At 34.2% G+C, this 83,881-nt stretch carries 56 protein-coding genes (1 of these 56 running past the window's edge); 39 read left to right on the top strand and 17 right to left on the bottom strand.

The window, feature by feature from the left end:
• Window positions 1–836: 836 nt before the first annotated feature.
• On the bottom strand, window positions 837–1,049 hold the full coding sequence (locus BUE10_RS22850; RefSeq protein ID WP_073489355.1) for a hypothetical protein: 213 nt from the start codon (window positions 1,047–1,049) through the stop codon (window positions 837–839).
• Window positions 1,050–2,259: 1,210 nt separating this feature from the next.
• Between BUE10_RS22850 and BUE10_RS22840 the strand changes: the two genes are divergently transcribed.
• Genes BUE10_RS22840 through BUE10_RS22830 form a run of 3 tightly spaced genes read left to right on the top strand, consistent with a single transcriptional unit; the run spans window position 2,260 to window position 6,594 of the window.
• Window positions 2,260–3,639 carry a gliding motility-associated C-terminal domain-containing protein gene (locus tag BUE10_RS22840; protein ID WP_073489352.1) on the top strand — a complete coding sequence of 460 codons (1,380 nt, stop codon included), beginning with the start codon at window positions 2,260–2,262 and terminating at the stop codon, window positions 3,637–3,639.
• 32 nt (window positions 3,640–3,671) lie between these two features.
• Window positions 3,672–4,589 (top strand): PorP/SprF family type IX secretion system membrane protein, encoded by a 918-nt coding sequence (locus BUE10_RS22835; RefSeq protein WP_073489350.1) that lies wholly within the window; start codon window positions 3,672–3,674, stop codon window positions 4,587–4,589.
• Window positions 4,590–4,608: 19 nt separating this feature from the next.
• Complete coding sequence (locus BUE10_RS22830; protein ID WP_083598269.1) at window positions 4,609–6,594, top strand: OmpA family protein; 1,986 nt, start codon at window positions 4,609–4,611, stop codon at window positions 6,592–6,594.
• 83 nt (window positions 6,595–6,677) lie between these two features.
• Here the strand turns inward: BUE10_RS22830 and BUE10_RS22825 are convergent, their stop codons facing one another.
• From BUE10_RS22825 to BUE10_RS22810, 4 genes are all read right to left on the bottom strand, one after another.
• Complete coding sequence (locus BUE10_RS22825) at window positions 6,678–7,676, bottom strand: helix-turn-helix domain-containing protein (protein WP_073489348.1); 999 nt, start codon at window positions 7,674–7,676, stop codon at window positions 6,678–6,680.
• A gap of 52 nt (window positions 7,677–7,728) precedes the next feature.
• Entirely contained in the window at window positions 7,729–8,709 is a 981-nt protein-coding gene (locus tag BUE10_RS22820) for a helix-turn-helix domain-containing protein (protein ID WP_073489346.1), read from the bottom strand.
• 294 nt (window positions 8,710–9,003) lie between these two features.
• Window positions 9,004–10,335: a sigma-54-dependent transcriptional regulator gene (locus BUE10_RS22815; RefSeq protein ID WP_073489344.1), complete on the bottom strand. Its 1,332-nt coding sequence runs from the start codon at window positions 10,333–10,335 to the stop codon at window positions 9,004–9,006.
• Between the two features lie 6 nt (window positions 10,336–10,341).
• Window positions 10,342–11,433, bottom strand: coding sequence for a sensor histidine kinase (locus BUE10_RS22810; RefSeq protein WP_073489342.1), 1,092 nt, complete (start codon window positions 11,431–11,433; stop codon window positions 10,342–10,344).
• Between the two features lie 406 nt (window positions 11,434–11,839).
• On the opposite strand from BUE10_RS22810, the gene BUE10_RS22805 reads away from it, so the two are divergent.
• From BUE10_RS22805 to BUE10_RS22790, 4 genes are all read left to right on the top strand, one after another.
• Window positions 11,840–12,373 carry a YcxB family protein gene (locus tag BUE10_RS22805; RefSeq protein ID WP_159439082.1) on the top strand — a complete coding sequence of 178 codons (534 nt, stop codon included), beginning with the start codon at window positions 11,840–11,842 and terminating at the stop codon, window positions 12,371–12,373.
• A gap of 35 nt (window positions 12,374–12,408) precedes the next feature.
• The gene (locus BUE10_RS22800) at window positions 12,409–12,864 is read left to right on the top strand and encodes a hypothetical protein (protein WP_073489339.1); all 456 of its coding nucleotides are present in this window, start codon (window positions 12,409–12,411) and stop codon (window positions 12,862–12,864) included.
• A 139-nt stretch (window positions 12,865–13,003) separates the two neighbouring features.
• Window positions 13,004–14,299, top strand: coding sequence for a DUF4861 domain-containing protein (locus BUE10_RS22795; RefSeq protein WP_073489337.1), 1,296 nt, complete (start codon window positions 13,004–13,006; stop codon window positions 14,297–14,299).
• Between the two features lie 392 nt (window positions 14,300–14,691).
• Entirely contained in the window at window positions 14,692–14,868 is a 177-nt protein-coding gene (locus tag BUE10_RS22790) for a histone H1 (protein WP_026729959.1), read from the top strand.
• Window positions 14,869–14,958: 90 nt separating this feature from the next.
• Here BUE10_RS22790 and BUE10_RS22785 read toward each other — a convergent pair whose 3' ends face one another.
• Both BUE10_RS22785 and BUE10_RS22780 read right to left on the bottom strand, forming a co-directional pair.
• Window positions 14,959–16,272: a WG repeat-containing protein gene (locus BUE10_RS22785; RefSeq protein WP_143055983.1), complete on the bottom strand. Its 1,314-nt coding sequence runs from the start codon at window positions 16,270–16,272 to the stop codon at window positions 14,959–14,961.
• Between the two features lie 144 nt (window positions 16,273–16,416).
• The gene (locus BUE10_RS22780; RefSeq protein ID WP_073489333.1) at window positions 16,417–17,457 is read right to left on the bottom strand and encodes a GntR family transcriptional regulator; all 1,041 of its coding nucleotides are present in this window, start codon (window positions 17,455–17,457) and stop codon (window positions 16,417–16,419) included.
• Window positions 17,458–17,840: 383 nt separating this feature from the next.
• Between BUE10_RS22780 and rhaT the strand changes: the two genes are divergently transcribed.
• The 10 genes from rhaT to BUE10_RS22730 all read left to right on the top strand — a co-directional run bounded on the left by rhaT (window position 17,841) and on the right by BUE10_RS22730 (window position 33,307).
• The gene (gene rhaT, locus BUE10_RS22775) at window positions 17,841–18,890 is read left to right on the top strand and encodes an L-rhamnose/proton symporter RhaT (protein ID WP_073489331.1); all 1,050 of its coding nucleotides are present in this window, start codon (window positions 17,841–17,843) and stop codon (window positions 18,888–18,890) included.
• 25 nt (window positions 18,891–18,915) lie between these two features.
• On the top strand, window positions 18,916–21,057 hold the full coding sequence (locus BUE10_RS22770) for a bifunctional aldolase/short-chain dehydrogenase (protein ID WP_073489329.1): 2,142 nt from the start codon (window positions 18,916–18,918) through the stop codon (window positions 21,055–21,057).
• Window positions 21,058–21,416: 359 nt separating this feature from the next.
• Window positions 21,417–22,691, top strand: coding sequence for a sugar isomerase (locus BUE10_RS22765; RefSeq protein ID WP_073489327.1), 1,275 nt, complete (start codon window positions 21,417–21,419; stop codon window positions 22,689–22,691).
• Window positions 22,692–22,792: 101 nt separating this feature from the next.
• Window positions 22,793–24,154 (top strand): FGGY-family carbohydrate kinase, encoded by a 1,362-nt coding sequence (locus tag BUE10_RS22760; RefSeq protein ID WP_073489325.1) that lies wholly within the window; start codon window positions 22,793–22,795, stop codon window positions 24,152–24,154.
• 143 nt (window positions 24,155–24,297) lie between these two features.
• Complete coding sequence (locus tag BUE10_RS22755) at window positions 24,298–25,053, top strand: (Fe-S)-binding protein (protein ID WP_073489323.1); 756 nt, start codon at window positions 24,298–24,300, stop codon at window positions 25,051–25,053.
• A 179-nt stretch (window positions 25,054–25,232) separates the two neighbouring features.
• Window positions 25,233–26,636, top strand: coding sequence for a lactate utilization protein B (locus BUE10_RS22750; RefSeq protein ID WP_073489321.1), 1,404 nt, complete (start codon window positions 25,233–25,235; stop codon window positions 26,634–26,636).
• Complete coding sequence (locus BUE10_RS22745; RefSeq protein ID WP_073489319.1) at window positions 26,626–27,213, top strand: LutC/YkgG family protein; 588 nt, start codon at window positions 26,626–26,628, stop codon at window positions 27,211–27,213. Before BUE10_RS22750 ends, BUE10_RS22745 begins: the two co-directional genes overlap by 11 nt.
• 155 nt (window positions 27,214–27,368) lie before the next feature.
• The gene (locus tag BUE10_RS22740; protein WP_091290698.1) at window positions 27,369–27,830 is read left to right on the top strand and encodes a hypothetical protein; all 462 of its coding nucleotides are present in this window, start codon (window positions 27,369–27,371) and stop codon (window positions 27,828–27,830) included.
• A 292-nt stretch (window positions 27,831–28,122) separates the two neighbouring features.
• Window positions 28,123–29,022, top strand: a complete 900-nt coding sequence (locus BUE10_RS22735; protein WP_073489315.1) for a carbohydrate kinase family protein — start codon at window positions 28,123–28,125, stop codon at window positions 29,020–29,022.
• Window positions 29,023–29,266: 244 nt separating this feature from the next.
• Complete coding sequence (locus tag BUE10_RS22730; protein ID WP_073489313.1) at window positions 29,267–33,307, top strand: two-component regulator propeller domain-containing protein; 4,041 nt, start codon at window positions 29,267–29,269, stop codon at window positions 33,305–33,307.
• Between the two features lie 63 nt (window positions 33,308–33,370).
• On the opposite strand, the gene BUE10_RS22725 is transcribed toward BUE10_RS22730, so the two are convergent.
• Window positions 33,371–34,255, bottom strand: a complete 885-nt coding sequence (locus BUE10_RS22725) for an AraC family transcriptional regulator (protein ID WP_073489311.1) — start codon at window positions 34,253–34,255, stop codon at window positions 33,371–33,373.
• A 362-nt stretch (window positions 34,256–34,617) separates the two neighbouring features.
• On the opposite strand from BUE10_RS22725, the gene BUE10_RS22720 reads away from it, so the two are divergent.
• The 13 genes from BUE10_RS22720 (at window position 34,618) to BUE10_RS22660 (ending at window position 59,836) form a co-directional block, all read left to right on the top strand.
• The gene (locus tag BUE10_RS22720; protein WP_073489309.1) at window positions 34,618–35,994 is read left to right on the top strand and encodes a sugar porter family MFS transporter; all 1,377 of its coding nucleotides are present in this window, start codon (window positions 34,618–34,620) and stop codon (window positions 35,992–35,994) included.
• A gap of 14 nt (window positions 35,995–36,008) precedes the next feature.
• Window positions 36,009–39,419 (top strand): tetratricopeptide repeat protein, encoded by a 3,411-nt coding sequence (locus BUE10_RS22715; protein WP_083598265.1) that lies wholly within the window; start codon window positions 36,009–36,011, stop codon window positions 39,417–39,419.
• A gap of 53 nt (window positions 39,420–39,472) precedes the next feature.
• Window positions 39,473–42,271 (top strand): sugar-binding domain-containing protein, encoded by a 2,799-nt coding sequence (locus tag BUE10_RS22710; protein WP_234984795.1) that lies wholly within the window; start codon window positions 39,473–39,475, stop codon window positions 42,269–42,271.
• A gap of 655 nt (window positions 42,272–42,926) precedes the next feature.
• Window positions 42,927–44,324: a hypothetical protein gene (locus tag BUE10_RS22705; RefSeq protein ID WP_073489307.1), complete on the top strand. Its 1,398-nt coding sequence runs from the start codon at window positions 42,927–42,929 to the stop codon at window positions 44,322–44,324.
• Between the two features lie 45 nt (window positions 44,325–44,369).
• Window positions 44,370–47,402 (top strand): SusC/RagA family TonB-linked outer membrane protein, encoded by a 3,033-nt coding sequence (locus BUE10_RS22700; RefSeq protein WP_073489305.1) that lies wholly within the window; start codon window positions 44,370–44,372, stop codon window positions 47,400–47,402.
• A 12-nt stretch (window positions 47,403–47,414) separates the two neighbouring features.
• Window positions 47,415–49,016: a RagB/SusD family nutrient uptake outer membrane protein gene (locus BUE10_RS22695; RefSeq protein WP_073489303.1), complete on the top strand. Its 1,602-nt coding sequence runs from the start codon at window positions 47,415–47,417 to the stop codon at window positions 49,014–49,016.
• A gap of 1 nt (window position 49,017) precedes the next feature.
• Window positions 49,018–50,652 (top strand): glycoside hydrolase, encoded by a 1,635-nt coding sequence (locus BUE10_RS22690; protein ID WP_073489301.1) that lies wholly within the window; start codon window positions 49,018–49,020, stop codon window positions 50,650–50,652.
• A gap of 133 nt (window positions 50,653–50,785) precedes the next feature.
• A complete protein-coding gene (locus BUE10_RS22685) occupies window positions 50,786–52,372 on the top strand; it encodes a glycoside hydrolase (RefSeq protein ID WP_073489299.1) in 1,587 nt (528 codons plus the stop codon).
• Between the two features lie 136 nt (window positions 52,373–52,508).
• Window positions 52,509–54,929 carry a glycoside hydrolase family 2 TIM barrel-domain containing protein gene (locus BUE10_RS22680; RefSeq protein WP_073489297.1) on the top strand — a complete coding sequence of 807 codons (2,421 nt, stop codon included), beginning with the start codon at window positions 52,509–52,511 and terminating at the stop codon, window positions 54,927–54,929.
• Window positions 54,930–55,194: 265 nt separating this feature from the next.
• Complete coding sequence (locus BUE10_RS22675) at window positions 55,195–56,565, top strand: glycoside hydrolase family 27 protein (protein WP_073489295.1); 1,371 nt, start codon at window positions 55,195–55,197, stop codon at window positions 56,563–56,565.
• Window positions 56,565–58,496: a glycoside hydrolase family 43 protein gene (locus tag BUE10_RS22670; protein ID WP_073489293.1), complete on the top strand. Its 1,932-nt coding sequence runs from the start codon at window positions 56,565–56,567 to the stop codon at window positions 58,494–58,496. The genes BUE10_RS22675 and BUE10_RS22670 overlap by 1 nt, the downstream gene beginning before the upstream one ends.
• 315 nt (window positions 58,497–58,811) lie before the next feature.
• The gene (locus BUE10_RS22665) at window positions 58,812–59,216 is read left to right on the top strand and encodes a hypothetical protein (protein ID WP_073489291.1); all 405 of its coding nucleotides are present in this window, start codon (window positions 58,812–58,814) and stop codon (window positions 59,214–59,216) included.
• Between the two features lie 230 nt (window positions 59,217–59,446).
• Window positions 59,447–59,836 (top strand): helix-turn-helix transcriptional regulator, encoded by a 390-nt coding sequence (locus BUE10_RS22660; protein WP_073489289.1) that lies wholly within the window; start codon window positions 59,447–59,449, stop codon window positions 59,834–59,836.
• Window positions 59,837–59,883: 47 nt separating this feature from the next.
• On the opposite strand, the gene BUE10_RS22655 is transcribed toward BUE10_RS22660, so the two are convergent.
• Entirely contained in the window at window positions 59,884–60,216 is a 333-nt protein-coding gene (locus BUE10_RS22655; protein ID WP_073489287.1) for a YegP family protein, read from the bottom strand.
• 196 nt (window positions 60,217–60,412) lie between these two features.
• Between BUE10_RS22655 and BUE10_RS22650 the strand changes: the two genes are divergently transcribed.
• The 3 genes from BUE10_RS22650 (at window position 60,413) to BUE10_RS22640 (ending at window position 62,745) form a co-directional block, all read left to right on the top strand.
• On the top strand, window positions 60,413–60,898 hold the full coding sequence (locus BUE10_RS22650) for a copper resistance protein NlpE (RefSeq protein WP_073489286.1): 486 nt from the start codon (window positions 60,413–60,415) through the stop codon (window positions 60,896–60,898).
• A gap of 130 nt (window positions 60,899–61,028) precedes the next feature.
• Complete coding sequence (locus BUE10_RS22645; protein ID WP_073489284.1) at window positions 61,029–62,153, top strand: XdhC family protein; 1,125 nt, start codon at window positions 61,029–61,031, stop codon at window positions 62,151–62,153.
• Complete coding sequence (locus tag BUE10_RS22640) at window positions 62,128–62,745, top strand: nucleotidyltransferase family protein (protein ID WP_083598264.1); 618 nt, start codon at window positions 62,128–62,130, stop codon at window positions 62,743–62,745. Before BUE10_RS22645 ends, BUE10_RS22640 begins: the two co-directional genes overlap by 26 nt.
• Window positions 62,746–62,994: 249 nt before the next feature.
• Here BUE10_RS22640 and BUE10_RS22630 read toward each other — a convergent pair whose 3' ends face one another.
• Window positions 62,995–64,146 carry a cysteine desulfurase family protein gene (locus tag BUE10_RS22630; RefSeq protein WP_073489280.1) on the bottom strand — a complete coding sequence of 384 codons (1,152 nt, stop codon included), beginning with the start codon at window positions 64,144–64,146 and terminating at the stop codon, window positions 62,995–62,997.
• Between the two features lie 588 nt (window positions 64,147–64,734).
• Between BUE10_RS22630 and BUE10_RS22625 the strand changes: the two genes are divergently transcribed.
• The 6 genes from BUE10_RS22625 to BUE10_RS22600 all read left to right on the top strand — a co-directional run bounded on the left by BUE10_RS22625 (window position 64,735) and on the right by BUE10_RS22600 (window position 72,812).
• Window positions 64,735–65,373, top strand: a complete 639-nt coding sequence (locus BUE10_RS22625; protein ID WP_053471955.1) for a 2Fe-2S iron-sulfur cluster-binding protein — start codon at window positions 64,735–64,737, stop codon at window positions 65,371–65,373.
• The gene (locus tag BUE10_RS22620) at window positions 65,370–66,350 is read left to right on the top strand and encodes an FAD binding domain-containing protein (RefSeq protein WP_073489278.1); all 981 of its coding nucleotides are present in this window, start codon (window positions 65,370–65,372) and stop codon (window positions 66,348–66,350) included. The genes BUE10_RS22625 and BUE10_RS22620 overlap by 4 nt, the downstream gene beginning before the upstream one ends.
• 8 nt (window positions 66,351–66,358) lie before the next feature.
• Window positions 66,359–68,563, top strand: coding sequence for a xanthine dehydrogenase family protein molybdopterin-binding subunit (locus BUE10_RS22615; protein ID WP_073489276.1), 2,205 nt, complete (start codon window positions 66,359–66,361; stop codon window positions 68,561–68,563).
• A 138-nt stretch (window positions 68,564–68,701) separates the two neighbouring features.
• Window positions 68,702–69,193: a DUF4280 domain-containing protein gene (locus BUE10_RS22610; RefSeq protein ID WP_073489274.1), complete on the top strand. Its 492-nt coding sequence runs from the start codon at window positions 68,702–68,704 to the stop codon at window positions 69,191–69,193.
• A gap of 11 nt (window positions 69,194–69,204) precedes the next feature.
• A complete protein-coding gene (locus BUE10_RS22605) occupies window positions 69,205–71,652 on the top strand; it encodes a glycoside hydrolase family 19 protein (RefSeq protein ID WP_073489273.1) in 2,448 nt (815 codons plus the stop codon).
• Window positions 71,649–72,812: a tetratricopeptide repeat protein gene (locus tag BUE10_RS22600; protein ID WP_073489271.1), complete on the top strand. Its 1,164-nt coding sequence runs from the start codon at window positions 71,649–71,651 to the stop codon at window positions 72,810–72,812. Before BUE10_RS22605 ends, BUE10_RS22600 begins: the two co-directional genes overlap by 4 nt.
• Before the next feature lie 222 nt (window positions 72,813–73,034).
• Here BUE10_RS22600 and BUE10_RS22595 read toward each other — a convergent pair whose 3' ends face one another.
• From BUE10_RS22595 to BUE10_RS22565, 7 genes are all read right to left on the bottom strand, one after another.
• On the bottom strand, window positions 73,035–74,438 hold the full coding sequence (locus BUE10_RS22595) for a serine hydrolase domain-containing protein (RefSeq protein ID WP_073489269.1): 1,404 nt from the start codon (window positions 74,436–74,438) through the stop codon (window positions 73,035–73,037).
• 126 nt (window positions 74,439–74,564) lie between these two features.
• Complete coding sequence (locus BUE10_RS22590; RefSeq protein ID WP_073489267.1) at window positions 74,565–75,128, bottom strand: DUF2911 domain-containing protein; 564 nt, start codon at window positions 75,126–75,128, stop codon at window positions 74,565–74,567.
• A gap of 102 nt (window positions 75,129–75,230) precedes the next feature.
• A complete protein-coding gene (locus BUE10_RS22585; RefSeq protein ID WP_073489265.1) occupies window positions 75,231–77,033 on the bottom strand; it encodes a glycoside hydrolase family 2 protein in 1,803 nt (600 codons plus the stop codon).
• A gap of 185 nt (window positions 77,034–77,218) precedes the next feature.
• Window positions 77,219–79,543, bottom strand: coding sequence for a glycoside hydrolase family 2 protein (locus tag BUE10_RS22580; RefSeq protein WP_234984794.1), 2,325 nt, complete (start codon window positions 79,541–79,543; stop codon window positions 77,219–77,221).
• Window positions 79,544–79,737: 194 nt separating this feature from the next.
• Window positions 79,738–80,910: a glycoside hydrolase family 88 protein gene (locus BUE10_RS22575; RefSeq protein WP_073489261.1), complete on the bottom strand. Its 1,173-nt coding sequence runs from the start codon at window positions 80,908–80,910 to the stop codon at window positions 79,738–79,740.
• A gap of 186 nt (window positions 80,911–81,096) precedes the next feature.
• Window positions 81,097–82,617 (bottom strand): RagB/SusD family nutrient uptake outer membrane protein, encoded by a 1,521-nt coding sequence (locus BUE10_RS22570; protein WP_073489259.1) that lies wholly within the window; start codon window positions 82,615–82,617, stop codon window positions 81,097–81,099.
• A gap of 13 nt (window positions 82,618–82,630) precedes the next feature.
• Window positions 82,631–83,881, bottom strand: partial view of a SusC/RagA family TonB-linked outer membrane protein gene (locus BUE10_RS22565; protein WP_073489257.1) — the 3' portion only. It continues 1,752 nt past the right edge of the window; only the last 1,251 of its 3,003 coding nucleotides appear in the window; the start codon falls outside the window, past its right edge; the stop codon is at window positions 82,631–82,633.

Genomic DNA, 83,881 nt, shown 5'->3' with positions numbered 1-83,881 from the left:
TTTGTGTTGAAACTATGTGGTTATACAATCTTTGTAGAGTTGCTTGCGAGTCCTTCGACTTCGCTCAGGATGACAAACTGTACGGTTACAAAATCATCGCTCAATCTTGTCATTGCGAGGAACGAAGCAGCCGCACTAACAAGAAGCAGCTTTGGTAATAAACTATGTGAGATTGCTTCGTTCCTCGCAAGGACAAACGCTGTGGTTATACTATCGTTGTCACCCTGAGCGAAGTCGAAGGGCGCAAAGTAATTCCACAATCAAAATCAGACCCGACAGGTTTTTAAAACCTGTCGGGTCTCTTTGCGTCAAGACAAACAATATGTTTACACAATTTTTGTCCTCCTGAGCGAAGTCGAAGGACACACTAGAAATTTCGCAAAGAAAGTCTCCAATCTTTGTCGAGTTACTTGCGGAGATTTGCTTCGCCTGTTCACTATCGCTCGAGTCTCCTTCGTCGAGAATTGTAAAAGTTACATATTTCAGTAATTAAAGAAGGGCTGATATTAAGTTCCTGAGCGAACTTCGCAGGATTTGAAATAATACCCGTCTTCTTCAGGTATTCGTAGATAATTAAAAATCTCTAAGTTACATCGTTCATTACAATAGAATTAAAGATTTTTGTCCCTTTATAAGTTTTTTTAGAATTGTACAAATATTTCTTGCTTTATAGAATTAAAGAGAAATCGTTATTCTAATCTAATTATACCGATTACAATTGCGACAGAAAGCAGTTTAGATTTGGGCAGTTCAAACGAATCGTAAGCTGTATTATCGCTCACAAGAGTTATAAAGTTATCATTATTAGACTTGCAGACACGTTTAACCAGCATACCTTATTCGGTATTTAAAACATAAACTTTGTTCCATTGAAAAAAAGTATCTAGCAGCAAATGCCTGCAGGCAGCAATATCTCCATTATTATAATTTGGATACATTGAGGAACCTATTATGTTAATTAAGTAATCAGCCCCTTCAAAAGCTGGTACTAAAAATGGAGCATCATTATAGTTTGAAACAATTTTATTAGCATAGTTGTATGCGGTCATGTTTTCGGCAGATATAAGTGATAAACTTTTATTTTTATCAAAACCGGCATTTATGCTGCTATTTGCAATATTATCTTTATCGATGTCCTGGCTGGTGTCGATGCCGTTTTTTAGAATATTCCCTTTTCCGGTTTTAATCCGGTCTTTGTCAATTAGTGAATTTAAATTGCATAGCTTATTAATAAAATCAACAGGTAAATTAACTTTTCCGTTTATTACTTAAGAAAATGACGATTTGTTAGAATAACCCAGCAAGCTTCCAAGCTCTTCTTGATTTTTGGCAGTACCTAAACTTATTAAGGTCTTTAATGATATTTTAATTCTTTGTAGTTCAGTCATTGTTTTTACTTCCTTAAACTTCAATTTGTTTTTCTAAGTAAGAAATTACTTTTTGCAGGCCCCCTATCGTTTTCCTTTCTCTATTTAGCTGGATCTTTAAAATTTGCAAGATCATCTAATGATGATATAGGAATGTTTGAATTTTTAATCATTGGCGTTCTCATTATTAATCATTCGCCTCTTAATATTTAGCGAATAAAGGTAAAAAGCTGCATAATGTAATTCTGTTTATTTAGGTTTTTTAGTCTCTAAAGTGTTTTTTTGGACAAAGAATCAATAAAAACCTTAATCTATGGTTTATTAAACGTTTATGGACTATTAGTACAATAGTCATCAATGATATTTGCAGTATTATTTTTCATTACTTCTAAAGGAGTAAAATAATCTTTTTGGTAATTGTTTTCTTAAGAGGGGAAGTTTCGGCTTCCTCTTTTTTTTGCGGTAGTTTTTACACTATAGGCTGAACTTATAATATGTTTTTCTTTGATTTATGATGCTGTATTTTAGTGATTTGATTCTTGATCTAAAAAAAATAGGATCAAAAAATAATGATTCATAAAAGTCAGCATCTGCCACATTTTTCAATTAGTTTTCTTTTTTCTGGATGTATAAAATGTCCTAATCTGCAATTCTAAAAACTTTTTAAGGTTACTGCCCAATCATCTATGTAAGAATTTTGCAGCGTAAAATTAATTAAATCCATGACAGCTAGTTGTTTGTGGTTTTGCTGCTCAAAAAAGAGGTTAAAACGGTACTAACATTTAAACCTATTTTAATACACTAATGACTTTGACAGGTTATTGGAGTTTTGAGCCCGAAGTAATTTTACATCATAATTTGAAAACAATTTATACCAAAAAAATATATAGATATGAAAAATAATACTTTATATAAAGTAAACAAACAAAACGATTCTGAGTCCTTGTTTAAACAAGGTTCAGTTTGTGGCTTTTTGGTTTTGGCCGGTCTTTTGGCTTGTCAGGAAAGTCAGGCTCAATTCTATAATACGGGTGATGTAAAAGTAGAAGGGAATACTATAATGTCCGTTTATGAAGATTATGACAATACTGCTTCAGGAAAGTTTACCAATGATGGTGATGTCTATATTTTTAAAAACTGGAACAATGACGGAGAAGTTGATTTTACTGCAGGAAAAGATGGTAAAACAACTTTTGAGGGAGATACATTACAAAACATTTTAGGTTCTAAACTAGCAGGATTTCAAAATTTAAAATTTGATAATAGCGGTTCTAGATATGAAAAGAAAGATGTTAGAGGGTTAATGCCTTTTTTATTATCAACTTCAATTTCTGTAAATAAGAACGCTGATTTTTCAACAGGAATAATTGATGCTATTACGACAGTACCTCCTGTAAATGGCGCTGCCGATTTTACGAAAAACGGAATAGTAATTTTTGAAAAAGATGCTGTTCATGAAAATGCAAGCGATGTCAGTTTTGTTGACGGAAGGGTTCAAAAGTTAGGTAAGAATGAATTTGAGTTTCCGGTTGGAAACGAATTTTATTTTAGACCCTCTTATCATGCTAAAGGTGATAATCCAGGCAATATATATACTACACAATATTTCTTTAAAAACTCTGATGACAAAGACCATAGTCACTCCAGTAAAGAAAGAGAAATTCAGCTTATAAATAATCAGGAATACTGGACTGTAACAAAAGATAAAGGAGCAGAAAATATTGTACTGACTCTTACTATGGATTCCAGAACTACACCTTCAGAGTTTTTTAATTTAAATGATGATAAAATAGTTGTTATTGTTCGTTGGGATGGTACAAAATGGGTAAATGAAGGTGGTGAAGTTGATATAAATAAAATTCCTAATTCAAAAAGCGATGGAGGTTATACACAATTGTTAACTGCAAGGGTAAATGGATATGGAATGTTTACCATGGCTATAGTTGATAAAACGTTTGGTGCAGATGATGGATTAGTTGTGTACAACGCAGTATCTCCTAATGGTGATGGCATAAATGATACTTTCCATATTAAAGGACTGGAGAAATTCCCGGACAATACACTTGAAATTTACAACAGATGGGGTGTAAAAGTATATGACGCAAAAGGTTATAATGAAAGTGATGTAATGTTTGCGGGTTATTCAGATGGGCGAGCTACAATTAATAGAGGTGAAAAACTTCCTACAGGTACTTACTTCTACATATTGAAATATAATAACGGTAAAAAAGCGAAGGAGAAAGCAGGTTACCTGTATATCAATAACCAATAATTCTAAAAATAAGTATTGAAAACAATTAAGTAATGAAAAATATATATCACATAGTAATAATATTGTTAGCTGGGGTTTTTAGTGCCTCAGCACAGCAAGAGTCACAGTATTCGCAGTACATGTACAATACAATGACATTTAACCCTGGTTACACAGGTTCAAGAGAAGTAATAAGTGCCTTAGGATTATACAGAACACAGTGGGTAGGTCTGGAAGGTGCACCAAAAACAATGAATTTTTCTATTCAAAGTCCGTTAGGAACTCATGCTAACGGTATAGGTTTAAATGTTGTAAGCGATCAAATTGGCCCGGTAAAAAATACTGGGGCTATGGCGAGTTTTGCTTATACTATTTTAGGAAGCACAGATGTAAAATATTCATTTGGTGTTTCTGGAGGTTTTGACAATTTTAGTGTTGACTACAATAAAGTAAATCGTGAACGCATGGATGATCCTTATATGGTTGGGACAGTTTCTCAATTTTCTCCAAATGTAGGTGCAGGTTTTTATGTACATGCTGACAGCTGGTACGTGGGTATTTCATCTCCAAAACTATTAAAAACATCTTATTATGACGATGTAAAAGAAACAACGTATTCTACTAAATCACATTTTTATTTATTAGGAGGTTATGTATTCGATCTTAATCCTTATTTGAAATTCAAGCCGGCAGTTTTAACAAAATATGTTTCAGGTGCTCCATTAGCAGTTGATGTTTCTGCAAACTTTATGTTCAATGACAAATTTACGCTGGGTGCAGCCTATCGTTGGGATGCCGCCGTAAGTGCATTGGCAGGTTTTCAAATTACTGATGGTCTTATGGTTGGTTATGGTTATGATCATGATACAACGAAACTTGGAAATTATAACTCAGGGTCGCATGAGATTTTCTTGAGATTTGAATTAACAGGTTCTTCAAAATCAAGATTAGTAACGCCAAGATTCTTCTAATAATTACCTAATACCAAAGATGATGATTTATAAAAATATAAAAATTGCTTTTATTTTCCTGATGGCTTGTATAATGAATATTAGCGTACAGGCACAGGATAAAAGATTAGAAAAAGCAAATAAAGCATATGACAAATTCGCTTTTGTTGAAGCAGCGAAATTGTATGAAGAACAGATTAATAAAGGAGTTAATACAACAGAAGTTTATACAAAACTTGGAGATAGTTATTATTATAATGGAAATTACCCTGAGGCAGTAAAGTGTTACTCTAAAATTGTTACTTCTACTACAAAAGTTGATCCGGAATATTATTTTAGATATGCACAGGCTTTAAATAATACACAAAATTATAATGAAGCTGAAAAAGTCATGAAGTTTTATTACTCTAAAGCTGGTAAGAATGATCTTAGTGCAAATTGGGGCGAAACTAAATTGATGCAGGCGATCAAAGCACAATCTGGTCGTTACACTTTAAAACCAGTAGAAATTAATACACCGTTTTCAGATTTTGGAAGTGCTTTTTATGGCAAAGACAAAGTAATATTCGCATCTGCTAAAGATACCGGAACGGTAATCAAACGTAAACACAGCTGGAATGAAAAAGCATTTTTAAAATTATATTCTGCTGATGTAACAATTGACGGAGGACTTCAAAATCCGGTACTGTTAAAAGGAGATGTAAATACAAGATATCACCAAAGTACACCGGCAATTACAAAAGATGGTAAGACAATGTTTTTTACCAGAAATAATTACATTGACGGTAAACTGGGTGCAGATAAAGACGGTACAAGTTATTTGAAAATTTATGTTGCTCAAAATGTAAATGGAGAATGGGCTAATATTAGAGAATTGGGTTATCCAATTAACAGTGATGGATTTTCATCGGCACACCCTGCATTAAGCCCTGACGAAACGGAACTTTATTTTGTTTCTGACAGAAATAATAAATTTGGTAACTCAGATATCTATGTAGCAAGTTTAAATAAAGGCGGTTTTGTTGGTAACGACGTAAGAAAACTAGGTGACGAGATCAATACTCCGGGAAGAGAAACTTATCCTTATGTAGATGCATCAGGTATATTGTATTTTTCTTCTGACGGGCATCCCGGATTAGGTGGTCTGGATGTATTTGCTGCAATGAAAGATACTGAAGGGAAATACAAAGTGGTTAATGTAGGAGATGGTGTAAATACAGCAAGTGATGATTTCGCTTATGTAATTGACAGCAAAACTAAAAAAGGATATATGTCATCAAACAGAAGCGGCAATGATGATATCTACGGATTTACAGAAAACAGTCCAGTTAATTTTGACTTTAGTATAAATCCAATTGTATTTGGAACATTAAAATATACATCTGGAGGCCCAATTGAAGGCGCTGAAATTCAGATTTTTAATGAGAAACAAGAACTAATAAATACTATTTATACAGATGCAGAAGGTAAATATAAAACGGAATTAGATCCTTATATTAAGTATAAATTAGTTTATAAAAAACCTGGAATTACTGAAAAAAATCAGGATGCACCACCATTTAAACCAATGGAGAAAAGAGAGTACTCATTTGAGTTCCTTAATGAACTGGAAGTTGTAGTTAATGGTGAAACAAAACAGATTACTGAAGGAATTGATTTGAATAAAATTTTGAACTTAAGTCCTATTTATTTTGACTATAATGGTTACAAAATTAGAGAATCATCTAAGGCTGAGCTGGATAAAGTAGTTGAAGTAATGCGTACAAGACCTAGTTTATCGTTGACTATTAATTCACATACAGATAGTAGAGGACGTGATGATTTTAATATGAAATTATCTGAGAACAGAGCCAAAGCAACTGTTGATTATATTGTAGCACATGGTATTAATGCTGAGCGTGTTTCGGGTCATGGATATGGAGAAACTAAAATATTAAACAGATGTACAAATGGTGTAACATGTACAGAAGCTGAACACCAAGTGAACAGACGTTCAGAATTTATTGTAAGTATAAATGCGCATTAAAAAAATATTAATAGCAATAACAAAAAAGGGTATTCATATGAATACCCTTTTTTGTTATAAGAGCTATAATTAACAATTAATTTTTAGTGTCCTTTTTTTACAAAATCATCAATAGGTTTTCGATTAAAAAGCTCATAATATTTTGAAGTAAAATAGCTTAATTTACTATAGTTTAACTCATACATAACTTCGGTTAAAGTATGAAACTCCCCGCTTTTAAGAAGCTCTCTTCCTATTGTCATTTTTTCTTTGATGAAAAAATTATTTGGTGTGGTATTAAAACATTTTTTAAATGCGATTTTGTATTTTGATTCAGACATTCCGGCCATTGTTGCCAAAAATACTACTGAAGGAAATGGGCCATAAATATTATCCAGAAGAAACTCTTTTGTTTTATTCATTGCTTCATTTTCTGCCTGAGTTAATGCATTGGTATTATTTTCCAGATCATAAAATCGGCTGAAGAAATTACCAAGTAATTTTAAAGTAGTGCCTTTTATAAAAGAATCAAACGATAAATCATATACTGATTTAGTTTTAAGCGATTGCAGTAAAAGTGTGCTGTTGCTGTCAATATTGCCATAATGATAGAATTCGTCTTTTTTTTGAGCTTTATCTTTTGTGCGGGGTTTGGGTTCCTGACTTGTATATTTGGCAATGAAATTGGCTAGTAATTTTTTGTCTACTAATATTCGTACAGCAAAGGTTCTTTCATGTACTGCAGGCTTATACGAACTTTCTATTTGATTATCAATAATAGCAAGATCTAACTTGTCGTAAGATCCAATTTCGTAATCTTCATTATTAATCTTAATTAAATTTACATGTTCACTTAAGTCAAAATGAAAAATATACAAATCATTTTCGGATACTTCCCGGCATATTTTTAAAGGTATATTAAGGGATAAATCAATAAAAAATACAGAAATGCCTGGTGTAACCTGTGTAAAATAAGATTGCCCTTTGCCGATTTTTTCAGGAAATACAATAATCTTATTATCTATAACTTTTGTTTCTGTCTGTTCGGCCAGTTTATGCTGCCATTCGGGCGTGAGACTATAATAGTGAAATATTTTTTTCATATAGAAATTTTTAAAAATGCAGTATGTATACTGTACTTATTTAAAATATTTTTTATAGGTCTTGGACAAATGTTTTAGGAGAAACTCCAAAGTATTCTTTAAATTTTGAGGCAAAATAAGAGTTGTTGGTAAAATTAAGCTGGTCTGAAATTTGAGATATAGAAAATTGTTTAGTTTCAAGCAGTTCTTTGGCTCTCAGTAATTTATTTTCTATGAAAAACATATTAGGCGTACTTCCTGTTATTTTATTGAACAGCGTTTTAAATTTAGATTCAGACATATTTGCTTTTTCTGCCAGTAGTTTAATACTTGGAAAATGATCTTCAATGTTTTCGATTAAATACATTTGCGTAGCAATAATGCTTGTTAAATCGGGCTGGTTTACAGTTTGAATAATGATACGTTTGGCTGCCAGTTTTTTAAGATAATTGGCAATAAGCATATGAACAGTTCCAACTAAATTTAAGTCAAAAATTGGCCCTCCAACTTTCTTTTTCCTTAAATCGTCAAGAATATGAAAGCTTTCATTGCTCATCCTGTCAAAGCGGATTATAGTATTTTTTTCAGGATTTATTATTTCATCGATATTAGGCAGTTTAAGACGGTTTTTTATGGCATATTCCCTTATGGAGCTTTTTTTGATAAAGATGCATAAAGCAAATGTTTTACTCCCTTTTGTTACATTATAATCAGATTCTAGAGTACCGTCAATAATAGATAAATTGTACTGCCACCTGCTTACATTGTACATGGAATTATGAACAGATACAGTGGCTTCGCCATCTGTTAAGTTATAATAAAATCCAACAAAATCGTTGCTTGAATTTTTTTGTATGAGGTGTAAATTTTTCTTGTATTCTACATTAATGTAATAGGCTATAATTCCTTCGCCGCAATCAAGAAAATACCTTGTTCCGGATTGGATATCCTCAGGAACAATTATAAAATTGCCCTCGACTTTTCCGTCATACTGTTTTGCAAAATTTTCTACCCAGCTTAAATCGGCACTATAAAAATGTTCTATTGTTTTCACAGGAAAAGTAGTTTGTATTATAAAATTAATATATTTTTTGTTAAGTTGTTGATTAATAGTATTGTTTGGTTGAAATAAATAAGTTTTTTCGTTTTTATATTAAACTTTAATCAATTTACTTATTTGTACTATAAATCTTATTCTATTGTTTATTTGACTTATAGTAGGCAAAACATATGCCTCATTTTTTTATTTTTGATTAGTAGTTGGGTATCAATTAATTATTTTTTTGACAGACAAAAAGACCGTATTTTAAGCATAGGAAATTATTCCCGACTGGGGATTATTTACTCGTTATGTAATTTTTTGATTGAGTGTTTTACGGTCTATATTTAAAATCTTTGCCGCCTTACTTTTATTATTGCCAACAGAGTTAAGTACTTTTACGATCTGCTCTTTTTCATATTCTTTTAAGGTTTTAAAAGAATCGTTTTTATGAGGAATATGATATTTTAAATCATCAGGTACATTCTTAAGCGTAATAATTTCATCGCTCATGATAATCATTCTCTGCATTATGTTTTCAAGTTCCCTAATATTTCCCGGCCAGTCGTAACGTATTAAAACTTCCATAACTTTATCATCCATTACTACTTTTGGATTATGATACTCTGCGGCATATTTTGCAATAAAATTATTGGCAAGAAGTACAATATCTTCTTTCCTTTCTCGTAATGGGGAGGTTTGTATGTTTATAACATTTATTCGATAAAAAAGATCTTCTCTAAAAGTTCCGTCCAGTACCATTTTACGGAGATCACTATTTGTAGCTGCAATAATTCGAATATTAATTTTTTCTGGTGTTGTAGCGCCTATACGCGTAATTTCTTTTTCTTGTAATACACGCAGCAGTCTTGTTTGAAAAGCCATAGAGGCATTACCTATTTCGTCTAAAAAAATTGTGCCTCCGGCTGCGGCCTGAAATAAGCCAATTTTAGATTCTGCTGCACCGGTAAAAGCACCTTTTGTATAACCAAATAATTCTGATTCCAGAAGACTTTCAGGTATACCGCCGCAGTTAATAGATATAAAAGGCATTTTTGCCAAAGCACCCATATTGTGTATTGCTTTAGCAATTAGCTCTTTGCCTGTTCCGCTTTCTCCTTCAATCAAAATATTGGCTTTGTTGTCTTTAACACGTTTGATCATCTCTACCAATTCTTTAAATTGAGAAGACTGGCCAATTAAGGCAGAATAGCTGTTTTCTTGAGGAACTAAGAAAGAATCACTATTAAAAGCTTTAAAACTGTTTTTCATTTTTAATAAAGAACTCTTAATAGCATTGTTAAGTTCTTCATTTGTAAATGGTTTTATGAGATAGTCTAAGGCACCCGATTTAAGGGCATTTATGGCATCATTTACGGTAGGAAATCCGGTTATAACCAATTTAGGGACAACAGGAAAATGTTCCTCTGTATATTTTAATAATTCTATACCGTTTACTTCCGGCATATTAAGATCTGTAATTAATAAATCTATAGCACTTGATTTTAAAACATCAATAGCCTCATTAACAGATGATGCTTTATAAGTATTAAAATTTAATGCCTTTATAGTACGCTGAACAAAATCAAGCGTTTCATAATTGTCATCGACAATGAGTATGTTTTCTTTTCTTAAATTCATTTTTAATTAACTTAGGGGAAGTTTTATTGTAAAAATTGTACCCGATGGTTTGTTGTCTTGAACTATTATTTCTCCATTATGGGTTTTAACAATTCCATGAACAACGCTTAGTCCTAAACCTAAGCCGCTGGTGGTGGTTTTTGTGGTAAAGAATGATTTAAAAATTTTTTGTTTAATAGCATCAGGTATTCCGTGACCTTCATCTTCAATAGTAATGAATAGGTTTTTAGCATCATCTTCGACAATTGTTTTAATGATGCTTTTTTGTGGTGAGGCGTGTATGGCATTTATAAGTAAATTAAAGAGAACCTGTGTAATTTGTACGGCATCTATTTTTGCTGTTAATGAACAGTTTTTAATTATTAATTCACTTTTAATTTCTTTTTTTTGAAAGTTCTGTTTTAAAAAGGATAAGGCAAATGTTACAATTGGCTTGATTTCTTCTTGTCTGGGCTGATAGGGCATTTCACTCGAAAAAAACATTAATTTTTTTACTATTTCCCTGGTGTAAATTGCTGATTTAATGATTGTGGTAATATCAGAATCGATTTCAGGATCAACATTACTGAGTTTTATAAGTTCAGCATATCCTAAAATATTTCCTAAAGGATTATTGAGTTCGTGTGCAATTCCGGCGGTCATTTCACCAAGGGTAGATAATCGGTCTATTCTTTCGATTGTTCTGCGTAAACGGTCTTTTTTTTCTAAAGTTTGATATTTTTCAATATAATTTCCAATTTCTATTGCGGCCGTATTCAATAGTTTTTGTTCGTCTTCAAGGAATTGGTCAGGCTTGTATTTATTCTGTGGATAATGAACTTTAATATTTCCCGGTTCTGTACCTGGAATATTTATCGTACTGCTTTGAAATATTGTGTTTTTAGATAATATGGAGGTTAAAAAATGATAATCTAAAACCTGGATTTCTACAATTGCATCGTCGTTAAATTTCCATGCATTTTTAATGATGAAAATAATTTTTTCAAGTACTTCTTTTTCTATATCATTTGATTGCGATATTGTTTTTGAAATTTCGTAAAGGCAGGTTAATTCCTTAACGCGTTCTTTTAATTTTTCTTCTGTCTGCTCAGATTTCATTTTGTACGAAATAGTTTATAATCATTTTAAATTACAGGCCAAATGTAATTAAATAATTGGGTTTAGGTTCTTAAAGATTGTTTATAATTAACTATTTGAAAACAAAATAAATAGCATTTATTTTTATAGCTTATTTTGGTATTTTTTTGACTTATTTAGGTTGTTTTTTTAATTGTTTTAGTTGATGAAAAGAAACGATTTTTACATTTTTAGATTAAATGATATTTCTTACATATGGAATAATCTTTTTATTATTCTTAACTTTTATAAAAGATTTTTTTTGATTTAGCAGTTTGCATTAATGTCCTATTTTAATAAACTTATGTCGTTAGGGGGAGTTCATGGCTTTCTGTTTGTGGTAATTTTGTCCTATACAAAAACAAACGCAATCTTTTGCCGCATAAAAATGAATACTCCTAATTTTTCATTAGAGTTTGGGTTGGACGTTTCTGAAATTCAAAAATTGAATAAGATGTATTTTAAACATCTATACAAAGAAAGAATTTTAGCCCTCTTTTCTATTATATTATTCTTCTTGATTTTTATTGACCTGAAAAATGGTAAAGACTTAATTGATTGGATAATAAGGAGTTTATTGTTTGTTGTTTTGTTTTTAATGATTCAGTACTCTGTTGTAAATTCTATTTGTAAAATCATTTTTAGACTGGCAAAAAGATTACTTCAGTCTGAAAATTTTATAAACAAATACCGGTTTAACTTTACTAATACTTTTATCTATGTGCAGTCACCATTAGGAAGATTTAAACATAAATGGAGTAAAATTGAAAAAGCAATGCTTACTAAAGATTTTTTCTTTTTGTATGTGAAAGAACGAAACGGTTATATTATTTCTATAGCTAATAATGCCAGAAATGAACGAGATATTGAAAAATTAGTCGCATTTGTAGAAAACAATGTAACGCATGTTACAAAGGTTTAATTGAAGTCTTTTTTAAAATAATTTTATAAGAAACAATGAAAAAGGAGAGTGTTTTAGTTAGAGATAATCAGGGTGTTTTTTTAAAAATGTTTAGAAGAAGTTTTAAAAAAGAGTTTGAATTTTCTGAAGATTCTTTCTTGTTAGAAAACGGAAGTAAACCCAAAGATTTTGAACGTTCTATATTTGTTGTATATGACAAATCAGAATTAATAGATTTTTTAAAATTAGAAAAAAAGGGAACTAATGTAATGGTTTGTTTCTTCAATAAACATTTACATAATAGTTTGCTTTATTTTAACGAGATTAAAAATTTAAAACTTATAGATGCATCAAAATCAAGAAATGAGCTTTTAAAAGAATTAAATTCCTATTTTAAAGACACTTCAGATTTTATCTCAAAAATTCCGGAAATTAAATTTTCGAATCCGGCAGTTAGCCATACCCAGCTTGACAGTTTTCAAAAAGCTTTGTTTTTTATGACACAGTTTTAAAATTGCAAAAAAACTTTTTGCATTTTATTTAAACCAAACAGGGAAGCGCAGGATACAGAAAATGTTTTTGTGCTGTAAATTTAGAGAGGAATTATAATTAATTTCATTTTAATACTTAAATTGGTTTAAAATTAAAAGAATGAAAAGTACAATTAAACTTTGCACCTCAATTGCATTCTCTACACTAATTTTTGCGTCGTGCCAGGCGCAGCAAAAACTTTCTAAAGAAAATAAGATTGTTTTAAAAAACACTTCTAATATAGAATTATTTCAAAAAGCGATTACTGTAAAAAGAAATCAGCTTACAACAAATAAAGATTTAGGAACTTATCCGGTTTTACTTTTTAAGGATGATACTATTCCTGCACAGGTTAATGACCTAAACAGTGATGGAAAATGGGATGAACTTTTTTTTGTAACCAATTTTTCTCCAAATGAAGAAAAAACAATAGTGCTGAATTGGTCAAATAAAAATCCTAAATATCCAATAAAAACAAGTGTACGATTTGGAAAAAGAGAAGGGAAAAACCTTCCTGTTCATCCGGATACGCAGGAAGTTTTAATGGCAGACCAAGTACATAAAAAATTAGGCTATCAAAAATACCAAACTGACGGACCAACCTGGGAAAATGATAAAGTAGGTTTCAGGCATTATTTAGATGGAAGAAACTCAAAAGATGTCTTTGGAAAAAAATTACCGGGAATAACGCCGGAAGATGTTGGAATCAACAGCAAAGGCGCCGTTGAAGATAATTATCATGTAATGTACGACTGGGGAAGAGATATTTTTCCTGTTGGAAATTCGGCTGGTTTAGGAGGTTTTGCCTTATTGACTAATGACAATAAAATCAACAGACTCGGAATACTTGCGGCTGACACTTTAAATAATATTGAAAAAACAACTTTTAAAATCGTAAGCGAAGGTCCGGTTAATTCGGTTTTAAGTTACAACTATCAAAATTGGAAAGCCTCAGGAAATAAATATCAGGCACAGGAAACAACTTCGATCTGGCCGGGAATGTATGGCTATAAAAATACAGTTTCGCTGAATGGTTTAAAAGGAAACGAAATGCTGCTTGTAACGCTTTCTAACCTTAACAACCAAAACCCGCTGCAGGTAGTTGAAGCTGGAGATTTTGTGTGTTTTATTCAACATGATAAATTGACTTACGAACGTCAATGGATTTTAGGAACAGCTGTTATTGTTCCTAAAAATGTTTATAAAGGTTATATTGAAGCACCAAAAACGGGACAGCTGACAGATTCTTATCTCATAAAACTGAAAATAAAGAACAAGGAGGAAATAAGTTACTATCCGATAGCGGGATGGGAATTAAGCGCAGATACAAACTTTAAGGATTCTGTTTATTTTACCAATTATGTAACCAATCTGGCAAAGCAGCTTTCAGCTAAAATTAAGATAAGCATAAAATGAGTTTGATATTAACCTCATTTAAGATAGATAATAACAAAATCTTAATATTTAACCTGTATTTTAAAGTTCTGCATGTAAATAGACAATCAATTGGGGAAAAATTCCACACATTCTCAGTGGCGAAATAAAAATTTAAGCGAAAATCTTATACTTTAAAATCATTTTATTTTTTTATAAACCTATTTTAAAACATGTTTAAATAAGTTCTGAAATTTTGTTTTGATAATAATTGTCTGATTAATAGTTTATTGCAAAAAGATGATTTAGCAAAATGTGATTCGTAAATTTTAGGTTAATTTAAAGAACAAAAAACAATGATAATTTTAACAGCAAATATGTTGTAACTATCAATCAAACTTCTATTTTTGCGCCTTAATTTAATAATTATAAGCATGAAAGATCTATTAGTAAAAATCAACGCCGAAATTGACACATTCAAAGCAGAAGCTGAATCTTTAACTGAAAAAGGTATCAAAGCTGCAGGACCAAGAGCACGTAAAGCTACTTTAGAAATCGAAAAACTTTTAAAAGAGTTCAGAAAAGTTTCTATCGAAGAATCAAAAAAATAATACAACTAAAACCTCGTCAACTGGCGAGGTTTTTTTTTACTTTAATATGTAGGTTTTAAAAACCTTAGTATCTCAGCACCTCTAAAAAGCTTAATATTGTCTTGGTCCAATAGCTATTAATTCTTTAGTTTTTAAATCATATGTTTTAGTTTTATTACTGCATTGGAACTTAATTTGCAGTCGATTTTGTTCCATTAAATCAAACTGATACGTCCAACGATCGTTTTTGTCTTCTTTTAATTTTATAATTTCCTGTCCATCTTGGTTGTATAAAGCATATACATCATGCTTATCTTCATTTTTAACCGTAAAATAATAAAAGTTTAATAATTTATTATCCTTGAAAAATTGGAATAACTCTTTACTTGGCTGATAATAAAAATGTATTGTCTGCATCCCTATTAGATTAAATTCGGCAGGCAGGATAATCTTTCCGCTTTGATCAATAATTCCCATTATAGCTCCTTCTTTTTGAAGTGAAAAAGCAAAAAGTTTATCTACAATGATGTCATAATTTGGATGGATATCAGCATAATGAGCTGCTCTCTGTTTTACAGACTCAAGAAAAGGATAGGCAAAAGGAGAAATTGTTCCATCAAAATCAACAATCTGAATCCCTTTTTCAGTTTCAGAAAAATAATATTTATCATAAGCCATTAGTACATTTTTGGCAGTATTAGGTTTGACGTTTAATGTACTGTCAATAGCGGTATCATAATATGGATTTGGTTTTCCGGTTTCTGAATTGCTTTTCTGCGCCCAAATTTCATTTTTCTTTTTTACATATAAATAGCTTTGAAAATCTTTATACAATTTTAATAGAATCTTTTTATCTGTATTGAGATCGAAATATCCAAATTGATTGTCACTATTAAGATAAATCATATTTTTATCAAGGTGTGTTATTACAGGATAACTACAAATTTCACTCGCTTTATTATCATCTAAACGAAGTAATTTGTCATCAAATTTTATAAGATTGGTCTGCTCGGGAATTGTTTGTTCACCTAAAAATTGTTTTTTGGTTATAAGATAAAGCTGTTTATTATAGTGAAAAAGTGATTTTATACTTTCACCTTCATCAAAAGTATATATCAACTTACCATTTACATTAAATAGAAAACTTTTGGAATTCCAGGTAATGGTGTCTAGCGGATAATATCCAATATAAAAAATCTGCTTTGATGTTGGCGGGTAAGTTTCACCAACCAAATACCGATCTATTGTCTCATAGTTTGGCGGAATAAGAACTTGTTTGGTAGAAGTAACCATTACGCCGCTTTTAGTACCTTTCATAAATATAGAATAAGGCGTATCTGAAAAAGGGTAATATTTTAATTTTGCCTTGCAGGAATTAAAAAGTATACAAGACAGAATCAGCAATACATAAAGTATATTTTTCATAGACTTACTTTTATTATAATGATATAATAAATTGTAAAAAGGTTGGGATTGAGTTTTGTTTTATTTACTTAAAATAAAAACCTCCAAATTCATTGCATTTTGGAGGTTTAATCTATGTATAAAAAAACTTAGAACCTTAGTAGCTTAGATAGAATTTCTATCAATAAAATTAAAAGGCACCTTAAACTGGCCTTTCTCTTTATTCAAAATCATTCTGGCAGCAGTTTCTCCCATAATATTAAAATCAGTAGACATTACGGTTATGCCCAGTAATTCTTTTAAAGGTGTATCATTATAAGAAATAACTCCGATATCTTTCCCTAAAACATATTCTTCATCCCGAATCTGTTTCATTAAATTAACCAAATCTGATTCTTCAATAGTAATAAATAAGTCCCCCTTTTTAAGAATCATATCGTCATAAACTTCACTAAGAATCTCAAAGTTGATTTCGTGCTCCACACAAAATTTTCTGAAACCGTGCAAAATTCTTCTCGGATACGGATAAACTGCTTTATCAGGATATACTAAAATTAATTTTTTGTATTTGGTGATTTTCGTTAAACCTTCTTTCAGCGCATTGTAAATATCATTTTCAAAATCCTGATAAATTTTAATGATTTCACCTTCATGCGAAAGTTTGATATTATCCATTAAAACCAATTTCTCTTCCGGAATTCTTTGAATGGCTTTGGCAACTTCATCCGTAAAACTTAAATGTTTTAATTCATCTGTTTTAAAATGCGTCGTAATAACATAATAATCATAAGCCCCCTCAAACTTATCCAATAAATTTAAAAACAGCGTTTCGTCGCAATGGTAAATATGAAGATCAGTATGCGCATTGGCACCAAGAGTATCAATAAACGAGCTGTACGTTTTCATTTTGTAAGCGCTCAGTTTATTAAACAAAAACAAAATATTTACTTTCGACTCCAGTTTTGTTCGGGTAATATAATAGCCTTTTCCTCTAATCGAAGAAATGATTTTTCTTTCCTTTAAAATATTATAGGCTTTTTCAACCGTATCACGCGACATGTAAAACTCTTCGCTGAAACTGTTTATTGAAGGGATTTTTTGGTTGATTTTTAAATTTCCGTTAGCAATATTCTGCAAAATCGAGTCAACAATTTGTTTGTATTTGGGAATCCTCGAATCTTCGTCTATTTTAATTAATTTAATCATGCTGGTATTTTGCAATCTGTTTCAGGTTAGGGGTATGAAACATTTTTTTTTAATTATAATTTTATAAAAAGCAATCCTAAAAACGGCTTCATATACTGATTTTACTACTTTCCTTACAAACAACAGCGATAAAATAAAAGTACTCTTTATTTTCAGGCAGTTATACTAAATAGCGGATATAATAATTACGAAATCGATTGCTAAAGTAGCACTTTTAAATTTATTTTTCGAATACAATTGAATTGATCTTTGCAATTAATGCGCACTTTTAACAAAAAATACACGAATCATAAAGGATAGTACAGGACAGTTTTCTTTTCTACATTATATTATTTTACAAAACGAAATTAACTATCGCAATTAACCACAAACAAAATTATTAAATGGAATCATTATTAGGAATCATTTTTCATTCTATCGGAGGATTTTCTTCAGGTAGTTTTTATATGCCTTTTAAAAAAGTTAAAGATTGGGCTTGGGAAAGCTACTGGCTTGTAGGCGGTTTTTTTTCCTGGTTAATTGTACCGCCAATTGCAGCTTATTTAACGATTCCAAATTTTACTGAAATTATCATTACAGCTTCGCCAGCCATCAAAACCTTTACTTTTTCAATGGGGTTGATTTGGGGAATTGGAGGATTAACATACGGTCTTGGCGTTCGTTATTTAGGAATGTCACTTGGAAACTCCATCATTTTAGGATTCTGTTCTGCATTTGGAGCCCTAGTTCCTTCTATATATTATGATTTATACCCAACAGAAGGTAAAATTTCGTTTAGTGATATGTTGTCAACTACTGGCGGACGATTGGTTTTACTAGGTGTTGCAGTCTGTCTTTTGGGAATTGCAATTTCTGGAAAAGCCGGAATCCTAAAAGAAAAAGATTTTGCAGTTGGACACGAAGATAAAGACAAAGATTTCAGTCTTGTAAAAGGTTTAATCATTGCGGTAATTTCTGGAATTTTAAGTTCTTTTTTTAATTACGGAATCGAAGCTGGAAAACCAATGGCAGAGCAGGCCGTCATAAATGGCTGTAATCCATTATTTCAAAACAATGTAACCTATATCGTTTTGCTTTGGGGAGGTTTAACAACCAATTTTATTTGGTGTTTGTACCTTAATTTTAAAAACAGATCAATTGGTGATTATACCAATAAAGAAACACCAATAACCAAAAACGTTTTGTTTTCTGCACTTGCCGGAACAATGTGGTTCTTGCAGTTTTTCTTCTACGGAATGGGCGAAAGTAAATTAGGAAACGGTGCCAGTTCATGGATTCTGCATATGGCAACCATTATTTTAACAGCAAACTTTTGGGGATTCTATTTGAAAGAGTGGCAGGGTGTTTCTAAAAAAACATTCAGAACTTTTATTTGGGGGATCGGATTGATAATGCTTTCGATCGTTTTGGTCGGAATTGGGAATTCTTTGTAAATACTTGAAAAAATATATGATAACAATGTCAAATACAAATACAAAAAATATGAATTTTAAGCATGTGAGCTATCTTTGGGATGAAGCTAAAGCAGCAGCATTAGCAGGAGATGAAGTAGCGCTTTTCATTTATCGTTCGAACCTTTTAGGAGCCGATTTAAGATTGACTAACTATGGAGGAGGAAATACTTCTGTAAAAATTACAGACAAAGATCCCTTAACAGGAGCAAGTTCAGATGTTATGTGGATTAAAGGTTCTGGAGGAGATATTGGTACATTGACAAAATCTGGCTGTGCAGCATTATATTTAGACAGATTACGTAATCTTGAAAAAGTTTATAAAGGAATCGAGTTTGAAGATGAAATGGTAGAATTATTCAATCATTGTATTTTCGATTTGGCTTCAAAAGCGCCATCTATTGATACGCCTTTGCACGGTTTTTTGCCATTTAAACATATTGATCACCTTCATCCAGATGCGGCAATTGCAATCGCTGCAGCAAAAGACGGTGCAAAAATCACCGAAGAATTATTTGACGGAGAAATTGGCTGGGTAGGCTGGCAGCGCCCGGGCTTTGACTTAGGACTTCAATTAAGAAGCTGTTTAGAAGAAGCTGCAAAAAAAGGAAAAAAACTACGCGGAATCATGCTAGGTTCTCACGGTCTTTTTACATGGGGAGAGACTGCATACGAAAGTTATATCAATACGCTGGAAGTAATCGAAAAATGTGCTGAATATTTAGAGAATAACTACGGCAAAAAACGTCCGGTTTTTGGAGGTCAGAAAATCGAAAGTCTTCCAGAAGCAGACCGTAAATTAAAAGCAGCAAAAGCAGCTCCAATTTTAAGAGGTTTCTGTTCATCAGAACGTCAAATGATAGGACATTATACAGATGATGCAAGAGTATTGGAATTCATTAATTCAAATGACCTTTCAAAATTAGCTCCGTTAGGAACATCTTGTCCGGATCACTTTTTAAGAACAAAAATCAGTCCGCTGGTTTTAACATTAGATCCAAACGAAGACTTATCAGATGTTGATGCGGTAAAAGCAAAATTAGCTCCGGCTTTTGAAGCTTACCGTGCTATGTACAAAGACTATTATAATGCCTGCAAGAAATCGAATTCTCCTGCAATGCGTGACCCAAATCCGGTGGTGATTTTATATCCGGGAGTAGGGATGTTCACTTTTGCAAAAGATAAAACGATGGCACGTTTAGCATCAGAATATTATATCAATGCCGTAAACGTAATGAAAGGTGCTGAAGCAGTTTCAGAATATACTTCATTACCGCACCAAGAAGCATTTGATATTGAATATTGGTTATTAGAAGAAGCAAAATTACAGCGTATGCCAAAACCAAAAGCATTGTCAGGAAGAGTAGCTGTAATTACAGGTTCTGCAGGCGGAATTGGTAAAGCTATTGCGAAGAAATTTGCTCAGGAAGGTGCTTGTGTAGTAATCAATGATATCAACGAAGAGCGTTTAGAAGGCGCAACAGCTGAGTTTATAAAAGCTTTTGGTAAAGATGCAGTTTCAAGCACTTTATTAAATGTTACGGATGAAAAAAGTACAGAATTAGCTTTAGACCAAGCTTCTTTAGCTTTTGGCGGTGCAGATATTATTGTAAACAATGCCGGAATCAGTATTTCTAAATCTATTGCAGAACATACGCTTGAAGAGTGGGACAGATTATATGATATTTTGGTAAAAGGACAATTTATTGTTTCTAAAGCCGGAATCGAAGTAATGCGCAAACAAGGTTTTGGAGGGGATATTGTAAACATTGTTTCTAAAAATGCAGTAGTAGCCGGTCCAAATAATCCGGGTTACGGTTCTGCAAAAGCCGCTCAGGCGCATTTAACACGTTTAATGGCCGCCGAATTAGGAGCCGATAAAATTCGTGTAAACACTGTAAATCCTGATGCTGTAATCTCAGATTCAAATATTTGGTCTGGAGGATGGGCAGAAGGTCGTGCAAAAGCATACGGAATCACGGTAGAAGAATTACCGGCATACTATGCAAAACGTACGTTATTGAATGAAATCATATTGCCGGATGATATCGCAAATGCTTGTTTTGCGTTTGTTGGAGGTTTCCTGAACAAATCGACAGGAAACGCCTTAAACGTAGACGGCGGCGTAGCAATGGGCTTTTATAGATAAAAATTATTTAAGTTTTTTTATAAGTTTGTTTAAGCAAAAGTGGTTTTTTGTGGTCTAGCGTTCGAATTCTTTCGAACGTTAGATTTTTTTAGACATCCCATTTTTATAAGCAGACCAATTGCCATAAAATAGTAAAGTTAAACCAGAGTTCAGTGTAAAAATTTTAAGTGAAAAATATTAAATATAAGGACATAGAACGCGGATGAAACAGATTCGCTATCGCGAAAACGCGGAAAAAAACGGATTTTTTTAATTCAATCTTATAAAAATCCGTTTTTTTCCGCGTCTTCGCGATAGCGAATCCGTCAAATCTGCGTCTAAAATTCATATATTGTAACTCTATTAAAATATCAATAACTATGTTAATCGGATCAAACCACATCGAATCTCATAACGAAGATTTATTAAAAAAACACCAAAACAAACTTGTTTTTACAACATCAGAAATTGATAATGCAGAAGCGATTATCCAAAAACTAATCGATTTTCAAATCGCAATCCCATCTTGGGCTTTAGGAACAGGAGGAACAAGATTCGGACGTTTTGCCGGAGGCGGAGAACCACGTTCAATCGAAGAAAAAATCGAAGATGTTGGATTGCTTCATAAATTAAACAACGCTTCAGGAGCCATTTCGCTTCATATTCCGTGGGATATTCCACAAGATTATAAAGCAATCAAAACATTAGCGTCACAGCACAATTTAAAGTTTGATGCCATGAACTCGAATACATTTCAGGATCAGGCAGACGCAGAACATACATACAAATACGGATCATTACAAAACGTAAATAAAGCCGTTCGTAAACAAGCAATCGCACACAATATTGAAGTGATTAAACACGGAATCGAATTAGGATCTGAATCTTTAACCGTTTGGCTTGCAGACGGTTCTAACTTTCCGGGGCAGTTAAACTTTCGTAAAGCATACCAAAATACCTTAGAAAGTTTAGAAGAAATCTACGATGCATTACCTTCAAACTGGAAACTATTTTTAGAATACAAATGCGCCGAACCTAACTTTTATTCTACAACAGTTGCAGACTGGGGACAATCGTATTCTTACGTAAAAAAACTAGGAGATAAAGCACAAACATTAGTCGATTTAGGACATCATTTGCCAAACGCTAATATCGAACAGATTGTTTCCTTATTATTAATGGAAAACAAACTGGGCGGATTCCACTTTAACGATTCAAAATACGGCGATGACGATTTAACAGCCGGAGCCTTAAAACCATATCAATTATTTTTGATTTTCAATGAATTGGTAGAAGGAATGGACGCAAGAGGAATGAACCACGCCAAAGATTTAGGCTGGATGATTGACGCTTCGCACAACATTAAAGATCCATTAGAAGATTTATTACAATCTGTTGAAGCCATTATGATTGCTTACGCACAGGCACTTTCTGTAGACAGAAAAGCATTAGAACAAGCACAACAGGAAAATGACGTAGTAAAAGCACAGGAAATTCTTCAAAACGCTTTCCGTACAGACGTTCGCGCATTAGTTGCTGAAGCTCGTTTGCGTTCAGGAGCCGCTTTAAATCCGGTAGAATTATACAGAAGCCTTTCTGTTAGAAAAAATCTTATTGGAGAAAGAGGATTAAAAACATTAGCTACTGGTTTGTAATTATGAGTTTTGAATTATGAATTATAAGTTGATAAAAAAACTTAACAAAAACATAATTCGTTAACTCATAATTTATAACTCATAACTCATAACTAAATTAAATGAATGTAGTTGCAATTTTTGATATTGGTAAAACAAACAAAAAAGTATTTTTATTTGATGAAAACTATAGAATTGTTTGGGAGAAATCAGTCAATTTTGACGAAACGGTCGACGAAGACGGTTTTCCCTGCGAAGATATAGAAGTGCTTAAAAACTGGATTTTTGAGCGCTTGTCAGAAATAAAAACTTTAACTAATTATGTTTTAAAAGCCATCAATTTTAGTACTTACGGTGCTAGTTTTGTCTACATTGATAAAGAAGGAAAAGTTTTAACTCCTCTGTATAATTATTTAAAAGATTATCCAGAGGATTTAAAAAACGATTTCTATAAAAAATACAAAGGAAAAGAAGCATTTGCCGTAAAAACAGCTTCTCCCGTTTTGGGAAGCTTAAATTCAGGAATGCAGATTTACCGTTTAAAAGAAGAAAAACCGGACTTGTTTAAAAAGGTGCAATATTGTTTACACCTGCCGCAGTTTTTGAGTTTTCTTTTAACCAATGAAGCTTACGCCGATATTACAAGCGTGGGCTGTCATACCAATCTTTGGAATTTCAAAAAAATGAAATACCACAAATGGTTAAAAAATGAAGGCATTTCAGGTAAAATTCCGCCGCTTTATAACGGAAAAGATGTTATAAAAAATAAAGAAGGTTTAGCTGTAGGAGCAGGGCTTCACGATAGTTCATCGGCGATAATTCCGTATACCATAAACTTTACCGAGCCTTTTGTTTTATTATCAACAGGAACCTGGAGTATTTCCTTAAATCCGTTCAACAATAAACCGTTGACTTTTGAAGAGTTACAACACGATTGTTTGTGTTATTTACAATACACAGAAAAACCTGTAAAAGCTGCGAGACTTTTTGCAGGAAACGAACACGAAGTACAGACCAAACGTTTAGCAGAACATTTTAACGTTCCGGTTGATACGTACAAAGATGTTTATTTTGATAAAAATGTCGTTTCAAATTTAAGAGCTTTAAATTTTCAAATTATTTATCCTAAAAAGTATAATTTTGACATCCTGAAAGAATGCCCTTTTCAAAAAAGAGACCTTTCAACATTTAAAAGCTATGAAATCGCTTATCATCAATTAATGTTAGATTTAGTAGAACAACAAGTTTTTTCAACTAATTTAGTCATTCATAACAGTCCGGTAAAGAAAATATTTGTAGACGGAGGTTTCAGCAAAAATTCCATTTATATGAATTTATTAGCCGAAGCTTTTCCAGATGTAGAGGTTTATGCCGCATCAATGGCGCAGGCAAGTGCTTTGGGAGCTGCATTGGCAATTCACCAGAACTGGAATCCTAAACCAATCCAGAATGATTTGATTGATTTGAAGTTTTACAAACATTAAAAATTTATGCCACAGATTAAAGGATTTAATAGATTTTTTTCACGCAGATTCTGCAGATTTAAGCAGATCTAATTTAAAAAATCTGCGTGCATCTGCCTAAATCTTTTAAAATCTGCGTGAAAAAAATAATAATTACCAAGAATATGAAAATCGGACTATTTATACCGTGTTATGTCGATCAGTTTTATCCGAAAGTGGGGATCGCGACATACGAACTTTTACAGAAATTAGGCTGTGAGGTTCATTTTCCGATGGGACAAACCTGCTGTGGCCAGCCAATGGCAAACAGCGGTTATGCGCATTTAACAAAAGGCTGTGATGCTAATTTTATAGCCAATTTTACCGGATTTGATTATATTGTCTGCCCTTCAGGAAGCTGCGTACTTCATGTAAAAGATCATTTGCATGACGAAAAAAATGAAGAAGCAGCGGCAAAAATTAGAAACACCGTTTTTGAACTAACAGAATTTATAACTGATATTTTAAAAATCGACCATATCGACGGAAGTTTTCCTTTTAAAGTGGGAATGCACGTAAGCTGCCATGGACAACGTGGATTACATCTTTCTCAAATGTCGGAATTAAACGCACCATTTTTCTCCAAACCAGAACAATTACTGCACAACATAAAAGGACTTGATTTAGTTGCTTTAACGAGAAAAGATGAATGCTGCGGTTTTGGAGGAACATTTTGTGTAACCGAAGAAGCCATTTCTGTAAAAATGGGGCAAGACCGAATTAAAGATCACGAAAGCCACAATGTAGATTATATTACAGGCGGTGATATGTCGTGTTTAATGCATTTAGAGGGAATTTTAAAAAGACAAAAAAGCAGAATAAAAACCATTCATATTGCTGAAATATTAAATTCACTCGAAAACGAAGTAAATTTAAGATAAACATAAATTTCTTTTTCTACCATTAAGATATTAAGTTCATAAAGCTTGACTTAATGCTAAAACAGAGAAACTATTTAAAATTGAAGCTTAATTTTCTTTTATCCTTAAGCATTTAAGTTCATAAAGTTTGGCTTAATTAACTTAATACCTTAATGGTAAAAACATTTAACTGACAAAAGATGTCTTCAGAAAAAATAATACAGCACAGCGAAGCCGCAGCAAAGTTCAACAAAGATGTAGAGCGTGTCAACTGGCATGATGAAACACTTTGGTTTGTTCGTGCAAAGCGTGATAAATCGGCACATCAAATTAAGGATTGGGAATTATTACGTGAAACAGCATCCCAAATAAAGGCCAATGTACTTTCTAATATTCATGATTATTTAGTTGAATTTGAGGCTAATGCGCAAAGAAATGGAATCATTGTACACTGGGCAGCCGATGCAAAAGAACATAATGAAATAGTGCATTCGATCATGGCAAAACATGATGTAAAGCAAATGGTAAAATCAAAATCAATGCTTACAGAAGAATGTCATTTAAACGATTATTTAGCCGAAAAAGGCATAGAAGTTATCGACTCAGATTTAGGTGAATATATTGTGCAGCTTCGTAAAGAACCGCCAAGTCATATTGTTTTACCAGCTATTCATCTTAAGAAAGAAGACGTAAGCGAAACTTTCCACGAACACTTAGGAACAGAAAAAGGAAATTTTGATCCGCAATACTTAACCGAATCGGCACGTCATAGTTTAAGAAATACCTTCTTAACCCGAAAAGTAGCTTTAACCGGAGTTAATTTTGCTATTGCAGAAACCGGAGAATTTGTAGTTTGCACCAACGAAGGAAACGCCGATATGGGCGCGCATTTAGCTGATGTTCATATTGCCTGTATGGGATTTGAAAAACTAATTCCGCAGCGTAAACATTTAGGTGTTTTCCTGAGATTATTGGCAAGAAGCGCAACAGGACAACCGATAACGACTTTTTCAAGCCATTTCAAGAAACCAAGAGACGGGAAAGAACTTCATATCGTAATTGTCGATAACGGCAGAAGCAAGCAGTTAGGACGAGAAGATTTCAGAAATTCCTTAAAATGTATTCGCTGTGGTGCCTGTATGAATACCTGTCCTGTTTACAGACGAAGCGGAGGACACAGTTATCATAATGCAGTTGCCGGACCAATTGGTTCTATTTTGGCACCCAATTTAGATATGAGCAAAAATGCCGATCTTCCTTTTGCCAGTACGCTTTGCGGTTCTTGTACGAACGTTTGTCCGGTTAAAATTGATATTCACGATCAATTGTACAAATGGCGTCAGGTTTTGGTAAAAGACGGTTATACGCCAAAAGTAAAAACCATTGCAATGAAAACGATGGCAACAGTTTTAGCCAACCCAACGATTTTTAATATCGCAGGAAAATCAGGAAGACTTGTGATGAAAAATGTTCCCGTAATGGTCAATAATAAATTGAATAAATGGTACGATCAGCGCGAAATGCCAGATGTTCCCGAGGAATCTTTTAGAGAATGGTACAAGAAAAATTCGAGAGAATCTAAAGCAAAAGACAATGAGCAGTAAAGCTGAAATTTTAAATAGAATAAAACTAAACCAACCCGATTTAGTGACAGACCTGCCGGATTTAAGTGTTTTAGGTTCAGAAGATTTTGATATCCTAGAGACTTACAAAACAGTTTTAAAAGGTATTGGAGGAGATCCCGTTGAGGTTTCTAATTACAATGAAATCATTAATTATATAAAATCACATTACAATCTTCAAAAGAGATTAATTACAACGCTTCCGGAGCTTTCAGAAATTGCTTCTCTGGATTGGAATAATGTTGATCCGCATTCGCTTCAGGATGTTGAATTAACTGTTATAAAAGCTCATTTTGGAGTTGCAGAAAACAGTGCACTTTGGGTAACCGATGATATTTTAGGACAGCGAATTGCGCCTTTTATTGCACAATATTTGGCGATAATTGTTCATAAAAAAGATATTATTCGCACAATGCAGCAAGCTTATGATCGAATCGGAAATCAGGAATATGGTTTCGGAACTTTTATTGCCGGACCTTCAAAAACTGCTGATATTGAGCAATCATTGGTTTTAGGTGCGCATGGCGCACGTGGATTGATTGTTTTTTTATTGGATTAATATTTACAGTTTCATCATAAAATAAACTGTGTTAATGTCTTTTGACTTTGCACAGTTTTTTTGTTTTATATCTTTAAGATTTTTATAAAAGCTAGGCAGCGTTTACGTTATATTTGTTTAATATCGTAGTAGACAAATTAGTAAAAAGAATAATTATGAAGGAAATAGGACTTAAAATAATTGGAAAAATCTCAGTAGTTCTTATCATTTTAGGCTTTTTATTTTTTTTATTTTTACTTTTTGAAGGATATCTTATAAGAAAAGATATTAAGTTAAATGGCAAAGTTACAGTTGGAAAATGTATTTCACACAGCAAATATAAAGGGGCTAAAATTGATTATTTGATTTACAATATTGACGGAATAAGATATAAAGCAGAAGGAGGTTCTTCAATAGGTTCTTCTGAGAGTGTTGGAAAATTCTACAAGATTCGTTATTCTGAAAAATTTAAAGGATCTATAGAAGCCTCTTTTGATCAGGAAGTAACAGATACTATAGAAATCTTGAAAGCCGGATTTGCAAAAAGAGATATGAATGCTTTCGGTAATGATTCCATAACTGCTCGTGAAGCATCACTTAAGCAAGAAATTTTTGCAATACTCAATATTAAAGAATAAGTATGTTTTTATTGGATTAAATGTGTAGTCCCTACGGGACAAATTTTCAAGATGTGATCTTGAATGCTGCCGATATTTAATCTCTCCGAGATATTCTATGAGAAACAATTAAGACATTATAGATTAACTCCGCTAGGAGTTTTATATCGGTAGAAAAAAAATCAACACATAACGAATACTCCGCTAGGAGTATTTGATAATTGCAAAAAACATTATGCAATAATCAATTTCTAGGTCAGTTTTAATTAAAAGTATAACTTTATATTTCAGGATTAACAAAAACAAATTAGGAATGAGTAACGAAAAAAAACTTAAAGCTATTGCTTACGGTGAAGTGCTATGGGATGTTTTTACCAATGAAAAAAAGATAGGCGGCGCACCGTTGAATGTAGCTTTAAGAATGAAATCATTAGGATGCGATGTTGCCATGATTAGCTGCGTAGGAAATGACGAAGACGGAAAAGCCATTCTAGAAACCGTAAAAGATTTAGGACTCGAAACCGTTTCCATAATTGCTTCAAAAGATTTCCCAACCGGATTGGTAAACGTAACTTTAGATAAAACCGGATCTGCAACTTATGAAATAAAATATCCGTCGGCTTGGGATAAAATTATTTTAAATGATGAAGCCAGAAAATTAACCGTCGATGCCGATGTTTTAATTTATGGAAGTTTGGTCTGCAGAGATGAAGTTTCAAGAAAATCACTTGAAGAACTTTTAAAATCAAATGTCTACAAAGTATTCGATGTCAATTTAAGAAAGCCCCATTATACCTATGAAATTCTCGAACAATTAATGAAATCTGCCAATTTTGTTAAGTTCAATGATGAAGAAATTTTAGAAATAGCATCGGCTTTAAACTTTCCACATACCGATTTAAAAGAGAATATGAATTTCATTTCTTCTCTGGCAGACGTAAAAGGAATTTGCGTAACAAGAGGAAAACATGGTGCTTTACTATTATGGGAAGGCATTTTTTATGAAAATAATGGTTACCCAATCGTAGTTGCAGATACCGTTGGTGCCGGAGATTCTTTTTTAGCCACTTTAGTAACCTCTTTACTTACAGATAAAAAACCGCAGCAAGCTTTAGATTTTGCTTGTGCAATGGGCGCTCTGGTTGCAGGTTCGCCGGGTGCAAATCCGAAAATTTCTTTATCTGAAATTGAGAATTTAATGAATAGAAAATAAAAATAACCTCAAAGAACGTCATTGCGAGGAACGAAGCAACCGCACTAAAAATTGATTCAGCAAATAAGATTGCTTCGTTCCTCGCAATGACAAAAACATAGGTATAAGTTTATTAAAAAGAACGAACCGCTATAAAAATCCTATAAACAAAGGGCAAAATATAATTTTTATATTGTAATTTTTGTAAAATATTATCAAATTAGCTTATAATTGTACTTTTTACAAGTATTTTAAAAATTACACTTTGAAGCATTTTGTTCTATATCTTCTGCTGCTAGGCTTTTCATTTACAGGATATTCGCAAGATTATCCCGTTAAGTTTTTGGATATATCTGACGGATTATCAAATAATTCCGTAACTACAATATTTCAGGACAGCGAAGGGTTTATGTGGTTTGGAACTTACGATGGCTTAAACCGATACGACGGCTATAATTTTAAGGTTTTCAGAAACAGAATAAACGACGAAAAATCACTGCCTTTTAATACAATCTATAATATAGAAGGTGATTCTAAAAAAAATATCTGGGTTGGAGGTGCAAATGGTGTCTGCGTTTACAATAAAACCAATAACAGATTTAATCCTGTTCAGTTTACTTTATCGGATCAAAAACCAAAAGTTCTAAAAGATATCATTCATCAAATGAGGTCTGTGTCTGAGAATCTGGTATTAATTGCTTCTCAAAATTTAGGCTTAATTACTTTTGAAAATGGCTCTTTTGTCGGAAAACATATTCCGTTAAATGTATTGGGCAGTAAGAGTGTCAGCAATTATGATGCGATTGCACTTCAGGATGATAAAAGGAAGGCGCATTGTTGGGTTTACGTTAGAAATGTTGGAGTTTGCAGTTACAGTTATACTGCTAAAAGTTTAAAAGTAGTTTTTCCACTTTCCAAAGAAGTAAAGGCAATGAAATTAGCTTCTGATGGAAATCTCTGGTTAGGAACTGATGAAGGACTTTTTCTTTTCAATACAAAATCTGGTGCACTTTCAGGAAATTATTTTACAGTAAAATGCAGTGTTACCGATATTCTTTTGGATAAGAAAAAAGAAATCTGGATCACAACAGACGGCTGCGGGATTTTTAAAGTGGACAGAACAAATCAAAAAGCAATTGCCCAAAATAACATACAAGACAATCAGCTGGCCAAAAGCAATTCGGTTTGGAGTTTATACGAAGATAAGTCAGGAAACAAATGGTTTGGCTCGTTACGAGGTGGAATCAGTATGTTGAGCAACACACCTAAATATTTTAAAAGCATTAGATACAATGCAAAAGACCCTGCCGAAAACTTTATTTTGTCTTTTTGCGAAGACGAAAAAAGGAATATATGGGTGGGTACAGATGGTGCAGGTTTAAAATACTGGAACCGAAAAAATAATACGTACGTCAATTATAGCAACACCCTTTCAAGCACTTTTATAACCGGAATTACCCGCGATAATAATAACGATATCTGGATTTCGACCTGGGCTGGAGGAATAAACCGCATTAATAAAAAAGATAATAGCGTAACACGATTTTCTTGTTACAATCCGTACACGAAACAAATTGAAAAGAATATTTGGTTTGTTTATAAAGATTCAAAAGCTAATATCTGGGCAAGTGCCACTAACGAAGGTTCTTTGTATCTTTTTGATCGTACTAAAAATAATTTTGTTCTTTTTGACAGAACCATTAATAATCTGCAATGTCTTATAGAAACTAAAGACGGGAAACTTTGGGGTGCCAATTATGGTACATTATTTTCAATAGAAAAAAATATCAGAAAGATTGTAAAAATGGCTTTTAGCAATCCAATTCGATGTATTCATGAAGACAAAGACAAAAATCTTTGGCTCGGAACACAAGAAGGCGGATTGGTATTGTATGACCGTAAAACTAATAATTTCAAGAGATTTACATCTGATGACGGACTTCCATCCAATACCATTTTAAGATTATTGGAAGATAAAGAAGGAAACCTTTGGATGAGTACGTATAATGGCATTTGCCGATTTGATAAAAAAAGAAAAACCTTTCGCAATTTCTCTGTAAACGACGGACTTCAAAGCAATCAGTTTAGTTTTAATGCCGGACTTCAGTTATCGACGGGAGAATTTCTTTTTGGCGGAATAAACGGTTTCAATATCTTTTTTCCCGAAGCGATAAAAGGGTTCAATCAAAAGAATAATGTTTTGCTGACTGATTTTTATGTAAACAATCAGCCAATAGAAGAAAGCAAAGCAGCAATTACAACTGATTTTGAAAAAATAAAAGAAGTTGAACTGGCTTACGATCAAACCACTTTATCATTAGAATTTGTTGCACTGGATTATAATAATGCCGATAAAATAAATTATGCTTATTTTTTAGAGAACTGGGACGAACAATGGAATTATGTGGGTCAGGCCCGAAAAGCAAATTACTCAAGACTTCCCGAAGGAAAATATACATTTAAAGTAAAAACAACCAATTTTAAAGGAGGCTGGAACAAAGAAGTAAGCCTTGTTTCGATACAAGTCCTGCCGCCTTGGTACAGAGCCTGGTGGGCTTATTTATTGTATATCCTGAGTATTGCAGGTCTTCTTTTCGTTTATCTGGATTATCATAAAAACAAAGAAAAACTAAAATATAAAGTAAAAATTGCAGAGTTAGAAAGTAAGAAAGAAAAGGAAATTGCCGAAAAGCAATCCTCCATGTTTACTTATATTTCGCATGAATTTAGAACACCGCTTTCACTGATTATAAATCCGTTGAAAAAAGCAGTTCAGAAAGAAAATGTTCAAAATGGTTCTTCGGGAAGTGATTTGGCCATTGCGCACCGAAATGCCAGAAGGCTTTTAAGCCTTGTTGACCAGCTTTTACTCTTTAGAAAAGCCGAAAATGATGCCGATTCGCTGCGTTTATCGCCAATAAATGTTAATAACCTTTGTAATGAAGTATATCAATGTTTTGTAAATCAGGCAAAAGATAAAAACATCAACTATAATTTTACAATTCCGGATCACGAAATTGTGATTATCGGCGATTATGAAAAAATTGAGATTTCGTTATTCAACTTAATGTCAAACGCTTTTAAGTACACACCAATTGGCGGGAAAATAAATCTTATAGTAACAGAAAGTGATGATGAAGTTTTTCTTGAAATCTCTGATAGCGGTGATGGAATCGAGAAAAAAGATATTGAGGTAATTTTCGAAAAATTCAAACAAATCAATTCAAAAGTTTCAATAGGAACCGGTTTTGGAATCGGGCTGTTTATTGTCAAATATTTTGTAGATAAACACAAAGGCCAGGTAAGCTGCGAAAGTGAAATAGGGAAAGGAAGCACCTTTAAGCTAACTTTCCTGAAAGGAAACAGCCACTTTGAAAATGTTGAAATTACAAATGACGTTCCGCAAAGAAGCCAGTTGTTTGATGAATTAATAATTGATGATGCTGAAGAAAATAATGCAGCCTCAAATACTATAGTTTCAGAAAGTGATTTCCAAAAAATCATGCTTACTGAAAAACGCACCGTTTTAATTATTGATGATAATGCCGAAATCAGAGCGTATCTGATAAAATTATTCTCGGAAAACTATGTCGTTTACAGTGCCGAAAATGGGGAAGAAGGCTTAAAACTAACCAAAAAACACATGCCGGATCTTGTAATAAGCGATATTACAATGGAAGAAATGAATGGTTTGGAATTATGCCGAAAAATAAAAGAAAGCAACGATTTGTCTCATATTCCGGTAATTCTGCTCACGGCATCAAAAAATCCTGAAACACATTTGCAGGGAATAAATGATGGTGCCGATGATTATATTACAAAACCATTTGACGATGATATACTCAAAGCACGTGTAGAATCTTTACTGCGAAATAGAAGCAACCTGCGAACGTATTTTTTAGACAGCATTACACTAAAAGAGAATACCCAGAAAGTTCCGGTAGAATATCAGGTAATGCTGAAAAAATGTATTGATATTGTAGAAGCCAATATTCATAAAAGAGACTTTACCATTAAAAACTTTGCGCTCGAAATGGGAATGAGCCACAGAACGCTTTACACAAAAATCAAAATCATTTCGGGGCAGACTTTAAATGCTTTTATACGTTCGGTTCGTATTCGAAGAGCAGCCATGTTAATGCTCACCGAAGATATGAATATTACGCAGGCAAGTGCCGAAGTTGGGTTTGAAGATCCTAAATATTTCAGACAGCAGTTTGTAAAACTCTTTGGAATGACACCATCAGAGTATATTAAAAAGTATAAAAGCTCCTTTAATTCGGATTTGAATATTATAAAACAATAGTTTTTGAATTCAACAAAGGTCTAATAGTTTTTTTAAACCTGTTAGGTCTGATCAATTAAAAATTTACATTTGACTTTTGTATCTCAGGCGATATTCTCTCGGCGATATTTCCATAACCAATCTGAATGTTTTTGAAAAATGAAACGGATCATAATAGCCTAAATGATAAGCAATCTCTTTTATTTTCATAGTACTGAATTGCAAAAGCGAACACGATTTCTGAATTTTCAACTGGTTGTAATAATCCATAGGGGTGCAGGATGTTCTTTCAAGAAATAAAGCTCCAAAATAAGAACTCGAATACCCTGTATGCTGTGCGATTTCATGTAGTGTTATCTTATTGGTCAGGTTGTTTTTCATATAAATGATGCTCATGGGTATTACATCTAAAACCTCTGCATCGGCTGTTCTTATTTTTAAAAATTGATCTGTATATTTTATACTTGCCAGAAAATGCTGTAAACAAATGCTGGAATATTCCAGATTATCAGGATAAAAGCCCATTTCGAGATTTTGATAAATTTCTTCAAACAGGTTCAGCCTATCGGATAATCGTGCGTCGTTCATGTTTATAATTTTTCCCGAGATAGTATTATGTAAAGAAGTATTTATTCCTTTAAAATGCAGCCAGTAAATGCTCCAGGGTTTTGATATTTCGGCTTCATAACTATGTGCTTTATGGGCAGGAATAATAAAAGCTTGATCTTTAGTAAGAGAAAATTGTTCATCTTCAAAAGTGATAAAACCTTTTCCGTTTTCGCAATAAATAAGAATGTTTTCAAGAGCGCCTTTTGATCGTTTTCTGAAATGATATTTTGCATTGGGATAATAACCAATATGGGTAATAAATACATTTTTTGTCAGTTCATTTTCCGCCTGAAAATTACGTACACTATAAGGAACAACAATGGCTCTTTCGCCTTTAAATCCATCTGCTATCTGATCCATATTTTTAAAATGAGAATCATTTATTATGTATTAAAAAACAAATCTAACAAATAATATGCTAAAATCTAAATTTTATCAAACCGTGAAAATTTACATATTATGATAAAATAGTGATCGAAATTACATAATAAAGGCTCATGCTATAATATTAGCAAGATATTTTTTATGTTACGTAACTTTTTTATTTGTAGTTTTTAACATTAAAAATAGATTTAATATAAAAAAAATGATTTTTTATTTTGGGTATGATGAGTTTTTGTTTTAAATCGGTGTTTTATACATGTTTTACATAAATATTACATTTTCGTAACCTTACTAAGCAGCGATATTTGTAACCATAATTAATTTAAAATATAAAATATATGAGCAAGTTCAATTCTTCGTATCTGCTTTTCATTGCATTGGTTTCGGCAATGGGCGGTTTACTATTTGGATATGACTGGGTAGTAATTGGAGGTGCGAAACCTTTTTATGAAGCCTTTTTTAATATTACAAATTCGCCTTCCATGCAGGGATGGGTAATGGGAAGCGCCATTTTAGGATGTTTGTTAGGTGTAATGATTTCCGGCAGTTTGTCTGATAAATACGGAAGAAAACCTTTAATGATTGCAGCATCCATCTTTTTTACACTTGCGGCAGTGGGTACCGGATTGGCTGATACTATTGAATGGTTTATTATCTGGAGAGTAACCGGCGGTATTGGTATTGGAATTGCTTCAAATTTATCTCCTATGTATATAGCAGAAATTGCACCAAGTGAATCACGAGGAAAATTCGTTTCTATCAATCAATTAACGGTTGTAATTGGAGTGCTTGCCGCTCAAATTGCAAACTGGCTCATTGCAGATCCCATTGTAGAAGGACAGGATATTTTAAATTCATGGAACGGACAATGGGGATGGCGCTATATGTTTTGGGCAGGAGCAATTCCTTCAGTCGCTTTTTTTGCTTTGATATTGATTATCCCCGAAAGTCCAAGATGGCTGGCAAGTCAATACCGATATGCCAAAGCAGAAGTGATCTTTTCTAAAATTGGAGGAAGCATTTTTGCAGCTGAACAAATAGAAGATCTAAAATCAAGAGTTAGTGAAGTAAAAGAAAAAGTAAATTATAAAATGCTTTTTGAAGGCAAAATGCCTAAAATTCTATTATTAGGAATTGTAATTGCTGCTTTTCAGCAATGGTGTGGTATTAACGTAATTTTTAATTACGCTCAGGAAATATTCTCTGCCGCAGGTTATGGTGTTTCAGATATTTTATTCAACATTGTTATAACGGGGTTAACCAATGTAATTTTCACATTAGTCGGAATGTATTTTGTAGACAAATTAGGAAGAAGGACCCTGATGCTTTTCGGGTCAATCGGATTGACATTTATCTATGCTTTATTAGGGGCATGTTATTATTTTGGAGTAACCGGAATTGCCGTTCTAGCACTTGTAATTGCAGCAATTTCTTGTTATGCCATGACATTGGCACCTATAACCTGGGTGGTTCTTTCAGAAATTTTCCCAACAAAAATACGTGCAATGGCAATGGCAGCTGCAACTTTCTCTCTTTGGGCAGCCTGTTTTGTATTAACCTATACTTTTCCATTATTGAATAGCAGTTTGGGATCATACGGAACATTCTGGCTTTACGGAATCGTATGTTTATTAGGCTTTGTTTTCCTTCGTATTTCGTTGCCGGAAACCAAAGGAAAATCTTTAGAAGAAATAGAAAATGAATTGACAAAGTAATTAGAATCAACAAAATGGAAAATATAATTTCAGATGTAAATCAATCTAACGTGATTATAGAAAATTTACAGACAGAACAAGCAATAAATGAAAATGTCCAGGACGAAAAAATCACGGCCTATCTAATACAATCAACGGTTAATGAAGATGGCGTTGTTCGTGTTTGGGAAGAAGATATACTATTGCCAACGTATCAAATTGGCGAAGAAGAAAAAAATCCGATATTTCTTGAAAAACGTGTTTATCAGGGAAGTTCAGGATCAGTGTACCCTTATCCTGTCGTCGAGAAATTATCAGATGAAAAATTAGACAAACTCTATAACGCTGTATTTTTAGAAAATAAATACATCAAAATAATGATTTTGCCTGAATTGGGCGGTCGTGTGCATATGGCATATGATAAAGTAAAACAACGCCATTTTGTGTATTACAATCAGGTAATTAAACCGGCTCTTGTTGGGCTTACAGGACCCTGGATTTCGGGCGGAATTGAATTTAACTGGCCGCAGCACCATCGCCCGAGTACTTTTTTACCGACAGATTATAACATTGAAGAAAATGCTGATGGAAGTAAAACCATTTGGTGTAATGAAGTCGAAAGAATGTTCAGAACCAAAGGAATGCAAGGTTTTACGCTGCATCCTGATAAAGCATATATTGAAATTAAGGTTAAAATTTATAATCGTACCGCTTTTCCACAAACCTTTCTTTGGTGGGCAAATCCGGCCGTTGTGGTAAACGATGGTTATAAATCAGTTTTTCCTCCGGATGTAAATGCGGTTTTTGATCACGGAAAAAGAGATGTTTCTAAATTTCCAATCGCAACAGGCGAATATTACAAACAAGATTATTCGGCTGGAGTTGATATTTCAAAATATAAAAATATTCCGGTTCCAACTTCATATATGGCGGTGCAGTCCAAATATAATTTTGTTGGAGGTTATGAAGATAACGTTCAGGCAGGATTGCTGCACGTTGCAAACCATCATGTTTCGCCGGGTAAAAAGCAATGGACTTGGGGTAACGGCGATTTTGGACTTGCCTGGGACAGAAATTTAACAGACAAAGACGGTCCGTATATCGAATTAATGACGGGGGTTTTTACAGACAATCAGCCTGATTTTTCCTGGCTGCAGGCGTATGAAGAAAAATCATGGGTACAATATTTCATGCCGTATGCCGAAGTAGGATATGTAAAAAATGCCACAAAAGATGCCATCATCAATATTGAAGTTGAAGGTAACGAAGCTGATTTGGTTTTATACACTACAAGTCTTTACAAAAACTTGAAAATAGAATTAAAAGACAATGAAAATAACATTTTGTTTCAGGATGAAATTACCATTTCTCCTGTAAATCCGTATAAAAAAAGAGTTGCTATTGGAGAAGTTTTATCTCAGAATTTAATTTTCACGGTATATACTTCTGATGGAAAAATTCTGGTAGACTATCAGGAAGAAAAAGCCGAAATAAAACCAGTTCCGGATCCTGCAAAAGCAGCTTTAGACCCGAAAGATATTGCTTCAATGGAGCAATTGTACTTAACAGGATTGCATTTAGAGCAATACAGACACGCAACTTACAATCCGTTAGACTATTATCTTGAGGCTTTAAGCCGGGATTCAAAAGATGTGAGATGTAATAACGCGGTTGGTTTATTGCTATTAAGAAGAGGACAATTTGAAAAAGCCGAAGCCTATTTCAGAACAGCTGTTGAAGTGTTGACACAACGAAATCCAAACCCAATTGATGGCGAGCCGCTTTATAATTTAGGATATTGCTTAAAACTTCAGGGTAAAAATGAGGAAGCTTATAATTCGCTTTTTAAATCAACCTGGAATGCTGCCTGGCAAGATGCTGCTTTTTATACATTGGCACAAATTGACAGCATAAAAGGAGAATGGACCGAAGCTTTAGAAAGGGTTGAATCATCATTAATAAGAAATTGGCACAATCATAAAGCACGTCAATTAAAAGCTTCTATTTTGAGAAAATTAAACAGAAGTCAGGAAGCTTTAACGTGGATTGAAGACTCGATCAAAATTGACCGCTTTAATATGGGATGCCGTTTTGAAAAATATCTGATTACAAAAGATCAGGCAGTTTTAAATGAAATGAATACTATTATGCATCAATGGCCGCACGGATATATAGAATATGCACTTGATTTTGCTGGAGCGGGATTGTATGAAGAAGCGAGTCAGTTATTGCAGGAATCTATTCAGGATGCTGATGAAGTTTATCCGATGGTATATTACGCGTTAGGTTATTTTGCTTCTAAAAACGGAAATACAACTGAGGCGAAAGAATGGTATAAAAAAGCTGGTGCACAATCGTCAGAAAAGTGTTTCCCTAATAGAATTGAGGAAGTAAATATTCTGCAAGATGCTATTAAATTAAATGCTGAAGATGCAAAAGCGCCGTATTATTTAGGGAATTTCTGGTACGCTTTCCGTCAATATGAGGATGCTGTAAAAAGCTGGGAATTGTCATATAGTATCGACAGTCAATTTCCGACTTTACTGAGAAACCTTGCATTGGCCTATTTCAATAAAACAAATGATAAAGCCAAAGCTCAGGAAATGTTAGAAAAAGCTTTTGCTCTGGATACAACAGATTCAAGGGTTTTTATGGAATTGGATCAGCTTTATAAAAAGATAGGAACATCGCCGGAAGACAGATTGTCGCTTTTAAATCAATATCCAAATTTGGTTGAAGAACGTGATGATTTGTGTATTGAACGCATTACACTTTACAATCAAATTGGGAAATATGCTGTTGCAAAAGATCTGATTTCGAAAAGAAAATTTCATCCTTGGGAAGGGGGAGAAGGAAAAGTAACCGGGCAGTATACCTTATGCCGAGTAGAATTGGCCAAAATTGCTATAGCAGAAAACCGTTTTGAAGAAGCGATACAACTGCTAAAAGAAACAGAATTTTATCCGCACAATTTAGGCGAGGGGAAACTGAAAAATGCCGAAGAAAATGAAGTGTTTTATTATAAAGGTTTAGCGTATAAAGGACTTGGAAATATAGAAAATGCCAATAGAAATTTTGTTGAAGCAACATTAGGATCTCCGGAACCTGTTCAGGCGTTTTTCTATAACGACCAACAACCGGATAAGATTTTTTACCAAGGATTGGCTTGGCGTGAATTAGGAGACGAAGACAAAGCCTGCAGCCGTTTTAACAAACTGCTGGCACACGGAGAAAAGTATCTGTTCGAAAAATCCAGAATCGATTATTTTGCAGTTTCACTGCCGGATCTCGCTATTTGGGATGATGATTTAAATGTGAGAAACCAAGTGCATTGTTATTATGTAATGGCTTTAGGATACAGTGGATTAGGAAACGAAGCAGAATCTGAAAAATACTATCAAAAAGTGAAACAATTGGATATAAACAAACAAACGTTTCGCAAATAACTCATTATTTGATAAGATCGCAAATAAAAATATCAATCATAAAATTTAATAAAATGCAAATCAAACACATCATAATTTCTGTTTTGCTTTTACTTTTTCTGTCATCCTGGGATGCTGAAGATAAGTCAATATTGAATATTTCAGGCGACTGGACAGTTCAATTAGACAGCACTGATATAGGACTGAAAAATGGCTGGCAAAATAAGAGTTTTGCACAATTAATGAAATTACCCGGAACAACAGATGATGCAGGACTAGGAATAGCTAATAAGTTAAAACCAAGTTTAGAGAAGCTTCAAATGAGTCATTTGACCCGAAAAAACAGTTATCTGGGCGCAGCTTGGTATACTCGTGAAATCACAATACCAAAAGATTGGAAGGGAAAAGACCTTATTTTAAAATTAGAGCGCGTCATCTGGAAAACCAACGTCTGGATTGATGGTAATGAAGTTGAAACAGAACAAAACAGCCTGATTGCACCACATTATTTTAATCTTTCAAAATATCTTACGACCGGAAAAACGCATCGCATCACGATTCGTGTTGATAACCGTAAACTGTTTGATATTAGTGTAGATAATATGGCGCATGCATATACCAATGAAACACAAATTATTTGGAATGGCATTATTGGTACTATGGAAATTGAAGCATTTGATGTTGTTCGTATTACTAATTTACATATAAAACCGGATATTGAAGAAGGAAAAGCAAAATTGACTTTTACGCTGAATAACAATTCAAAAAATACAGATAAAGGAGTTTTAACGATTACTGCTATTAATAAAAAAAGCAAAATTGCAGTAGAATCGCTTAAAAAGGAAATTCAGCTAAAAGAAGGACAATCTGTAGTAGAGCTTGATTATAATATGGGCAAAGACGTAAAACTTTGGAGTGAATTTTCGCCGGAGTTATATGAATTAAAAGCCGAATTAAAAACAAAGAAAAGCGAATCGCAGATTGCTGTAGATTTCGGGATGCGTAGTTTTTCTAAAAAAGGATCGGTTTTGACGATTAATCATCAGCCCGTATTTTTAAGAGGAACTTTAGAGTGTGATATTTTTCCGCTTACCGGACATCCGCCAATGGATAAAGAAGGCTGGAAAAAAGTATTTGGGACAGCTAAAAACTGGGGATTAAATCATTTGCGTTTTCATTCCTGGTGCCCTCCGCAAGCTGCTTTTGAAGTGGCTGACGAAATGGGGTTTTATCTACAAGTTGAACTTCCGGTTTGGAGCCTTAAAATTGGAGAAGATCAAAAAACAACTGACTTTTTATACGCCGAAGCACAACGTATGATTGATGAATACGGAAATCATCCTTCATTTTGCATGTGGTCAATGGGCAATGAACTGCAAGGCGATATGACGGTTCTGACAAAATTAATGAACAGTTTAAAAGCAAAAGACAGCAGGCATTTATATACAACAACTTCTTTTACTTTCGAAAAAGAACATGGTGTTTGGCCGGAACCTGAGGATGATTTCTTTATCACACAATGGACAAAGAAAGGCTGGGTTCGCGGGCAGGGCGTTTTTAACAGTGAACCGCCGGCTTTCAATAAAGATTATGCCGCTTCTGTAGAAGGAATGACGGTACCTTTAATAACACACGAAATTGGGCAGTATGCTGTTTATCCTAAAATAGACGAAATTTCGAAATATACAGGTGTTTTAGAACCTGTCAATTTTAAATCGGTTAAAGAAGATTTAGAGCGTAAAGGATTAATTGCTAAAGCTGCAGATTATACAAAAGCTTCGGGTAAACTGGCTGTAATCCTTTATAAGGAAGAAATAGAACGAGCATTAAAAACAGCCGGAATCAGCGGTTTTCAATTATTGGATTTACATGATTTTCCTGGTCAGGGAACTGCATTGGTAGGACTTTTAGATGCTTTTTGGGATAGTAAAGGGCTGATTTCGGCAGAAGAATTCCGTCAGTTTTCTGCACCCGTTGTACCGCTTTTACGATTTTCAAAAGCTGCTTATACAAACGATGAACTTTTTACAGCTTCTTTAGATGTCAGTAATTATTCAGAAACTAATTTAAAAGATCAGGAAATAGAATGGACTATCAGTGATAATGCTGCTGTAATAGCTTCTGGCAGTACAAAAGCAGCTATTGCAATTGGGTACAATCATAAAATTTTAGATTTAAATGAAAGCCTTCAAAAAATATCCAAGGCATCCAAATTAACAATTAAAGTAAATCTGAAAGGAACAAACTATAAAAATCAATGGAATATTTGGGTTTATCCTCAAAAGCAAGCCATTGATCACGGAAAAGTGGTTTACACCAGAAATCTTGACGAAGCTTATAAACAACTGAAAGCCGGAAAAATAGTATTATTAAATCCGGATTGGAAAAAACTAAAAGGTATCGAAGGAAAATTTGTTCCTGTATTTTGGAGTCCGGTTCATTTTCCGAAACAGGCCGGCACAATGGGCGTTCTTTGTAATCCTGCGCATAATGCATTGGCTGACTTTCCAACAGACATGAATACAGACTGGCAATGGTGGGATTTGAATGTAAACTCGACAACAATTATTACAGATAACATTATTGGTGGAAAACCAATCGTAGAAATGGTAGATAATTTTGCCAATAACCGCAAATTGGCTTCGCTGTATGAAGGAAGCATAAATTCCGGAAAATTGGTAATCGCTTCGTTTGATCTGGCAGCAGATTTAGACAAACGTCCTGTTGCAAAACAAATGTTGATTTCAATATTGAACTACATGAACAGCACATCATTTAATCCGGAAGTTATAGAAAATCCGGAAGTTTTAAAAACAATCCTGGCAGACCAAAAGGAAAAAGAAAAAGAAGCAGCTACTAGTATTTATAAATAAAAGAGCAAACCTGTTTACATATACTGCGTGTCAAAAGTGAATTTGAATTCATTAAAGTCACTTACTAAAACGTTAGAGTTGGAAATGAAGGTTTTAGATAGTAATTGTATATTGTGTAAAAAAATACTGTTATTTTTTAATACTTAATAAATTTTACTGCAAAATAATGGTTAATTACAAATTTGACCTCTTTTTTTTTCCATTTTACCCCTGCTTGAGAGTTTGAATTAAACATTTCTTTGCAGTAATAGTAATGGGGTTAGTCACATTGCTATGTTAAAATCATAAGTGTTTGTTTCGATAAGTTTTTATCAGTTTAAAGAATTGAGCCTTCTTTAAATATTAGTAAGAGTTGGTTTTATAATATAACTTATCATACCCGCAGCCCTTAAAAAACTGCGGGTAAAATAACAAACAACGAGATACGCTAAAAAAAGAAAGAATTAAAGAAGAAACAACAAAGATCATAAGAAAAAAATATATACTAACAATTAACCAAACTCACTAATATGAAAATAACCAGTTAACCATTTGCAGTCTGTTTTTGCCTAACAAACAGACCAGCCAAACTTAAAAAATGACCTACAAGTTTAAACCAACTTACGTTTTTATAAAAAAAACAAACTAACTAAACCTAACCTTAAAAATTAAGAAAATGAAAAAAAATGTATTTTTATTTTTTCTTACCCTTTTTGCCATCTTTTTTACCGGATGCCAAAATAACGAATCAGGATTTCCAAGTTCTGATGATCCTACGGTAGTTGTATCAACAAAAGAAATTTATGGTGCACCAAGCAGAAAATTTGAAATTAAAGCCGCTCTGGCTGATGACTTAGGATTAAAAAGTGTAGAGATTCAAATTCCAGAATTATCGCTTGATAAAGTAATCTCATTTGCAGCAGACCCTCTTTTAAAATCATACGATTTGAGTTACTTTTTTGAAGTTCCGGCAAACAGAGGAACTTCTGAAGCATTCAAAATAAAATTAATTATTACAGACGTTTCCGGGAATGTTGTAAACGAAGAAGCGAATCTGCGTTTAGACGGCGAATTTGCAGCTCCATCTATAACAATGGTTACGCCAAAAGAAGGTGCCGTAATTTTGTTATCAACAAGTAACCTAATGCCAGTAAATTTTGTAGTAAACGACGATTCAGGAATTGATTATGTTCAGGTGAAATGTGAAGCACTTGGTATTGATGAAACTGTTACGTTAACAGGTTCGCCTCAATCCTATACTTTCAATAAAACTTATACGCTGCCGGTAACTGCTGCAGATTATGTATTGACCATTACAGCAAAAGACAAATTTGCGATTCCAAATACTGGAACTTTAAGCGTAAATATTGTAGCGACAAACGAATATCCGGCGCTCTATTTATGCGACCAGCCAAAAGGAACAAACTTAACTACAGATGCAGTTGGAGTTCCGATGTATTTCCACGAAAAAAGCGGACAGGATTTTGAATTCAAATATTACGCAGATAAAGACAATAAAGAAATTTATTTCTTAGGTCAGGAATCAGATTTTGCCCCACATTGTTTTGGTTTAAATACGTCTGGAGAATTAGTAGATGATGTTGCTTCAACAGCCATTATTCTTCCAACAAAAGGATATTATAGTATAAAAGTAAATCCAAATACTTTAAAATATACAGCCACAAAATACACACCTTCGAGCAAAGTCTGGGCAGATATCGCCAACGGATTATGGCATGATGACGAAGCTTTAAGAAAACCTTTTGTGAGTGTTTGCGGCGGCGGAATTCAGGGTGCAGATTGGGATACATGGACAGCATGGGTTCAAACAGGACTTCATTTGGCAAATAATCCAAACAACCCTTATCAATTAGTGGGAGAATATACCTTAACCGGAACAATGGAAGCAACCTTTACAGGTCAATGGTGGAGCCCTTCATGGAGATTAATTAAAAATGGTATTTGTACCATGTCACCGGGAGAAAACGGAAATGCTAAATACCCAGCGGCGGCCGGAGTTTACAAAGTAGTTCTTGATACAGAGTTAGAGAGAGTTTTTATAACAAAGAAATAATTTGTTATCAGGCTTTTATAACATTAATAAATAAAACATCTAAATATGAAATTTAAATATATATGGTTTTTTATTGCCCTTTTGTGTACTGCTGTATCATTTGGACAAATAAAAATAAAAGGAACTGTAAAGGATAAAGCAAATGTACCAATTCCGGGAGTAAACGTAATTGTAAAAGGAACTTCAACATCTGCAGCAACAGATTTCGACGGGAATTATGTAATCAATATTCCAAACAAAAATGCTCAAATTGAGTTTTCATTTGTAGGTTTTACAACTCAGTTAGTAGCTGTTGGAGATAAAACTGAGATCAATATTGTACTTCAGGAATCAAGTCAGGCCTTAGACGAAATTGTGGTCGTAGGTTATGCCGCTGTAAAAAAGAGCACTGTAACAAGTTCTATTTCTTCTATAAAAGGAAAAGAATTACAAACCATGACTGTAGGTAACGTAACTGAATCATTACAAGGAAAAGTTTCCGGAGTTCAGGTTACTGGACAAGGAGGCCCGGGCGCACAGCCAAGAGTCTTGATCCGTGGAATTTCTACAGTAAACCTAAGTACAGACCCGCTTTATGTGGTAGACGGAATCCCGATGGGAACCAGTATCAATTTCTTAAGCAATAATGAAATTGAATCTATGGAAGTTTTAAAAGATGCTTCTGCAAGTGCTATTTACGGTTCTCGTGCATCAAACGGAGTTATCCTGATTACGACCAAAAAAGGTAAAGCAGGTAAAACGAGATTCAATTTTGATTTGAGTTCAGGTATGCAGATCATGAAAAATCCATATGATATGGCTGATGCCGAAGGTTATGCAACGATAATGAATAAAGCTTACAACAATTCAGGCTATTCAGATTATCTGCCAAACCCTTCTCAATACAAAGGAAAAACAACAGACTGGTGGAGAGCCGGAATTAAAACCGGAACTCCTGTTACGAATGCTTCTTTTGGAGTAAGCGGCGGTTCAGACAAACATACTTATGCTATAAGCTTGAACTATTATAACTCAGAGTCTATGTACGGAATAGGCGGATGGGAAAGAGTGACCATGAGAATTGCAAATGATTTTAAATTCTCTGATAAATTCTCAGCAGGAATCACTTTAAATCCTCGTTACGAAACTTGGGGATCTCCAAATAACTGGGCAGATTTTGATAAAATTGATCCAATTACACCAATTTACAAACCTGCAGATCAGTTAACAGGATTAGAAAATGAATACAGTATTTATGCACGTTCTCCATCGTATGTATGGAATCCCGTTGCAGCCGTAAACCGTTACGATGATTACACAGATCAGTACAATTTAAATACAAACGGATATTTACAATACGAACCAATTAAAGGTTTAGTAATTCGTACGCAGGCTTCTGTTGAAGTTGGAGATAAAATTTGGAGCAAATTTACTCCGGATTTCGTAATCGACGCCGCACACGAAAAAGCCGAAATTAATACGATCGAAAGAAGAGCTACAAACAATGTAGACTGGACATGGCAGAATACTGCAACATACACCAGAACATTTGCAGATAAACACAATGTTTCTTTAATGATTGGTAATACAATGGAAGAATACAACGGAAACGATGTTTGGGGTTACGGAGAAGGCGTGCCAAATAATTCAGATTTGATGAGAGAGTTAAATGCTGCTACTAAAAACCGTAACAGCGGTGGAAACAGCTGGTCAAGTTCTATAATGTCTTATCTCTCTCGTTTTTCGTATAACTACGATGGTAAATATTATTTCACAGGAACTTTTAGACGAGATGGTTCTTCAAAATTCATGGCCAATAACAAATGGGCAAATTTCCCATCAGCTTCTGTTTCATGGAGAATTTTAAACGAAGGATTTATGGAACCTGCAAAAGATGTTTTAAGCGATTTAAGATTTAGAGCAGGCTGGGGTAAAGTAGGAAATCAAAATTTACCAAGTGCTGTTTATCAGTCCAATATTGGTCAGGGATTTTATATAATCGACGGGCAGGTTGTTGATACTTCTTTCCCTTCATCAATGGCCAATAAAGATATTAAATGGGAAACGGTAGAAGATGTAAGTTTTGGAATTGATTTCGGATTATGGAAAAACAAACTTTCAGGATCATTAGAATATTACCAAAAGAAAACAAATGATATGTTGTTCCTAAAACAATTTCCAACATACAGCGGATTCCCGGGATATTCTACAATGTGGACAAATGTTGGTTCAATGCAGTCAAGTGGTATTGATTTATTAGTTTCTTATAAAGATAAAAAAGGCGATTTCTCATACGGTGTAGACTTAACTTTTACAACTGTAAATGTCGAAATGCTGTCTTTATCATCTGAAGGAGAAAAACTATACGGATCAAGCAACAGAACTTTAACCGTAAAAGGGGAAGAGCCGGGATATTTTTACGGATATGTTGCTGATGGTTTATTCCAAAATCAAACAGAGTTAAATTCGCATACAGATGAACACGGAACAAAATTACAACCGTATGCACAATTAGGAGATGTTCGCTTTAAAGATGTAAACGGCGACGGGAAACTGGACGAAAAAGACAGAACAAAAATTGGTTCTCCTTGGGCAGATTACAATGTAGGTTTGAATTTGAATTTTGGATACAAAAATTTCGATTTAGTAGCTAACTTTTATTCAAGTATTGGAAATGATATCGTAAACCAAAACATTTCAGATTTATACAACGGGGCAAGTTTAACAAACAAAGTAAACGGATTAGATCAAATGGCTTGGCATGGTGAAGGAACTTCAAACTACATTCCGCGTTTATCAAAAGACGACAACAATGAGAACTATACAAAATTCTCCTCTCTGTATGTTGAAGATGGTTCTTTTGTACGTATGAAAAACCTGCAGTTAGGTTATTCTTTCTACAACAAATTTGGTTTAGATAAACTTAGGATTTCATTATCTGGACAAAATTTATGGACATGGACAAACTACTCAGGAGTTGATCCTGAGGTAGCTGGTGGAGATCCTGATAAAGGGGACAGAGTTAAAGGATCAGGTTTTGGCGGATGGAATTATCCTGTACAGCCAACAATTTTGATGGGTCTTAATGTTGCATTTTAATAAAAAACGATCATGAAAAAAATAATAGTATCCATAATAGCTTTAGCTGCATTTACAGTTTCTTGTGACGATTTTATCGAAAAAGAAGAAAGAGGAACGCAGACTTTAGAAAATTATTTTCAAACGGCACAGGAATGTGAAAATTATACCAACGAATTAACTCGCAGATTGTTAATTACTAATGATTGGTATACCTTACTTGCTCCTCGATTAGTTAGCGAAACCGCGACAGATGATGCCTGGATGGGGAATACAGGTCAGGACAGTGGCGCATTCAGACCTTGTGCACAGTATTTAGTTACTCCTGATAATATGGGAGCTATGAACAGCATTTATACAGCGCATTTCTATACGATTCAATCGGCAAATATTGGTTTAGAGAAAATGGCTTTATCACCAATTTCTGATTCTCAAAAAAATCAATATATGGGAGAATCATTATTTGCCCGTGCGTATTGCTACTACGAATTGGTAAACCTTTTTGGCGGAGTTCCTTTATATACAAAATCTTTAGGAACTGGTGATTTGACTTTACAGCGCAGCTCTGCAGCAGATGTTTATGCTCAAATTGAAGCAGACCTTAAAGATGCAGCAGCAAAATTAGAAAGTGCTCCTGTAGCAAGAAACGGAAGGATAAACAAATGGGCTGCGTATGCATTATTGGCTCGTGTAACATTGTTTCAGGAAAAATGGGCCGATGCCAAATTATATTCAAACAAAGTAATTACAGAAGGACCATTTCAATTGGAAGCTGATTTCTTAAATATCTGGAATGTAAACAATCATAACGGAGTTGAATCAATTCTTGAAGCGCAGTCATCATCTGTACAAGACAAAAATTTAGGATCTATGTTACCTACTTTCTCCGGAGCAAGAGGCGAAGACAAGAAAAATTTTCCAAGTAATGATGCCGCAGATGTTATTGACGGCTGGGGATGGTGTATGCCAACCAGCGATTTAGAAAATGCTTATTTATCTGAAAATGATGTTATCCGCCGTAGAAGCACCATTACAAAATGGGGTGAAGCTGCTTATGGAGATGAGACTTTAAACCCAACGCACAAATTCAGTTTAAACGATAATAAATCAGGACGTATCTGTCGTAAATATTATATTCCAATAGCAACACGTCGTGCATTAGATAAAAAAGACGGACACTTACCATTAAATGTTCCGTTGATTCGTCTGGCAGAAATGTATTTAACAAGAGCAGAAGCAAACTACCATACAGGCGGAGATGCATTGGCAGATATTAATATCATCAGAGCGCGTGTTCAGTTAACACCAAAAACAGGAATTTCCGGTCCAACACTTTTAAAACAAATTTACAAAGAGCGTCGTTTAGAATTAGCTTTTGAAGGATTACGTTTATTTGATATTCGTCGTGAAAAAGACCCAACAACAGGAAGACCGGTAATCGAATCTCTAATGGGACCAAACGGAACTTTCGTTCAGTACAACCTGAATTCTACAGATCCGTATGAAACTACAAATACCAGAGAATCACAAGACAAAGGAATCAATTTTAATCCGGCTAAAAACTTATTGTGGCCAATACCACAGTTAGAAATTGACTTAAGCGGGGGACTAATCACTCAAAATCCTAATTACTAAAATGAGGTTTTTAAATAACAATAAAGTAAGTCTGCTGTGTGCAGGCTTGCTTTTCACTAGTGTTTTATTTGTAAGCTGTGATTCTGAAAACGATCAGAATTCAGCAGAATCTGGTACGGCAGAATTAAATGTAAATCTGGATATGCCTTTGCAGACAATGGAAAGCTTTGGAGCTTCTGATGCGTGGCAGTGTAATTTTATCGGGAAAAACTGGCCCTCAGACAAAAGAAACAAAATTGCCGATTTATTATTTAGCAAAGATTTTGATGCCGATGGAAACCCAAAAGGAATCGGATTATCATTATGGCGTTTCAATATTGGAGCAGGAAGTTCAGAACAAGGCGATGCCAGCGATATTACAGACGAATGGAGACGTACAGAATGTTTTACAACAGATGGAGTAAGTTACAACATGAACAAACAAGCCGGACAGGTTTGGTTTATGAAAGCCGCCAGAGAACGCGGTGTAGAAAAATTACTGGCTTTCGCCAATAGCGCGCCAGTTTACTTAACCCAAAACGGAAAAGCACACGCCACCATCAAAGAATTTTACAATTTAAAAGATGGGAAAATGCCAGATTTGGCTGATTTCTGGGCAAACGCTTTAGATAAATTAAAAACAGAACAAGGTTTAACAATCGATTATGTAAGCCCGTTCAACGAGCCGCAATACGAGTGGGACGGAACAAATCAGGAAGGTTCTCCGGCTACAAACGCTAACATTTACAACTTCGTAAACGTTTTATCTCCAAAATTACAGTCAAAAGGAGTTGAAGCACAAATCGTAGTTGGCGAAGCGGGAGCTTACGAACCTTTGTATAAAACAGTTTCGGGAAAAGAAAGCAGATCTAACCAAGTTGATTATTTCTTTGGAGCCAATTCAGCTAAAAAAATCAGCGGATTAAGCAACGTAAAGAAAACTATTTCTGCACACAGTTACTGGCAGGCATGGCCGTTAAACGAAATGGTTTCGTCAAGACAATTAGCAGCTTCCAGAATTCAGGGAGCCGGAAATATCAGTCTTTGGTCATCTGAATATTGCGTTTTGGAAAGTCCGGGAACTGCAGAATTACCTGGAGGAGCAGGAGCAGGAAGAGATTTAGGAATGTCATTGGCACTTTGGACAGCGCGTATCATCAATACTGATATTGCAGTTGGAGGCGTTACGTCATGGCAATGGTGGACAGCGATTAGCCGAGGCGATTACAAAGACGGTTTAATTCACGTAGACGATGGCGCAAGCAACGGAGCCGGAAACTCAGATTATTGCAAAAACGATGGTTATATCAGAGATTCAAAAACACTTTGGGCTTTAGGAAACTTTTCATTCTTTGTAAAACCGGGAATGGTTAGAGTTCAGATTCCGAGTGTAGATAATGCCACTTCCGTGAATGATGTAATGGTAACCGCATACAAAGATGCAGCAAATAAAAAGCTGGTTGTTGTGGCAGTTAATATCAGCAAATCGGCAAAAGCCTATAAATTAAATCTTGCCGGAGGAGCTTTGGTTGATAATAAATTAACACCTTATACCACTTCTGAAACTTTAAGTCTGAAAAAAGGAACTGCTGTTGATGCTGCTAATATTCAAATTCCTGCAAGGGCTGTTGTGACTTTTGTTGGGACGTATAAGTAAGAATAAAAAATTAGCCGCAAAGGTCACAAAGAAAAATCGCAAAGTTCGCAAAGTAGATAGTAAACTTAGCTCCCGATAGCTATCGGGATTGCGTAAACTTAGCGCCTTTGCGGTTAAATAAACAAAAAAATAAATGAGAAAAATATATATCTCGCTTTTATTGATAACAAGTTCGCTGTCATTTGCACAGCGAACTGCTATCATTAGCACAGATAATGTTGTACAAACCATGGATGGTTTTGGAGGTTCTGATGCATGGAGAACCCAGTTTGTGGGGAAAAATTGGCCGGAGCAAAAAAAGAATGCCATTGCCGATTTGCTTTTCAGTAAAGAAATTGATGCAGACGGAAATCCAAAAGGAATAGGGCTTTCAATCTGGAGATTTAATCTCGGAGCCGGAAGTACAGAACAAGGAGAAAACAGCAAAGTTTCTGACGAATGGAGAAGAAGCGAATGTTTTTTAAATGCTGATGGAACTTACGATTTCTCCAAACAAGAAGGCCAAAGATGGTTTCTGCAGGCAGCGAAAAAACGTGGTGTCGATAAATTCCTCATTTTTACAAATAGTCCGCCAGTTTTTATGACAAACAACGGATTATCTTTTGCATCTCAAAAGAATAAACTGAATCTAAAAGATGGTGCAATTCCAAAATTTGCCGATTTCTTAGTTCAAAGTATTCAGGGATTAGAGAAAAAAGAAGGAATTAAATTCGATTACATAAGCCCAATAAACGAACCGCAATGGGAATGGATGCCTAATAACGGAGACAAAAACAGTCAGGAAGGAACTCCGGCGACAAATGACGAAATTTATGCTTTGACCAAGTCACTTTCTGAAAAACTCAAAGCCAATAAAATGAGTACCGATATTGTAATTGCCGAAGCAGGACAAATCAATTATTTATATGAAAATGTAAATGCCGAAAACAGAGACAATCAAATTGATTATTTCTTCGGAAAAACAAAAATGAATATTTCCAAATTCTCAAATGTAAAAAATGTCATTTTAGGACACAGTTATTTTACAACGTGGCCTGTTGAAAAACAAGTTTTAAGCCGAAAGCTAATCGCCGCAAATATCAAACAAAATCCGGGATTAAAATACTGGCAGTCTGAATACTGCATTTTAGAAAATCCGGGAGAAGCAGAAATTCCCGGCGGCTCAGGCGGAGGAAGAGATTTAGGAATGCAGACCGCTTTATTTGTAGCACGTTTAATTCACAATGACATTGCAGTTGCAAACGCGGCTTCATGGCAATGGTGGACATCCCTAACCAGAGTTGATTATAAAGACGGTTTAATTTACCTAGACGACGGAAAAAGCAACGGAGGAACCGAACCTAATTATGTTAGAAACGATGGAGAATTTCACGATTCAAAACTGCTTTGGGCTTTAGGGAATTATTCGCTTTTCGTTCGTCCCGGAATGCAGCGAGTTGACGTTCCAAATCAAAACGAATTAGATGCAGCAAACGACGTAATGTTAACCGCTTATAAAGACGTTCAAAATAAAAAACTAATTGTAGTAGCAGTCAACTGCGGAAAATCTCCCCAAAAATACAAGTTCAATTTATCAAAAGGAACAATTAAAAGCAACGAATTAACGCCTTATATAACCTCTGAAAATTCAAATTTAAAAAGAACAGCAGCTCAGAAAATTAATGATTTAGAAATACCCGCAAGGTCTGTAGTGACATTTGTGGGAGAATTAGAGTTTTAGTTTTCAGTCGCAGTATTCAGTCTCAGTCTCAGTTTACGGTCACAGTGAGAAACTGAAAACTGAAAACTGAGACTGAGACTGAAAACTAAAAAAACTTAGAAACTTAGCATCTCAGCACTTTAGAAACTTAAAAGAAATGTTTACAAAAAAGACCTTATTACCCGTACTTCTATTCTCGTGTTTATCGGCATTTAGTCAGATATCATTTGGAGATTCACAAAAAATCAATGACAACTGGAAATTCAATCTTCAGGAAACTCCAGATGCAAAAAATACAACCTTTGACGACAGTAAATGGCAATCAGTAAATGTACCACACGACTGGAGCGTAAAAGGACAATTGAGTCCAACATTGGCAAGCTGTACAGGATATCTTCCGGGAGGAATTGGCTGGTACAGAAAATCAGTAACTATTCCGCAAAGTAAAAGCGGCGAAAAAGTCTATTTATACTTTGAAGGCGTTTACAACAGAAGCGAAGTTTTCATCAACGGACATTCGTTAGGAAAACGTCCAAACGGATATATTTCTTTTGCTTATGATGCCACACAATATGTGAAATTTGGTGGAGAAAATACAATTTCTGTTCGTGTCGACCACAGCCAAAGTGCTGATTCACGCTGGTATACCGGTTCAGGAATTTACAGAGACGTTTATTTAGTATATGCAAATCCTGTTCATATCGGGCAATGGGGAGTTTACGCTTATCCAGAAGTAAAAAACGGAACAGGAATTTTAAATGTTGAGGTTGATGTAGAAAACGATTCAAAAGCAAAATCAAGCCTTACCGTTGTAAACGAATTAATTTCAAAAGACGGGAAATCGGTGGCAAAATCTTCTTCAAAAGTGGAGGTTGCAGCGAGCCAAAATGGAAAAATTTCGACTAAATTAAGCGTAAAAAATCCTCAAATATGGGATTTAGAAAATCCGAATTTGTATCAGCTAAAAACAACCGTTTTAAAAGATGGTAAACAAATCGATCAAACCGTAACAAAAACAGGTTTTAGAACTTTTACTTTCGATCCAAATAATGGTTTTGCCTTAAACGGAAAATGGATGAAAATGAAAGGCGTTTGTTTACATCACGATGCGGGAGTTTTAGGTTCAGCTGTTCCTCGTGAAGTTTGGGAAACAAGATTAAAAACACTTAAAGAAATTGGTGTAAATGCAATCCGTACAAGCCATAATCCGCAAGCTCCCGTTTTCTATGAACTTTGTGATGAACTAGGAATTTTAGTTTTAAACGAAGCTTATGACGAATGGGAATTCCCAAAACGTAAATGGTTAGAAGGTTGGAATTACGGGACTCCGGGATTTGAAGGTTCATTTGATATTTTTGCAGAATACGGAGAAAAAGATTTAGAAGATTTTGTTCGTAGAGACAGAAATCATTTATCTGTTTTTGGATGGAGTATAGGTAACGAAGTCGATTATCCAAACGATCCGTATTCACACCCAGTTTTAGATAAAGGAAAAGACGGTTTTGGGCAGGCAGCTTACGGCGGTTACAAAAAAGATGCACCAGATGCCATGCGACTTGGAGCAATTGCAAAACGTTTGGTTGCAGCAGTAAAAAAATACGACAAATCACGCCCAACAACTGCTGGATTAGCAGGAGTAGCCATGTCAAACGAAACAGAATATCCGGGTGCTTTAGACATTACAGGATACAATTACACGGAGAGTAAATACCAGTCAGATCACGAAAAATATCCAAACAGAGTTATTTTCGGAAGTGAAAATGTGCATGATATGGATCCTTGGCTGGCCGTAAAAAACAACAAACATATTTTCGGGCAGTTTTTATGGACAGGAATTGATTATTTAGGAGAATCTGGAAGATGGCCTTCAAGAGGATTTTACTCTGGTTTAGTTGATTTTGCAGGCGTAATCAAACCAAGAGGATATTTCCGCCAGTCATTATGGTCAGATAAACCAATGGCATATATTGGAACTTATCCTTTAAAAAATGAAAAAGACATTTCTAAAGATGCATGGGCAATCTGGAATTATAAAGACGGAGAAAAAATTCGTGTAGTTTGTTATACAAATGCTGTAAAAGCACGTTTAGAATTAAACGGAAAAGTGGTTGGTGAAACTAAACTTTACGACGAAAAAACCGGAATTATATATTGGGATATTCCTTTTACTTCAGGAAAATTAGAAGTAATTGGTTTAAGTAAAGAAGATAAAGAAGTTAGCAGATATGCCATTACAACAACGCAGCAGCCAGTTGAATTAACGATTGTAGATAAAAATATTACCATTTCTAAAGACAAAGGTGTTGCTAAAATAATGGTTCAGGTAAAAGATCAAAACGGTTTACCTGTAATGCTTTCAGATAATGAAGTGACTTGCACGATAAGCGGCCCGGGAACTTTATTAGGACTTGAAGCAGGAAATAACAGTGACATGACGGATTATACAGATAATGTACAGCGTGTATTTCACGGTCATATTGCGGCTTATATTCAGGCAACTGGAGAAGCGCAGCCAATTAAAGTAACCTTTACAAGCCAATGGTTAAAACCAGTTGAAGTTACGATTAATGTAAAATAGTTATTGGTAAAAATGTTCCGTAGGAACAATATATCGGTAGCTGAAGTTACCATTAATGTAAAATAGTTATTGGTAAAATGTTCCGTAGGAACTACATGTTGGTAGAATTTTTTCTAAAGCAGAGAAATATTAGTTAGTTTTTTTAGATTGTCAATTAACCTGTTTGTATTTTTGGTTTACAGGCAGGTTAATTGCATTTTACGACTAAAGTTTATTATATTTGAAAGTGTAAATTTTACATTTATTAACATCTAACCACATTATAATGAAAATCAAGAATAAAATTACTCTAATTTTAGGAGTTGTTTTGGCATCAATTTGTTCCAATGCACAAAATAAAGTTTTCAAAAAAGACGAATTTAAACAATGGGCACAAACCCCTCCAATGGGCTGGAACAGCTGGGATTGTTACGGACCAACCGTTGAAGAACACGAAGTAAAAGCCAATGCCGATTATATGGCAAAAAATCTAAAGAAATTTGGCTGGGAATATGTTGTGGTAGACATTCGATGGTTTGTAGAAAACGACAAAGCAGGAGGTTATAACCAAACAGACCCGCGTTATGTAATCGATCAATACGGAAGATATTTACCAGCTGTAAACCGTTTTCCATCAGCAAAAGACGGACAGGGATTTAAGCCTTTAGCAGATTATATTCATAAAAAAGGCCTGAAATTCGGAATCCATATTATGCGCGGAATCCCTAAAAAAGCCATTGAAGACAAACTGCCAATAAAAGGCGCAAACGGGGTTACAGCAGATCAAATTTATACGACTGCTTTACAATGTGAATGGTTAAAAGATAATTATACAATTGTTGCTGACAAGCCGGGAGCACAGGAATACTACAATTCTATTTTTGAATTGTATGCACAATGGGGTGTAGATTTCATTAAAATTGATGATTTGTCAAGACCGTATCACGAAGGCGAAATCAACTTAATTAGAAATGCAATCGACAAATGCGGACGTAAAATTGTTTTAAGTACTTCACCTGGAGAAACGCCAATCGAAGCCGCGCCGCACGTAACCACACACGCCAATATGTGGCGTATGGTTGACGACGTTTGGGACACTTGGCCGCACATTACCCATTTAATGGATGTGGCTCAAAAATGGTATCCGTATATAGCGCCGGGAACATGGCCAGATTGCGATATGATTCCGCTTGGTCGTATTTCAGTAAGAGGAGAAAGAGGCGAAGACAGGATGACGCGTTTAACAAAAGATGAACAATATACGTTGATTACGTTTTTCAATATTTTCAAATCACCATTGTTTTTTGGTGGAGATTTACCAAGTAACGATGCTTTTACTTTATCATTATTAACCAATAAAAATGTGGTAAAAATGCACAACGAAAGCACTTCTGTAAAACAACTTTTCCAAAAAGAAGGTAAAATTGCTGTGATTTCAAAAAATGCAAAAGACGGCAGTATTTATCTGGCTTTATTTAATATTTCAGATTCGGCAACACAGAATGTTTCAGTAAATCTTTCTGATCTCGGAATTTCAGGTTCGGCTGAAATTTTAAATATGTGGACAAACGAAAAATCCAAAACAACATCAACAACAATTGCAGCCGACTTAAAACCGCACAGTTCCGTTTTATATCAATTAAAAAGTAAAAAATAATGAAGAAAGCACATTTTAGTCTTGTATTATTTTTATCGATTTTTAATTTTTTACAAGCCCAGAATACAAAAGGAATTCCGCCCGTAATTGCCGAGAAAGATTTAACAGCCTATTTGTTCGTTTATTTTACAGGAAATTCTGTTGAAGAAGAGGCAGTTCGCTTCGCCGTAAGTGCAGATGGTTATCATTATTATCATCTCAACAATAATAAACCCGTTTTAGACAGTAAAACAATAAGTTCAACTGGAGGAGTTCGTGATCCGCATATTTTAAGAGGCAACGACGGAAAAACTTTTTATATGGTTTTGACCGATATGACTTCTTCAAAAGGCTGGGACAGCAACCGCGCCATGGTTTTGCTAAAAAGTACAGATTTAGTAAACTGGAAAAGCAGCGTAGTAAATATTCAAACAGCTTTTTCAGGAAACGAAAACCTAAAACGAGTTTGGGCTCCGCAGACTATTTATGATGCTAAAGCTGGAAAATATTTAATTTACTTCAGTTTGCAATATGCAGGAGGGCCAGATAAAATTTATTACGCTTACGCGAATAAAGATTTCACAGCTCTGGAAAACGCACCAAAATTATTGTTTGTACCAAAATCAGAAAGAGCCTGTATTGACGGCGATATCATTGAAAAAGACGGAGTTTATCATCTTTTTTATAAAACCGAAACAGAAACTGCAGGAATCAAAGTCGCTACAACCACTGATTTAACTTCGGGAAAATGGACTGAAAATGATAATTATCTGCAGCAGACAAAAGATGGAGTTGAAGGTTCTAGCGTTTTCAAATTAAACAATTCAGACGAATATATCTTGATGTATGATGTATATACAAAAGGAAGATATCAGTTTACAAAAACGAAAGATTTAGAAAATTTTACCGTAATAGATAATGATATTTCAATGGATTTTAATCCGCGTCACGGAACGATTTTACCTATTACACGTTCTGAATTAAAAAGAATTACAGACAAATGGGGAATGCCAGCAAAATATCCAAAAGTAAACAATAACCCAGTTTTAGAAGGTTATTATGCCGATCCGGAAATTCTGTATTCAAATAAAACCAAAAAGTATTATATCTACCCAACAAGTGACGGTTTTGACGGCTGGTCTGGAAATTATTTTAAGACTTTTTCTTCAGATAATTTGAAAGACTGGAAAGACGAAGGAATTATTCTCGATCTTAGAAAAGATGTAAGCTGGGCAAACCGCAATGCTTGGGCGCCTTGTATTGTAGAGAAAAAGATAAAAGGCAAATACCAATATTTCTATTATTTCACAGCAGCACAAAAAATAGGTGTGGCAGTTTCAGATAGTCCGACAGGACCTTTTAATGACAGCGGAAAGGCATTAGTAAGCACAAGACCTGAAGGAATAAAAGACGGTCAGGAAATAGATCCTGATGTTTTTACAGATCCGGTAAGCGAAAAAAGCTATTTATACTGGGGTAATATGTACATGGGTGTCGCCGAATTGAATGCTGATATGGTTTCCCTTAAAAAAGCGAGTACTAAAGTAATTACTGTTAATGATTCATTTCGCGAAGGAACTTATATATTCTACAGAAAAGGAACGTATTATTTCCTTTGGAGTGAAGACGATACCAGAAGTCCAAATTATAAAGTGAGATACGGAACTTCAAAATCGCCTTTAGGACCAATTGAAATTCCGAAAAATAATATTGTGATTCAGGGAAAACCAGATGTTGGAATTCACGCAACAGGGCATAATTCTGTTTTGCAAATTCCAAATAAAGATGAATGGTATCTTGTTTATCATAGATTTTCCTATCCAACGGGAATTAAAATGGGAGAAGCAGGAGGATTTCATCGCGAAGTCTGCATCGATAAATTAGAGTTTAATCCAGACGGAAGTATAAAAGAAGTAATTCCAACTCATATTGGAGTCGACGGTTTAAAATAATTTTGTAACTTTATCCTTTCTAAAAGCCATTCCTTATAAAAGGAGTGGCTTTTTTTATGTATTACTTATATAAGTAAAACGCCATATTGAATTTTTAAATCATAAGGTAAAATTTATAATTAGATTTAATTACAACGTCTGGTTATATTCTATAAGCTGACTTGTAAGAAAAAAAAGCTGATTATGCGTAATATTGTGAAATGATGTGTTGTTTACCACTACAGCATTTTCAAATGTATTCATTTAAGCCGAAAACATTTTTTTAGACAGCTTTCTCACCAGGCTTTCTTTAAAAAGATTTAATTATTTATTATTATGTTCATTTCCCTCACTCATGATCAGGTACAGTTTCAGTACGGATCAAAACAATGGCAGTACAATTTTAATGAAATTGTAGAACTTGGACTGCTCAAAAAAAAGAAAACTTATCTTTTTGAAAATGGCGCTTTTATGGCCGTAACAGTTTTAGCTTATTATTGCATGATTTTTACCAATGTAATGGAACTCTATTACTTAATTCCAACTTTATTGTGCTATTCTTTTTTGATTATTCTGCGGTTTAACAACAAGACAGAATTTGACTATTTTGTGATTGTAAAAGACATCTACAAAAAAGAAACTAAAGTAAAAATAAATGCTTTAGACCGGCCAGTAATTGGAAAACAAATCGATCAATATTTAAATTTTCAATTCGAACGGATCTTAAAAACAACAAACTAAATATAGCAATGAACCAACTATTAAATGAGATTTCCAGTTACGATCTGGCTTTTATAGTTATCGCTCTCGTATATGGTTTCATAATTATAATTAAAAAAAAATAAACAAGTTCTGTTTCATCGACCTACAGGAACAGAACTGTAATTACCCCAAAAAAATAAGGCTGCAATACCCCCCTAAGTTTAGTTGCGGCTGTTTAAGTTACACACGCCCTCCTCCAAATCAAACTTATGGCAACTTCAATAAAAAACAAAATTAAAAGCATTAGAGAGTTAAAAAATTACACTCAGGAATATATGGCAGATCAACTTGGTGTCACTCAGGCAGGTTATAGTAAAATAGAAAAAGGAAGAACAATGTTATCCTATGTTAAATTAGTAGAAATAGCACGGATTTTAGAAGTAAGCGTAGAAGATATTATAAGTTTTGACAGTCAGAGATATTTCAACAACTATAATACCGTAAAAGGAAATAGTAACAACGGAAGCATATTAATTAATTCTAACAATGATGAAGCCCTGAAAGAACTCTATGAAGATAAAATAAAACTTCTGGAAAAACTTTTAAATAAAACAGAAGAAGAACTAGACCGTTATAAAGTAAAGTTTGGTCACATATAAAAAAACGAGGCTCTTAAGCCTCGTTTTTAATTTGTATCTTTTAACAATTAAGCCGTTTGATCATCTGTATCTGCATCAGGAGCGTTCTTTTTTACTGACTCGATTCCGTTTTCTCTGGCAGCAGTACTTTCATACATTTCACTTGCACCAATATTTTGCCCGTTGCTGGCTTTTAAGTTAAAATATGGTTTGCCATTACTAGATTCTTTTCTGTCATAACGATTATCGTCCTGAGAGTTTGTTTTAACAGATTCAATTCCGTTTAAGGCTCCCGCTTTAGTCGTATAACCTTCACTAGTCAAAATTGTCTGGCCGTTTCCAGCTTTTAAATTGAATTGAAATTCACCATTGGTTCTTTTAGTAATTACAAATTTTCCCATGTAGTTTTTTATTTAAGTTAACTATAATTATTGTTATTGATAAAAATACAAAACTTCATAATACAAATGATATTGCAGGAAAAAATAATCGTTTACAATTTGTTAACTATAATTGAGATTTTTTAAAAGCTGATAGATTTAGTTTTTAATTATAAGAAAATTCTTTAAATTTGAAATAATATTAAAATTAAGAAATATGAAAAATGTATTGATTTTGCTAATCACTGCAGTTCAATTGATGTCTTGTAACAGCAAGAAAAATGAAGAAAAAACAAATGCTGCAGTACCAGATTCAACTAATATAAAAGTTGAAAACAGCACAACCGAAAATGTTTTGGTTTACGAAGGATTACTGCCCTGTGCAGATTGCAGCGGTATTCAAACCGTTCTTAAAATTTATCAGGGAAACGGAACAATGGAAGGACAAAAATTTGAACTATCAAGTATTTACAAAGGAAAATCGCCTGAAAAAGAGTTTGTTGAAAAAGGAAATTTTAATACAGAACGAGGTTTAGAAAACGATCCCGACGGAACCATTTTTGTTTTGAATTGGGATAAACCAGTCGAAAAACAATCGTATTATGGTTATTTAAGTTCAGACACCAAAAAAATCTATATGCTCGACCGTGATCGAAAAATAATAAAATCGAAGTTGAATTATTCTTTAGATCTAAAAAAATAAATCATGCCGATTTTTAATTCAGAATATTATAAACTTAAATAGCTTTACTGCCTTTAAGTTTATAATATTTTTTATTTTTAGAGGATGAAAGATCATCAATACAAATTTCTGTTGATGGACATTTATTTTTATGAAAGAAATCAGCGAAATTCTTAAAGCATACACAGAAGCAAAATCGGCAGGAAAAAAAACAGCTTTGGCAACAGTCGTTAAAGTTGAAGGATCGTCGTATCGCCAGCCCGGAGCACGCATGCTCGTTACAGAAGATGGAGAATTAACAGGAGCCATAAGCGGCGGCTGTCTGGAGGGCGATGCATTACGAAAAGCGCTTCTTTCGATTCATCAAAAACAAAACAAACTAATTACCTACAATACGAATAATGAAGAGGATATTGAAGTAGGTTTACAGCTTGGCTGCAATGGAATTGTTCATATTCTGTTTGAATATATTGATGAAGAAGTATCAAAAAATCCCATACAACTTTTGCAACAATTAGAATTAGAAAGAAAAGAAGCCGTAATCGTGACTGTTTTTTCTTTAAAAAGAAATGCCATTCAGCTCGGAACAACACTTTTTTACAGACAGGAAAATCAAATTCGAGTTCACAGTGATGAGGTTCTGGATTTAATTTCAGATGTACATGAAGTCTTGAAAAGCAAAACATCAATTGTAAAAAAACTTCAAACAGAAAGCGAAAACGAAGCTTTAATGGAATATATAAATCCGCCAATTTCACTCGTAATTGCCGGAGCAGGAAACGATGTTCAGCCTTTGGTTAAAATGGCATCCATTTTAGGCTGGAAAATTACAGTTGGTGACGGACGTGCGACACATGCAATAGAAAAACGTTTTCCAAAAGCAAATAAAGTAAATGCAGTAAAACCAGAAGAATTTCTGGAAAATATTACCATTGATAATCAAACGTATTTTGTTTTGATGACCCACAATTACAAATACGATTTAGCGGTTCTAAAATTACTTTTAAAAACAGACTGCCAATACATTGGAATTCTCGGTCCAAAAACAAAATTAAACCGAATGCTCGATGATCTTCAAAACGAAGGAATTAATGTAAGCGAAGAACAATTAGAGCGAATTTACAGTCCGGTTGGATTAGACATTGGAGCAGAAACATCCGAAGAAATTGCACTTTCAATTGTATCAGAAATCAAAGCTTTTTCGGCAGGAAAAACAGGAACTTCTTTAAAGTATAAAGCAGGTAAAATTCATGACGAAATTCATTATGAAAGATAAATTTAAATATAAAACCGCTATTATAATTTTAGCTGCAGGTAATTCTTCAAGATTAGGAAGACCAAAGCAATTATTAAAATATAAAGGATCAACTCTTTTAAAGAACACGATTTCTGAAGCTTTAAAAGTGTACAATTCATTTGTAATTGTGGTAACCGGTGCGAATCATAATGAAGTAGAAAAACAGCTTAATACTGAAGAAATAAACATTTGTTTTAATCCCGAATGGGAAAACGAAATGTCATCTTCAATTGTAAAAGGATTAAATGAATTATTGCTTTTAAAGCCCGATTGCGATGAATGTATTTTTGCCGTTTGTGATCAGCCCTTTGTTACATATTTAATTTTTGAACATTTAATTAGGCACTATCATAAAAGCAAAAAAAGAATTATTGCTTCGGCTTATTCCGAAACCTTAGGAACTCCGGTTTTATTTCATAGAAAATACTTTAATGAATTGCTTGAATTGAGTGGGCAGGAAGGAGCAAAAAAAATCATTAAAAAACATCAAAATGACGTCTATTCAATTCCTTTCGAAAAAGGGGATATTGATATTGATACTGAAGAAGATTACGATAAGCTTTTTAAATAGAGGTTCAAAGGTGCAAAGTGACAAAGGTTCATAGGTTTAGTTTATCATTTCGAGGAACGAGAAATCGCACTAGAAACTCCGCACAGAATGTCACCAATCTTTGTCGATTCAGGAGTGCGATTTCTCGTTCCTCGAAATGACAAACAGGACTTAGTAATAAAAGAAAAAAATCTGCTAAATCTGCAAAATCTGCGTGAAACAAAAAACTTTGCGACTCTGCGAGATTATTTCTCAAAGCAAACAAAAAACTTAGTGCCTTAGCATCTTAGTGGCAAATTCTCTCGCCAAGCTCAAAACCCGCTCAACAGCAATATCAATTTCTTCCGAAGTAGTAAATCTCCCCAAACTAAACCGAATCGAACTCAAAGCCTCCTCATCAGACAATCCCATAGCTTTTAAAACATGCGAAGGCTCAGACGTAACCGCAGAACAAGAAGCCCCATTCGAAACCGAAATATTCCCCAAAGCCATGATAAGTTTTTCTGAATTTACGCCCGGAAAACAAATATTAGAAGTATTATAAACTCGGTTTTGAATATTTCCATTTACAAAAGAACCTTCAAATTGCAATAAACCCTTTTCTAGTTTATTACGTAATATTTCGATTCTGTTTTTATTTGTTTCTAATTCATTTACAGCTATTTCTGCAGCTTTACCTAAACCGATAATTCCGGGAATATTCAGCGTTCCGCTGCGTAATTTTCGCTGATGACCGCCGCCATGAATTTGAGGAACTAATTTTAGTTTGGCTTTCGCCGAAATATACAAAGCACCAACACCTTTTGGTCCATAAAATTTATGTGCAGACAAAGTCAAAAGATCAATTCCAAGAATTTTTACATCAATCGGAATTCTCCCCGCCGCCTGAGTTGCATCACACAAAAATAACACATTTTTATTTTTAAGAATCGTTGAAATTTCGCTGACATTTTGTATGACACCCGTTTCATTATTAGAAAGCATTCCTATGAAAACCAGTGTTTTATCTGTAATAATTTCATTTAAAAGATTAAGATCTAAAATCCCTTCACAATTAACAGGTAAGTAACTGACTTCAAAGCCAATACTTTCCATAAAACGACAAGTTTCTAGAGCTGCTTTGTGTTCTGTAGCAACCGTAACAATATGTTTTCGATCCTGATCAGCCAGACCTTTTATCGCCAGATTTATCGCTTCTGTAGCCCCCGAAGTAAAAACAATTTCATCAGCATCGGCATTAATCAAATCAGCGGTTTGCCATGCAGCATTTTCAACAGCTTCGTTTACCGATAATCCCGCAATGTGCTGACTTGTAGAATTGGCATAAAAATCAGTAAAATAGGGAAGCATAGCTTCTAAGACCCGCTCATCAACACGAGTTGTAGCATTATTGTCAAGGTAAATGTGTTGCTGATTTGGCATAATAAAAACTTAATCTCGTAAAAATACAATTTTCAATGTAAATAATAAATCTGTTTCTGTGTGTAGTTTTTTCTGTGTGTAGTTTTTAACGCAAAGTGCGCAAAGTTTTTTATCGCAAAGTGCGCAAAGTTTTTTATCGCAAAGTGCGCAAAGTTTTTTTTAAAGTTAATTATCTAGATAATTGCAAAGTTCGCAAAGCTTTATCAATCCCAGCTTTGCGAACTTTGCCTTCGCTTAACATAATGTGAGATAAAAACCTTTGCGCGCTTTGTGTTAAAAAACATCCACAGAATATCAAATCCAGCTTTGCGAACTTTGCCTTCGATTAACTAAAGTGAGATAAAAAATCTTTGCGCGCTTTGCGTTAAAAAAACACCCGTCGAATATCAATTCCAGCTTTGCGAACTTTACATCTACTTACCACAAACTGAGATAAAAAACCTTAGTGTTCTTTGCGTTAAAACACACACCGAAATTGTAATTATTCTAAATAAGCTCAATGTTTGAATTTCATAAGTTTTTGTGGATTAAGATTGTTAAATTTGTTAGAATACCCAAGAGTTTTTGCTAATTTAAAAGAGAGATGGAATGGCTTCTAAAAAAACAAATCCAGATAAAGTAACAGAGAATGACTCAAATTCCCGTCGTGACTTTATAAAAAAATCAGGACTTTTTACCGCCCTTGCTCTGGCGCCGCCTTCACTGGTTATGGCTTCAGAGAATAAGTGGGATGAAAAAATAGCGGAGTATTTAGAAACAGTACCGCTTTCTATCGAAGTAAACGGAAAAAAACACAGTCTTAATATCGAGCCAAGAACTACTTTACTCGATTTATTAAGAGAACAATTATTGCTTACCGGAACAAAAAAAGGCTGTGACCACGGACAATGCGGTGCGTGTACGGTTCACGTAAACGGAACCCGAATTTTATCGTGTCTGACTTTGGCAACCATGCAGCAAAATGCTCAGGTCACTACAATCGAAGGACTTTCAAAAGGAAAAAAACTGCACCCAATGCAGGAAGCTTTTATCAAGCACGACGGCTTTCAGTGTGGTTATTGCACACCCGGACAAATCATGTCGGGAATTGCGTGTATCAAAGAAGGCCACGCGAACAGCCGAGAAGAAATCAGAGAATATATGAGTGGAAACATCTGTCGATGCGGTGCTTATCATAATATCGTTGATGCCATAACTGAAGTGAAGGAAGGAGGGAAGGAATTATGAAAAATTTTCAAATAATTAAAGCATTATCTTCGAGTTCAGCGGTATCGAGCATCAGCAAAGAAAAAGAAGCTATGTTTATTGCCGGCGGAACAAATTTGGTAGATTTAATGAAAAAGAATGTGGTGGCTCCAGACAAACTGGTTGATATTACAGGATTAGATTTAAAGAAAATAGAATTCTTAACCGGAAAAGTTTCAATAGGAGCCTTAGCTAAAAACAGTCAGGTTGCCGAAGACGCATCGATAAAAGAAAAACATCCTTTGTTAGCTTTGGCTTTAGCGGCTGGAGCATCTCAGCAAATCAGACACATGGCAACGGTTGGCGGTAATATGCTGCAAAAAACACGTTGTTCATATTACTACAATACCGATATGCCATGCAATAAAAGAACTCCTAAAAGTGGCTGCGGTGCCATTGGAGGTTCTAACAGAATGCATGCCATTTTTGGCGCTTCAGACAGCTGCATTGCCGTTCACCCGAGTGATATGTGTGTGGCATTGGCAGCATTAGATGCAAATGTTTTAGTCGAAGGCCCAAAAGGAAAACGACAAATAAAATTTACAGATTTTCATCGTCTGCCGGGAAATACACCTGAAAAAGACAATACTTTAGAAAATAAAGAATTGATAACTTCGGTTGAGATTCCCGATAATAATTTCACTAAAAATGTACATTATTTAAAAGTTCGTGATAGGACAAGTTATGCTTTTGCATTGGTTTCTGTTGCTGCGGCTTTAGATATAAAAAATAATGTAATAAATGATGTTCGACTGGCGATGGGCGGTGTAGCACATAAACCGTGGAGATTAACTGAAGCAGAAGAATTCCTGAAAGGAAAAACAGTTTCAGAAGAGATATTTAGAAAAGCGGCAGACTTGTCAATGAAAGGCGCGAAAGCGTACGGAGGCAATGATTTTAAATTAACGCTTGGTCCAAATGCAATAACAGAAGCACTTACAATAGCAGCATCAAAATAATTAGAATTATGAGCAAGACAAGTAATATTAATAGAGTTGACGGATTTGCTAAAGTAACGGGTTCAGCAACTTATTCTGCCGAATATAAAACGTCCGGAGTAGTGTATGCCTGTTTGGTTGGAAGTACAATTGCAAAAGGAAGAATCAAAACCATCGATACTAAAAAAGCAGAATGGGCGCCGGGAGTTCTGGCTGTTATTACGCATTTAAATGTGGATAAACCTGCCGGATATCAAAAAGCAAAAGACAAACATAATTTTGGACAGCCGCTGCAGATTTTCAAAGATGATTCGGTTTTGTATTACGATCAGCCAATTGCGTTGGTAATTGCCGATACTTTTGAGCGTATGCAATATGCAGCGAGTTTAATTAAAGCAGATTATTTTAAAGAAGAGCATTCGACTGAACTTCAAAAAGCTGCGGATAAAGAGAAAAAAGTTGAAACAGATAAAGGGAATGATTACCACAGAGGAGTTCATGACGGTTACAAAAATGCAGAAGTAATTTTAGAAGCCGATTATACGATTCCAACTGAAGTTCATAATCCAATGGAACTGGCGAATATTATCGCAAAATGGGACGGAAACAAACCAATTTTATACACCAAAAGTCAAGGTGTTGAAGGAACGCGCAGAAGTGTTGCCGGAGTTTTTGATGTACCTGCAGAAGATGTAGAAGTACACTCTGAATATCTTGGAGGCGCATTTGGAATGGGATTACACACATGGCCTTATGAAATTGCAGCTTTAATTGGATCGAAGAAATTAAACCGCCCTGTAAAATTAGTTTTGCACCGCGAGCAGATGTTTACCAATGTTGGTTTCAGACCTTATACCATTCAAAAAATGGGTCTTGGTGCAACAAAAGCCGGAAAACTAACTGGTTTGACTCACGAAGCCGTTGCGATGACTTCAAGCTATGAAGATTTCATGGAAGGAACCGTAAACATGTCCCGATTTATTTACGATTGTGAAAATGTTTCGACACGTTACAGAATTGTTCCGTTAGACACTTGTACGCCAATCTGGATGCGTGGTCCGGGCGAGGCTACGGGTTCTTTTGCATTAGAATGTGCAATGGACGAACTGGCCTATAAATTAAACTTAGATCCAATTGAATTTCGAAAGCTGAATTATGCAGAGAAAGATTTGGAACAAAATAAACCGTGGAGCAGTAAATATCTTTTAGAATGTTACGAAGGTGGAATGGAACGCATTGGCTGGAAAAACCGTAAAAACGAGCCGGGTTCTGTAAAAGAAGGAGACTGGCTTGTAGGTTACGGAATGGGAACCGGAACTTTCGGTTGTTATAGAAGTCCAACTTCTGTAAAAGCAAAATTTTTACCCGATGGAAATTTAGTGCTTCAGTGCAGCGTCAATGATATGGGACCGGGAACGGCAACTATGATGACGGCAATTGGTGCTGAAATAACTGGTTTACCTGCTGAGAATGTAATTATTGAAATGGGAAAAAGCGGATTGCCAAAAGGCCCAACACAAGGAGGTTCGGCAACGACTTCTTCGGTTGGTTCTGCAGTTCACGATGCCTGTAATTTATTAGTAAGCAAAGTGTTGGGATTAGCAACTGAAAACCCGGCTTTAAAAGGAACTCCAATTACTGATTTGACTTTTGCAAATGGAATCGTTTCTTCAACAAAAGATAACGCGAAATCTGTTGCTTTAACTTCTTTGCTTAGTGCAAATAAATTAGATGGATTGGAAGTTGAAAACCAATCAAAAGGAACGGAAGAAGCTAAGAAATATTCGATTTATTCGTTTTCAGTTCACTTCGTAAAAGTATTAGTGAATCCGAATTTGGGTAAAATACGTTTAGCTCATGTTGTTTCGTGTGCCGATATTGGAACGGTTATCAACCAAAAAACATCAGCTGGACAAATGTACGGCGGTGCAGTAGGAGGTATCGGAATGGGATTAATGGAAGCATTGGAAATCGATCATCGTTTTGGTCGTCCAATCAACAATAATTTTGCCGATTATCATGTTCCCGTAAATGCCGATATTGAAAAGCAGGAAGTTTTCTTTGTCAATAAAAAAGACCCAATCAGTAACCCAATGGGAACAAAAGGTCTTGGTGAAACGGCTTTGGTTGGAATGGCGCCTGCAATTGCAAATGCTGTTTTTAATGCAACCGGAAAACGTGTGCGAGATTTACCAATTACGCTGAATAAGATTATTGAAACTGTTAAGGTTTAGGAAATAATAGTTTTATAAAATTAAAAAATCCGTCTGATAATTTCAGACGGATTTTTTTATGCAATTAAATAAAATAGAAAGAAAAATACTATAATTTATATTTTGTAAGAAAATTGTTTTAATTTAGATAAAAAAATTATGAGTGGAAAACATGTAGTAGTTCAAGGTGCAACGCTAAAATGTAAGTTTAGTGAAAAGCCTCAAACGGATATTTTAAAAGTAAAATCACAAAATAAACATTTTGCAAATGATAAAGATGCATCAAAAAAGCTAATTGCAACCACGAAAGAAATAGGACAAACTTTAGAGAAAAACACCTTTGGTAACTGTAAACTGCAGCCTACAGGAAGTAGTTACAAACCTTGCCAGGCCGTAATAAATCAATGGAGTGCTTTCTACGAAAAAGTGACCCTAAGTAATCAGAGCAAAATATTAGTTGAAGACAGTAAGGCAACTTGTCCAATTGGAGGGCCAGACTGCATAAGCGTTGTTAAACATGGGCAGAAGGTGGAGATAAGCAAACAGAATGTCAAAAACGCAAGAGAGCTTTTGAGTAATCAAACCAATCCATTAGTTAATATGACTGAATTTAAAGAGAGTTTAGAAGATCAGGATTCAATTTGTAAGTAAATAAAAGCATCATGTCAGATTTTAAAATAATAGGGAATCCAAACCCTGTAGTTGGAGTTCTAGAAATATATGCTGTAAGTGATTTTTTTGAGAAAGTTCCAAGTAGTACTTTCAGTGAAGAAAATAACTTTTCTTATAATCCTGTTAGTTGGGAAGTTTATGTATTAGAATTGGGTAAATGGCGAAAAACAAAAGAGAATGATAAGAGAGGAAATAAGGTTTCTTACACTTTTTTGGAAAAAAGCCTGACAAGAAATGGTATTCGTATTTTGGCAAGAAAAGGCGACAAAGTAGCCCAACTTGATATAAAACCACTTTCTGCAAAACCAAAAATTGATCATATCGAATTATTAGATAAAAACGGAGCCAAAATAAACGGGCATTTATCATACGGACAAACCGTTAAAGCAAGGATATTTTGTCTGAACATGGAAAAACGCAGAGTATCTGTTACTATGTGGGAAGATGATGTAAAAGGCGCCGGGCATAATAAAGCCAATGAAAAAAACTTTATAGAAATACTTTCGGGAATTGTAAAATTCGGAAAGGCAAATGTTGATTTTTTATTAAAGCCAAGTTTTGCAAAAATTGCTGAAAGAGGAGGTCACGAAAAAGATAAAATTCATGAGTTTTATGTAACCGCAGAGTACAACGATGGTAAAATAGCCAGCAATAATATCAATGTAAATGCGCTTGAAACGCCAGTTGCCCCATACAAAGGAAAAACAACTCCACAGCAATCTGTTAAAAACAAACCTGCAGAGCAGAAACCCAGAAATGATTCACAGAAGCCTACTGCCCCAAAAGCTGTAAAAGGCAAAATTAACGCTGTACATATTACAGATACTGCCGGACATCAGATTAAAGGTGTGTTTAAAGAAAAACAAATTAAAGTCTGTATAAATTCTACAGGATTAACAGGAAAAGAAGTTCGCCTTAAATTATACGATGAAGATTTGGTTAGCCATGACCTGTTGTTTACTGATAATTTCACTATTAAATCTGACCTTCATACAGTAACGGTACCATTAGATACTATACCTAGAAGTTTAGGCGGAAGCAATTGGGCTGAAGGAAACGAGCAGGAATTATTTGCCGAAATCGAAGTTTTGCAGACACATGATTTTATCAAAAGCGTAGTTGTAGATGTTGATGCTACTGTTTTTAAACAAGATCCTGTTGAAGTTACTAATAAGGTTTTGAAGGTTGATGTTGAGGATAAAAAGGAAAAGAAACAGGAATCAAAAGGAAAATGTTATTGTAACAGAGATATAACTGTGGATGAACTTAGTAAAATGGTAAAAAACATTAGAGATAATACCTTCTACGATGGGAAAACAATAACTTTTTTTCATAGTGATAAATTATTCTATTTATATTCAAATGTTCCAAAATCAGACAGAACATTTGAAAAATTTGCCGAAGCTATAAACAAAGCATTTAAGAAATATGAAATAACAACATGCGCAAGAAAAATACATTTTCTTGCAAATATGTATGTCGAAACAATGTATTTTACTGCAACCCGTGAAGGAAAAGGAACTTCTGGTTTTAGATATGATCCTTATAGAGGAAGAGGATTTCAACATTTGACTTGGGAAGACAATTATAAAAAATATAAAAAAGAAACTGGAATAGATATAATCAGTAATTATGAAAAGGTCGCAGATGATTTAAATATTTCCGCAGATACAGGTGCTTGGTATTGGAAAAAAACTGGAATAAACGAGTACGCTGATAAAGACAGCATTTTTGATACTTCTAGACTAATTAACTATCCAGGAGCAACAAAAAGTTCATCAATAAATGGTTATAAAGATAGAGAAATAGCATGGAGAGAATTGAAAAAGATATTTAAATTTCCTTTTGATTGTGTAAGCAAAAAGAGCATAAATATTACCTCAGATAACTGTCCAAAATGTAAAGTTAGCCATTATGACTTAACCGACAAAGTAGAATGGCAAACTCAATTTGACTCAAAATGGGGTGGTATTGATGCACAAAATGTAGCTTGCAAAAAAACTTGTGATGATATATTAAATAAGCAAGGATTGACTTCAACATCTCCTACAAATAAATTTCAGACTGCATTAGAAAATAGTAACCATACTTTATTAGTAATAAATACTGAAGAGTCTAAAAGAGGAATTAAATATTTGGATTTGCAATTAAAAGAAGGAAATCCGGTTCAGGTCGGAGTAGATCATGCCTTAAATTATAAAGGAGGAAAATTAAATGAGGGAACAACCGACCATTTTGTAGTAATCATTGGAAAATCATGTGAAAATGGAAAAGTATATTACAGATTTTACGATGTAGGCACTCGTAATAAAAGTAAAGGAACAAGCAGTGATAATCGCCTTTATCTCGACACTTCAAATTATTCATTAAAAGGAAAAACCGCTTATACAAATCATATTTATACAGTTACACAAATAAGAAATAACAAAAAAGGATGAAAAAATTAGTATTAATTATATTTTTATTAAGCATAGTAATATGCTGTAAATCTCTAGATAGCAACGAAGATTATGTAGGAACTTGGCAAGAAGTTCAGCAAAAAAATAATGAATTTGCAATAGTAGATTGTGGTTATGATGGAGAAAGCATAAAGGTTTCCAACGATTCAATTTTTGAAAAAGGAATAATGGAAGATTCAAATTCTAAAATTGATCATGTAAAACAAGACGAAGCTAGAACAACTTTATTTATCGATAAATTAGAAAAGTCTTACTATAGATTTATTTGGGTAGATAAAAAGAAAGGAATATCAAAATGGGAAATTCAAAATAATGAAAACACTAAAATTGTTAGATATTTTATTAATAATTTGAATCTGAAAAATATAAGGATTGTAAAAGGGACAAAAACAGATTGCATTTCAAGTGATGATGTTGGAGATACTGTTAATGATTCTCTTGTCATCAAAAATGAAAACATAACTCTTCTTATTGAAGATGACAATTGTATATCGCTAGAAAGTAAAAAAGGAAGTTTACTTTTTGAAAGATGTTTTGAAAATTGTATTGTTAAAATTAGGCATAATTCAAGCAAAGGAATTCCATTAACGTTTATAAGTGGACAAAATTCAATGGACATTGATTTTCTAAAAAAAGAAAATAATTGGTTTTCTAATTCAATAACCTATTACAGAAGTTCATCAAGTGGCGAAGAAAAAGTAGTTCAACAAATAGCGGTATCAATTAAAGATTTTGATTTTAATAATATTGTCGAACAATTTAGCAAAACAACTAATAAAAGCACTGTTTCACTTTATGACATCTCTAATAAGGAAAAATTAATGCAACTCGATATTTATAAGATTGCAGATATTTTAAAAGCTTACCCGATTTCGAATAAAAATATTACTATTTATAATGATGGTGCATATAATTTAATTGAAGGCGGAAATTTTAATGAAGCCAGAATAATCCTTTTAGATATTGTAAACTTTTCTCCAGATAGAGTTGTCGCTTATTTAAATTTAGGAGATGCACAATGGGGATTTGATGACAATGAAAATGCAAAAAAATCGTATTTAAAATACATTTCATTAATGAAATCTCAAGGCAAAGATTTGAATAAAATACCGAAAAGAGTTTATGAGAGAATTAAATAATGATATAACCCTCGCGCGCACGAGCGAGACGCTCGAGCCAGCAGGGGGGAAACGGCTTTGGTTGGAATGGCACCTGCAATTGCTAATGCTGTTTTTAATGCAACCGGAAAACGTGTTAGAGACTTGCCAATTACGCTGGATAAAATAATTGCTTAATTGTGAATTGTAAATGTTAGTTGGTAATTAACCATTTACAATTAACCATTAATAACTAATCATTGCTTACTTTTTTTTATTGAAAGATGGCAGGATATATTTTTGAATCAATTCATCGCTTGGTGATTGTGAGTTATAATTTCCGCCAGTAATTACGGTTATCATATTTTGATCTTCCCAAATATAAATTTTCTGGCCGCCGTTACCTTGGGCAGCTTTTCCATCATATCGAACACCATCAACATTCAGGTATTTTAGCCACCATAAATAACCATAATTCACGCCTTGCACAACAGAATGTTTTGTTAAGGATTCCTGAACCCAGTCTTTAGATATTACTTGTTTCCCGTTCCAAACCCCTTTATTAAGATACAGCATTCCTAATTTTGCCATATCTCTTGAATTCAAATAAACCTGACAGAAAGTTTCGGCACTCGATGCATCGGGTTTAAAATTCCATTTAAAATTTTTAATGCCCAAATCTTTAAAAAGAGTCTGTTTGGCAAATTCAGGTAAAGGTATTTTTGTTGCTCTTTCAATGATTTTTCCCAATGTTATAGGATTTCCGGAACAATACATTCCTTTGCCGCCCGGAACATCTATCATCGGAAGATCTAAGGTAAATTGTATCCAGTCATCAGAATAGTTCATAGTAGTTTCATTCCCAACTGACTTTGGATTGCTCACATCACAATCAAGTCCGCTTTGATTGGTTAAAAGGTTTTCAATCGTAATCTGTCTTTTATCAGAAGTAAGGTTTTTAAACGTATAATCAGGAAAAAAGGAAAGTACCGTTTCATTTTTGCTTTTGATAAATCCCTTATCTATAGCAATTCCTGTAAGTGCCGAGACAAAGCTTTTTGTAGCCGAACGAATTTCATGAAGTTTGGTTTTGTTGTACTCATAAAAGTATTCTTCAAAAACCAGTTTCCCATCTTTAATAATTAAAACGCTGTGAACGTTAGGATAAGTTCCGTTAACAATTTTTTGCATCATTTCATTTAATAATGCTTTGTCCAAACCAGACTGATCCAAATTCCCGGTTACTAAACCATCAAGATCTTTTTTAGGCTGCTGATATACATATTTATAATCTTTAGAAGCATTAAGTCTTGGATACCACATTTCTTTCGGGAAAACGACTTTTTTACTAATTAATTTGAAGGTTTTTCCATCAGAAGTATAACCCGTAATCGAAGCAGTATTATTTCTGATAAAAGTTACTTTTTCTTTTGACATATTCAGGAAAATATCTTTCTCATGAGGTTTTAATGAATACTTACTTTCATTAATGATAGCATATAAAATAGTATCTTTTGGTGATGCAGCAATTTGAAGCGTGGTATTATTTTCATATTCATAAATACCTTCATACTCTTTTAATTGTTCATATGTAATTTTAAATTTTTGCTGAGAATAGCCGTAAAAAACGGATAATAAAAAAAATAAAAGTAAAGTGGTTTTTTTCATTCTTTTTGGTTTATGGTTAGTTAATTAATAGTTAGTTATGGTATAATTGACTCTTATAAAAGCAAAAAAAAGAGACACTTAATTTAAATTAGTGTCTCTTTGTATATAGTTTATAATCGTAAACAATTATTTAACCGTAATAGGCAATTCAACCGTAGTTTTATCCCATCCAATAACTAGATTAGCTATATTACCTTGAGTTGTAAAAGCGATTGATAAAGCTTCGATAGTTTCGTTTACAGATTTAACCGGAACAGAAACTCTTACCACGTCTTTGCTTTCGTCATAAGCATAACCGCCCCATAAATCTAATTCTTTATTGATAATGATAGTCCATTTGTCTTTTTCAGGAATAGCAAATAAACTGTAATATCCAGCTGGAATATTTTTTCCGCCAATTGTTACTGCTTTGTAAAATTTAATTTCTGTATTTTCATTAGCACCAACTCTCCAGATTTCTCCGAATTTCACAACGTCACCAAAAATAGTTCTCCCTTTTGCAGAAGGTCTTGCGTAGATAACTTTTACAACCGGACTAGGATTGTCTGTTTTTTTGAATTTAACAGCTTTGTTTGGGAAATAAGAAATATCAACCGGACTTGCATCAAGCGGAGCAAATTTTACTATATCTTGAGCTTGAACTGTAAAGGCAGCAAATAAAGTAACTGCCATTAAATAAAATTTTTTCATAAGGTTACAATTTTTAGAATTACTACAAAGTAAGTTAATAATGAAGAAAAATCATATAAATACAGTTTGTTTTTTGTTAATGAATTGGTAATGGTTCTTAATTTACTTTTCTTCTTTTTTCTTTTTATCGTACCAATTCTGCATAATGTAAAAAGCTTTCTTCTTTTCACCATCGTTTGAGATTAAACCTTTACGATTGTAACCGTCCTGAATACCCGGAAGTAATCTTTTTGGCGATCTGAAATCAACTAAAATCCACGGACTCAATCCGCTTAGATGAGGGATTTTTTCAATCATTTTTAAATTCTGGATGTATAAATATTCCTGATATTCTTCTGTCCAGCGTTCGGTTTTATCTCCGTGAAATCCTGCTTTAGCATCACCTCCAAATTCAGAAACAAAAACAGGTTTGTTGTATGGTGTAGTCCAGAATGTTTTTTCAGCATTTTCAAGATTACCGCCGTACCAGCCTAAATATTGGTTGAAAGCAATAATATCAAGTGATTTACCAATTTCATCGTCAATTTTTCCGTTACGCGTTAATAAAGCCGCACTGATTAATCTTGTATTATCCAATGATTTTGTATGCGTTACCAAATTCGTGATAAAAGTGTTTCTTGCGTCAGAAACAGGAGTTTCATTTGCCATAGACCAAATCACGATACTCGCTCTGTTTTTATCTCTTGTAATGGCAGCAGTTAACTGATCTTGGGCATTTTGATACGTATTTTTATTGGTGAATTCAACTGTCCAGTAAACCGGAATTTCTTCCCAAACCATTAATCCCATTTTATCAGCCTCTCTAATAATGTTTTTGTTATGCGGATAATGCGCCAAACGAACATAATTACAACCTAATTCTTTTGCCCAGTTTAATAAACGTAAAGCATCTTCCTGAGAATTTGCACGTCCGCCTTTTGCATTTTCTTCATGAATCGAAATTCCTCTTAAAAAGACCTGTTTTCCGTTTAATAAAATTTTGTCTTCCTGTGTTTCAATCGTTCTAAAACCAATTTTATCATTTAATTTCTTTCCGTTAAAATCGATTGTAACATCATATAATTTTGGATTTTCCGGTGACCAATACGAAATCTTTTTAGCTGGAATTTCAAAATTCAAAATTCCGTCAGCGCCAATTTTTCCTTTGTAATTGATCTTTAATTCTGGAATAGAAATAGAAGCCTGATTTTGCGTAGGATTCAAATTATTGATTTTGATAAAACCAGAAATAATATTGGCATTATTTTTTTTAAGCTGAATGGTGTAATCTTCAATAAATGCAGATTCTTCTTCAATTAAAGTTACATCGCGCGTAATTCCGCCATAATTCCACCAATCCGTATTAACTGTTGGGACATCTTCTTTATGGCGTGTATTGTCTACTTTAATAACCAAATAATTGTCTTTTGGTTTTACAATCGTGGTAACTTCATAATTAAACGGAGTAAAACCGCCTTCGTGAGTTCCCAGTTTTTTTCCGTTTAAATAAACATCGGCTTTGTAATTGATGGCTCCCAAATACACAAAAAGACGTTTATTAGCGGCCAAATTGTAATCAAAAGATTTTTTGAACCAAACATTTCCTTCGTAATATTTTAGTTCCGTAACCTGCGAATTCCAGTCGCCCGGAATATTTATTGTTGGCGATTTATCAAAATCATATTCTACTAATTCCTGTTTGTTTGCCGCGTGATAATTAGTGAAAAATGCGCCTTTTGCCGGTTTTTCCTGTTTGTCGTATTGATCAAGGTGAAAACTGTAAAAGCCTGTTTGATATGGATCAACAATATAATTCCAAACGCCGTTTAAAGAGGTTGTGTTTCGGTTTGGAACGTTTGAAATTAAACCTTGCGATTGTCCGGCAGCGAACGTTGTCAGGAATAATAGTGTTAGAATTTTTTTCATTTTTTGTAATCTTTGTTTGTGTAATATGTATAGTTCCTACGGAACATTATTTATGGGCATAATATTCATTTTTCAACGGATTTCATCCGTTGCTACCGATATGTAGTTCCTAACGGAACTTTTTTAAAATCTTTTTAATCCTTTTAATCTGTGGCAAAAACTTTGTGTCTTAGCGGCTAGAAATCTTATTCAACAGGAATTTTCAAATATTCCCCTTTAAAACTTTGGTTCAGCGCCGTCATTTCAATAGGATCATTAGAACCATCAGGAATAACTTCAATAGAAGCTTTTCCGTTTGCCATTTTAATCGATTCACTTCCGGTTGGTGTTCCTTGATTCTTCAAAGTTTTTCCACCTTTTAAACATTGAAAATAAACACTTTCTTCATAATCTAAGCAGCGTAAATTGTTATTATCAATCGCAATTGCCGTAACCAGATAATTACCATTTTTTAGTTTCTCTGAAGACAATTGTAAAGACGAAGCCGTGTCATTTTTATTGAAACGATAATTAACCTTAATCGTATCAGAAACCGTTTTGCCGTCTTTATTTTTACCAACAGCAACTAAAACATTTTCTCCTTTTTTAAAATTGACATCCCAAGTTAGTCCGTTTGCAGGATACAGCGAAAGATTTCTTAGCTTTTCTCCAAGAGATTTTCCGTCGTGGAATAAGGTAACTTTTTCGCAATTACTAAAAACATTGATTGTTCTTGGTGTATTTTCAGGACCTTGACGTTCTGTCCACGTATGCGATTCTATGTAGGCGAAAGGCTCTTTGCCCCAATAACTTTTAAAAACATAATACGCATCTTTAGGATTTCCGTTTCGATCAACCAATCCTTTTTGATTCATGTACGGAATATCATCTTCCGGACGTAAAGGCGTTGCAAAATCCTTAAATGCCCATTGTACATTTCCCACAAAATTTTGGTCATTCTCGGATATATGCAAGTGCCAGTCAAATAAATCAACGATATAATTTTCGCTCCAATCACCAATTTGGGCAATATTCGCAACTTTAGTTTGTACAATTGCTTCTTCCCAGCCTTCCGCTTTAATAACATTTTCTCCTGTTACCGGATTTTCACTGTGACGCCCAACGTGGCTGTCTCCGCCATATTCAGCGTGAATGAAATGTTTGTATTCTTTTTTGTAAACATCAATTGCTTTTTGGTAGCTTTTGTAACTTCCTGAATACCATCCAGACCAGATAGAAGGAGAGAAGACATCCACAATATGCGAACCTTCATAATATTTTCTAATGGCCGTTTTTCTGGTTGGGTCCAGTTTATGCGCAATGTCGTTTAGTTCCGTTAAAAAGACATTTGTTTTTTCGGTATTGTCTCCGTTTGGAAAATCAGGAAGCCAGTTCATTTCATTTCCAAGCGACCAGATTATAATACTCGGATGATTGTAATTTTGATTGATAATTTCTTTAAGCATGTTTTTAGTATTCGTCTGCCAAAGTTCATCACCAATTCCGCCGCGGCACCACGGTAATTCATCCCAAACTAAAAGTCCAAGTTCATCACAAGCTTTGTAAATTTCAGGATCTTGCGGATAATGTGCTAAACGAACAAAGTTAGCACCCATATCTTTTATCGATTTCATGTCGGCCCAATGCTGCGCGTTGCTCATGGCAGCGCCAACTCCGGCTTGTTCTTCATGGCGATGTGTTCCGCGAATCAATAAACGTTTTCCGTTTAAATAGAAAGGACCGTGATCTTTAAACTCAAACCATCTAAAACCTACTTTCTCAGAAACGCTGTCTTTAATTTGATTTTTTTCAGATAAAACAGCCGTTAAGGAATATAAATTTGGTTTTTCGGTATCCCAAAGTTCTGGGTTTTTGATGTTTTCGAAAGTGATTGTCGAAGTTTTATCTGAAACAGAAATAGTTTTACTTGCTACTTTTTTTCCTTTCGGATTTTTAAGTGTTACGGTTAACGATAAATCTTTTGAATTATCAACATTTACAAAAGAAGAAACAATTTGTACCGAAGCACTTTTAGCCGAAACTTCAGGAGTTGTAATCTTCAAATTATCAATATGGTTTTTGTATTTCGAAACGAACCAGACATCGCGTGTGATTCCGCCATAAATAAAGAAATCACTTTTTTGAGACGGAATAATTTCGATGTCGTAACTATTATCAACACGAACAAAAATATCGTTGTTTCCTTCTTTAATAAAGTTGGTAATGTCTATAGAAAAGCCAATATAACCGCCAATGTGCCCGCCGGCTTCTTTTCCGTTTACATACACTTTTGTTGTAATATTTGAACCTTCAAAGTATAACGAATACACTTTGTTTTTATCAATTTGCGGAATATTTAATTTCTTTTGATACCAGCTTGCGTCACGTCGATAACCCGGGTATAAATCGGTTGCATCTTCGGCGTTCCAGGTATGTGGTAAATTTAGCGAAGTCCAGTTTGAAGCCTTTTGAGCTTCGGTAAGATTTGAAGTATGATTTTCAAGATACAGCCAGTTATCGTTTAAATTCATCTTTGTCTGAGCAAAACTGCTGCTCAGACAAATCTGAAAAAAAACAAAAAGCGCAAAAATTGAAAATGTATTGTTTTGATAATTCTTCATGTGTGTTTAGGTTCAAAGGTTCAAAGGTTCAAAGGGACAAAGGCTCAAAGGTTCATAGGTTCAAAGGCTGAAAACCTTTGTCGCTTTGTACCTCTGTACCTTTGTTACTTTTTTCTAAGTAACGCTTCCAGAAAATAATAGTCGGCGTAGATTATTGGTTCGTCAATTTCGTCGTGTTTTGGCCAGTTTCCTGTGCTGTGATCAAATAGAAAAGGAGCCTTGATTTTAGAATCTAAAATATATTTATCAGTTTGAACCGATGCTATTAGTTTATCGGCGAAAGCCAGATAACTTTTATTTTTTGTATAACTGTACAATTCATATAATCCTGACGCCATTACCATTGCGGCAGAAACATCTCGCGGCGAATTTGGAATACTAGGATCTTTTAAATCCCAATACGGAATTCCGTCTTCCGGCAGGTTTTTATTCGTCATAAAAAACTTTGCTGTTGCTTCAGCTTGTTTTAAATAGGCAGGATCTTTTGTGTATCGGTACGACATTGTAAATCCGTAAACTGCCCAGCCTTGTCCGCGTGCCCAAACCGAATCGTCGTTAAAACCTTGTAAAGTAGTTTTCTTTCTAACTTCACCTGTATTCGGATTATAATCAATTACGTGATAACAGCTGTTGTCTTCTCTAAATTGATTTTTTAAAGTCGTATTAGCGTGCTGAATGGCTACATCACGATATTTCGGATTTCCGGATATTTTAGATGCTTCAAAAAGCAATTCCAGATTCATCATATTATCGATGATAACCGGATAATCCCAAATCTCTTTGTTAAAATCCCAGGAACGAATGGAACCTACTTTAGGATTAAACCTTGTGCATAAAGTTTCGGCGCCTTTAATAATTACCGCTTCGTACTCTTTCTTGTTTTCCACTTTCAGCGCTTCTCCGAAACTGCAAAACACTTTAAAACCTACGTCATGCGAATTACTGTTAACACTTTCCTTTTTGCTGAAAGGAGTCCATTTTTGAGCTTGTTCTTTATATTTTGAATCGCCAGTCAATCGGTATAACTGCCAAAGATTTCCGGCAAAAAAACCGCTTGTCCAGTCTCTTGAAGGGACTTTGCGAATCTCATTGGTTTTGATATTCATACTTCTTGGCATCGACAGAGAATCAACCGGATAATCGAGTAACATTTTGTAACGCGTTTCCAGTAAATTATTTGCCGCTGCAGTGCTTTTTGTTTGAGAATTAATCCCGGACTTGCACGCTGTTACCAGCGATGCAAACCCAAGGATTAAAATGAAACTAACTTTATTCATACTTACTAATTAATCTAATTTTTAGTTTCTAGACTTTGTTTTTAGACGCGGATTTTACGGATTCGCTTTCGCGAAAACGCTGATTTCCGCAGATTTTTTTTAAGATAAAACTATATTTTAAAATCCGTTTTATCCGCGTTTTCGAGAAGCGAATCCGTCAAACCCGCGTTCCATAATTATGCTAAATTAATAACCAGGATTATTTGGTTTTAAATTTGGATTTATTGCCAATTCTGTTCCCGGCAATGGCCATAAATAATCTTTGTTTGGATCAAAATTCGCATGCGGTTCTAAACCAGCAGGACCAAATACTTCAGGGCCATTTTTCAATCTTTTGATATCATACCATCTGATATATTCAAAAGCTAATTCTAATCTTCTTTCGTCAATAACCATTTTTTTGAAATCAGCTTTTGACAAACCAGGTGTTACATTTGCTGGGAAAGAAACTAGTCTTCCGCCTTTATTTCTTGCTCTTGCACGAACTCGGTTTACATAACCATCGGCTTCTGCAGTTCCCGGATTAATTTCGTTTAAAGCTTCTGCTGCTGTCAATAAAACTTCGGCATAACGCATTGTAATATAGTTGTGCTGAGAAGTTCTTCCGTTTGCACCTGCTTTTCCCGGAAAACGGAAATATTTTGCAATATGCGGACGAGGCGCTTTTTCGTTATCGCTTGAAGGATAAACCTGCAATGATCCGCCCGGACCAGTTTTCTTTCTAATAATAGTATCAAAACTTACTGCTCTTCTGTAATCTCTTTGATCCCAAGTATTAAACACTTTTAATGAAGGAACGGCAACCGAAAATCCTTGTCCATAACTGTAACTGTCATCTTTTAATGAACCTGTAAAAAACGCGGTATAATCCTGACCGTAATTTCCAGATGTTAAGTTATTAAAATCTACTGTAAATAATGGTTCTTTTAACGAAGCTGCTTTTGTAGCGTTAAATAAATCCTGAAAATCTGCATCAAGACCTAAACCAAATTTTGTTTCGTTTGTAATCACATATTTTGCTTCGTCATAGGCTTTTTGATATTGACCCAAAGTTAAATAAACAGAAGCTAAATATCCTGCTGCAGTACCTTTTCCCGGAACCGCTTTTACTTTTGGTTTGTCATCCAGCCATTGTTTTGCAAATTCTAAATCGGCAATAATTTTTGGATAAACATCTGCTTCTTTTGTTTTACTGATAGAGTTTACCTGAGAAACATCATTCACCACAAAATCAATGTATGGAATATCTCCAAAAAGACGTACTAAATGATAGTAAGTAAAAGCTCTAGCAAAATAAGCCTGAGCTACAATTGCGTTTACTTTTGCAGGATCTCCCGGCGTTTTTTTAGCACCTTCAATAGCCTGATTTGCGGCTGTAATGATAACATACGATTGTGGCCAAAAGTTAGCAACAAGCGCATTTGTATCGTTCATGCTCATATCGTTTACATCGATACGTGCGGCTTGTGTAGTTCTATCGCCAATGTCAGACATATCGTCGCGTAGCATTAAGGCAATTGTAAATTCTCGTCCCCAATAATTGTTATGTGCAATGTTAGCAAAAGCCCCGTTTACAGCTGCCTGTAAATCATCGGTATTATTGAAAAAGTTTTCTGGACGAATGACCCCCACCGGATGTTCTTCTAAATCAGAACATGCAAAAAAAGTAAGTGTTCCCAAGAAAAGAAAAGCTATATATTTTTTCATGATATTTTTATTGTTAGAATTTTACGTTTAGACCCATTGTAAACGTTCTCACGTTTGGATAACCTCCATAATCCAATCCTAAATTGGTATTACTTCTTGAGTTGTTGTCGTTTAAGTAACTCGTTTCAGGGTCAGTTCCCGGATAATCAGTAATAGTCCAAAGGTTTTGTGCACTGATGTAAAAACGAAGTTTGCTTAATCCGAATTTAGAAACAACTTTCTCATCTAAACTATATCCTAAAGAGATGTTTTTTAAACGGATGTAACTTCCGTCATAAACAAATCTTGACGTAACTCTTTTCGTTCTTGCAGCATTTTTAGGAACATTTGTATCTGTATTTGTCGGCGTCCAGGAATCTAAAACTTCTGTTGTAGCATTGTTGTTTCCAGATGCTAATTCCATTAAAGTATAGTTTAGGATCTGTCCGCCTTCTGAACCTTGGAAGAAAATATTCAAATCAAGATTTTTATACGTGAAATCATTGTTTAAACCAAAGATGAAATCAGGATTTGGGTTTCCAATAATCGTTTTATCTTGTGAATCTAATTTTCCGTCACCATTGTAATCCCTGAATTTTTCACCACCCGGAGTAGTTTCAAAGTTTCCTGGTAAAACAGTTTCTCCCTGCTGAATTACACCATCATAAATAAATCCGAAGAAAGAACCAACCGGCTCACCAACTCTCAAAATTTGAGATTCTGTTGCCAAAAAGTGACCTGGAGTTGAGTTGATCAATAAATCTTTATTATCAGCTAATTTTAATACCTTGTTTTTGTTTGAAGAAATATTAAAACTTGTATTCCATGTAAAATCCTGACCAATAAAGTTTTTAGAATTAATACCTAATTCCCATCCTTTGTTTTCTAATTCTCCAACGTTTTGAAGCTGAGAAGCAATTCCAGAAACTCCCGGAAGCGGTCTGTTGAATAATAAATCTTTCGTGATCGTTTTGTAGTAATCTGCCGTAATGCTGATTCTGTTATCAAATAAACCTAAATCAATTCCGTAATCTTGTTGGTATGAAGTTTCCCATTTCAAATTCGGATTATCCAAAGATGTCAATTGAACCGCATTTACAATAACGTCACCGCTCACATCATAAATTTCAGAGAATCTTGATAAAGTAGAGTAGGCACCAATTGATGGATTTCCTGTTGCTCCGTAACTTGCTCTCAATTTAAGATTAGAAATTGTTTTGTTGTCTTTTAAGAAATTTTCTTTACCAATATTCCATCCAATTGCTCCAGAAGGAAAAGTTCCGTA

This window comes from Flavobacterium sp. CF108 (genome assembly GCF_900129795.1).
Taxonomy (GTDB): Bacteria; Bacteroidota; Bacteroidia; order Flavobacteriales; family Flavobacteriaceae; genus Flavobacterium.
The sequence above is the reverse complement of the archived record's forward strand: the minus strand, read 5'-3'. Positions and strand labels throughout refer to the sequence as shown.

Bases quoted from the DNA above. Each gene is read 5' to 3' on its own strand.
- BUE10_RS22660 (WP_073489289.1), top strand. From the start codon at position 59,447: ATGGCAACTTCAATAAAAAACAAAATTAAAAGCATTAGAGAGTTAAAA.
- BUE10_RS22795 (WP_073489337.1), top strand. From the start codon at position 13,004: ATGAAAAGTACAATTAAACTTTGCACCTCAATTGCATTCTCTACACTA.
- BUE10_RS22815 (WP_073489344.1), bottom strand. From the start codon at position 10,335: ATGAATTTAAGAAAAGAAAACATACTCATTGTCGATGACAATTATGAA.
- BUE10_RS22665 (WP_073489291.1), top strand. From the start codon at position 58,812: ATGTTCATTTCCCTCACTCATGATCAGGTACAGTTTCAGTACGGATCA.
- BUE10_RS22595 (WP_073489269.1), bottom strand. From the start codon at position 74,438: ATGAAAAAAACCACTTTACTTTTATTTTTTTTATTATCCGTTTTTTAC.
- BUE10_RS22650 (WP_073489286.1), top strand. From the start codon at position 60,413: ATGAAAAATGTATTGATTTTGCTAATCACTGCAGTTCAATTGATGTCT.
- BUE10_RS22610 (WP_073489274.1), top strand. From the start codon at position 68,702: ATGAGTGGAAAACATGTAGTAGTTCAAGGTGCAACGCTAAAATGTAAG.
- BUE10_RS22630 (WP_073489280.1), bottom strand. From the start codon at position 64,146: ATGCCAAATCAGCAACACATTTACCTTGACAATAATGCTACAACTCGT.
- BUE10_RS22755 (WP_073489323.1), top strand. From the start codon at position 24,298: ATGAAAATCGGACTATTTATACCGTGTTATGTCGATCAGTTTTATCCG.
- BUE10_RS22590 (WP_073489267.1), bottom strand. From the start codon at position 75,128: ATGAAAAAATTTTATTTAATGGCAGTTACTTTATTTGCTGCCTTTACA.
- BUE10_RS22810 (WP_073489342.1), bottom strand. From the start codon at position 11,433: ATGAAATCTGAGCAGACAGAAGAAAAATTAAAAGAACGCGTTAAGGAA.
- BUE10_RS22640 (WP_083598264.1), top strand. From the start codon at position 62,128: ATGACGAAATTCATTATGAAAGATAAATTTAAATATAAAACCGCTATT.
- BUE10_RS22830 (WP_083598269.1), top strand. From the start codon at position 4,609: ATGATGATTTATAAAAATATAAAAATTGCTTTTATTTTCCTGATGGCT.
- BUE10_RS22710 (WP_234984795.1), top strand. From the start codon at position 39,473: ATGCAAATCAAACACATCATAATTTCTGTTTTGCTTTTACTTTTTCTG.
- BUE10_RS22605 (WP_073489273.1), top strand. From the start codon at position 69,205: ATGTCAGATTTTAAAATAATAGGGAATCCAAACCCTGTAGTTGGAGTT.
- BUE10_RS22740 (WP_091290698.1), top strand. From the start codon at position 27,369: ATGAAGGAAATAGGACTTAAAATAATTGGAAAAATCTCAGTAGTTCTT.
- BUE10_RS22690 (WP_073489301.1), top strand. From the start codon at position 49,018: ATGAGGTTTTTAAATAACAATAAAGTAAGTCTGCTGTGTGCAGGCTTG.
- BUE10_RS22705 (WP_073489307.1), top strand. From the start codon at position 42,927: ATGAAAAAAAATGTATTTTTATTTTTTCTTACCCTTTTTGCCATCTTT.
- BUE10_RS22790 (WP_026729959.1), top strand. From the start codon at position 14,692: ATGAAAGATCTATTAGTAAAAATCAACGCCGAAATTGACACATTCAAA.
- BUE10_RS22575 (WP_073489261.1), bottom strand. From the start codon at position 80,910: ATGAATAAAGTTAGTTTCATTTTAATCCTTGGGTTTGCATCGCTGGTA.
- BUE10_RS22645 (WP_073489284.1), top strand. From the start codon at position 61,029: ATGAAAGAAATCAGCGAAATTCTTAAAGCATACACAGAAGCAAAATCG.
- BUE10_RS22750 (WP_073489321.1), top strand. From the start codon at position 25,233: ATGTCTTCAGAAAAAATAATACAGCACAGCGAAGCCGCAGCAAAGTTC.
- BUE10_RS22835 (WP_073489350.1), top strand. From the start codon at position 3,672: ATGAAAAATATATATCACATAGTAATAATATTGTTAGCTGGGGTTTTT.
- BUE10_RS22670 (WP_073489293.1), top strand. From the start codon at position 56,565: ATGAAGAAAGCACATTTTAGTCTTGTATTATTTTTATCGATTTTTAAT.
- BUE10_RS22840 (WP_073489352.1), top strand. From the start codon at position 2,260: ATGAAAAATAATACTTTATATAAAGTAAACAAACAAAACGATTCTGAG.
- BUE10_RS22695 (WP_073489303.1), top strand. From the start codon at position 47,415: ATGAAAAAAATAATAGTATCCATAATAGCTTTAGCTGCATTTACAGTT.
- BUE10_RS22570 (WP_073489259.1), bottom strand. From the start codon at position 82,617: ATGAAAAAATATATAGCTTTTCTTTTCTTGGGAACACTTACTTTTTTT.
- BUE10_RS22745 (WP_073489319.1), top strand. From the start codon at position 26,626: ATGAGCAGTAAAGCTGAAATTTTAAATAGAATAAAACTAAACCAACCC.
- BUE10_RS22765 (WP_073489327.1), top strand. From the start codon at position 21,417: ATGTTAATCGGATCAAACCACATCGAATCTCATAACGAAGATTTATTA.
- BUE10_RS22725 (WP_073489311.1), bottom strand. From the start codon at position 34,255: ATGGATCAGATAGCAGATGGATTTAAAGGCGAAAGAGCCATTGTTGTT.
- BUE10_RS22785 (WP_143055983.1), bottom strand. From the start codon at position 16,272: ATGAAAAATATACTTTATGTATTGCTGATTCTGTCTTGTATACTTTTT.
- BUE10_RS22615 (WP_073489276.1), top strand. From the start codon at position 66,359: ATGAGCAAGACAAGTAATATTAATAGAGTTGACGGATTTGCTAAAGTA.
- BUE10_RS22720 (WP_073489309.1), top strand. From the start codon at position 34,618: ATGAGCAAGTTCAATTCTTCGTATCTGCTTTTCATTGCATTGGTTTCG.
- BUE10_RS22700 (WP_073489305.1), top strand. From the start codon at position 44,370: ATGAAATTTAAATATATATGGTTTTTTATTGCCCTTTTGTGTACTGCT.
- BUE10_RS22780 (WP_073489333.1), bottom strand. From the start codon at position 17,457: ATGATTAAATTAATTAAAATAGACGAAGATTCGAGGATTCCCAAATAC.
- BUE10_RS22655 (WP_073489287.1), bottom strand. From the start codon at position 60,216: ATGGGAAAATTTGTAATTACTAAAAGAACCAATGGTGAATTTCAATTC.
- BUE10_RS22805 (WP_159439082.1), top strand. From the start codon at position 11,840: ATGAATACTCCTAATTTTTCATTAGAGTTTGGGTTGGACGTTTCTGAA.
- BUE10_RS22715 (WP_083598265.1), top strand. From the start codon at position 36,009: ATGGAAAATATAATTTCAGATGTAAATCAATCTAACGTGATTATAGAA.
- BUE10_RS22680 (WP_073489297.1), top strand. From the start codon at position 52,509: ATGTTTACAAAAAAGACCTTATTACCCGTACTTCTATTCTCGTGTTTA.
- BUE10_RS22770 (WP_073489329.1), top strand. From the start codon at position 18,916: ATGTCAAATACAAATACAAAAAATATGAATTTTAAGCATGTGAGCTAT.
- BUE10_RS22800 (WP_073489339.1), top strand. From the start codon at position 12,409: ATGAAAAAGGAGAGTGTTTTAGTTAGAGATAATCAGGGTGTTTTTTTA.
- BUE10_RS22760 (WP_073489325.1), top strand. From the start codon at position 22,793: ATGAATGTAGTTGCAATTTTTGATATTGGTAAAACAAACAAAAAAGTA.
- BUE10_RS22850 (WP_073489355.1), bottom strand. From the start codon at position 1,049: ATGACCGCATACAACTATGCTAATAAAATTGTTTCAAACTATAATGAT.
- BUE10_RS22620 (WP_073489278.1), top strand. From the start codon at position 65,370: ATGAAAAATTTTCAAATAATTAAAGCATTATCTTCGAGTTCAGCGGTA.
- BUE10_RS22735 (WP_073489315.1), top strand. From the start codon at position 28,123: ATGAGTAACGAAAAAAAACTTAAAGCTATTGCTTACGGTGAAGTGCTA.
- BUE10_RS22625 (WP_053471955.1), top strand. From the start codon at position 64,735: ATGGCTTCTAAAAAAACAAATCCAGATAAAGTAACAGAGAATGACTCA.
- BUE10_RS22825 (WP_073489348.1), bottom strand. From the start codon at position 7,676: ATGAAAAAAATATTTCACTATTATAGTCTCACGCCCGAATGGCAGCAT.
- BUE10_RS22580 (WP_234984794.1), bottom strand. From the start codon at position 79,543: ATGAATTTAAACGATAACTGGCTGTATCTTGAAAATCATACTTCAAAT.
- BUE10_RS22585 (WP_073489265.1), bottom strand. From the start codon at position 77,033: ATGAAAAAAATTCTAACACTATTATTCCTGACAACGTTCGCTGCCGGA.
- BUE10_RS22685 (WP_073489299.1), top strand. From the start codon at position 50,786: ATGAGAAAAATATATATCTCGCTTTTATTGATAACAAGTTCGCTGTCA.
- BUE10_RS22600 (WP_073489271.1), top strand. From the start codon at position 71,649: ATGAAAAAATTAGTATTAATTATATTTTTATTAAGCATAGTAATATGC.
- rhaT (WP_073489331.1), top strand. From the start codon at position 17,841: ATGGAATCATTATTAGGAATCATTTTTCATTCTATCGGAGGATTTTCT.
- BUE10_RS22675 (WP_073489295.1), top strand. From the start codon at position 55,195: ATGAAAATCAAGAATAAAATTACTCTAATTTTAGGAGTTGTTTTGGCA.